At 44.8% G+C, this 96950-nt stretch carries 72 protein-coding genes and 1 pseudogene; 45 read left to right on the top strand and 28 right to left on the bottom strand.

Annotated features, from left to right (window positions below; translation table 11 throughout):
* Window positions 1-154: 154 nt before the first annotated feature.
* Complete coding sequence (locus CXK86_RS29265; RefSeq protein ID WP_036617371.1) at window positions 155-532, bottom strand: PilZ domain-containing protein; 378 nt, start codon at window positions 530-532, stop codon at window positions 155-157.
* A 188-nt stretch (window positions 533-720) separates the two neighbouring features.
* On the opposite strand from CXK86_RS29265, the gene CXK86_RS29260 reads away from it, so the two are divergent.
* The 7 genes from CXK86_RS29260 (at window position 721) to CXK86_RS29230 (ending at window position 5203) form a co-directional block, all read left to right on the top strand.
* Complete coding sequence (locus CXK86_RS29260) at window positions 721-1188, top strand: DUF6386 family protein (protein WP_036617374.1); 468 nt, start codon at window positions 721-723, stop codon at window positions 1186-1188.
* Between the two features lie 28 nt (window positions 1189-1216).
* Window positions 1217-1897: a hypothetical protein gene (locus CXK86_RS29255; protein ID WP_101315018.1), complete on the top strand. Its 681-nt coding sequence runs from the start codon at window positions 1217-1219 to the stop codon at window positions 1895-1897.
* 28 nt (window positions 1898-1925) lie between these two features.
* Window positions 1926-2573 (top strand): SMI1/KNR4 family protein, encoded by a 648-nt coding sequence (locus CXK86_RS29250; protein ID WP_101315017.1) that lies wholly within the window; start codon window positions 1926-1928, stop codon window positions 2571-2573.
* A 14-nt stretch (window positions 2574-2587) separates the two neighbouring features.
* On the top strand, window positions 2588-2914 hold the full coding sequence (locus CXK86_RS29245; RefSeq protein WP_101315016.1) for a hypothetical protein: 327 nt from the start codon (window positions 2588-2590) through the stop codon (window positions 2912-2914).
* Between the two features lie 33 nt (window positions 2915-2947).
* Complete coding sequence (locus CXK86_RS29240; protein ID WP_101315015.1) at window positions 2948-3349, top strand: hypothetical protein; 402 nt, start codon at window positions 2948-2950, stop codon at window positions 3347-3349.
* 173 nt (window positions 3350-3522) lie between these two features.
* Window positions 3523-4071: a sigma-70 family RNA polymerase sigma factor gene (locus tag CXK86_RS29235; RefSeq protein ID WP_306821961.1), complete on the top strand. Its 549-nt coding sequence runs from the start codon at window positions 3523-3525 to the stop codon at window positions 4069-4071.
* Window positions 4061-5203: a DUF4179 domain-containing protein gene (locus tag CXK86_RS29230; protein ID WP_101315014.1), complete on the top strand. Its 1143-nt coding sequence runs from the start codon at window positions 4061-4063 to the stop codon at window positions 5201-5203. The genes CXK86_RS29235 and CXK86_RS29230 overlap by 11 nt, the downstream gene beginning before the upstream one ends.
* A 123-nt stretch (window positions 5204-5326) precedes the next feature.
* Here CXK86_RS29230 and CXK86_RS29225 read toward each other — a convergent pair whose 3' ends face one another.
* Window positions 5327-7312, bottom strand: a complete 1986-nt coding sequence (locus CXK86_RS29225; protein WP_101315013.1) for a beta-galactosidase — start codon at window positions 7310-7312, stop codon at window positions 5327-5329.
* Between the two features lie 114 nt (window positions 7313-7426).
* Between CXK86_RS29225 and CXK86_RS29220 the strand changes: the two genes are divergently transcribed.
* The 4 genes from CXK86_RS29220 to CXK86_RS29205 all read left to right on the top strand — a co-directional run bounded on the left by CXK86_RS29220 (window position 7427) and on the right by CXK86_RS29205 (window position 12791).
* Window positions 7427-8269 carry an AraC family transcriptional regulator gene (locus CXK86_RS29220; RefSeq protein WP_101315012.1) on the top strand — a complete coding sequence of 281 codons (843 nt, stop codon included), beginning with the start codon at window positions 7427-7429 and terminating at the stop codon, window positions 8267-8269.
* Window positions 8270-8559: 290 nt separating this feature from the next.
* Complete coding sequence (locus tag CXK86_RS29215; protein ID WP_076252791.1) at window positions 8560-9603, top strand: pectate lyase family protein; 1044 nt, start codon at window positions 8560-8562, stop codon at window positions 9601-9603.
* 303 nt (window positions 9604-9906) lie between these two features.
* Entirely contained in the window at window positions 9907-11385 is a 1479-nt protein-coding gene (locus CXK86_RS29210; protein ID WP_101315011.1) for a methyl-accepting chemotaxis protein, read from the top strand.
* 182 nt (window positions 11386-11567) lie between these two features.
* Window positions 11568-12791 carry a GNAT family N-acetyltransferase gene (locus tag CXK86_RS29205; protein ID WP_101315010.1) on the top strand — a complete coding sequence of 408 codons (1224 nt, stop codon included), beginning with the start codon at window positions 11568-11570 and terminating at the stop codon, window positions 12789-12791.
* Window positions 12792-12910: 119 nt separating this feature from the next.
* Here the strand turns inward: CXK86_RS29205 and CXK86_RS29200 are convergent, their stop codons facing one another.
* Together CXK86_RS29200 and CXK86_RS29195 are read right to left on the bottom strand one after the other, a co-directional pair.
* Window positions 12911-13276: a VOC family protein gene (locus CXK86_RS29200; RefSeq protein ID WP_101315009.1), complete on the bottom strand. Its 366-nt coding sequence runs from the start codon at window positions 13274-13276 to the stop codon at window positions 12911-12913.
* A 164-nt stretch (window positions 13277-13440) separates the two neighbouring features.
* Window positions 13441-15093 carry an alkaline phosphatase gene (locus tag CXK86_RS29195; protein ID WP_257468249.1) on the bottom strand — a complete coding sequence of 551 codons (1653 nt, stop codon included), beginning with the start codon at window positions 15091-15093 and terminating at the stop codon, window positions 13441-13443.
* Between the two features lie 228 nt (window positions 15094-15321).
* Between CXK86_RS29195 and CXK86_RS29190 the strand changes: the two genes are divergently transcribed.
* A complete protein-coding gene (locus CXK86_RS29190) occupies window positions 15322-17235 on the top strand; it encodes an AraC family transcriptional regulator (protein ID WP_101315008.1) in 1914 nt (637 codons plus the stop codon).
* Window positions 17236-17341: 106 nt separating this feature from the next.
* Here the strand turns inward: CXK86_RS29190 and CXK86_RS33145 are convergent, their stop codons facing one another.
* Window positions 17342-17677, bottom strand: a complete 336-nt coding sequence (locus CXK86_RS33145) for a hypothetical protein (RefSeq protein ID WP_306821960.1) — start codon at window positions 17675-17677, stop codon at window positions 17342-17344.
* On the opposite strand from CXK86_RS33145, the pseudogene CXK86_RS29185 reads away from it, so the two are divergent.
* The 4 genes and pseudogenes from CXK86_RS29185 (at window position 17676) to CXK86_RS29170 (ending at window position 27532) form a co-directional block, all read left to right on the top strand.
* Window positions 17676-18856 (top strand): annotated as a pseudogene (locus CXK86_RS29185) (amidohydrolase). The gene CXK86_RS33145 and the pseudogene CXK86_RS29185 overlap by 2 nt on opposite strands.
* A gap of 193 nt (window positions 18857-19049) precedes the next feature.
* Window positions 19050-21878 carry a P-loop NTPase family protein gene (locus CXK86_RS29180; protein ID WP_101315007.1) on the top strand — a complete coding sequence of 943 codons (2829 nt, stop codon included), beginning with the start codon at window positions 19050-19052 and terminating at the stop codon, window positions 21876-21878.
* Window position 21879: 1 nt separating this feature from the next.
* The gene (locus tag CXK86_RS29175; protein ID WP_144029844.1) at window positions 21880-24636 is read left to right on the top strand and encodes an amidohydrolase family protein; all 2757 of its coding nucleotides are present in this window, start codon (window positions 21880-21882) and stop codon (window positions 24634-24636) included.
* Window positions 24637-25288: 652 nt separating this feature from the next.
* Entirely contained in the window at window positions 25289-27532 is a 2244-nt protein-coding gene (locus CXK86_RS29170) for a carboxylesterase/lipase family protein (protein WP_101315005.1), read from the top strand.
* A gap of 486 nt (window positions 27533-28018) precedes the next feature.
* Here CXK86_RS29170 and CXK86_RS29160 read toward each other — a convergent pair whose 3' ends face one another.
* A complete protein-coding gene (locus tag CXK86_RS29160; protein WP_101315003.1) occupies window positions 28019-29605 on the bottom strand; it encodes a choice-of-anchor I domain-containing protein in 1587 nt (528 codons plus the stop codon).
* A gap of 320 nt (window positions 29606-29925) precedes the next feature.
* Between CXK86_RS29160 and CXK86_RS29155 the strand changes: the two genes are divergently transcribed.
* From CXK86_RS29155 to CXK86_RS29145, 3 genes are all read left to right on the top strand, one after another.
* Window positions 29926-30885 (top strand): helix-turn-helix transcriptional regulator, encoded by a 960-nt coding sequence (locus tag CXK86_RS29155; protein ID WP_101315002.1) that lies wholly within the window; start codon window positions 29926-29928, stop codon window positions 30883-30885.
* Window positions 30886-30996: 111 nt separating this feature from the next.
* Window positions 30997-32199, top strand: a complete 1203-nt coding sequence (locus CXK86_RS29150) for an MFS transporter (RefSeq protein ID WP_101315001.1) — start codon at window positions 30997-30999, stop codon at window positions 32197-32199.
* 191 nt (window positions 32200-32390) lie between these two features.
* Window positions 32391-32834 (top strand): Hsp20/alpha crystallin family protein, encoded by a 444-nt coding sequence (locus tag CXK86_RS29145; protein ID WP_036617413.1) that lies wholly within the window; start codon window positions 32391-32393, stop codon window positions 32832-32834.
* Window positions 32835-32956: 122 nt separating this feature from the next.
* On the opposite strand, the gene CXK86_RS29140 is transcribed toward CXK86_RS29145, so the two are convergent.
* Genes CXK86_RS29140 through CXK86_RS29130 form a run of 3 tightly spaced genes read right to left on the bottom strand, consistent with a single transcriptional unit; the run spans window position 32957 to window position 34900 of the window.
* Entirely contained in the window at window positions 32957-33604 is a 648-nt protein-coding gene (locus tag CXK86_RS29140) for an Imm50 family immunity protein (RefSeq protein ID WP_036617416.1), read from the bottom strand.
* A 53-nt stretch (window positions 33605-33657) separates the two neighbouring features.
* Window positions 33658-34215 (bottom strand): DUF1697 domain-containing protein, encoded by a 558-nt coding sequence (locus tag CXK86_RS29135; protein ID WP_101315000.1) that lies wholly within the window; start codon window positions 34213-34215, stop codon window positions 33658-33660.
* Between the two features lie 34 nt (window positions 34216-34249).
* Entirely contained in the window at window positions 34250-34900 is a 651-nt protein-coding gene (locus tag CXK86_RS29130; RefSeq protein ID WP_101314999.1) for a hypothetical protein, read from the bottom strand.
* Window positions 34901-35233: 333 nt separating this feature from the next.
* Between CXK86_RS29130 and CXK86_RS29125 the strand changes: the two genes are divergently transcribed.
* Window positions 35234-36868 (top strand): DUF1593 domain-containing protein, encoded by a 1635-nt coding sequence (locus tag CXK86_RS29125; protein WP_076252780.1) that lies wholly within the window; start codon window positions 35234-35236, stop codon window positions 36866-36868.
* An 85-nt stretch (window positions 36869-36953) separates the two neighbouring features.
* Here the strand turns inward: CXK86_RS29125 and CXK86_RS29120 are convergent, their stop codons facing one another.
* Together CXK86_RS29120 and CXK86_RS29115 are read right to left on the bottom strand one after the other, a co-directional pair.
* On the bottom strand, window positions 36954-37517 hold the full coding sequence (locus CXK86_RS29120) for a TetR/AcrR family transcriptional regulator (RefSeq protein WP_076252779.1): 564 nt from the start codon (window positions 37515-37517) through the stop codon (window positions 36954-36956).
* Window positions 37510-38724: an MFS transporter gene (locus tag CXK86_RS29115; RefSeq protein ID WP_076252778.1), complete on the bottom strand. Its 1215-nt coding sequence runs from the start codon at window positions 38722-38724 to the stop codon at window positions 37510-37512. Before CXK86_RS29115 ends, CXK86_RS29120 begins: the two co-directional genes overlap by 8 nt.
* Before the next feature lie 219 nt (window positions 38725-38943).
* Between CXK86_RS29115 and CXK86_RS29110 the strand changes: the two genes are divergently transcribed.
* Window positions 38944-39750, top strand: a complete 807-nt coding sequence (locus CXK86_RS29110; RefSeq protein ID WP_036617433.1) for an alpha/beta fold hydrolase — start codon at window positions 38944-38946, stop codon at window positions 39748-39750.
* 25 nt (window positions 39751-39775) lie between these two features.
* Complete coding sequence (locus tag CXK86_RS29105) at window positions 39776-40759, top strand: sensor domain-containing diguanylate cyclase (protein ID WP_076252777.1); 984 nt, start codon at window positions 39776-39778, stop codon at window positions 40757-40759.
* Between the two features lie 113 nt (window positions 40760-40872).
* On the opposite strand, the gene CXK86_RS29100 is transcribed toward CXK86_RS29105, so the two are convergent.
* Window positions 40873-42360: a right-handed parallel beta-helix repeat-containing protein gene (locus tag CXK86_RS29100; protein ID WP_076252776.1), complete on the bottom strand. Its 1488-nt coding sequence runs from the start codon at window positions 42358-42360 to the stop codon at window positions 40873-40875.
* Window positions 42361-42462: 102 nt separating this feature from the next.
* Here CXK86_RS29100 and CXK86_RS29095 point away from each other — a divergent pair, with 102 nt between their 5' ends.
* Window positions 42463-43119 carry a DUF2625 family protein gene (locus CXK86_RS29095; protein WP_076252775.1) on the top strand — a complete coding sequence of 219 codons (657 nt, stop codon included), beginning with the start codon at window positions 42463-42465 and terminating at the stop codon, window positions 43117-43119.
* 154 nt (window positions 43120-43273) lie between these two features.
* On the opposite strand, the gene CXK86_RS29090 is transcribed toward CXK86_RS29095, so the two are convergent.
* Window positions 43274-44614 (bottom strand): MFS transporter, encoded by a 1341-nt coding sequence (locus CXK86_RS29090; RefSeq protein ID WP_076252774.1) that lies wholly within the window; start codon window positions 44612-44614, stop codon window positions 43274-43276.
* Between the two features lie 614 nt (window positions 44615-45228).
* On the opposite strand from CXK86_RS29090, the gene CXK86_RS29080 reads away from it, so the two are divergent.
* Window positions 45229-45429 (top strand): hypothetical protein, encoded by a 201-nt coding sequence (locus tag CXK86_RS29080; RefSeq protein ID WP_101314998.1) that lies wholly within the window; start codon window positions 45229-45231, stop codon window positions 45427-45429.
* A gap of 127 nt (window positions 45430-45556) precedes the next feature.
* On the opposite strand, the gene CXK86_RS29075 is transcribed toward CXK86_RS29080, so the two are convergent.
* Window positions 45557-48208 carry a cation-translocating P-type ATPase gene (locus CXK86_RS29075; protein WP_101314997.1) on the bottom strand — a complete coding sequence of 884 codons (2652 nt, stop codon included), beginning with the start codon at window positions 48206-48208 and terminating at the stop codon, window positions 45557-45559.
* A gap of 309 nt (window positions 48209-48517) precedes the next feature.
* Between CXK86_RS29075 and hcp the strand changes: the two genes are divergently transcribed.
* The 9 genes from hcp (at window position 48518) to CXK86_RS29030 (ending at window position 59688) form a co-directional block, all read left to right on the top strand.
* The gene (gene hcp / locus CXK86_RS29070; RefSeq protein WP_062835656.1) at window positions 48518-49810 is read left to right on the top strand and encodes a hydroxylamine reductase; all 1293 of its coding nucleotides are present in this window, start codon (window positions 48518-48520) and stop codon (window positions 49808-49810) included.
* Between the two features lie 297 nt (window positions 49811-50107).
* A complete protein-coding gene (locus CXK86_RS29065; protein WP_180361899.1) occupies window positions 50108-51517 on the top strand; it encodes a PTS transporter subunit EIIC in 1410 nt (469 codons plus the stop codon).
* A gap of 226 nt (window positions 51518-51743) precedes the next feature.
* The gene (locus CXK86_RS29060; protein ID WP_101314995.1) at window positions 51744-53369 is read left to right on the top strand and encodes a helix-turn-helix domain-containing protein; all 1626 of its coding nucleotides are present in this window, start codon (window positions 51744-51746) and stop codon (window positions 53367-53369) included.
* A gap of 102 nt (window positions 53370-53471) precedes the next feature.
* Complete coding sequence (locus CXK86_RS29055; RefSeq protein WP_101314994.1) at window positions 53472-54488, top strand: ABC transporter substrate-binding protein; 1017 nt, start codon at window positions 53472-53474, stop codon at window positions 54486-54488.
* 6 nt (window positions 54489-54494) lie between these two features.
* Window positions 54495-55520 (top strand): NAD(P)/FAD-dependent oxidoreductase, encoded by a 1026-nt coding sequence (locus CXK86_RS29050; RefSeq protein WP_036617629.1) that lies wholly within the window; start codon window positions 54495-54497, stop codon window positions 55518-55520.
* Window positions 55521-55798: 278 nt separating this feature from the next.
* Window positions 55799-57475 carry a ParB N-terminal domain-containing protein gene (locus tag CXK86_RS29045; RefSeq protein WP_180361898.1) on the top strand — a complete coding sequence of 559 codons (1677 nt, stop codon included), beginning with the start codon at window positions 55799-55801 and terminating at the stop codon, window positions 57473-57475.
* Window positions 57468-58397 carry a ParB/RepB/Spo0J family partition protein gene (locus CXK86_RS29040; RefSeq protein ID WP_101314992.1) on the top strand — a complete coding sequence of 310 codons (930 nt, stop codon included), beginning with the start codon at window positions 57468-57470 and terminating at the stop codon, window positions 58395-58397. The genes CXK86_RS29045 and CXK86_RS29040 overlap by 8 nt, the downstream gene beginning before the upstream one ends.
* 159 nt (window positions 58398-58556) lie before the next feature.
* Entirely contained in the window at window positions 58557-58955 is a 399-nt protein-coding gene (locus tag CXK86_RS29035; protein WP_101314991.1) for a hypothetical protein, read from the top strand.
* On the top strand, window positions 58909-59688 hold the full coding sequence (locus CXK86_RS29030) for a hypothetical protein (protein WP_144029843.1): 780 nt from the start codon (window positions 58909-58911) through the stop codon (window positions 59686-59688). The genes CXK86_RS29035 and CXK86_RS29030 overlap by 47 nt, the downstream gene beginning before the upstream one ends.
* A gap of 595 nt (window positions 59689-60283) precedes the next feature.
* Here the strand turns inward: CXK86_RS29030 and CXK86_RS29025 are convergent.
* On the bottom strand, window positions 60284-61258 hold the full coding sequence (locus tag CXK86_RS29025) for an ABC transporter substrate-binding protein (RefSeq protein WP_180361897.1): 975 nt from the start codon (window positions 61256-61258) through the stop codon (window positions 60284-60286).
* Window positions 61259-61455: 197 nt separating this feature from the next.
* Here CXK86_RS29025 and CXK86_RS29020 point away from each other — a divergent pair, with 197 nt between their 5' ends.
* Complete coding sequence (locus CXK86_RS29020; protein WP_101314988.1) at window positions 61456-63312, top strand: AraC family transcriptional regulator; 1857 nt, start codon at window positions 61456-61458, stop codon at window positions 63310-63312.
* A gap of 217 nt (window positions 63313-63529) precedes the next feature.
* Window positions 63530-64300: an SDR family NAD(P)-dependent oxidoreductase gene (locus CXK86_RS29015; protein WP_047843874.1), complete on the top strand. Its 771-nt coding sequence runs from the start codon at window positions 63530-63532 to the stop codon at window positions 64298-64300.
* 106 nt (window positions 64301-64406) lie between these two features.
* On the opposite strand, the gene CXK86_RS29010 is transcribed toward CXK86_RS29015, so the two are convergent.
* Complete coding sequence (locus CXK86_RS29010; RefSeq protein ID WP_036668629.1) at window positions 64407-65039, bottom strand: TetR/AcrR family transcriptional regulator; 633 nt, start codon at window positions 65037-65039, stop codon at window positions 64407-64409.
* Between the two features lie 164 nt (window positions 65040-65203).
* Between CXK86_RS29010 and CXK86_RS29005 the strand changes: the two genes are divergently transcribed.
* The 3 genes from CXK86_RS29005 to CXK86_RS28995 all read left to right on the top strand — a co-directional run bounded on the left by CXK86_RS29005 (window position 65204) and on the right by CXK86_RS28995 (window position 68967).
* The gene (locus tag CXK86_RS29005) at window positions 65204-65746 is read left to right on the top strand and encodes a CueP family metal-binding protein (RefSeq protein WP_076252760.1); all 543 of its coding nucleotides are present in this window, start codon (window positions 65204-65206) and stop codon (window positions 65744-65746) included.
* Between the two features lie 174 nt (window positions 65747-65920).
* The gene (locus CXK86_RS29000) at window positions 65921-66922 is read left to right on the top strand and encodes an ABC transporter substrate-binding protein (RefSeq protein WP_101314987.1); all 1002 of its coding nucleotides are present in this window, start codon (window positions 65921-65923) and stop codon (window positions 66920-66922) included.
* The gene (locus CXK86_RS28995) at window positions 66919-68967 is read left to right on the top strand and encodes an iron ABC transporter permease (protein WP_036617472.1); all 2049 of its coding nucleotides are present in this window, start codon (window positions 66919-66921) and stop codon (window positions 68965-68967) included. Before CXK86_RS29000 ends, CXK86_RS28995 begins: the two co-directional genes overlap by 4 nt.
* Before the next feature lie 222 nt (window positions 68968-69189).
* Here the strand turns inward: CXK86_RS28995 and CXK86_RS28990 are convergent, their stop codons facing one another.
* Both CXK86_RS28990 and CXK86_RS28985 read right to left on the bottom strand, forming a co-directional pair.
* On the bottom strand, window positions 69190-70362 hold the full coding sequence (locus tag CXK86_RS28990; protein ID WP_101314986.1) for an aminotransferase class I/II-fold pyridoxal phosphate-dependent enzyme: 1173 nt from the start codon (window positions 70360-70362) through the stop codon (window positions 69190-69192).
* A 94-nt stretch (window positions 70363-70456) separates the two neighbouring features.
* Window positions 70457-72532, bottom strand: a complete 2076-nt coding sequence (locus CXK86_RS28985) for a methyl-accepting chemotaxis protein (protein WP_180361896.1) — start codon at window positions 72530-72532, stop codon at window positions 70457-70459.
* 257 nt (window positions 72533-72789) lie between these two features.
* Between CXK86_RS28985 and CXK86_RS28980 the strand changes: the two genes are divergently transcribed.
* Window positions 72790-73818, top strand: a complete 1029-nt coding sequence (locus CXK86_RS28980; RefSeq protein WP_101314985.1) for a leucine-rich repeat domain-containing protein — start codon at window positions 72790-72792, stop codon at window positions 73816-73818.
* Between the two features lie 79 nt (window positions 73819-73897).
* Here CXK86_RS28980 and CXK86_RS28975 read toward each other — a convergent pair whose 3' ends face one another.
* The 5 genes from CXK86_RS28975 to CXK86_RS28955 all read right to left on the bottom strand — a co-directional run bounded on the left by CXK86_RS28975 (window position 73898) and on the right by CXK86_RS28955 (window position 84409).
* On the bottom strand, window positions 73898-74617 hold the full coding sequence (locus CXK86_RS28975) for an SDR family oxidoreductase (protein WP_036617480.1): 720 nt from the start codon (window positions 74615-74617) through the stop codon (window positions 73898-73900).
* Window positions 74618-74791: 174 nt separating this feature from the next.
* Window positions 74792-79762 (bottom strand): discoidin domain-containing protein, encoded by a 4971-nt coding sequence (locus tag CXK86_RS28970; protein WP_101314984.1) that lies wholly within the window; start codon window positions 79760-79762, stop codon window positions 74792-74794.
* Between the two features lie 254 nt (window positions 79763-80016).
* Window positions 80017-80337: a winged helix-turn-helix transcriptional regulator gene (locus CXK86_RS28965; RefSeq protein WP_257468248.1), complete on the bottom strand. Its 321-nt coding sequence runs from the start codon at window positions 80335-80337 to the stop codon at window positions 80017-80019.
* A gap of 34 nt (window positions 80338-80371) precedes the next feature.
* A complete protein-coding gene (locus tag CXK86_RS28960) occupies window positions 80372-82435 on the bottom strand; it encodes a beta-xylosidase family glycoside hydrolase (RefSeq protein WP_101314982.1) in 2064 nt (687 codons plus the stop codon).
* Between the two features lie 33 nt (window positions 82436-82468).
* Entirely contained in the window at window positions 82469-84409 is a 1941-nt protein-coding gene (locus CXK86_RS28955) for a carbohydrate-binding protein (protein ID WP_101314981.1), read from the bottom strand.
* Window positions 84410-85312: 903 nt separating this feature from the next.
* On the opposite strand from CXK86_RS28955, the gene CXK86_RS28950 reads away from it, so the two are divergent.
* Together CXK86_RS28950 and CXK86_RS28945 are read left to right on the top strand one after the other, a co-directional pair.
* Window positions 85313-85672, top strand: coding sequence for a hypothetical protein (locus CXK86_RS28950; protein WP_036617491.1), 360 nt, complete (start codon window positions 85313-85315; stop codon window positions 85670-85672).
* A gap of 34 nt (window positions 85673-85706) precedes the next feature.
* Complete coding sequence (locus CXK86_RS28945; protein WP_101314980.1) at window positions 85707-87257, top strand: exosporium glycoprotein BclB-related protein; 1551 nt, start codon at window positions 85707-85709, stop codon at window positions 87255-87257.
* A gap of 180 nt (window positions 87258-87437) precedes the next feature.
* Here CXK86_RS28945 and CXK86_RS28940 read toward each other — a convergent pair whose 3' ends face one another.
* Together CXK86_RS28940 and CXK86_RS28935 are read right to left on the bottom strand one after the other, a co-directional pair.
* Window positions 87438-89333 (bottom strand): AraC family transcriptional regulator, encoded by a 1896-nt coding sequence (locus CXK86_RS28940; RefSeq protein ID WP_180361895.1) that lies wholly within the window; start codon window positions 89331-89333, stop codon window positions 87438-87440.
* A 176-nt stretch (window positions 89334-89509) separates the two neighbouring features.
* On the bottom strand, window positions 89510-89863 hold the full coding sequence (locus CXK86_RS28935; protein ID WP_101314978.1) for a DoxX family protein: 354 nt from the start codon (window positions 89861-89863) through the stop codon (window positions 89510-89512).
* Between the two features lie 140 nt (window positions 89864-90003).
* On the opposite strand from CXK86_RS28935, the gene CXK86_RS28930 reads away from it, so the two are divergent.
* A complete protein-coding gene (locus tag CXK86_RS28930) occupies window positions 90004-90390 on the top strand; it encodes a winged helix-turn-helix transcriptional regulator (protein WP_100529012.1) in 387 nt (128 codons plus the stop codon).
* A gap of 21 nt (window positions 90391-90411) precedes the next feature.
* The gene (locus CXK86_RS28925) at window positions 90412-91449 is read left to right on the top strand and encodes an NAD(P)/FAD-dependent oxidoreductase (protein ID WP_101314977.1); all 1038 of its coding nucleotides are present in this window, start codon (window positions 90412-90414) and stop codon (window positions 91447-91449) included.
* A gap of 154 nt (window positions 91450-91603) precedes the next feature.
* On the opposite strand, the gene CXK86_RS28920 is transcribed toward CXK86_RS28925, so the two are convergent.
* Complete coding sequence (locus tag CXK86_RS28920) at window positions 91604-92404, bottom strand: ankyrin repeat domain-containing protein (protein WP_101314976.1); 801 nt, start codon at window positions 92402-92404, stop codon at window positions 91604-91606.
* A 33-nt stretch (window positions 92405-92437) separates the two neighbouring features.
* A complete protein-coding gene (locus tag CXK86_RS28915; RefSeq protein WP_101314975.1) occupies window positions 92438-93409 on the bottom strand; it encodes a phosphotransferase in 972 nt (323 codons plus the stop codon).
* Between the two features lie 744 nt (window positions 93410-94153).
* Between CXK86_RS28915 and CXK86_RS28910 the strand changes: the two genes are divergently transcribed.
* Window positions 94154-94741: an imm11 family protein gene (locus CXK86_RS28910; RefSeq protein ID WP_101314974.1), complete on the top strand. Its 588-nt coding sequence runs from the start codon at window positions 94154-94156 to the stop codon at window positions 94739-94741.
* 153 nt (window positions 94742-94894) lie between these two features.
* Here CXK86_RS28910 and CXK86_RS28905 read toward each other — a convergent pair whose 3' ends face one another.
* Entirely contained in the window at window positions 94895-95473 is a 579-nt protein-coding gene (locus CXK86_RS28905) for a TetR/AcrR family transcriptional regulator (protein ID WP_036615266.1), read from the bottom strand.
* A 139-nt stretch (window positions 95474-95612) separates the two neighbouring features.
* Here CXK86_RS28905 and CXK86_RS28900 point away from each other — a divergent pair, with 139 nt between their 5' ends.
* On the top strand, window positions 95613-96515 hold the full coding sequence (locus CXK86_RS28900) for a CPBP family intramembrane glutamic endopeptidase (RefSeq protein ID WP_257468247.1): 903 nt from the start codon (window positions 95613-95615) through the stop codon (window positions 96513-96515).
* Window positions 96516-96950: the final 435 nt, after the last annotated feature.

Below are 96950 nucleotides of genomic sequence, written 5' to 3'. Positions count from 1 at the left end.
GTGTAATCCATATTTAACCAAAACCTCCATACCCGTGGAGGTTATTCGTGTTGGTCGGAAAAAGTATACCACGAAAAGAGAACTCATCCAACCAGAAATGCTTGACAAACATTAGCTGGTTTTTGTTTTTGTTACAGGTTTTAAGGCTATTTAACTATTTCACAATGATTTTGCCTTGTCCTGCAAGCATTCGCATCTCTCTAGAGAGACGGTCCTGGTTCCCATCCTGCATTTCGAGTTGAACCCCATAGTGCCATGAGGTATTTTTTTCTTGACCCCAGCGGAGAGTGCCTTCCATATATAGAGGGTCTTCAAAAAGCAGCATATTCATTCCAATCCGAATATCGTTATTCTCTACAGGAAGGGATAGCGGAAATGACAGCTGACAGCCGGATCGACTGATGTCACAGAGTTCAGCCTGAATGGGCTTGGCTGGTGCGTTAACCCCGTTGATGCTGAGAATATAGATCTCAAAGTGGATCGGTTCCTTCAATGTGTATCGAAAGGGTTCTTTTCTATTGTTAATTGACATGGCTTGGCTTCCTCCATCAGGTTCAAAAAAAGTCAGTTATGCTTATATCGACCATTTGGAGCGAGAAATGAAGAGTTGCGCAAGCAGAGATGGTCCGTGGGTTCCTTTTACACGTGTATCAGGCTTGATATAATGATGGAATATATTTCTGAGGTCAGACTTGGATCAGACAGAAGGGACGGGTGAATATGAGAGGAACATTTCAAATGGTTACAGATACGGCAACATTGTGCCTGTATGATCTGGCAGCGTTAAAACATCGGCTTGAGGATACTTCGGACTGGTGGTCCATTCCAGTGGATGAGCTGGCTGAGGTGAATGCAGGTCATTGTCTGTTCTTGAATCTGGGTGCGGATGGAGTGTATGAGGTGGAATGGAGCCTGGAGGATGTGGAGGAGGATTCAGATCCAGATCACGCAGCGGAACGGGAAAAGGTGTATCATCTGCAAGTTCCGTCTGGGCACGTCTATCTGGGAGCGGCGGATGATGTCACTGGCGGTGAATTGGAGCCGGATGAGACGTGTGAAGGGGTTCTGTTTCAGTTAAAGCCGGGAAATTATGCGTGTATCGTCTCCAGAGAAGCCAGTCGGATCACCATTGTCATGACACCAAGTATTCAGGGAAATAACACGCTGGATGAATTAATCCGGATATAGTGTACATATACGAACAGGAGGGATTCATATGCAGGAATGGAACGAGATAACAATGATGAATGCAGATGCCCTGCGTAAACAAATGAGAATGCTCGCTGCGTTGGATATCATCTTTTCGGAGGAAAAATGGTTACGCGTACATCATTATGAAGCTGAACTTCAGCCAGGTGTGGCATGGGGAAGCATCAATAACGGCGCAGGTGATCATCTGCATGTCTTGTTTACGAACTCAGGCACGTTGATCAAAGGATTTGATCATGAGTCACCTTTAAGCCCGCATGCTCGTGAGGATGGTGAGATCTACCCGGGCATGTACGATGAAGTACCGGAGACGTTGATGGCTGTACTGCGAGATCAGGAGGAAACATTGGATCTGGAGGATGTGACCTTTTGCCTATGGAAGGAAGGGAACGACTTGCCATGGAAGGTTGGTAACTGGATTCAGCTGGCGATGACCGAGGAAGACGAAGCGGACGCCAGAGGTGGTGCAGAATTTTTACTTGGATATATAGAGAAGAACTCGGAAGATTACGTAGATTGGGCCAAAGGGTACTACGACCTGCAGAATCTGCCATTGGAAGCCGTAGCTGAAGTATATGAAGAAAAACCGGTGACTGCCAGTCTGATCAAGCAGTTGTGTCCTGAGCGAGATGTGGCAGCAGCACTGGATGAGTTGCAGCAACGCGGGTACGCCGTCGAACAAACGTAACAGAGTAAAGAAGGGAGGTAGGGAAGCCATGTACAAAGTGCAACTGGAGCGTATGCGTGAAAAGTTGATCACTCTCCGAAGTCTGGACCCGGATCTGGAGCTGTTTGGCGCAGAAAACCATGAATATGAAATGGCACCTGTATGGACGCAGGAGGATATTACGCAATTTGAACAGAAATGGCGAATTGAGTTACCGGAGGAGTATAAGGTATGGCTTCTTCATATGGGAACGGGTGGTGCAGGACCTTATTATGGTCTGGAAAACCCGAATGATGGCGTATACGCTGTGCTTGGTTATGATGATGAGCTGAATGCGATCTCGGACCCTTTCCAATTCACGGAAGCATGGAACTGGAACTATGACTGGTTCGATGATAGCAAGGAAGAAGAGGAATGGGAAGTGCTGGAACATGAATATTTTGATCCAAAATGGTCGGCAGGCATGCTGCGCATCAGTGATTTTGGTTGTGGCATCTCCATGAATCTGGTTGTTAAGGGGGCCTCCTACGGAGAGATCTGGGTTGATGACCGGGCTAACCGCAATGGAATCTATCCTGACCAGTATTGGGGCAATACGAATCGATTACATTTTCTGGACTGGTATGAGTTGTGGTTGGATCGTTCAATCCATCAAATGCATGAACAAAAGCAACAATCTGGAGCGAACGAAGTCTGAAGGAGGTTGTACATATGGGCTGGGAATATGGGATTAGAACAACGGAGCCTGCGATTTTACCTGAAGTTGTGAAGCGTTTGGCAAGTTCATTAAAATTTACCGAAGTGTATAGTTTGGAACACCAAGCCAACGGCTTTGTATTGAAACGTGAAGATCCTTCCTGGCCTAGAGCCCTTGAAGTGTGGATAGAAAAAGCTTCCGGGTTAGAAGAGATTGTGGATGGGGATTCGTATATCTACTGTTTGTTTCATATCTGGGGTGAAGAGGCGCGGAGTTGGATGCATCAGATGGAGCGAGAAACCAGCCAGGTTGATGGTGGTTTAATCTGGTTTGAACTCTGATTGGTAAGAGATTGCCTGAAACAGGAGGAGCATATGGCTAAAAAATCAAAGAGAACAATTCCTGCGCTCATATATCAGTATCAAGGTCCACAGCGGAATGTGGGTTTTGGTTTATCCCCTTTATACATAGAAGAATCGGTTGAAGTAGAGATGGAAGACATGCTGTTCATATATAATGAAGACTTTGACTATATTCGTCCTGCATTGGATCGCGCATTTCCCTTAATTGACCCGCGAACTGGAGAAGAGATGAAGGTACTTGATCCCTGCTGGGAGAATCCGATTACGAAGGAAGTGTGGGTGGGGATTTTATCAGAGCTGGATCAACAGGTGGTTGCAGAGCCTGAATTACGGAATTTTTTGAATCAGTTCATAGCTTGGGTGAGAAACCATCTGCAATTGGCCGACGGGATCGAAGTCACCGGCAATTTGTAAGTTAGTTGATCTTGGATTGTTCATGCTTGTGCGTAATTCAGTATACAGGCGGCCGAAGTGCTATGTAATCAAGCTCCCTCATGATGATGGCGGAGCTTTTTTTGATGAATAAAAACCGTTTGCTTCACTGACCCGTCTTATACCACAGAAAGAGAGAGAAGGAGGGATGCGGGGTGGAAACAAAAGCAGAGATGAACCAGAGGATCTATGTACAGACCGAAGACGAGACGGCATTTGTGCAATCCATTATGGAACATCAAGATACGCTCATTTCTATTGCCTACAGCTACCTGCGTAACCGGCAAGATGCGCTGGAAGCTGTGCAGGAGATGACGTGCCGGGCTTGGATCAAACGTCGTACGCTGAATAATGAGAAGGCGTTCAAGTCGTGGATCATTCGGATTCTGATCTATGTCTGCATCGATGAACAGAGGCGCCGCAAGCGGGCAACACCTCTGGCGAAGGAGGATCTGGAGGACAGCATTCCGGCGTCTTGGATGATTAGCGTTGATGATAATCGAATCGCTATGGAATCTCTTTTGCAAAAGGTGAAACCGAAATATCGCCATGTATTATTGCTGAAATATTATAACGACATGACACTGACGGATATTGCCTCCATCCTCGGCAAACCGGAAGGGACGATCAAGACCTGGCAGCACAAGGGGCTCCAGCAGTTGCGCAAGTTGATGAGGAATAGGAGGGATTGGCATGACCACTAACCCGGAGGAGAAAGCACTTCTTGCAGACGCATATCAGGTGAAAAGAGAGAACCAGCAATGGAATCCGGCGGACACGACTGCGGCAATTCAACGTGGTCTCGCAAAGGCCAGAATAAAACGATCAGGTAGGACCGTTCGTATCAAATGGATCACAGCAGTGCTGATCACGGCCCTGGCTGCTGGTTGGTTTCTCTTAGGTCCGCTTGGGAGTTATGGTCAAGAGCAGGCAACATATACTGAGCCTGTGACCCATTGGGGAGTACTAGAGCCCTTTCGTGACCTGTTAACTTCGGATATGGACCGTGCCACGATTACTTCAACGCTCAATAATGGTTATGTGCAACTCGTGGATCGGACGGTTACTTCAGGAATATATCAGTTTACCGTGAACGCGGTTATGGCGGATGAGAACAGGATAACCGTATTGTATACCGCCAGAACGGATGCATCGCAAGAGATTTATTCGATAGTCAATACCAAGATGACGGATGCAAGAACAGGTTATGTCCTTGATAACGGAAATATAGGAGGAGGGCATTTCTCGAATGATAAACATACCATTTATGGCCGGAAAACAATTGAGCGAAATCGAAATAAACCGCTGCCTGAGCAAGTGAATCTTCAGTTCCAGCTTTCTTCCTTTGTTCCAGATGTGGTGGGAAGTTTAGAAAAAGGGGAAAAGGAACGGAAATATAAATATTCCAAAAAAATGAATCTTTCTTTTGCGCTGGATCCCAAATTCTCTATCCCCAAAACGGAAATCATCAACGTTAATCGGACCTTTACCGTTGGAGGTTATGAGGTCATGTTGTCCGAAGTTGAGGTATCTCCTCTTGTAACTCGGGTCAGGCTTGTTTATGAGCCGGATCAAGAGATCGATTACAAAACGAAGTTGTTGATCAGTGAGGTCGTTCAGCCTATCGAGATTGTAACCACCTCTAAAGGCGGGAAGCAGACCAACTTATCCACGATATTTGGGCGTGGAACGGAAGACGGAATGATGTATACTTTCAGCAGCAATCTGCTGGACAATCCGGAATCGATGGTATTAAAACTTCGTGGGAAAACTGGTAAGGTCTATGATGATTTGCAGGAAGCCAAGAATGATGAACTGGGGATCAAAATCAAATAAGATGAACTAAGAGGCAATACTCTTATTCAGATTAGGTGGATGTTAGTGAAAGCAGAGAAGGGATGTCCCTCAAGGTCGTAAGCCTTGTGAGACATCCCTTTTTAAATATGAAAACGGCTGATCTTATACAGTTAAAATATCTACTCCCAGAGCTGGAAGGGTCAACTTCTGATCCAACCTCTCGCTGGTCAACAAGCTGCGATAAGGAACGTCCAGCGTAATCTCTCGTTGCTCATTCGTCAAATTGATCAGAAATAGGAAGTTTTGCTCCCCCTTCGTTCGAATCGACAGCTCGACACCTTCCGGCAACTGGATTTTGGGCGCCAAATCCTTTTCCTTCAATATGCCTTCAAACAACTGATAGAAATACGATGGCTCCGGCCAAGTGCCAACATAATACACTTCACCTTCACCAAACTTATTGACAGTAACCGCCGGTACACCCTCGTAAAAGTCGTTGTCATACCAGGCGATCGGCTCTGCACCTCGCAGTTCCAGTAGATCACACCATTGCTTCGCAGCGAAAGTCTTGCCCTCCGCGTTCCGTATCCGATGCTCACTGTTGCCGATGGCATCATATTCACATACGACAACACCCGCCGCTTCACCCAGTAGCCCCGGCAGAGGCAGCATCTCACATACATTCCTCATGTTCTTCACGCCAGTCCGATTGGTAAGGACAACCGTACCACCCTTGGCTGCGAATCGCTCCAGCCGCTGTGCTACTTCTTCACTTAACAGGAAGAGGGAAGGGACAATGACCAGCTTGTACCCATCGAGCTCCTCAGTCCAGTTGATAACGTCTGTACCAACGCCCATTTTCAGAAATGCATTATGCATAGAGGACAAGTTGTCTAAGTAGTGCATTCCCCCTTCCGCCTGCGGCTGAAGAGAAAGCGCCGTATGCTGATCATGCGAATGCAGAATCGCAACCTGAGTAACAATGGTTGAGTCGGCCAAGAGTTCTCCTAACTGGTTCACCTCGCGAGTAAGCTCCGCGAACTCCCTGAACCTGCGCCCAGGAACATTGCTGTGGTCGATCAGCCCATGCCAGAACTGTTCCGCTCCGACGGTAGCACTCCGCCAGCGGAAATGGACGACCATATCCGCACCGCGAGCGATTGTCTGCCAGGAGCGAGCTCGGATCAGTCCAGGATACGGCGTGCGCTGAATCGGCATCCAGGCGCCCTGTGCCCCGCTGAGTTGTTCCATTACCCAGAAATTCCGGCGTTTGATGCCGCGAACCAAGTCCAGCGTAAGCGCTCCGTTCCTCGGAAACCGATCGCCATAATCGCGATACAGCTCATTCGGATAATAATCAACAGAGACGAAGTCCAATTCGTTGTGCATATCATAATAGTCCAGGCTATTCGGATATTGCCACATGTTATGCGTCACAAATTGGCCTGGACAGTTACGGCGTAAAATCTCAAGCTGCCATCCCAGCAGATAGCCTACGCTGTCAGAACAAAATCGTTTGTACTCCAGAAGATAGGAAGGATTCATCGGTTTGCTGGGTCCGAGTGGTGTTGTTACCTCAGCCCAGCTGCTGTACTCCCCACTCCAGACGACCGTACCCCACTCCCGGTTCAACTCCTCCAGATTGGAATAACGCTTTTGCAGCCAAGCGACAAATGCACGATTACATGTATCACAATGGCATTCCTGGTAGTGCATCTCGTTATCGATTTGCCAGCCTATGACGGCGGGATGCTTACCATAGCGCTGTGATATCGCTTCCACAAATTTGGAACCCAGCATTCTCAAGGAAGGGCTGTTGTTGCAACGATGTCCACGCACACCTGGCCGAATGATGTGGCGTTGCTCATCCATGGGCAGCACATCCGGATAACGGGTAGTCATCCAGTTTGGCGGGGTATTGGTGGGGGTGCATAACACAATTTCCATACCACGCGAAGCGAATACTTCTATAGCCGCATCCAGCCATTCAAACTGATAATTACCCTCAGTCGGTTCCATTCGGCTCCAGGCGAACTCCGCCATTCGCACAACTGCAACCCCTGTCTCTTGCATAAGTACGGCATCTTTCTCCCATAACTCCGGGGTCCATTGCTCTGGATAATAATCAATTCCGATCTTCATTGTCATCCTGTGATCTCCTTTATTTATCAATATATTGCGATTATATGTTATATTAATTCGAGTGAATATCTTAAATAATTAATATGATATAACAATATTAAGATCAGGAGAGTTAGTCGTATGCCTCATCCCAATCGTAATTTTCCGGTGTTATCTGCCCGAGACAAGCTGCTCCCTTTTTATTTACTTGGCATCGGCCTGCATCATGAACAGGAGCATATCCGCCGAGACCAAGGCATTGAGGATTATCAGTGGATACAATGCCGCAGCGGTGTGGGTAAGCTCAAGCTCAGTGAAACGGAACATATCGTCAAGCCAGGTATGGGCATGCTGTTATTCCCTGGACAGAAGCACGAATACTATGCGCTATCCGACAGTTGGGAAGTCGACTGGATCATTTTCGATGGCAACGGGTCAGCAAACTTATTTGAAACCGTGGGCATTGTCGATACATGCGTATACACGCTTGCACAACCTGAATACCTTCTCTCCCGAATGCGGGAGTTGCTGCAAGCTGCCTTAACACCACAAGAGCAGACATTAAGCAATTACGCCTGCTCCGCCATTCTCTATACCTTATTGACAGAGATTATTCAACGCGTATCTGTTGAGGGCAGCGATACGGTCGGGCAGCAGTATGAGCGATTAAAACCGGTTCTGGACTATATTGAACAGCATTATGCTGAAGAGATCACTTTGCCAACGCTGGCTGGATTGATCTGTGTCACACCAGAATATTTCTGTCATTTGTTTAAGAAGACGACAGGTATTCGTCCCATTAGCTATGTTAATCAGGTAAGAGTCAACAAGAGCAAGGAACTGCTGCTCGACAATGTGCAGCGCGGGATGGAGGATATTGCTCGTCAAGTCGGCTTCGAATCGACCAGCTATTATGGAGCCATCTTCAAGAAGCTGGAACGAATTACACCTGGCTTCTTCCGCCGCAGCTATCAGAAGTCGTAACATATTATTATCCGCAAGCAAATGGTTTTTCGTCAGAGGCTTTAGGAACTGATCCAAGGGTGGATCAGTTCCAAGATGGATCACATAGTACTCGTTAATAGAGCCGCTAATTAGCGGCTCAATTTTGTGTGAACGAATGGCCTGGTTTTATGTTTTTTCACTATATCTGATCTGCTGTTGCATAAAAATGATAATTGTTGTCTTTTTGCAATTTTTGTATTGTCACAGCCAAAGTTACACGATATAATCGAGTTGTCTTTGAGGATAATATTATAAAGGATGGTGAAATTTTGAAGAAATTTTCGATGCTTTTACTCGCTGTAACTCTATTGTTGTTAACTGTCTCCACAGCCCCGTCTACATATGGTGCGGCCAGTTATCCGAACACAGGTACGAACGGGTTGACTGGTTTTGCAGGCAGTGCCAAGAATGAAAATGGTGTATCCAAGTCAGCTACGACAGGTGGCAAGAACGGTCAGGTAGTTTACGTTAGTAATCTCAATGACCTGAGAACACATATGGCGGGCTCTACAGCCAAAATTGTCGTCGTTGAACAGAATATTTCTTCCTCCACGCTGCAAAAGGTTGAATTCGGAGCGAACAAGACACTTGTAGGTTCCTTTGGCAAACATACATTAACGAATATTCATTTCAGATCCACAAGCAGCTCAAGCAATGTGATTTTTCAGAATCTGACTTTTGAACACGCTTCCAATATTAATGCCAATGATGATATCCAGATGTATATCACTTCAGGCTCCAATTACTGGATTGATCATGTGACGTTTGCTGGTCACAGCTACAGCTCTGGCGGTAATGATCTGGACAAACTTCTGTATATTGGCGATCGCGCCGACTATATTACGATTAGCAATTCCAAATTTGCGAACCATAAGTATGGCGTCATCCTCGGTCATCCGAATGATGGTAACAGCAGTTACAATGGAGTACCTCATGTGACGATGTCCAACAATTATTTTGAAAATTTATATGTACGTGGTCCTGGACTTTTAAGATATGGTTACTTCCATCTCAAAAACAACTATGCAAACAACTTTAATCAGGCCATCACAATTGGTGAAAAAGCACGAATTTATTCCGAAAACAACTACTTTGGTGCCGGCGCTGAAAAGGGAGGCATCCTGGATGACAAAGGAAAAGGTGAGTTTACGGATACGGGCAGTACACCAGCGCTTAATAGTCCGACTTCTCCTAAAACGAACTGGAGACCAAGCTCCAATTACAGTTATCAGGTAGAAAGTGCCAGCTACGCGCGTGAGTTCGTCACCAAGTATGCAGGCTCCTCCAATACAACACTTGTATTTGGAAAGTAAGAGCTGTTGCACATCCTTTCACGACCCAAAAGGCCTGTCTTGTGCGCCATAACGCATGAGACAGACCTTTTTTTGTTTGTAAAATGATATGCTTACATATCATTTTACATTTCATATTCATTTTAAATGTTGAATACCGATATACATAAAGTAGCGCTGGTTTCATACTTATGAAGTTAATATGTACTATGCTAAGGCGCTGCGTATTTGCGATTTGCACATAAGCAGGACCAAAGACTACTAGATGTAGTACAGAAAGGCCCTACAACTTACATTTAACCTACATAAAAGGACGGGGTATGCATGGATCGTATGGACGAAATTATTTGGAAAAGGAACAAATTAATCGGTATCATTTTGTGGATTATTATTGCCATTGGTATGGGGCTGGCCTTTACGATGCCGAAGTTACTTGTGTCCAATGGAGTAGCTCTAGTCTTTGTAGTTTGGATTACATACGCTAATGCGAAAAAGAAACATATTCATCTCATTCCATGGCTGATTACTGTATTACTTACAATATGTGGAGTCTATGTCGGTTGGGGAACGGTCAATTTTGCCTTAAGTTTGGTTATAACCGCAGTTCTACTGTTATTTCCTAACAAGAAATTTTTTGTGGTTGGATTTTCGGTATTACTAGTCAACAGTGTTCTTCAATTATTTGTTATGAATACCGTTGATTCTGTTGAGCTAATAGGCAATATCGTTAATGTGGGACTATTCGCTCTCACGGGGGCCATTCTGATGCTGGTCTCACAGCTGAATCAAAGGCTCTTCCATGAAAGTGAAGTACGCCAGAATGAGGTGGAGCATTCTAAGCAAAGAGTAGAAACCATGCTGGAGCGTGTGAAGGAATCGGTCGAAGGTTTATCACGTTATACAGATCAATTGAAGCAAAAAGTGAATGCGACCGGCTCCATCACCAATGAGGTGACGCTTGGGTTCAGTGAGGTTGCAAAAGGTGTTGAGTTCCAGGCGACCAGTGTGGCCGAGATCTCGGAATCCTTATCTGTGTCGGATCAGCATATCAAGGACGTTGCTTCGTATTCGCAGCAGATGAAAGAGTTGTCCGCAAGTATGGCAATGAGCACGCAAACTGGAAGCACACAGATGGACCAGCTAAACATCCAGATGCAAGATCTATATGAAACGATTAATACAACTGCAAATGACATGCGAAAGTTCAACGAGGAAAGTGAATCCATGACGCTTATGCTGAACAGCATAGCGGATATTGCGAGTCAGACCAACCTGCTCGCGCTTAATGCAGCCATTGAAGCCGCTCGTGCGGGTGAGCATGGACGCGGGTTTGCTGTTGTATCAGAGGAAGTTCGCAAGTTGGCAGAGAGCTCGGGTCAGTCCGCAAGTGATATTGGAACCATCCTGTCTCGATTAAAAGGACAGACGCAGGCACTGACGGATCGATTCGAACGCATTCGTCAATCGTTACAACAAGGAAGAGATAGCGTCCATACGGCAGAGGAAGTATTCCGTACGATCAACAGCAACTCTCAGCATGTGTTGAATCAAGCGACAGATATCGAGACTAGTTCGGCGACCATGAAGGAATCTTCCACCAGAGTTGTGAATGAGGTTTCCGAGATTTCGAGTGTAACGGAGCAATCCAGTGCAGCGACAGAAGAGATTCTGGCGAGCATGGAAGAACAACGTAACCTGACACAGAAGATGGTAGAGAGCTTTGGAGAATTGGAGCAACTGATTGTGAACCTGAATGAGTTAGTCTCGGATCATCAGGCTTCTTCCGTTGCGAATAAACTTTAATATTAATAGTTGAAGGCCTGTCGGTGCGTATTTAGCGTACTGGACGGGCTTTTTTTCGTCTAGAGTACAACTTGATGGCGACATTTTTTTTCTATACAGTGTTGTGTAGAGTATGAAGAGAGTAGAACTAACAATGTAAATGGTAGTTAAAAGAAGATGTTACCTCATGGGGGAGTAAAAGGTTGAAGAATAAAGGAATGAAAGACAGCTCGGCCTACGATGACCGTACATATGAAGTTAGGAATGATAATCGAACTGCACGCGTGCAGCTGTATGATCAGCAATCGTTCGAAGGCATGGACTGGCCCGATACGGAGGATGGCAGATATGCCAGAGCTTATCTGGAACCTATGATGCTGGACGGGACCCAAAGCTTTATGTCCAACGTGGAAACGACATTGTTGCTCGCCCGGATTGATGATCTCGTTATTCCGCTGACGGTGAATGATACAGAGTACGACAATGCTTACGTTTGTTCGCCATATACGCATTATGTGAGTTACGCCAAGCAGGAATTGACCATGTTGCAGAAGCCCGTGTTGGAAAAAGGTCTTTCTGTGCTGCTCAGTCTAATAGGTTGGGGAATGAAGCAATCGCAGATCAATAAAGTTGTGCATGTGAACAACTGGTTGTTGTCCACCAATCTGTATCCAGCCATATCCGGTGAACAAGCAGAATGTTTGCTTGCAGCGGTACAAGAGCGATACCTTGAGCATGTCATTGTATTTCGCTCCTTGTGCCCTGGACTTCATCCCGATCTGACGGCGAGGCTAACGGAAGTGGGGTGTCGACTGATTCCGAGCCGACAAATCTACCTGTACCATGCGCATGATCCGAATTTTGGAAACTCCAAGTCGCGCTGGTTGCTGAAGCGGGATTTCGAGTTATTGGCCAAGCATGGATACGAATTCGTATCCGTAGCAGATATGACGGATGCAGATATTCCGCGAATCGTGGAGCTGTACAAGCTGTTATACCTTGAAAAATACTCCTATCACAATCCTCAGTTCACGGAACGGTACATTGCTGCTGCGATGGCATCAGGAACACTCAGGCTGTATGGACTGCGAAAGGAGGGGCGCTTGGATGCGGTCATGGGTTATTTCTACCGAAATGGAATCATGACAACGCCACTGTTCGGTTACGATACAGCGGTGCCCCAGTCCGTCGGACTATACCGTATGTTATCGGCTTGCCTGATCGGACAGGCTCGCGAGAACGGCCATCTGTTACATGAGAGCGCCGGGGCTGCGCAGTTCAAGCGCAATCGCGGTGCTGTGGCGGATTTTGAGTATTCGGCTGTGTATGAGCGGCACCTTCCATGGGGCAGACGCTGGTGCTGGCTGCTGCTTGATCGGTTGCTGAATCGCATAGGTGTGCCGCTGATGCGCCGTATGAAGCTGTAAACAAACATAATAACGTTTTTGCGCTGCCCGATGTAGGTGTGAGCTTGCATCTGATTTGACTGCACACTTGCACACACAAATGGTTATCATGATAAGCACATTTGTGCGCAGTCGCCTAATTAGACATGCTCTACGAGTTGCACCTCGAAGCCATCTGGATCTGTAATGTAAATAAACCGCAGATGCGGATTGGGCTGGATAGGTCCGCGCGCAATGGGGATATTCAGCTCTGCCAGTCGTTCTATGGCTTCATCCAGCGAGTTCACCTCATAGCCGATTGACACGCCGGCCTCTGGTTTAAGCGTGGATTCACTGCCCTCAATCAGTTCCAGCTTGGCTTCATTCTCCATGCCCAGCATGGCAATCTGCCGTCCACGGCTTTCGAATCTGCGCTGAATTGGAAGTCCGAGCATGTCGTGGTAGAACCCGAGTGAAGCTTCCAAATTACTGACCCTCAGCGTGATCCAGTTTAATTTGATCAACATGGGTGAATCTCTCCTTTTTTTTGCATGATATGTATGTTTGTTACGTTCATTATACGATAGGCGCTAGCAGGAACCTACTCCTTAACAATAAACAGTAAAATAGCTGCCGAAATATTCGGCAGCCAGATGGTGTAATCTCCTGTAGTTCCAGTAGTTCTAACGAATTATTGAATCAGATCAACGGCCGTTTGTGGTACAAATGCCTCTACACCGTTATAAACAATGACACCCTCCAAAGTTGTCTTTTTGCCGTTCACCAGTGCGATATTTTTGTAGATTTGCAGTTCCAGTTTGGTGTTACCTTTTGTTACGAGGATCTTCGGATTTTTGGCGTCCGTCAGGTCCAGTTTGTACGTCGCGCCTTTGGCTGTAAATGCCTGTTTGGCAGGTACAAACAATTGTTTGCTCACGCTGTCGAGATCCAGATCCATTACACGAGCCATATATTTGGCGACATCCGTGTTGTCAATCACACCGAATGGACGGTCATTGTTCGGAGCATACGTGTACAGCACGACATCTCCACCTGTATGACCACCGGTTGTCCAGCCAATCCCTGCACGTTTGCTGATCATTGGACCGATTGCATAGTTAAGACTGCCTGGCTCGGCCGCTTTAATGGTGGCAATCTCCTCGGAAGTCAGATCGGTAATGCCATAATATTGTTTCATCACTGCTTTGATGTTTGTACGCTTCGCATTCAACTTCGCTTCAACGCCCTCGCCTGTCAGCTTGGCCTTTTTCAAAGGTCCGATAAATGTGGACAATGGCTCTTTATCATATGTGCCAGTTGTAGATGCATTACCAATCGTGAGTCCACCGTTCTGATGGTCAGTTACAGCCACAACGGCAGTCTCTCCATCCGCTTTGGCAAAATCCATGGCTACCTTTACGGCATCATCAAAAGCCAGCACGTCACTGATAATACCAATCGGATCATTGGCATGAGCTGCCCAGTCCACTTTGCTGCCTTCAACCATCAGGAAGAAGCCGTCTTCGTCTTTGGACAGAACTTCAATGGCTTTGGATGTCATCTCGGCAAGGCTTGGCTGCTTCGCAGGATCACGGTCCATATTATAAGCCATGCCCGCTGGTGCGAACATACCCCATAGCTTGTTCGAATCGGAAGCTTTCATTGCAGCTGGTGTAGTGACGTAATCGTAACCCAGTGCCTTGATGGACGAAATCAGATTCTCGCCGTCTTTACGTCCGGCTGGCTCAAGGTATTTGCTACCTCCACCCAACACAACATCCATGCCATTGTAAACTTGTTGTTTGCTGAGTGCATCATAGTTTTTACGGTCCGGATAGTGTGAGGAGAAGTCCGCTGGTGTGGCGTGCATAATCTCGGATGTGGCTATAATTCCGGTTGCTTTACCAGCCAGTTTGGAAGCCTCCAGCACGGAAGCAACAGGTTTTCTTTCGTCTCCAGGCGCAATCGCCTTTTGCCCAGGCATGGTAGCTTTGTCCGGAAGTACACCAACAAATCCGGTATGAGATTTATAACCTGTTGCAAAAGCAGTTCCGGCAGGGGCCGAGTCCGCAATCGGCGCATCGGCGGAGTGTGTGCGAACCATGCCGCTTGCCATAGAGTCCAGTGTCAGGGACGAGCCCTTATACCAACGAGCCAGAGCGGTAGCATCATTAGCCATACCGTCAGGAATCAGAATAATCACATTTTTAATCGGTGATGCAGATGTCGTTGAGGTGGTGTCTTCCACAGCCCACGCTGCACTGCTTCCTCCGAGTGTAGCCGTAACAATTGTTGTCACCGCGAGCATCATTTTGGCTGCACGGACATTAAACCGGTTTAACATGAATGCATCCTCCTAGAATATATGTATAGTTTGGTATCCCAAACCAAGTGTATACAACAATTGCTAAACTAACGTATGAAATGGGTTAACTATATGTAAAATTTACGATTAGTAAAGGTACTAGAATTCAGGTGAACTGGACAAAATGAGGACCACTCTTGTATGTTAAGGAGAAAATCGGGCTAGGGAATGCCCCTCGTCTAATGATCGGCTTTGAGGTGGTTTGTAATGAAAGAATGGTCAGAAGCCATTCAGTGGTGGAATAAAAATCAGGTGAAGCTCATGGACATTCGTCATCTGGTCTTGAAGCCGGGACAGGCAATTAAGCCGTATGTTTTGCCAGCCCATGCTTTTTTGCTGATGGTCAGAGGAGAAGCCATTGTTCATTTGGGTAAAGAAAAGCTCAGGTCCAACCAGACGCAGGTTCTGCATGTTGGCAAAGGCACAACTATACATATCCATTGTCTGGATCTCCCCTTGGAATATTATCTTATTTTATATAAACCCCAGCCAAGCTCCACTGGTACCGACCCGTCGAGAGTAGAAAACGTACAACAAGAGTATGAATTTTCCCCGCAGCAGTATTATTTTGCAGCAACATATCCGCTGTTGCTAATTCCCATAATGGAGAGAATGCATGAATGCTGGGCAAGCAGCGAAGAATTGGACAGGTTGCAGGTTACAGGACTGTTGTATCAGTTTGTATACGAACAGTTTCGTCAATGGAAGCAGGCGAGTGATCAGGTAGCTGATCCTCCAGAATTAGCCGAGCAGATTGCAGCATACATTCAGGAGCACTACGCACATCCCGTGTCCATGGAGGATATGGCGGCCCAATTTCATTACAGCAGTCATTATCTGGCACGGGTATTCAAGCGAAAATTCGGTTGCAGTCCGATGGAATACGTCATCCAAACCCGGATGAACCAAGCCAAAGTATTGCTAACAGAGACAGAGGCTCAGATTCGTGATGTGGCTGAGAGCGTTGGATATAAAGATTTGTACTACTTTAGCCGAATCTTCAAACGAATGATGGGAGAAACTCCTGCTCAATATAAAATGCACAGTCATCTGCTTAAAGGTTCAAATCGTACCAATAAGAAGTCGGAATCGTTCATTGCTGGAGAGCTCACACAACGCTATATTGATAATAACGATAATCATTATCAATACAACACTTGGAGCGTGAATGACTTGAATGTTCGTTTTAAGCCTACTTTGGCGGTCAGTTTATTATTTAGTTTATCCCTGCTGTTAGCAGCTTGCGGGGGAGGAGCTGATCCACAGTCAACAGCAATTGAAGATGCTTCACTGCCTGCAACCAAAATGTATACCGACGCATCGGGGAGAACGGTTGAGATTCCAGCTCAATCTGCCAAACCGGTTGTGATCACATATGGTGGTTATTTGCTGCCACTCGGAATGAAGCCGGCGGGTGCCAACAAGGAAACACTGGATCTGTACCCGGAAGAGATGGCTAATGTGCCGGATATCGGATCAGGAACGGGGAACGTAGAAGTCGTCTCGGATCTGGAGCCAGATCTGATCATCGTACCTGATTATACAAGCACGGAAGTGATCGGCACCTATGAGAAAATTGCGCCCACGATTACGGTAGCCTGGGGCGGTGACCCGGATGTGATCAACACCCTGAGAACGATGGGTGAGATTATGGATCGGAAAGAGGAAGCAGAGCGATGGATTGCTACCTTTGAAGATAAATTGAAGGGGATTCGGGATGAACTGAACATCAATATTGAACCGGGCACCACGGCCATGTCCTTTGTCATCTACAACAAGGAGGTATTACTTGGGGGAGAAGGTGGCACATTGGGCAAGCTGATATACCAGGATTTCGGATTTGATATGCCTGAACAGTACAAAGCCTATGCAGATGGTGGAACCGTGCTTTCATTGGAGAAGCTGGCGGATAAACCTGCAGACTACTTCTTCACCCAGATGGAAGATGAAGAGATGGAGCAGATGACTGAACTGTTCAAGGAGCCGGTGTACCAGAGTATTCCTGCGATCAAAAATCATCGGATCATTAATGTGTCTCGCAACTATTGGAATTATGGACCTTATCTGGTCGACAAGGGGCTGGATAGCCTGATTGAGCAAGTGAGCAAGCTACAGGAATAAAAAAACGTTTCATTCTACAAATTTGACGCAAATCACGTCATATCAGAGCAGGTTCATAGGTGGATGCGTCTATGGCCTGTTTTGTTATGTCGGCGGTTCTGTATAATTAAAGCTTATAACCGACGGAACATTCGGAGCGATATGGATTTATTTTGAATTGTGGAGTCAGAGAAGAAGGGGCTTGAATGTAACGTATCGGAATCGTAGTGTAGATGCCTTCCATTGAGCGATCTGGTCGATTCTTGCACTGGTATTTATTCCAATGACGATGTTGCTTGGATTCCATCCGGCATACACTCAGGTTATTTTCCGGGTATCTAATAAATGCAACATTGTAGGAGATCAGCAGAAGCAGGCTTAGTAACTTATAACGTTGAATGAGTAGTGTAGAACTGTATGCAAGATGAAATAGATAGAGGTTGGAGAGAGGAGAATGATACATGATGGATACTATCCCAGTTCAGGACCTGCATGCACATCCTGAACTGGGATTCACGGACCAAAGTGGTACAGATGCTGACGCAACTGGGGTATAGCGTCAACTTATGGAAAACATGCGATTGACGACACATCACGGCGGGGGCTGCCCAAGCCGGAAGTGTTGGAAGCTGCATATCGACGCGCCCTCCAGGAAGGTGCAGATCCGATAATCGTGGAGCAGATGCGAGGTGGGTTCACCGCCGTTGTCGCTGAACTTCAAGGGGAGCAGGAGGGACAAACGACTGCGTTCCGCTTCGATATGGATGCACTGCCAATCCGTGAGAGCAAGTTGGAACAACACGCGCCAGAAGCGGGAAAATTTCGTTCCAGTCATGAAGGTATTTTGCACGCTGGTGCATACGATGGACATACAACGATTGGACTGGCGCTTGCAGAACGGTTGAGTAACCGGAAATTTGTCGACAAGATCAGGCTATTGTTCCAGCCTGCCGAAGAAGGTGTGTGTAGAGCATATGCCATGGTCGAAAAAGGAATGCTGGAACAGGTGGATCGCCTGTTCTGCATAAACTTGGGTAGCGGTGTGCCATCCGGTCATATCAGAGGTGCGTCTGCCGAGTTCCTGTCAACAACCAAGCTGGAAGCGCTCTTCACCGGAGGAAGGACGGAACGCGCTACTGGGTGCAGCGACCGCCATGCTAAATATTCATGCACTTCCCTGGTTCAGTTCAGCAGATACCCGGATCAACGTAGGTATTCTAGAAGGTGGGACAGCGGCCAATATTATTGCCGAGCATGCACGTATGGTTATTGAGCCCCGTTCGACCAGTGAAGAAACGAATTGAGAGTTGGGCGTCGCGTGCGGAACATCATTGAGCATGCGCAGCCATGCACGAACTGACCGCTATAGCCGATTCGGTGTGATATGGAACTTGCAGAACTTGCGGTTCAGCAGGCGGAAGGCATCACTGGGTTTACCCAAGCATAAGCCGTATCGGATAGTGCTACTCTCAGCAGCGTATATGATTCGGCGAGGCGAGTACAGGAGCAGGCTGGCAAAGCTACGTATATGATTGTTGGCACCGAGTTGCCTGCTCCGCATCATCACCCTGAATTTGATATTGATGAAGCGGTATTGGCTCCAGCGGTAGAACTGCTGGTAAAGTTGGCACGCACGCAGTAGAACACAAAGACAATATGTAATCCAAAATAGCCTGAGATTATGTGACTCTCTTTAGTTGAAATAACCACCTTGGAACAGTTGTTTAGTTTGAAATAATAAGACAAGTGAAAAATGTATTTTATTTTGTGGTTCATTTGTCTTATTATTGTAATTGCAATATATAGTAAATACTTAAGATTAAGGGAGACATATTATGACTTTGAGCATTGAGGATAATCAAGAATCTCGAATTTTTATTGGAGCTAGAGATCTTGGTGTACAAGTATATAAAATTTTACCTACATTTGATTTGATATTAAATCAAATAGAGCAGATTAGAAGCGAAGCAAAAGATGTAGCAGTTGATAGCGGAAATATGGAGAAAATGTATCTGAATAAAAAAGAAATGAATCATACCATGGGAATTTTTGGAACGAGAGGCACGGGTAAAACTTCTGTTTTGTATACCATCAAAAATCGACTTAGGGACAATGAGGATGAATGTATTATATACAAGGTAAGTAGGAATATAATCTTACCAATCATCGAGCCTGATCATTTTGGAGATAATACAACAATTTTAGGATCAATTGTTGGCCTATTAAAAAAAGAAGTGGAAAAACAATTACATATTATAAAAAACAAGGTGAAATCGGGATTTGAAAATGATAATGAATATTTCAACAAAGGTTGCTATAGAACAAACAATCCTTTGCAGAACAGTTTAAATGAAGTGATAGAATATCATATGTATACTTCAAGTGAATACAGGAAAATTTTAATTCATCATTATGATGATTTAGCAACGCATATAAAAAAATCCTCTCATCTTCTCACACCCGATGTTGAGTTTAAATATAGATTGCATCAATTAATTTCTACATTAATTGAAAATCAACGCCGATTAATCCAAAAAGATAAGAGTAATGATGAGCCGCTCATATTTCTTTTTATTGATGATATTGATCTAAAGATGAAAAGAAGCAGAGAGTTAATTGAAGCGCTCTTACTGTATGCCAATCATCCTAACGTTATTACAATATTATCTGGAGATTACGATATTTTAAAAGAGTCTATTATGTTAGCTCTTATTCAAGATGAGCAATTAAAGGAGAGTAATTTGACTGTTGAATTTGAAGTTAAGCCCGGCCTAACTCTCCATAGTCGAAAACTTGATCTTGCGGATGAGTACTTAAAGAAAATTATTCCACCCATGAGACGTCATCAGTTAATACGTTGGAATGAAAATACAATTCCGGAGTTTGCTTTTGGCACTATGACTCTAAGCTCTCAATTAAATGAATTACTAGGCTCCGGAAATATATTTAACTATACAACTGATAATAATATTGCATCCAAACCTATCAGGAAGAGTTATAGTATTTTTGATCAAACTCCTAGAGGAATAGTAAATGTGTATTACCGAATTTATGAATTAATCAAAAGCCGACATCTTGATACTATATCCACTAAAGAAGAAGGAAACGAGAGGAATAAGCAAGATGAGTTTAATCATGTTAAATCATTAATTGATACTATAATAATATCCTCTAAAACTCTTGTTGCTAAACAAAAAGAAATTTTAGAGGATTTCTTACAGTGGGGAAATGATGCAACTAGCAGTTACCTCAATTATTCCATATTAGAATCAATAACTAAAAAATTTCAAAGCAAACTAAACCAGAGTGGCAGCTTATCCACTAGCCTTGAGAGCAAAGAAGAGTTCTCGTTATACCTTCAATTAATGATTATAGGTGACTTAATTCAAAAATTATTACCAGAGGTAAGAATTGATGAAAACGACTATAATCGTGTCCTAAATGTATGTTTTAACTTGTTTTTAAAAATTGACAAAGATAGTTCGTCCTCAAACAAGCTAAGAGAAGTATGCAGAACTATTATCAATAATAATGATTTTAGAAATAATTTATTGTTTATTGATCTGATCTCAGACAATGAAAAATTTTTATTAGCCATAAACGAATCTAAATATAAGATTTTATATAGTGACGAGAAATTTTTGCTTGAAACATTGAATAAATTAGTTAATAAAAATAACAAGAGCACGTTATTTCAAGAACTTTTTTATAGACAATATAGTTCAAGAAAATCAGAAGAAGCTGAGAAAATTAAAGACTTTTTTGATTTTATTCAGAAAATTAGTTCTAAAACAGCAGAGCACGATTATTATAAGACTATTTATAAGCCGATTCTTCCCAAAAGGGCAAGTTTGAATGCGCGATATGAAATAGCTGAAAACCAATATTTAGTTATAATTGACTTATTTATAAATATGCTAATGGTCTATAATCATTTATCTCAATCAAATAGTAATTCTAGTATTCATATTGATGAGATCGCTTGGCAAAAGGGGAATAGAGATAAAAATTTAAAGAAAGAGTATCAGTTATTTTATTTTTTCATGAATGCTAGAAAGAGGAATTTAGATTTCAAAAGACTTAACCTGAACCAGAAAAATAAAATTCAAAACCTTATGCTCGATTTCGAAGATACTTTAGAGAGGAAGATATTTGAATCCAATGACAGTAAAATCAAGTGGATAGATTCAGATATAATCGAACTTGAACTTGAAAAATTTATGAATGGAGCAGATGGAGAAAACACAACTTATAAAAAAGTCAAGAAAAACGTTCAATGGTTACTTTTCGTTCAAATCGAAAATACTTCATTACCTAATTATATAGATACTTTCAATACCGTGTTGGATTTGAGCAGAAATTATCATGTTTGGTATGGAAGGAAAGAGGCGATGGATTTAATTAAGGTTTTTCGTGAACAATCGTATCTTAATCTAGATCACTTGGAGAAAGAAATTTGGATATTAATAAAATCATTTAAATATTTGCAGGAAATTAATTCAGAAGATTCTATCGATTATGATTTTCAAAAGGTGAAAAATGAGATAAATGACAAGTTAGATATTGCGTTTGAGCGTGCCAAAAATTTGACTGAAGAAGATTTAAATGTTATTGGATTTGATCTCGAAGATGATGAAGAGATGGAAAGTCAAGGTTCATATTGACATGCTGAAAAAAATTAATATGATACTTAATGTTGCCTTTTTTCCTTTTAAAGATTTATCCTTTTATAACAATAATGATCTGGTTGATATTGCTATAGCTGTTCATGATCAAACAAACAATAAAAAAGCTAAGCAAAGAAACTTTAAATCGATCAAGAAATTTAAAGAAAAGTGCCAACAAAATATTATTTCCAATTGTGAAGTAAATAGTTTAGATGAAATTGATTTAATTCTAGAAAAATTTTATCCTTTTTTTTATAAGAGATATTTTAAAAATGAAAATTTAACTTTACATGAAGTGGAACAGAAAATATACGAGTATTTTTTTTATATTGTAGAGCAATTTTCCAGAGCATTATTAACTCATAGAGATGGTCAAGTTGTTTTTAAATATTGGAAACATGAATATGATATTAAAGGCGAATTTGATGATTTCTGGAATAGTTTTACAGAGTCGGACAAGGTTCATATGTTTAGTGCACTTGGAAGACTATTACCATTGGATTTATTTGTTGCGTCATATTATGTAAATAATAATTTGCACAAATCAATACAACTTAGTAACTTATATCAACACGTAAACCTAGCTGATGCTCCTTTACATGATGTTCTACGTAACGGGGTGGCTGAGAATCATGTACATGCGAGTGCAGCATTTAATTTCTCATTACTTTGGCAATCTTGTATGAATTTTAACGGGAATTTTACTAATAATCATATTGGTAAATATTTGAATGAATTTGAACCCTCTAATACTAACACTTCTACATCATGTAAAGAATATATTTTAACAGCTCAAATATTAAGAATTATTATTGCGCAATATTTAAAAACTTCGACTCATGATGAATCAATATTCGAATGGATTAGATCGAATTTTAGAGGGGATTTGGAAGTTTTTTTCTCGATCCTTTCATCCGAGTCCTCTTTCATGCCAGTAGATGTACTTAAAGAATGCATAGAAAAGTTGAAAAGAGAGTTCAATATAGATAGCTATGATGATCATACAGATTATATTTTCTCAATATTTGAAGAAGATAAGCATATAAAGACATTTGGCGAGAATTTATTTTTGTTTCATGCTATGAAATTCAAGGCAACAATAGAGCATTCAAATAAGAGAACTCAGTCAAGTTTCAATGAGTTTTGTTATTTGTTTTTCCGATATCTTCGTATCAAGAATGAATTTTATCAGCAAGTTCATCAAACTAATACGATTAAAGGTTTAGACTACTTTAGAGCTTATTTTGACAGAGCAACATCAGGATTTAATAAAGATAGTAATGATTATTATCTTGTTATGTTAAGAAATCTGTTTCAAAATCAATATCTCCGTAAGGTTGAACTGAGGCTTTCTATCTTAGGTACAGAGGGGGAAAACAAATATAACATAAAAAAACTTATTTGCGCATATAAACAGATTTTAATCGAGGATTATAATATCAATGAGGATACGGAAGTGATTTTCCCGAGAATAGGTATTGTGTATCACCTTATAAAAATAAAAGACGATATCCATAAGGATTGGCGAGAATTTGAAAAAAATACCCAAAAAATAAAATTTATTCATTATGGAAAAACCCAAAAAAGTTATATCGATAAAGTTAAAATGATTCTTAATTTGAGGAATAAAGTACCATACTTATCAAACTTTATAATTGGTTTAGATGCTGCAAGTTTGGAGAATAATACACCAATTCATGTTTTTGCTCCCGTATTTGAACAAGCAAGAAATAGTGATAATGAATCTATGGTGATAGTAGACAGAGATGGTTTTATTGCTAAACAACAAAGTCTGTTTTTTACTTTTCATGCTGGTGAAGATTTCCGCCACCTACACTCTGGTTTAAGAAGGGTAGATGAAGTCATAGATTTTTGTAAATTTCATTCAGGTGATCGTATCGGACATGGTATAGCCCTTGGAGTTTCGGTAGAAAAATGGGTTGAAGAAAACGAAGTTATTGTTATGCCAAGAGGGGAATATCTGGATAACTTATTATGGACGTGGGGAGTTTATACTAAAGTTTCTGATATAAACTATAGAACATATGCTTATTTGCAACACAAAATATATAGTATAGCTAAGAATATTTTTTGTGAAGAATACGACTCTTCTCTTTCAGTTGAGTTGCTATATGAGGTGTACAGATTACGATTTAATCATATAGGAGAAACGCTATCTAAGCCTCAAGATATTTCTATTGACGAGTGGATAAAGAGAAACGAATGGAGCGATTCTGACCCTAAGTGGAGCCTAAATCGGTTGATTAGAGTATACCATGATGAGAAATACCTAGAAAAATTAATGGAACCAATATTTATAAGTACTTCTGAGATCGAGGCAGAAATGACTGTAGATATGCAAAGGTATGTCAGAAAAAAGGTGGCGACAACTGGAGTGGTTATAGAAGTGAATCCTACATCTAATTATGCTATAGGCAAGATGGAGTCGTATAGTGAAAATCAATTTTTTGATGTTAACTTAGTAAATGATAGTAATTTGTCTAACATTATGATAAATATTAACTCAGATGACCCAATAGTGTTTAATACAAATGTGAGTAACGAAATTGCTTACTTGTACTATGGGATGCTGGATAAAGGATTAGGAAAAAACACAGCATTGAATTGGATTGAAGATATACGAAAATCTGGAATGGATACATCTTTTATACGCGATAATATTAGTAATTTTGATTATATTCGCCAATTAAATTGCTTAATTGATTCTTTAAATGACCCTAATTATTGTGAATAACAGTTAAATATATATGGATATTTTGAGATGTATTCCAAATATCCATATATTTTTTGTAACTGGGTAAATCATCGCCGTTTGTGTTTTAGGTATTAGATAATGTCTCTGATTTCTACAGATTATGATGGATATTTAAGTAAGACAGTTTTTAAATGGTCGAGGCATTGTTGAAATATATAAATCTCTCTGATGATTAAAAAAAGATATTGCGAACGCTTACATTATGTGCTAACATCACCATAACAACAGGATTGTAACCGTGTTTAGGGCAATACCTGTGTCAGTTCATTCGTTGGTTGTTTGTTCATCAAACGATTGATTGCGTTTACATTTTCATATGGAATGAACCTCATTCCTCAGGGTTGTTACTGATTGCAGGCAAAACCTGAATTGAGGGCAGTAGACCACGCTAAAGCGATGTCTGTTTGCCTTCGGTTCAGGTTTTTTTATATAAAAAAATGCCTGATGGCATGACCGCAAGCGCCGTAGCAGATATTTCGAGCAGAAAGGAGCGCAGCAGATTTAATTTTTCCTAAATAGAGATATAGACTCATCCAGACATTGGAATACTGATCTTAGATACGCATCTCAAATGGACATTCCAATGAACTTATCCCATCACACACTATTCGACAGCGAGGAGATTTATGACATGAAAACCATTAAACGTTCGATTGCTGTAGCAACAATTCTGGGGTTATGTGTATCCGCTCTACCAGCTTATGCAGCAGGCAATACAGGACCTTCTTCTTCAGCAGCGATGGACAAGCTGATCCAATCCGAGCTTATTCGCGGTAGCGGTCAAGGTGTTAATGCAGCTTATCTGAACAAAAAGGCTACACGCATTCAGGCCGCAGTACTTTACTTGCGTTTGTCAGGATTGGAGAAAGAAGCACTCGCTTATCAGGGATCGGAAACGTACGACGATGCGGCTCAGGCAGGCAAAGTATTGCAACCGGTCGTTGGTTACTTGAAGCAGCATCCATATGTGTCTGAGATCGTAACAGGAACGGAGAAGTTTGAACCTAATGCACCCCTTACAGCGGAAGGTTATGCCGAAATGCTGCTGAAGGTGCTTGGATATGAAGCAGGTACGGATTATGAGCAGGGATCGGCTTCCACCTATGCAGCTGGTAAAGGAATCAAGGCGCTTCAAGGGAAGGGCGCGAGTCAACTTACCAACCGCCTGATGGCAGAGGCAACCGCACAGGCATTGCAGATACAGCTCAAGAATGGCAGTGGAACTTTGGAGCAGAACTGGTTGAAACATAAAGAAGCTGGAGCGTTCCAACCTCAAACGGTGCAACAGACCAAGTATGGCGCGATTGATGGCAAAACCTATGAGCAATATGGCACACTCGGCTGGCTCGGTGTTCCATACGCGGCACCTCCGGTAGGGGAACTGCGCTGGAAAGCCCCGCAAGAACCGGAATCATGGACAGGAACGAGATCGGCTAAGGAATTTGCAGCGAACAGCTTGCAGATCTCTGGTAAAAATACTGTAGGCAGCGAGGATTCGCTGTATCTCAATATCTGGCGTCCCGACACAACCAGTTCGAAACTTCCGGTTATGGTGTTCCTGCACGGCGGCGGGAATATGACCGGATCAGGTAAAGATTTTCAAGGTGAACAGCTTGCACGGAGCACCAACAGCATTATCATTTCAGTGAATTACCGTTTGGGAGCCCTTGGATTTTTCGAGAATGCAGCGCTGAAAACAGGCAATGCCCTGGATGACTCAGGTAACTATGGTCTGCTTGACGCATTCCGTGCATTGGAGTGGGTACAGGATAATATCGAAGGGTTTGGCGGAGATACAGGCAATGTTACATTAGCCGGACAATCTGCTGGTGCACGTGATGTGCTGGCAACTCTGATCTCGCCACTTAGCAAAGGATTGTATCAAAAAGCAGTTGCTTTCAGCGGAGGATTGACGACAGCATCACCGGAAGAAGGCGAGCAAAAATCCGAGGATGTACTTGTGAAGCTACTCGTGCAAGAGGGGAAAGCGGCTAATGCAGAAGAAGCAAAAGCATGGATTGGCAAGCAATCTCAGGCACAGCTGGAGAGCTATCTGCGTGAACTGCCTGCGGACAAGCTGGTCACAGCGTTTGGTGCAACCGCAATCCGTATGGACCCATTCCCGCATCTGTTCCGTGATGGCACAGTGATTCCAAAAGAAGGATTTGACGCCATCAATAATGGCAATTACACGAAAGTCCCTGTATTGCTCGGCAGCCTGGAAACGGAGTTCTCTGGTTTTGCCTTCGGTGATCCAAACTTCTCTCCATCCATCACGGATGAGACTCTGTTTACTGATAAAACCAAGGCGGAACAATATGCTGCTGCGTTGAAATACGGTAGCGAAGCTTATGCAGGCTTTAATGCAGAGCGTGTAGCGGAGCAATTGACCAGTGAAGCAGGTCAGCCACCGGTATATGCGTATCGTTTTGCATGGGGCACACAACCTGGGGTCATCTCTGAGCGTTTGCTCACGTTACTGGGCGCACCACATGGTGCGGATATGGACTTCTATACAGGACACGCAGACGGAATTGCTGCCTATTTCCCTGATGGGTACTTTAGCGATACAAACAAACCAGGACGTGATCAGTTGTCTGCCGCGATGGCAGCATATCTGAAGCAGTTCCTGTACACAGGCAATCCAGGCACGGGTGGATCACCTGATCTAGCGGCATGGACATCTTGGACGAAAGATGCTCAAGCCCCAATCATGCGTCTGGATGCTAGCAATACAACGGCAGAGATTGGCATGTCCACACAATATAATCAAGGCAAAGACGCCGTTATGGCAAAGATGAAAAAAGAATTGCCTGAAGAAACGTATAAACTGTTGACGGAAAAAGTGTTCGCAGGTCGTTTCTTCTGGGAATAAGGATCACCGGATAGGAAGGTATATATAGATAAATTGAAGCCAAGGGAGCATGCTCTCTTGGCTTTTTATACTGTTCGTTATGCTTAATTATGGTATTGTTGTAAATATAAATTAATAGAATGTCGGAAAGGGGAAACGTAAAGTTATGATTAGCTCTATAGGTATTGCTGGGATTATAACGCTATTAATTTTCTTTATTATGATTGGTCTTGTATTATATCTGGTTTTCTATCTTGTGATGAAGAGGTCTGGCGTCAAAGAGGAAGTATCCGCATTAAGGATGGAAGTACAAGTGTTACAAGAGGAAGTAGAGCGGAACAGGAGGGAATTGGAAAATATGAAGCGTCGATAACCTTTGCAGCATTATATGTGGGTACGTGGAATAGTGCGTACAATAGTATGAGAGGTCAGGGGCTCTACGCCCCCACCAACTCAATATAACGTGAAACCGCTCATTTCAGCCTTTACATACTAAGGACATTTGATCTATTTCTTGGCAAAAAAACTAAGTGTTCCTGTGCTTTCATCTGCACTCACAAACAGGCTGCGTCCGTTAACACGATGAATTCCCTCTGGTGATTCTCCAGCTGTAGGAATCAGACCCAGGTAGTCCGGATTGACCGGATCAGCAAGATCAAAGAACAAAATGGCATCTGCCCGTTCGGAAGCGACCGCGGCATATGTTGTGCCGTCTACAGTAGCAACGGTCAGATTCTCCACTTCACTTCCCTTGTTGGGACTGCGATCATCGGGATACAAGCCGACCATAGCTGTTGCCTCGTCAATGAGGTTCTGGCTATCGTACATCCGCTGGCCTTGCAGATCCCAGACAGCGATATTACGTCCGCCTGCTTTTACACCATCCTCAAATTCATTCTTGCCCAAATCCCCTTCGTTAGCTGTCAGCAGGTATTTACCATCTGCCGAGAAAGCAATCCCATCCGGTTCATAACGAGCGGTCAACGTCTCTTTAAACTGAACGATACCGTCATCCTTCAGATCTGCTTGATGTGAAGTAGTACCAAGCGCGAAGATCGAGCTGATTTTTTTTGTCTCCAGATTTACGATGGCAACGACATTGTTTTCCTGTAGCGTGATAGCTGCTGTTTTGTTATCTGGACTAATGGCAACATACTCTGGTTGTGGATCATGCGGATAGATGGCGCCTTCTACATTGTCCAGAGAGACCGGCAAGTTGGTGATCTCACCCTCCAATACGTTCCCGCCAGCAAAAGATACTACCATAATGCTACCCGAACGTTTGGTATTGGCATAGTCAATTTCATCCGCAGCTGTATTCAGCTCTTCATCCTCTATGGCGATCACCGCATGCAGACCGTCAGGTGACAGTGCAATCGAGTCAGGACCAATACCGAGTTCATACGTTTTGACGGTTTTGTAGGTTGTCAGATCCACAATGGCAAGTAACCCTTTGTTTGCTTCGCTGTCTGTATCCCCTGTACGAATAACAGCAAGACCGTATTTGCCATCTTTGGATACCGTTACACTGGTGACTTCAGCTTTGGCGGAGAGGTCATGGAAGCTGACTGTCTTTAATACGTTAATGTTTTTCAAGTCAGCAATATCCAGTATGGCAATGCTACCATTGTCCGCTTCGGTTACGAGCAGGCGCTGTCCATCTGGCGTAGAGGCTGATATTTCTGCTTTGCCACCAGGCATCTGAAACGATGCGGTCTGTTCAAAACCGGATTTATTTTGTTTCAGGATCAGTTGATCCGTAATTAATTTTAGCGTTTGTGGAGATACATACGTTGTACCTTTGGTGATGTAACTTTTACCGTCCAAAGGAGTTTTCACACCGTTGATGGTGGCTGAAGACGTCCCTACAGGAAGTTGTACTTTAGTATCTGCGATCTGGATATCAACACTGCGACTGCTTCCGTTCCATGTGACCGTACCCTGCATATTTTGGATGGCTGTGCGCAGTATGACATGATCGTTGGCGGGTTTAGTTGCGTCAGCGGCATGAATCATTGATGTGTAGCTGGTTGCTCCTGCGGTAAGAATGGCAGTCATCGACAGAACGGCAAGCCATTGATTTCTCTTTTTCAATGTTCCAGATCCCCTTTATCGTTTCGTATGTAATGAGTTGTACAATTGTTATAGTATAGGGAGCTTATGTTAAGGAGAGGTAAGAGAAGTCTGTGATTTGTGTAAAAGGTTAGATAAGAGATATTTTTCCAAATTGGATATGTAAGTTAGTGTATAAAATGATGTTGCCACATGAAGAAAAAAGCAGACGTGAGCCTTCATATATATAGGACTGGTCGAACGGGAGAAAATACGCTAGAATTATAATTGAGAATCATTATCAATTAATTCGGGCTTTCTTTACTGACAAGTCTGATCAAGATATAGGCGAGGTGAATACCATGCGCACGGATGATGCATTAGGCGTAGTATATCAGCATTACCTGACCCAGGAACCTTACAGTCAGCAAGATGAACACACGTATCTGCTCTCTCCCAAGGCGGGTAGCGGTAAGGTCAAAAGAGTGACAACTTACAGTGGCATTGAGATTTTATATTCCCAGGTTGAGTATCATCAGCCTTATCCAACGTATTTTGCATCCGAAACGCCCATTGTGGAATTGCAATTTGCCTTGTCAGGAGAGCGGAATGTGGATATATCCGGTCAGGATTATTCATTATCGATAGGGCAAGGGGCCCTTATTTTTATGCATGATTTCGAAGCGTGGTTCCATCCTCCGGCAAGGGAGCTGTATACGTCTTTTTCGCTGGGGATTCCAGTTGCTCTGTTCAATTATGCTGCGGCGCAACTGGGCGGTTTCAAGTCGATTGCGTTTAATCAGGTGTTGGGACGAAAAGTGTTTAAGCCAATTGTATTTCAATTGGATAATCGGATACGAACGATGATCGACAGTTTGATTGTGGAATTAAACAACAGTTATCGATCATCCTTAATGATGGAAGCGACAGCCTTGGAGATCTTGAATCGATTTATGATCCAACTGTTTGATCTGGCGCCAATCCCCGCGGGACTCTCCAGAGAGGACATCCGGAAGTTACATAAGGCACGGGAGATTATGGAGGCCTGTATGGTAGATCCTCCATCTTTGTTAACATTGTCCAGACAAGTAGGTCTTAACGATTTTAAATTAAAAAAAGGATTCAAGGCACTTTTCGGAAGCACGGTGTTCGAATATTTGCGTCAGGTTCGTCTCGACAACGCCATGAAGTTGTTGCGCAATCAGGATAACAACGTCACCGAGGCCGCGATTGCGGTCGGTTACAGCAATGTCAGTGCCTTTTCGCAGCAATTTTATCGCAAATTCGGCGTGAAGCCTTCCGAGATGAAAAAGATTTATTAATAAATCCGTCTTGCCGTGAATTGTTCCGTATAGAGGCAGTGGGGATTCATTCAGCCTTGTATACTCCAGGTACAGTGGGTACTGTACTGAAATATAGAGGAGTGTACAAACATGAATAGAATCAGAGGAAGTATTTTTTTTAGCGTATTTGCAGCCATGTTGGGTCTGATGCTAATTGCACCCATTATGCCACCACTTATTCGCGAGTTGGGCATGAAAGAAAGCCATTCCGGTCTTATTATCTCGCTTGGGTCCATTATGATGGCTGTCATGGCTCCGGTATGGGGCAGATGGAGTGATATAAGAGGAAGAAAACCCATCATATTGATTGGATTCATAGGTATGTCTGTGAGCTGTGCATTATTTGCACTGGCATTGTACGGGGGATTAAATGCATGGATCGGAGGGGGGCTCCTGTTAACCCTTCTGATTGTGACGCGCAGTCTGATCGGCATGTTCATTCCGGCGGTGCTGTCTTCTGCCCAAGCCTATATGGGTGATGTGACAGAAGGTGAAGAGCGGGGAAGTGGAATGGCGATTATCAGTGCTGCGAATGGACTGGGCCTTGTATTTGGACCTGCGATTGCAGGAGCTTTTACCCTTATCGGTATGCTCTGGCCGCTTTATTTTGGCATTTTTATAGCGATAGCTGCGTTTATTATTGCCTTACTGTTAATCCCGTCAGCCAAACCGGTCATTCAGGCAAAACCGCCTAAAGTCAACCCGTTCCAACGCGGTTTACGAATGTACCTTGCTGCCGGCTTGGTCACGATGATGGGTATCATGACACTACAGGTTGTCGGGGGATTTTATTTTCAGGATCAACTGGCTCTATCCTCAGCGGCGACGGCCCGAATGGTTTCGTTTGGACTCATGTTCTCTGGAGCAGCGATGTTGATCATGCAGGTCATTCAGATGAAATGGTTGAAATGGCAGCCACGCCCAATGATTTTGCTCGGGTCCCTTTTCCTGATCGCAAGTATGATCCTGTTTTTGGTCTTTAATGTGTTATCCATGTATTATTTCTCGTTTTTCCTGTTTGGCATGGGTTCGGGTCTGATGATGCCGGGGTTCATGGCAGGTGCTTCGCTGGCAGTTAGCAAAGAACAGCAGGGAGGTGCAGCGGGATTGGTAGCAGCGATTCAGGGGATATCCGCCGTCATTACGCCTTTACTTACAACGACACTTTATCAGGTGGACAAACATGTTCCATTTATGCTCGTAGCTGTTCTGGTTGTCTTGCTGGCAATCATGATGCTAGGAATGAGGAAGAATCAATCCAATACTGTAGCGGACCCCATTCATTCGTTATAGTCAGACAAAGTCAGAAGATCAAATAAGGTCAAAATAAAAGAAAATAGGATCTATTTTAAAATATTGAACCATGATGAAAGAAAATCGGTTTTTTTGGTCTTTTACAGACTTTGAGCCTTATTTGCACGGGTATTATAATAATCAATGTAAGCAACACCAATAAACCAACCACACAAAAGGAGCTGATTTTCATGTTTGATCTGATTCCGTTTCGTAAACGAAATGAAGACCCGTTCGGACACATGTTGAAATCCTTCAATGACATGGTTGAGAACTCATTCCTCTCCCCTTTTGGAACTGGCTCCCAGCCATTCCGGACCGACATTCGTGAGGAAGAAGACAAATATTCGGTAGAAGCCGAGCTTCCGGGCATCGCCAAAGAGGACATAGACATTCAGGTCCAAGGTAATGAATTGATTATTCGTGCCAAACGCAATGATATAGTGGAGCAGAAGGATGACTCCAATCGAATCATACGGCAGGAGCGCCGTTCCGGCGAGTTTATCCGGCGATTCTATGTTGATCATATTGATGAGGAGCACATTAAGGCCAAATTGGAAGAAGGTGTGCTGAAGCTCGAGATTCCAAAACGTCCTGGTGATGATCAATCTCGCAGACGCATTCAGATTGACTAAACCAGATGCAAAATGTGTAGCTGAAGAAGTTGAGCTATCCCTTTATGGTAATAGGCATGGAAGAACATCTGTAAAGATGTTTTGTCATGTTGTCCCATGAAGGGATTTTTTACATAACCGGGTTAATGGAATTGAATATGAATTGTGCTGCATAGGAATGTAGCGGAGAAGCCGGATACGGCATCCAAGTTAACACGAATCTGATCGGCTGCATTAGTGAAACTTAGCTGTAAACAAACGTTAGATGCCTCCACAGGGGAGAACATCTCTTGCTGAATATGTTCAAAATGGAAGTGCACCTGCTGTTCCCATTCCTGATCAGCATTATGCGTTAGCACAAGAGAGAGGGATTGTATATTTTGGACTGTTTCCAGCTGCACATCCGTAATTTCGTCATAATGGAAGGGAGGGAAATAGCCCAGAGTTTCGATTACATGTTGCGCTCCGAGAATGGAAGCCAAAGGAGAAAATTCACGTTCCAACCTCCGAATATCCATTAACTGTGCCTCGTACTGAGGACTTGTATAGAGCAGGAGAGAGTCTGGTTCGCATTCCACGACTGTTCCGATAAAAGCAGCCCAGTTCGCGGTACCTTCCTCACCAACGGTAACAAGCAGTTGATCTTGAGCAAGCAAGTCGATTGCCCTATTGGTATGGAATTTCACTCGAAAACCTTGTCCCTGTATCTGCCAGGGAGTCTGGGGTGCATACCAGAATGGTTCCCGCTCTACGGATCGGACGCTGACGTTTAATGTCCATGCTCTGTTCATTAGACTACCTCCAATTGCCACAAGCTGCGTGGCATCATCTCCACCTGTCTGTATTATTTCTCTGCTGCTGCTTGCATCAGGGCATAAATCTTACGTGTGGTATTCACATTTCTAACCGTCATATAAGCATAGACTTTGGAACCCACAAGCTTGTTCATGCCACTTTTGGACGCATCTTCTCTGCTGACTGAATATAAAATCGCTCCGGGAACATAGATCAGTGTACCAATTTCCGGTTTGATGGGCAGCTGGTCCAGCACGGAGGGCTCATTGATCTCATCCCAGAGGAACATCACATCACTTTTGGCTGTGTCATCATTAACCCATTCTTCTGGCAGCGCCTGAATAACGGATTGAATTTCATCCATATTCCGCACCATTACCCTGATCTGTAAGCCAAAATCGGCGGCGATGGCCTGCTCTAACACATGGGATATCTCCACATTCGCATTGGCATGTTCCTGATGATCGGCAAAAATAATATTGCCAGAATTGATGTAGGTAACGACATCCAGCATGCCTGCTTGTTCAAACGTTTCTTTCAGCTGTTTCATATTGATTTTATTGTTCCCGCCTACATTTATGCCCCGCAACAAGGCTACATAGATCATATGGACGCCCCTCCAATTCCTTCAATTCACCGTTTTAACAAAATGACAGATACTCGAAAAGATGAGCGGTATATTCTTCTCCCAACAGATCTTGCAATAAAGGTTCCACTTGCTCCAGATACTCGGGCTTGGTTTCATAGGTTTCTTCATCTTTTACTTCTCCGGCATAGGTGCGCGCCGCTTCAATCAGGATGGCTAGTGCACTGAAAAAGTCTGATAGTGAATCAGCAACACGGTTTGGTTCTCCACCTGTAAAAGCGGCATATACGGGAGAGTTTGGTGCTTCCACATCTACAATTAACGGATCATCGTTAAAGTTTGCGATGACAACGTGATTTTTTGGCCAAGTGGAGGACTCCTCATAAGGTTCATTCATGCCAATCCAGCGGAACCCCAGTTGCTGACGAAGCAGATGTTCAGGTGCAACAAAGGAAATCAGTGCGGCATCACCGATTTCGACGGCGGCATTTTTCATTTTGAGTGTACCTTCCGCATCCGCATCCATCATTTCATAATGACTGTACAGATACTGAAGTTCTGGAGAAAGAGGTATTCGTGTATCCACTTCCGGCTGGTGATATTGTTCGCGGGGACGCAGATCATGATTTTTGAAAAGTCCATAAGCTTCATTATATAAATCCTGCTGTTCCACCAAACGGCTCAAGGCCGCATCCAGTTGTTGCATGATGTCTGAGTCCTCCTAATAACATTGATATAATAACAGGCCGATTCGTTTGATTCTTGGCTATAAGCATTATACTATATCAAAGATAAATTCAAAAAAACATTTGAATACGTTTACATTCATTAGTGGACATGATATACTTTCACTCAAATAAGGATTGTTACTGCTTCGGGCAGGCAAAACCTGAACATCACTATGCGTGGACTTTGTTCCATTCATAATGTTGTTCGGGTTTTTTTGCATTCTACGGTCCATATTAAGGATAGAAAAACAGAGGACGTACTTATTTCCAACCCAACTAACATCACGCTGTACAGAAGAAAGGGGAGCATTATGAACAAGAGAAAATGGTTAAACGGTTTTGCCGCAGGTTGTCTCAGTATCATCCTGGGAATTAGTGGATGCGCATCCAAAGCGCCACAAACCGCGAGTGACACACCAAATCAGGCGACAGAGCAGACAGAGAATGAAACCCAGGAACCTGCAAACAACCAAGCTGCCAAAGGCAGAACAGTGATTACAACCGACGGTGAGGTGGATGATATGAACTCCGTCATTCGTTTCCTCTTATATTCGAATGAGATGGACCTTGCCGGAATTGTACTGACCAGCTCGGTGTATCATTATGCTGGAGACGAGGAAGCAGGGATCAAGCCGTTCCGCTGGACAGGCACACAGTGGGTGTACGATATGATCGATGCCTATGGCGAGATCTACCCGAACTTATCCAAACATGCGGATGGGTACCCGGAGCCGGAACAGCTTCGAGCGATGACCAAGATCGGTAATATTTCCGATAAAGGGGAGATGGAGAAGGAAACCGAAGGTTCCGAGTTCCTCGAAACTCTTTTCCTCGATGATGACTCCCGAGACCTGATTGTTCAGACATGGGGGGGCACCAATACCACAGCCAGAGCGCTAAAATCGATTGAAGAACAGTACAAAGATACGGCCGAGTGGGATACGATTCGCAAAAAAGTCAGTGACAAACTGGTCCTGTACATCATCCTCGATCAGGATGACAGCTACAACGAATACATTGCGAAGAATTGGCCGGATATCCGCATTCTCAACGACCAATCGAACTTCTGGCATTTTGCCTATGCATGGAAGATGCATGCCGAAGAAGTGAACAGTAAGCTTCATGGCGACTGGATGGTCAAGAATATTCTGAACGGACATGGCAAGCTGATGGATATGTATGCATCGATGGGTGATGGTAAAATGATCGAAGGCGAACTAGCCGAAGAACAACGGGGAAGTGCTGAGTATCTGAAGAACAATCCACAATATGACAAGTACGATTTTATATCTGAGGGTGACTCTCCTTCCTTCTTTTATCTGATTGATAATGGGCTGCGCAGTATGGAAGACCCTTCCTACGGCGGTTGGGGTGGACGCTTTGGAGTTGTGAACGACAAGCTGTTTAGAAACAATGTGCTTGATTACGATCCGTACACCAAACGCTATGAAGCCGAATACTCTCTGATGAGATGGTTTGACGATGTGCAGGATGATTTTGCAGCACGTGCAGACTGGGCAGTTGCAGACACTTACGAAGGTGCCAACCATAATCCGTCTTTAACGATTAAGGAAGGGGTGGATCTTAGTGTTAGTCCTGGGGAGGAAGTTACTCTTCACGCGGAGGGGAAAGACCCGGATGGAGATCAACTGACCTATACGTGGTGGAGATATTTCGAAGCGGACACTTATGAGGATTCCAAAGTAACACCGAACAAAGTTCAGCCTGAAATGGCGGGTGACCTGCAGCTTGGATTGCATCGTGAACTTGCCAAGGATGAGCAGGTGGATACGATAAAATTACAGGGCAGTGACACCGAAGCGGTGACATTTACCGTTCCTGACGATGCCAAATCGGGGGATACCCTTCATATCGTTGCCGAAGTACAGGATGATGGAGAGCATCAGTTGAAGCATTATCAACGTGTGATCCTAACCGTGAAATAAAGAAATAGAGGGGCAGTCCCAAAAGTCATCAACATGGCTGGCGGGACGCCCCTCTTATTTGTGTAGTTTGATCGTAAATGATCCGTTAACGCTGGATGCCTGACCAGAAGACTTTCCAGGTGATCGCCAAAGCTTGTTCATAGGATTGCCGTGTCTCATACACGAGCTGTATATCCAATCCATCCATCACGGTGACAAAAGCTACGGTGGCTTCTTCCGGACTCAGGCTTATATCGGAATGTCTGGTGAATACGGCTGCCAGCTCTTCTTTCAATGTCCCGAGGTACGTTCGATACTGGGCCAGCACAAAATCATGCACCTCCAGCGGTGTGATAAAGGACAGGATATACATAAAAGCGACGTTTGGATGAGTCAGAAAGCGATTTTTGTGTTCATGCAAAAAGGCATATAGCTGCTGATCCAAAGTTTGGGTAACAGACTCGCTGAAGAATTGGCGTACAAACTGCTGTTCCTCCTGCACAACTTCCTCATATAACTCCAGCAATAACGCTTTTTTGGATGAATAATGATAAGCCAGGGATTGCTTGCGAATGCCTGCCTCTTCGGCAATCTGCGCCATCTTGGTCCCCTCGTAACCCAGACGATTAAAATGTTGAATGGCAATTTCCTTGATTCGTTTTTTACTCAATGTCTACCTCCAGTTGGCGAGCTGTATACCTCTGCTGTTTTTGGGAGTATACCAAATATAACAAGATATATACCACAAAAATGCCTATAGAGATAGCATACACCACCGTATAGGAAAATGCAGAAGCCACCACGCCCAGGATCAACGAACCACCGCCAATTCCGAGGTCAAAGAAGTTAAAGAAGGAAGCCATCGCACTTTCGTGCTCATGTTCTTCTACAAGATTCACACACCAGGTCTGAATGGCCGGGAATATGGCACCAAAACCAAAGCCATATAATGCGCCGGCGATCAGGAATTGCACATCACTCTGGGCGATAATCAGAACCAGTAGCCCCGCGATTGCAAACACGGCAGAAGGTAACAACACGGAACCTGGTCCCCATCGATCAAACATTTTCCCCGAAAATAGTCGAACGGCGAAGCTGGCGATGGCAACGATGAAGAAAAACCAGGCTATATTCTCGAACCCTCTTTCGGCGGCAAATAAAGCCACAAAGGACATGATTGAACCCGCTGCAATGCCAACGAGCATAATGAGAAGGGAAGGGAAAAGTACCTTCTTTTCAATCAGTTTCACCGAAGGGACATGAGTTTGCATAGACTCGCTACTACCTTCTGTTTTCGGCTTTCTGGATACAAACACTGTCATTAGGAGAGCTAACAGCAAAATGCACATACCTCCCATAAACAGGCTCTGGTAGTCGTACCTAAACAACAGGCTTGTTCCAATCAATGGACCGATGGATATAGCGACTGTCTCCCCTACGCCGAAATACCCCATACCTTCTCCCCGGCGATCTCTTGGTATGTTTTCAGTGGCAATCGTTGCAAAATATGTCGTTGCCAAACCAAATCCGAATCCGTGGATCACTCGAAATACAAGAATCATCCAAATACCTGACGATAGGTAGTATGCGCCTGTCATTAATGCACAGATAGTGATGCCGATAATCAATAGATATTTTTTATCTATTTGAGCTGCTAAAACAGAAGTGAAGGGTCGAATCAAGATGGCAGAAAACATAAATACGCCGGTAACAAGCCCAATTTGGGAGGCTTCGCCACCAAGACTTGAGACAAACAAAGGCAAGGTGGGAAGCAACATTTCAAATGCCATAAACAATAATGCGTTGGCTAACATGATAAATAGGAATGATCTTCCCCAGAGTTGCTGAGGTGTAGAGCTATGTGTTGAAGTACTCATGGTTTTCCTCCGTAATATTGATCTCTGTCGCGCGACATGTTGAACTGATTTTACCTGACGATCGTCAGATTGTAAAGCGCGTATTCAGAGCAGGGGTTCATGATTTTTAGGTGGATGAGAGAAGTTATTAATTATTTTTAATTCATATCCCAACATTTTCCGGTATACTAATCAGATAAAATGATTCAAGTGAATACTACCTCGGAGAGGTGATATGTAGTGACTGTTGATATACTTGTAAGAAATAATGTTAAGGTACTTGGCTCGGGTAGCCAAACGATTGTATTTGCTCATGGTTTTGGATGTGATCAGGATATGTGGCGTTACATTATTCCAGGTTTTATGGAGAACTACCGTGTGGTGTTGTTTGATTATGTTGGATCTGGCGAATCTCAAATTAACTATTATGATGCTATCAAATATAGCAACCTTCAAGGATACGCCCAGGATGTGCTGGAAGTTATGGAAGCGCTCGAACTAAAGGACACCATATTTGTCGGGCATTCCGTCAGTAGTATGATTGGTATGCTGGCATCGATTCAGAACCCCAAATATTTCAAAAAAATTATAATGTTAGGGCCCTCCCCACGTTACGTGAATGATCTGCCGAATTATTATGGAGGTTTCGATCGGAATGATATCGATGAATTACTTGAGATGATGCAGATGAATTTTATTGGGTGGGCGAGTTATCTGGCACCCATTGTGATGAACAATCCGGAACGGAAAGAGCTGACGGAAGAGTTGGAGAAAAGCTTCTGCTCCAGAGATCCGCATATTGCGAGACAATTTGCCGAAGTGACGTTTTTATCGGACTGTCGTATTGATCTGGAGCAGGCAACTGTGCCAACATTAATTCTTCAGTGCTCGGATGACAGCATTGCCCCGGTAGAAGTAGGGGATTATTTACACGCTCATCTGAAGAATAGCCGATTGCAACAGATGACGGCCAAGGGACATTATCCGCATCTAAGTCAACCGGAAGAAACCATCCGAATGATTAAGGATTATTTAACGAGCGCATAAAAAGCGGAAGAAAGGCAGTTATTCCATGGATATACAATTAGATCTGGCTCCCTGTGGATACTTCTCTATCTCTGATTCGGGCGTCGTACAGTCGGTTAATCAAACTTTGCTTACGATGCTTGGATATGAACGCGATGAGCTCATAGGGCAACATATTGAATCCACCATGTCGGTGAGCAACAAGGTGTTTTTCCATACGTATTTCTATCCCTACATCCAGTTATATGGACATGTGGACGAGATGTACTTCACGTTCCGTACCCGTGATCAGCAGGCTGTTCCTGTTCTGCTTAACGGTGTTCGCCAGACCCGTAACGGGGAAAGCGTTGTGGATTGTGTCGTTGTAGTCATGCGTAAGCGAATCGAACATGAGAAGGATATTCTGCATACCAAAACGAAGCTACAAGAGTTGTATCAAGCGACGCAAGAAGCGAACAAGGAGCTTGAACGACTGCATGAGGAATATAAAATTAAAGAGCAAGCGTTAATCAAAGTGAATGATCAGTTGGAGACACTGGCTTCCACCGACTTGTTGACAGGATTGAAGAACCGCAGGTTCTTCCAGGAAAAAATGCTTGAAAGCTTGATGATGTTCCAGGAGAAACAACGTTATTTCTCCCTTCTTGTTGTGGACATTGATCATTTCAAAAGCATTAATGATACGTACGGACATCCGATCGGAGATCTGGTGCTCGGCAATCTGGCAGGGCTGCTGCAAACGGTATCGCGAAGTACGGATGTGGTTGCACGTTACGGTGGAGAGGAATTTGTTGTCATTCTTCCAGATTGTGAAGAGGAGCAGGCGATTGGTATTGCAGAACGATATCGTTCACAGGTTGCTTCAGCCGACTGGGGTGAATATAACATTACTGTGAGTATCGGTGCGGCCACTGTAGTAGAGGAAGATACGGAAAAGTCCTTGTTCCAAAGAGCGGACAACGCCCTGTATGCCTCCAAAACCGGAGGACGAAACCGGGTGACACATGCAGCTCAGATGGTAAAAAGTTAAGGATTGGTTTGCATCAAAAGAAAGCAAAAAGGAGCCTGTGTATGATGAGGGAGATGATCCCACATGCACAGGCTCCTTTTATTGTAAGTTGAGATGGCAGACTCAGGGTTAATCTATCGCGGAGCAAGGTAACCATACACCTTAGCCGGAGAGTTCGCCTGAGGACGAAAATCTTCGCTCGGTTCATCCATAAATGCCGGGTTCACATATATGGAGTGTGCATCATTGCCAGATCCCTTGATGTAGGCAGCGATGCCGGAGTAGGCTTTATTTTTCCAAACCCACAGGGCATCTTCCTGCTCACCTGGTGAGTAGTAGACATTATGGTCAAACACATTGCCGGTATTGCTAGTATATTCGTTGTATATTAGTACTTCCGAGCTGCCTGATACGAGAATGTTACGCATGAATGTATTGTTCTTTGTCCGTGACTGCATGAATAACTGTCCATTGCCTGCATTCAGGGTATCATTTCCCACAAGTGTATTGTACATAATCTTGCTATCCTCGGTAGCTCCTCGTTCCTCGTCATAACCTCCCATGGCAATACCCGTCAATCTGTTGGAATAAATCAGGTTATCACGCACGGTAATGTTGCTGGTTGAACGTCCGGCATGCTCTGATGCAATCTCAATTCCGATATCGCTCCGATATACCCGGTTCTGGTCGATGATATGATCTTTCCCGCCATCTACGTAGATGCCGCCGGCCGAGTTGGTATCATTGGGCAGGTCTGTACCGTAGGAGGGATTGTTATTGGACGTAATATCGTATACTTCGTTTCCTCGTACAATGCCGTTCCGAGCCTGATCGTACGTGTCGTCCTCGGACGTACCCTCGTACCCGATCAGATCAATACCAATATTATCGGAATCATGGATGATATTGTCCTGGATGGCAAAGGTATCAACATTACCGTTGACTGCGAGTGACTCGCTTGAACCAAGTGTAAGATCATACAATTCATTATCCTTGATGATGATATCGCGTAAAGCTTGAGGGTGCTCTGTGCCATATATGGCAATACCGTGGGCATCCCTGCCCCGCAAATCGGGACCTTCAGGAGTTGCGTAACTAGCAATCGCGTGTATGGTGTTGCCTAACAGCTGAATATGCTCACCTGCTCCGTGGACATAAATCCCGGTTGGAACTTGGCCCCCAAGTGTGGTTGTGAAATTACGAATTTCGAGATTTTGAATCGTGATATAACTGGCATTTTCAATTTCAATTAACCCTTCAATGCCCCGGACAGATAAACCTTTACCATCAATGATAACCTGCTCCTGAGGATAACTTGAAAATAGGGTTGGATTAGCGGAAGAATTACCGCTCCGGGTGATTTTGACTTTCTGATGATAGACACCTTCACGCAAATAGATCGTGCTTCCTGGCGAAGCGTGGTCGGCTGCGTGCTGCAACGTTTTCCAAGGAGATTGAATGGTTCCTTTATTCGAGTCGTTTCCTTGGGGTGATATGTAATGGATGACCTGGGGATCAGACTTTTGAACAGAAACGGGTTCCTTCATGGCAGATGTCTGATTCTGACAACCGGATACAAGCACCATCAGAATCGGAATCATAAGTATAACTACGCGAATCAAATCGTTTCCCCCTTGAATTTAGCTTTGAAGATAGATTATAGCAGATTTGAACGGGTTAATAACCCATGATATGCTCTTATAAAATCAGCGAGGAGACTGCTCATGAATACATTAACGATAGCTGAATTAGTAGATCGGGAGAATCACGCATGGGAAGAACTCAAGGAACTCCTGAATAGCGGGCAAAATACATATGTGTATGTTCCAGCAAAACAAGAGGCTGGAGAGGATACCCTCTATCGTCTGCAAATAAGCACCAAATCCTATTTGGGGGCTGTTGCTTATGAGACAGAAGGTATTGTACTGGACCATGGTTGGATTACTCTGCTTGGTGCGGGTGGTGACAGTACATCGGGGAGTCTCACCAGTTGGAATGGTGTGAGTGAGCAACCTTGGGTAGATGTGCTGGAAGGTATGATGGTCGTTGCATATGATGCGGCAGGCGGTTTCTTCGGACTGGATACAGGCAAGTATGGCCGCACGGGACACATATATTATTTTGCACCGGATACACTCGAATGGGAATCGACAGAACTGGCATATTCAGGTTTCATCAACTGGCTGGCGAATGGTGATCTGGAGCAGTTCTATCGGACCTTTCGCTGGAAAGGCTGGCAAGAGGATATGTCTCAGCTCGAGACAGGACAAGTATTCGCGTATTACCCACCACTTTGGACGCAGGAAGGTGAGGGCGAGAGCAGTAGTAAAGCCCCAATTAGCATAATGGAGGCCTGGAAGTTCGCACTGGACGGGAAGTAGTTGGCATGCTGCTGTAGGGCGAAATTAGAAAAGTAAACGGTAAGTTCAAGTTCATTGAGTAATCCCCTTTTAAAAAAACGGCATTTCTGTTCCAAACTAAAAAAGGCTCGCGCTTGGCGCAAGCCTTTTTGTTCTGAACTTTAAACATCAAATATCAATTGTCCAATGTAACAGGTTTAATGCTTGAGCGTGAAGCTCTGCTATGCCAGATGGTCAACCCGAGTGAAACAACGCAGACGAGCAACAGACAAGCATACACCACATGATAAGCTTCCTCGACCGAGACTCCCGGAATACTGTGTAGCAGCAGCCCACATACGGCTACAGACACCGAACCACCGAAGAACTGAATCAATTGTAACATGCCCATACCGAAACCGATTTGCGCTTTGGGCAGCACACGTGACGCTTCATTATTCAGTGAAGCCATGGAGGCTGACAGTGCCGGTGAGAAAAAGAGATAACCACTGGTAATGATCAGGGCGGATTGATCCAGTTCGAGCATGAATAAAGCAAGTACCGCTGCGAGCAGGGTGTGTCCGATGATCATAAATCGCATATTGCCATAACGGTCGATCCAGCGTCCAACAAAACGGGTGCAGAATGCTGCAACAATAGCTCCAGGTGCAATCAGCAAACCAATGGCGAGCGAAGAGCGCCCATATAGATCAGCAAGCACAAGCGGCATCAAAAACAGATTGCCCAGATTCACCACCAGCACGCAGAATCCGATAAGGATTAACCGAGTATATCCTGGCGTTCGGAACACTTGTGGATTCACAAACGGAAGACTCGCTTTCCGAATATACAGGAGGTGTACAACAAGTGAAATAACGCCAATGGCAAACCACAACCAGGACTGCTGGGTGATCGCGACCAGAAGTGTAGTGGCATTAATGACGGTTAGTATGGCACCAATAACATCGAACGGCTGATCTGTTTTGACTGTTTCCCGTGGAAGGAAATAGAGCAATACAGGCAGAGCGAGCAAGACAAGCACCGTTATGGCAAAAAGTCCGTTCCAGCCCCAGTATTCGCTAATGAGTCCGCCGACAATGGGGCCAAGTCCAAAAGCCATGGCGCTACCTGATGAGATCAGCGCGATGGCAGCTCCGAGTCGTTCCACTGGGATGTAACGACTTGCAATGACGAGACCCAGCCCGGCCATAACTCCTGCACCCGCAGATTGTAGTATGCGTGTCAGCAACAAGATCGCGAAGTTATGCGCGAACAATCCGAGCAACGAAGATAACCCCAGGATCAGAAGCCCGACCGTTAACAGTTTGCGTACCGGGATACGGTCTGACAATCGACTGTAGATCACCGTCGACAGGGCGTAACCAATCGAATAACTTGAGATGACCCAAGACCCCAGGTCCGAGGTAATCTGCAGATCATGAATAATGACTGGCAAAGAAACATTGAACATGGTGGTATTCATCACAACGATGAACAAGCAGCATGTCCAGATTGGCATGACAATTTTATCTTTCACGGTACCATTCCTGTCTTGGGTATGAATATGAATTCGGATAGAATCTTTAATAGATATTTGATGAAAACCAATATATCATTTTACACCCCATTTCATCATATGGCAATAATGTCATACTGATTCGTTCGGATGTGATGAGCATAGTAAGATTTTAATAATAAACAATAGACGGATTTCCTGAATTTAACTAAAATGATCATTGAACATACATAAGCAGATGGATCAGCGGTTAGGTAACTAGATATGTAACTAATTAGCATGTTGAATTGAAAATGAAGGAGATTATACCCATGACTCATGCATTATTAATGTCCCATAGCGTATTTCCGACGCTTGATATGAATCGAACCGCGCAGTTTTATGAAGAGAAGATGATGCATATTTTATTACCCAAAACCAGGAAGAGCTTCAACAGGAATTGATCAACGCAGATGTGAAAATCGTACGTGTCCTCAATCATACAGACTATAATAACAAGGAGTTTGTGATCGAGGATATCGATGGACGCTGGATCGCTTTTGGCATCAAACAAGGGTAATTAGACGCAGAAAACGGACTTATTAATCGCTAATGATGTTCAAATTGATAGCGGAGTATGTGAGGGAGTAATCTAAATGGTAGAAGGATTTTTATTGTTGTTTGCCCAGATCGGTTTAATTATTGGAGTAGCTTTAATAGCATCCGGATTAACAAATGGTTCAAAAGGGAAAGAAAAGTTTAACTGGTCGGCGACCATCCCCTCGGTATCCTGGGGATTATGTATCCTTATCCTGTCCATCTGTTGGTTGGTATATAGATATCAGCTTAATGCTTAAACATTTTGCGAGGATGTTTTAGAAACATCAGTATGTGTGTGGACTGTTCTCTTTGTGTAAAAAAAACTGTAAATAAACAGGCGCTCCGATAACGGGCGCCTGTTTGTGCATGTTATAACTGCAGATCTTACGCCGCAGTAACTTGTTTGCCGCGATTGCGAATCCACTTGATGACATCCATCAGAATGACGGCGACAAGAGCAAGTCCGCCTGCAATCAGGAACTCATTCCAGCCGAATGTATCCGGGATGGCGAAGACACCGCGAACACCAGGAATCAGTGTGATTGCATAGAGACAGAGACATACCAGAATGGAGCCAAGCACGAATTTATTGGTCGTAAAGCCCACCTGGAAGATGGTTTGTGTATTGGAACGTGCTGCAAATGTTTGCAGACTGCGTGCGAGAATCAAGGTTGTGAAGGCCATAGCCACACTGATTTCCTCCGAAATACCAAGTCCAATATATTGGGATACGATAACAGCTGCACCAATCAGCACACCACGTGTAATCACGGCCTGCAGGGTTCCACCTGCGAAGATGCCTTCGTTAATGTCACGGGGTTTACGCCGCATGACATCTGGCTCGGGTTTCTCTGTACCCAAAGCAATGGCAGGCAGGGAGTCGTTCACCAGATTGATGAACAGTAGCTGAAGGGCCGTAAATGGATTAACCCAGCCGACAATCAAGGCAAACAAAATGGCGATAATCGCGCCGAGGTTACCGGCAAACAGGTATGCGATGGCTTTTTTGATGTTATCAAATACCATCCGTCCAACACTGACCGCATTCACGATGGAGACAAAGTTATCATCCGTCAGAATCATGGCAGCCGCATCCTTGGCGACATCTGTTCCGCTACCCATCGCTACGCCGATGTCGGCCTGTTTCAGCGCAGGTGCGTCATTAACTCCATCTCCGGTCATGGCTGCCACTTTGCCTTTACGCTGCCAAGCACGAACAATCCGGATTTTGTTTTCAGGAGATACCCTTGCGTAAACCGAGATGTGTTCGAGTTGTTTATCCAGCTCCTCATCAGACATTTTGTCCAGTTCGGCTCCGGTAATGGCGAGGTCATCCGGTTCGGCAAGGCCGATATCCACACCGATCGCCTGAGCCGTTGTTTTGTGATCTCCAGTGATCATGATGGTGCGAATGCCCGCTTTTTTGGACTCTTCAATAGAACCGTATACCGCTTCACGCGGTGGGTCAATCATCGCTGTCAAACCAACCAGTGTCAGATCATGCTCGTCATCAATGGTGACCTGGTTTTTATCATCGAATTTTTTGTACGCGTAGGCCAGCACACGGAAGGCACGTTTAGAGAAGGCCTCATTTTTTTCTTCAAACTGTGTGCGAATCTCAGGTGTGAGGGGCTGAACCTCACCGTTGATAAACACATGACTACAGCGACTGAACAGCACATCCGGTCCACCTTTGGTCAGCAAAGCCGTCTGTCCCTCGAAGGTATGCACCGTACTCATGAGCTTTCGATCCGAGTCAAAAGGAAGCTCAGCTTCACGCGGGAACTGGTCACGGATTTCATTGTAATCCTTGTTCACCCGGTTGCTGAAGGCAATGAGGGCCACTTCGGTTGGATCACCCAGTTCCTTGCCTTCCTGGTTAATATTCGAATCATTGCAGAGCACTGCAATATGTAACAGACGTCGTTCCTCTTCCGACCACTGGTCGGGATCATCCGGGAATTCGTCCTTGGTGCCATGGGGAATGTAATAATCCACGACAGTCATCTTATTCTGAGTTAGCGTTCCTGTTTTATCCGTACAGATGATACTGGCAGAGCCGAGCGCCTCAACGGCAGGCAGTCTGCGAATGATCGCATGTTGTTTGGCCATCTTATTTGTTCCGAGTGACAATACGATAGTCACAATGGAGGATAACGCCTCAGGAATGGCAGCAACTGCAACAGCTACAGCAAACATCAGTGCATTCACGATGGATGGTCCGATATTCTCCGTACCTTCGGTCAACCATACACGACCCGCTTCAATGCCAAAGATGAGAATCGACAAGCCTAGGATGAAAAAGCCCAGTTTTTTGCTGAATGATTCCAACTTGCGCTGTAATGGCGTGTTCTTGGCTTCGGCATTTTCAATCAATTCGGCAATTTTGCCGATTTCGGTTTTGAGAGCTGTACCTGTAATGACAAGCATACCCCGTCCATATACGACGAGTGAGCCACTGAAGGCCATATTGCGACGATCTCCGATTGGAGCCTCATCCGGGATGGTATCGGCGTGTTTCTCCGCAGCTTCGGACTCTCCGGTCAACATGCCTTCGTTGATTTTCAGACTTCCTGATTCCAGGATACGCCCGTCTGCCGGGACATAATCACCTGCATCCAGCATAACAATATCACCGGGAACGAGTTCCCTCGCTGGAATGGTTTTTTTCTGCCCGTCACGAATGACCTTGGCTTCAGGTGCAGACATTTGTTTCAGCGCGTCAAGCGAACTCTCGGCTTTTTTGGTCTGCACTACACTGATCACCGCGTTGAGCAAAATAACCAGGAATATGATCAATGATTCAATCAGGTGTCCAAGTACAACCTGTACCGCGGCTGCAATCAGCAGCACGATGACCATCGGATCTTTGAAATTTTCGAGGAACAATTTCCAGACTGGTGTTGCATCTTTACCTTTTAACTCGTTATATCCTTCCGTTTCAATTCTCTTGGCAGCTTCGGAGGTCGTGAGTCCCTTGGAGGAACTTTGTACATCCTGAAGGGTTTCCTCCGCACTGTGTCTGTAATGTTGCAATTGACCAGCTCCTTGAATATTAGATTTCTCTGTGTATTACCCTTACGGGCAAAATCTAGAATCGTTTCATTTTCGTATTTTTTTAAGATTATGGATTTATACGTTTTTAGCTGTACACAGTATTTTTCATAATGATTCGAGATATGCCTTTTTTTGAATGTTATTATTTCCAGTTTGGATGATAATCTGGAGAACCAAATATAGATGTTGAATCAGAAACTGTGTGCACCATCACACTAGCTCATATCAGGGTCTGTTACGCTATTACATAACGAACTGCGTTAAATCTAAGTTTGGAGGGGAAACCATATGTTTTGTTATCAGTGCGAACAGACGCCGAGTGGCGGGTGTACCGTGGTAGGGGTATGCGGCAAAAACGAAACAATCGCAAGTTTGCAGGATACGATGATTTTTGCATTAAAAGGCATCGCTGCTTATGCGACACATGCACGCCAGTTGGGATATTCTGATCCTGAGGTGGATCGGATTACACATGAGGCATTATATATGACATTAACGAACTCGAATTTTAATGTACAGGAACATCTGGAGATGGCGATGAAGGTAGGTAATGCAGCAATCCGCATTATGGATGTGCTGGATCGTGCGCACACGGACCGCTTTGGTGTACCGCAACCGATTACGGTTAGCCAGAACCAGATTGAAGGACAGTGCATCGTGGTGACGGGACATAATCTGTATGCATTGGAGGAGTTGCTTCGTCAAACTGAAGGCAAAGGAATTAACATCTATACCCACTCGGAAATGTTGCCTGCGCACGGTTATCCGGCATTGAAGAAATACGCCCATCTCAAGGGTAATATCGGCAAAGCCTGGTACGATCAGAGAAGACTTTTTGAACAATTCCCGGGTGCTATTCTCGCAACGACGAACTGTGTTATGCCGATCAAAGGCACATATGCAGACCGCTTTTTCTCCTACGAAGTGGCGGGTCTGGAGGGCGTTGCCAAAATTACAGAGGATGACTTCTCACCTCTGATTGAACGTGCATTGTCTCTGCCTGCGGCTAATGTACAGTCAGAGCAAGTCTTAACGACAGGATATCATCATGAGACTGTGATTGGGCTTGCGCCCGAAATTATTCAAGCGGTGAAAGACGGTCATATTCGTCGGTTCTTCGTTATTGCCGGTTGTGATGCGCCAGGCAAAGGTGGCAACTACTATCGTGAACTCGCGACATCCTTACCGAATGATACTGTAATTCTGACGACATCCTGTGGTAAGTTCCGCTTCAACGATGTGGATTATGGTACGGTTGGAGACACGGGTATACCGCGTTATATCGATCTGGGTCAATGCAACAATTCCGGTTCTACGGTGAAAATTGCAATGGCTTTGGCGGATGCTTTTGGCTGTACTGTAAACGAGTTACCTGTCAGTATTGTGCTGTCCTGGTTTGAGCAAAAAGCAGTTGCGATCCTGCTTGGCCTGTTCAGCCTTGGCATTCAGGACATTCGTATTGGACCAAAACCGCCTGAGTTTATATCGGAAGGTGTCTTGGATGTACTCGTAGATATGTTTGGTCTAAAGTTAATTACAACGGCAGAAGAAGATATGAACGCGATGTTGGCACTGTCATAGGATGAGGATGTATATTTACGTGCAACATCATCTGATGACTGCGAATGTCGGTTGTGAGTATGAAGAGTATGACTCATACGTACAGATGGATAAGAGCCTACATAAAAGTAGGCTTTTTTGCTTTTTCGACTTTCATAGGTCCATATACCTTGTATAAATGAACATGAAATGTCAGGGAAATTAGTTTTTTTATCCTATTGAAGTTTTTTCATGGAAATGTGTATATAGATAGAGGCATATTAGATCATAACACATCACAAAACACGGGTTTACCGTAATATGAGGAGATCGTACATAATGCATGACACACAGATTGAAGATTGGTTGAAACTCGCAGGTGGCAAGGAGAACATTAAGCTCGTAGAACATGATAAGGACACAACGACACTGGTACTGAAGGACAGTACACAGTTGAACATGTCGGCTCTTATCTCCGCAGATGTTGTAGCAAATATTCGGGTAACAGGTGAGCATTGTCATCTGGTAATAAGAGATGAATCTTCACTCATCTACAATACGTTACTGGGTATGGACGCTTGGGAATCTACAGGGACAGCGTTGCAGGAAGAAGGACACACGAAGAAGAACAGATTCTCGATCTTACATTTTGTATCCGATGTGTTCAGGCCCTTGATGCCTGCTATTCTCGGAGCCGCTGTTATTAAGATTTTACTTGCTATAATTACGTTAATGGATACGTACGGTTCAGCGGATTCTTCTGCACTGATGGACAGCCAGACCTTTACGATATTCAGTATCATTGGAAATAGTGTTATTTATCTACTGCCTGTATTGGTAGCAATCAGCACAGCTTATCGGTTGAAGAGCAATATCTATGTTGCAGCATCTATTGGTGGATTGATGTACCATCCGGAGATGACCATGATGATGTCAGGTGAACAAGACGTCCATTTCCTGGGCTTGCCACTCGTGTCCCAGCCTGCTTTTTATACTACTGCGATCTGGGTCATTCTAACGATCTGTGCAGCGGCCTACCTGGAAAAAGCCGTTGAACGATGGAGTCCAAAATTCTCCAAAGGGATGGTTGCCCCATTCCTGACGTTACTGATTCTTGTTCCGTTAGTATTGATGATACTTGGTCCAGCTGGCACTTGGATTGATGAATATCTGCCGGAAGCATTGGATTCACTAGTAGCTAATGCTCCAGTGGTGTCGGTGATGTTACTGGGAGCGGTCTTCTCGCTGATGTTAATTTTAGGGTTACACTACTGGCTGATTGCCATCATCATTAATGAAATGGTTATGAATGGTGGTTCTATGGTGATTGCTGCCATGTTAGTGGCGATTGTTGGACAAGCGGGGGCCGCGCTTGCAAACGGAATCCGCTCGAAAGAGCCAACATCCAGAAGACTGGCTTTCTGGGCTACTGGAACAGCCTTCCTTGGAGTGGTAGAGCCTGCATTGTATGCGGTCAACATGAGAAAAAGATCCTCTTTCTATGCGGCATTGCTGGGTGGAGCAGCGGGTGGGCTGTATTTTGGATTGTTATCTGTCAAGGCATTTGCTATGGTGGGAAATCCGAGCTTGGTCAGCCTCCCGCTCTTCATCGAAGAGGGTAGCCTAAATCTGTTACACACTTGCATTGGTGTGGTTATTGCTTTCGGTGTCTCAGGTGGACTAACGTATTGGATGGCAGGAAAAGGACAGATACGGGGACAGGGGTCACCGAAAGCTAGCATTGAGTAATACGTAAAACGTAGCATTGAAAGTAGCATTAAAGTTGTAAGAAAGAGCCTGTACCGGATGGTATGGGCTTTTTTGTTGTGTTGTTCTGATTAATGTAAGTATGAGATGTATAATCGCTATCCTCCATTTTATTCAAGCCATAGCTTGTTGGTTATGGAGTTGTCATGTATTTTGATATAGTGAAACCTATAAATCTGGATTACTAATCCCTTTGAAAGGATAACCTATGTCTGACAACATGGAATGGATTGCTCAATGGAAGTCAACGAATGCACTAAGCAACGCATGGATAACGAAAGGCGAGCTGCATCACTTTCCTAGTCACACCTTGATATTTATCATTGATGGAAAAGCGATCTGGAATATAAATGGACACCGAGTTCACGTCTCCTATGGAGAATTAATTGCGCTTGAAGAGAACTCCGTAATGGAGGTCATTGAAGGTGGCAACCTGGATCTGGCAGGCTGGCATGTTCAGTTCGATACATATTCTGTGCTGCATGATAGACGGGAAGCTGAGAAGTTCGAATGGCGGTTACCGTCAGGAGAGGCGTATCAGAAAGTGCAACTGTCCGGTGGAAGTCTGGCAAGTATCATTCAGCATTGGAGTGAAGTGCATACACAGGATCAGAGTGCAGAAAGGGTTGGCCATCAGCAATTGTTATATGAGTTGTTAAGTAATCTATATCGGAAACAGCCGGATAACGAGTTGAAGCCAGAACACGGTATACTTCGCTCCATTGACTACATGCAGCAGCATTATGATCAGGTCATTACACGTACACAGTTAGCTCAGATTGCCGGAATCAGTCCATGGCATTACTCCCGCAAATTTAGTGAGCGATATGGTAAGCCACCTCTGGATTATCTGGCCCACTACCGGATCTATCGCGCGCAGGAAGAACTGATATTAACCGCTGCAACCTCACAGGATATTGCCAAAAAGTCTGGATTTGAAGATGCTCATTATTTTAGCCGACGCTTCAAACAGTTGACTGGCGTATCACCTAAGATATATAGGCAGACGATGACGCAGCGCAAGATGGTGTCACTTTCTCCAATCTGTGCAGAAATTATGATTCATCTGGGTGTCATCCCCCATGCCGTAGTGGTCACCCCAATCCTGCTGTCCCCACATCACCATGAACAATTTACAGCGTATGGAGTAGAGATGCTGGAGGTAACACAGTATGAGGTGGAGATAGAACTTGTTCGACAGCTTCAACCGGAGATGTTGATAGGAAACGTATTGACGGAAGAGGTCAAAAGGGAACTGCGCACAATTGCACCGATTCTAACCGGACTTCATCAAGATGTAGAACCAATGCTCGATCAATTGGCAGCCTGGTTTTATAAAGAAGATGAGGCTTATAGACTGCATCAGCAGATGAAACACGAAGTCAGCGTAGCTAAGCGACAGTTGCAACCCTTCATCCAATCCGCGTCCACTGTCATGCTGCTGAGGGTAGAAGCGTTTGGTTATCGATATCTGGGTGGGCATTCACACGGGGTATCACATTTGTTATATGAACAGCTTGGATTAACACTGCCGCAAGCACTGGATTCAGGTACAGCATGGTTTAACCCTTGTTCGCTTGAACTGCTCACACAAGCCAATCCCGATTATCTGTTTGTGGAGAAGCGGATCATGCAGCACTTCAGTGCTGAAGAGAATATGAGGAAACTATGGGAGAGTCCGCAATGGAACGAGCTGAAGGCTGTGAAAAATAATCGGGTATTTTACGTAGATACTCACCTGTGGGTAGACGGTCACGGAATAACGGGACACACTCTGATTCTTAATCAGATCATTCGCCATTTTGCGGAATCTTTTCATGAGAGAGCACAATAATCCAACTGAATACGCACGATATGCTATGGAAGCAACACTTCTTATTTGATACTATTTGATAATAATTATCATTATCAATATACATAAGGGGCGAAGTATATCATGTCACGAAGATTTAAAGGGTTGGGCATCATGCTGTTGGTGATCAGTATGATGTTGGCGGCATGTTCCGGTGGAACCAAGGAAGAGAATGCTACAGCTGGAACAGCAGGGGCTTCAACTGAAGGAGCAGCGAGTACTGCAGAAGAAACAGCGACTGAAAGTGGGACTAAGGTGGTGAAGGATCAGTTTGGAGAAGTAACGATTCCAACTCATCCTCAAAATCTGGTTGTGTTTGATTCGATTTATGCCGAGTATCTGATTGAGATGGGTGTTACACCCCAAATCGTTTTGTTAACTCCAGAAGTTGAAGCGGAATACCGCCCTGATTATTTGAAAGAACACGGGGTCCAAATCATTGAAGTCGAGCAATATCAATATAATTATGAGCAGTTGCTTGCGTTGTCACCAGATATGATCCTTGCAGCTGGCGAAGGAATGGAACAGGGCGTATATGATGAATTGTCCAAAATCGCTCCTACAGTGGCACTTGATGCCAACAGTGAAATGAAACGTGCTATGCCAAAGCTGGCTGCCATATTTGACAAGAACGAAGAATCTGCCAAAGTACTGGCTGAATTCGATGAGAAAGCCTCACAAGCGAAAGAGAAAATCGCGGCAGCCTTGGGAGAAAAGACCGTATTGGTTCTCCGGGTGGAGCACAATCGTTACCGTTTCATGGGTCCCAAAGGAGGAAGCAGCAGTGTTTTCTTCTATGATATCCTGGGTCTGAATAGTCCTGAAGCGATCAAAGACTCTACAGATTGGTTTAGCCAGTTCTCCCTGGAATTTTTGCCTGAGATGAATCCGGATTATATTTTCCTGGAAGACAGAACTCTCGTAGGTTATGACACGAAGAAATCTATGGAAGATCTCAAAGCAAGCCAGGTGTGGTCGAATCTGGAGGCTGTGAAGAATGATCATGTCTTCCCGTTGAAGACAAGCCAATTCGTATCGGGTGTGGGTCCAATTGGCTCTGTAAAATTGATGGACTATGTTGTTGAAAAGTTGGTGCCATAGATGACGATGGAGACACAATTGGATATCTACGATATTACCATCGTTGGTGGGGGACCTGCTGGAATGTACGCCTCCTTTTATAGTGGCATGAGAGCCATGCGTACCAAAATCATTGAAGCCAAACAAGAACTGGGCGGATTCATGCGTACGTACCCGGAGAAGCTGATCTGGGATGTGGGCGGGGTTGATCCGATTCGCTGTGAGAAGCTGATTGAATCGCTGGAGAGACAAGCGAGAACGTTCGATCCAACGATTGTATTTGGGCAGGAAATTGCTGAGCTTGAACGACGTGAAGATGGTGTATTTGTACTCATGTCCAAAACAGGGGAGCGCCATTACACACGTACCATCCTGTTATGTGCGGGTAGAGGCATGACTCAGGTGCAAAAGCTGGATGTCGAGGGTGCCAATCGGTATGAGCTGACAAATCTGCACTATACCGTAACTGATCTATCTCGATTTGCAGGGAAGCGTGTTCTGATCTCGGGTGGTGGTGATTCCGCAGTCGACTGGGCGAATGAAATGGGCAAGATCGCAAGTGAAGTTACGGTGACACACAGACGTCATGAATTTACCGGACACGAGTCGCCAGTTGCTCAGATGAAAGCTCAGGCCAACGTCATGACGCCGTTTAGCATCTCACGCTTATACGGTACAGGTGACAAAATCGATCGTGTCGAGCTAGCCCATGTAGAAACTGGTGAGATCACACATGTTGAAGTGGATGAAGTTGTCGTAAGCCATGGGTATGATCGTGATTTTGGTAACCTTGTGCAATGGGGACTGGCGCGGGAAGATTACGGCGTGTCCGTTGATCAGCGCATGCGTACCAACATTCCAGGCATATTCGGAGCAGGGGACTTCATCACTTATGGCAGCAAAGTCAGGCTGATCGCAGGTGCTTTTAACGATGCGGTGCTCGCAGTCAACAGTGCCAAGACGTATCTGGAACCTGCTGCTTCCGACATGGCGGGTGTATCTTCTCACAACGCCCGGTTTTATGAAAAAAACAAAGCGCTCTCCAATACGTAAAACTGCATATGCATAAAAGATAACATGTCCTAGCAAGAAGCCCGATTTGTGTCGAGATCTCTCTCAAACACGCATCGGGCTTTTTTGTGAGAAAATCGTGTGTTTTTCGTAATAAAAGAGAGATATTAAGGTTTATATCAACCAGATTTAAATAAGATATTTTGTCATAAAAACCGCGTTGCTGTTGAAAAGTTAGAACCTTTGACGAATGAAAGATTTCCCTCAACTATTAAATTATAATTATAGAAATGATGATATCTGGAGAGGGGGACTTGCATTTGATTCAGCCTCAATCCACAGAGATAACAATAGAAGAAGTCATAGATCAGCATGCTAAAAACGTAAAAAGAACAGCAAGAAGATTTTTCTACTCTAGAATGTTATACGACAATTGGCTATTGGACGATCTCACACAACAAGGCTATTTAGGACTTATAGAGGCGTATTCGAAATTCAATTTTAAAAAAGGAAAAGAGTTTTTCTGGCGTTATGCTTATAAATTTGTAAAGGGAAGAATGATAGAGTTTACAATACAACACTACAATATTGTACGACCTAGCCAAAAAATAAATAGCATAATCCTTAAAATAATGAGTCGAAATCTACTAGGAATGTCACCAGATGTTATTTCCCAAGAACTCGGATGCTCCTACAATATGGCCGTTCAAGCTTTGCATTTTTATGTAATTAGGCGTCAATTATACTTATATGACTCAATTAATTCAAAGCAAGAAAACCAAGATGAAAGACAGCTTATAGATGTGATTGCGGTCGAAGAAAATCAGGATCAAATATTTAAAATCGAAAGTGTAGGAAGCTTTTCTACAATAGAACAGAAAGTTGCTGACAAGCTAATAGAAGGCTACAGCAGAGAGAATATAATAGAATATTTTACGATCTCCGCAGCTCAATTAAGAATGAATATTGATGAAATATTAAGAAAATGCGATTTCGATTACCAAAAAATTATTAATAGAAATGAGGCGTTACTATTGCAAATTTCAGCACTCAATCTAAATGGTCAACCACAGCAGAAAAGTGATGATAATTTTAAATGGGTGCCAATTGAATATATTTTTGCTAATCCCAGTAACCCCAGAAGAGATCTAGCCGTCGACACAAATCAATTACAACAAATAATAGAAACAAAAGGTTGGGAAGAGCCAGTAACGTGTTATAAGAAAGGAGAGTACTACATTTTATTGTCTGGACACCGTAGATGGTATGCAGCAAAACAATTAGGGCATGACAAGATGCCTGTATTTGTAGTGGACGCACCTACTACATCTGCTGAGGAGAAAGATCGTTTAGGCTCATTACAAAGTGTGCAAGTGGAATGGACACCATATGAAATAGCTAAAAACATATACGACCGTTGGATATTTAGCGGGTGTATCGCATATGAAGAATTTTCAAAAAAAATAGGAGTACCTAAAAAGAAAATTGCTGCAAAAATTCGCGTTTACAAATATTATCTACGTGTTGAAATTGAAGACAAACTGAAAAATGGCATGTATTCGATCTCTATGCTTGACTACATCATTACCTGGATTAAGCGATTGTGTGAATTTCATCCTAACTTGGTGAAATCGCTAGATGAGGATTTTATAAGAATACAAATGTTAAAAAAATACGAAAACAAATGTTTTAATAGTAACATTCTTAATGATAGAAATTTCGTATGCAATGCTAGTGAAAAAGAGATTATATCGTTTCTGTCGGACACTACCAAAACGTTGAAACAATCAGAGATTGAGATGACAATCAATCGTTCGGGAAAAGATGATAATTACAACGGAATATATAAAACAATGGACGACTCAATAGCAACTGTTCAAAAAATTGAATGTAAAGATCGTAAAGAAGCACAAATATTAATAGACGAGTTAATTGATTTAATGGAAATGTTAAAGAATAAGAGCCTTGAATTACAAGGGGGAGTTAGACTTGAGTAACTATTCCAAGTTGATAATGGCAGATATAAAGGATGTCGAACCAAACCCGTTGAATCCACGAATGGATAACACAATTAAAACTGATGAATTACAACGAGTAATTAAAGAAAAAGGATGGGAGGTTCCTATAACCTGCTATGAAAGAGATAATAAGTATGTAATTCTATCAGGTCATCGAAGATGGCATGCAGCAAAAAAGTTAATGCAAAGAAAAATTCCAGTGTATTTAGTTGAGCGGCCACAAAGTATCGAAGAAGAACAGGAAAGATTAGGATCAGTCCAAGGTGGTAAATCAGATTGGAGTGTATATGAATGGTCTAAGCACACTCATGATATGTGGATTTATTGGGAAAAGTGTTCGTTTAGTGAGCTCGCACGCAAAATGAACAAAAGTGTTGCTTTTGTATCAGCAAGAGTAAAGGTATTTAGCTATTATCCACATTCTGAAATCGAACAAAGTTTAACCAATAATAAAATATCAATCTCCGCACTAGCATGTTTAATACAATGGTTGAACAATTTAAATAGATTAAAGCCTGAAATAGTAGAAGATCACAAATTGGATACAGTGCGGACAACAATGTTGTCCAAAATTGAGAGGGGATTAGTTGGAATATTGGATCTTAAAACGGACTCATTTATCCACAAAGCCAACTCTGAACAATTAAAAAGTTTTTTAGTAGATCCTGATAAGAAGTTATCTGACGCACTTCTCGAGATAGACGGGGATAGTATGAGATATAGAGGGAAAAGTAAAATTAATACCTATATCCAAGATATAAATAACGCAAAAGATATTTTTAAAAGAATAAATTTTTCTGGCAACGAGCATGAACGTATAAGATTGCAGGAAAGAATAGAACAATATTCAAACACAATCTTACGTCTGAAAACTGATTTGAAATTATATATTGATAATTAAAAAACCTTCAAAAAACTAACTGTGATCCCTTCTGGGAATCACAGTTTTTTTATATCTGAGAATTTAGACGGATGAAATATAATATGTTCTAAGAAATGGTATAATATTGTCGAATAACATCAAAATCTGTTAGCTGATAAAAAATGTTGGAGGTAGCAGATGAAAAAAATAAACAAATTTATATCTTCTCCTCTTGAATTTGAGGTCTTGGAGCATGACAAGGTGATTGCCAAAGTGAAGTTGGATTATAGCAATCAAACGGTTGATGTATGGCAAGATAAAAGTGTATCGCCTGTTTTTCTCCCTTTTCCAAGCAAGTCTAAGGTAACCGTTGGGGATGTACTGGATTACTTTGAATCCAGATGTTTTCCTCGCACCAGACACCATGCCGATAAAATTTTGCAATCATTGGGTCTGAATGATTACGTAGCTTCGGAGATCGTAAAACAAACACATGGTGTGTTATATGATGATTATGTCTGGATTAGATTTTCTAATGAGGAGTTGTCTTGTGCTGATGTCCATCCCCGTTTTGCAGGTGAGCAAGGATTCTCGTAAGACTTTTGTCAGTAGTAGCAAGGGTGACCAATTAAAATGGAAAATTGAGAATAAGTGGGGAAAAGCTAATAAATTTGGTTATGAAGGACTGGCGGAGTGGGTAGCGTTCGAGCTAATTAGACGATCCAATATTCCATCAGGACTTATAGTTCCTTATACGCAGTGTGTTCTGATTGAGGAAAACGTTGAATATCCGGGTTGTTATTCTGAAGATTTTCTGCAGCCGGGAGAGAGTATCATTACTTTGCATCGCATTTTGGAGAGTTATGGTGTCAAATTTGAAGATTTACAGCAAGGACAGAGCACACGAGATTCCGTGCTTTTAGTTGTTGATTTTCTCAAGGATGTATTGAAATTAGATACGCTAGAGTACTTCTCAATCATGTTACCACTGGACGCGATTCTGCTAAATGAAGACCGACATTTGAATAATATCGCTTTTATACATGGTCCTGATGGATATAGACTCTGTCCACTTTTTGATCACGGTCTAAGCCTTTTGTCAGATACAACAGACTATCCGCTAAGCATGCCAACAAGTATTGCATTGCGCAAGATTAAGGCGAAGCCATTTAGCAGTGATTTTTCAAAACAAGCACGTGCGCTGGAAACAAATCTTCGATTTGATCGATCTTCAGTTATTCAATTCATTGAACAGCATGATCAAGTTCTTGGGAGAGTTGCTCAAATTCTAAGATCCCAGATTCGAAAGTATGAACACTTAATTGTGTAACTAGATAAAATATATCGACGTATCCTGATTGAAAATAGCGACATATTCAAACCAAATAAAACAGCGCCACCTGAATCGTTCTGGTGGGCGCTGTTTGTGTAATCTTTTTTGAGCTGGATAAAGAGTCTTGAACCCCAGACTGCCGATCTTGGCGAATGGATAGATGATTTTCTGAGGAACTCAGGACATCTTATTTGGCCTTCAGCTCCTCTTTTTAAATTGTAAGGAACATCAGACACGTTATCTACCAAAATTCCCTTATAAAAACACTGAAAACGGCTTGTTAATCGGATATAGAGTGTCTCAAGTTCCTTAGATTTCTGTAGGCGCTTCAAACCGTTGAATAAGACGCCTCAGATTCGTTAGCGCTCGTTCCATGTTTTGATCTAACCGGCGGCGAGCCTAGAGGACGACCATGAATTCCGCCCAAAGCGAAGCTTTTCATTGTAAGGGAGAAAATCTGCTTTTACGACGTCTCAATCCTTGCTCGCACTTGAAGGGCACGTTCTCACACATTCAGGATTCAGTGTGTTTGCCTTCTACGGACACGTTCAGGTTTGCTGGCTTTCATTATTTCATTAGATTTAAACTTGTTCTAATTCAGTTCAGTCTGTCCACTTGCGAGTCGATCTGCGATCTCTTCGGCTTGTAGAATGGAGGTATAGGGATCAGCAGTGAAATATTTATGAATATCCAGTTTGTAGATATGATCGTTCTGCACGGCAGGCAGATTGTCCCAGACGTTAGGCAACAGAGAGTGATCTTTCGTGCCTTCTGTAACCATCATCAGCAGGTAATCACCTACATACTCTCCAAAGACCTCCGCGCTAGCTTCCAGATTTTCTTTGCCTTGGTCCAGAAGATCTGATTTTACCTTGGGTGCCGGAGTTAGTCCAAGCAATTCATAGGCTGCTCTTCCACCACGATTGGCGCTGTTGCCGATAATGGCTGGGTTCTTCAAAAAGTTAAAATCGGCAACGGTGAATGTGGCACCGTCCGGAATCACACCTTTAATTTTGGCCTGAGCTGCTGCGATCCGTTGTTTAAATGATTCGTTCCATGTTATAGCTTCTTCTTCGCGGTTCAGAATCTTGCCCATGGCTATCACTTCTGCTTCCATGGAATCATACTGATCGGGTACGAATACGACAGTCGGAGCGATTTTGGAATAGGTCTGAAATTTCTCCTGGTCCCATGTGATAATCAGGTCCGGTTCCAGCTCAACCATTTTCTCAAGTGAAACCTCACTGTGGTTACCCAAATCCGCGCTATCCACAAGTTTGTCACGCAGGAACATTCCATAATCCAGCAGGCTGCTCGGCACACCAACAGGTGTTACGCCAACAGCCAGAACATGTCCTATATTCCAGTCAACGACAACCCGCTCCGGGTTGAGGGGGACTGTAACGTCTCCCATCATCGTAGAGAGTGTTCTTGTCTGTGGTGCGGCGTTTTCAGTTTCTGTCGCGACGGGTTCCACCGTCTCTTGCTGGGTACAACCACTAATGAATATGGCCATGATCAGCAAAACAGGCAGGGCGATACGATACCAAGCTTTCTTAAACAACATGACGAACCCTCTTTCTAATTGATAATGATTTTCATTTAATATAACTCTAGAGGGAATCTTACGATTGCACAATAACCGATTCGGAAGCGAAAGCATAACCATTTCAGAACAGATGTACAGGTTGAATTGAGAATGATTATCATATATGATGAGGCGAAGCTTTGGAAGTAGTAACGAGGAAACACAAAGAAAGGTCCATGACGATGAACATAGAAGAATACGGGGCATTATGGGAGCATATAACGATCCGATTACTGGATATTCGAATCATTACCGTTAACATTAGTGAAGATCCTAATACGTGGACGCTTCCCTCGAATGCTTTTTTATTAATAACGAATGGCAAGGGGCAGATCTGGCTTGGGCAGGCAATGCATCACATCAAAGGGACATATATTCTGCACGCCTCCAAAGGAACGCGCCTGGATTGTCTGGCTAAAAAGCCGATGGAAATACATGTGTTGTCGTATTCGTCACCAGAGTCAGAGAAGCCAAATACTGAAAGATCCCAAACATATACTGGGTCGGAGTCTTTGCAAGTAAGTTTTGGTTTTGAACCAGCGTGTCCATTGCCATTAATTGAAATCATGCAGTTGATATACAGACAATGGAATGAACTACAGTCAGCAGGCCGGATTCAAACCAAGGCGCTGTTCTACCAATGGCTCGCCGAGATGCTGAAACAAATGCAGGGGCAGAGGTTTAACGTTGCTAAGCTGGATCGGGTAGATCAGGCGGTGCATTATATGAAACGTCACTACGGGGAACCACTCAAGATAGAACAGGTAGCTGAAATGCTGAATTGTAGTCCAAGGTATCTGAACCAATTGTTTCAGCTTCAATTAAATACGAGTCCCAGCCGTGTGCTGTCACAGATTCGGATGGAACAGGCATTAAAACTACTGGTGAGCACGAATGGGACCTTACAGGAAATCGCGGAGAGAGTAGGCTATGAGAACGGCTACACGCTAAGTCGTTATTTCAAGAAACATTATGGTGTATCTCCTGAGTTTTACAGAAAGCGTCGAGAGTGCAGTATTCCAGATGTAGCCCTGCAAACATCCCAACCACATGCCGCTCTGGAAATTCATTATTCGGGATGGAGCGAACGAACGGTACCTATAGTTGAAGCTGACAAAAACCAGCCAAAACAGAAGATTATAGATCTACAAGGAGTCCAAGTGAGGAAACCCCCAGCGCCCGCGGTACCAAGAGCCAGAACTCGAAAACTTGCCACAAGCATGGGCGAGATTACGATACCGACCAAGCCTAGCCGTGTTGTCGTGGACTGGAATTTGGGAGAAGTGCTGGCATTGGGAGTGACGCCTCTCGGAGCGCCGCATTCACTCATTGAAAGTAACCAAATGCTGGAGCCTTATATCAATGATCAAGTACAGGATATCGGCAATCATAATTTTATCTCACTCGAAAAAGTGCTTGAACTGGAGCCCGATTTGATTATCACCTGGAATCCTGCTGCTTACGCTTCCTATGCCAGAATTGCACCAACGGTGGTCTATGGAGGGAGTGGTTACGGCTCTGTAGCAGAGGGGATTCGAGAGATGGGACGTATTCTGAATCGCCAGACAGAAGCCGAAACATGGATTAAGGAATACGGGCGGAGAGTACATTCTTTGCAGCAAACGATCCCGGGCAAGGTCTCGGCAGAGAAGACATTTACCGTCATTGATCCGAACTGGGGAGAACATATTACCCTTGTGGGAAATACGGGTACTCGTGGAGGTAAGGCAGCCTACGGGTTACTGAACTTGAAGCCAGCAGGCAAGGTTCGCCAGGAACTATTGGAGCCGGGCCTGGAATACCTGGATATTGCGCGGAGTGCGGTAGGTGGGTACCTGGAGGACTACCTGTTGGTGTTGGATAATGGTCCAAGACACGGACTTGATCAAGCTTCAGGCAAACCATGGAAGAAGTCCATCGAGACAGATCACTGCCGGATTATTAGCCTTGACTGGAATAGATATTTCCTCTCCGACCCGTTGTCTGCGGTGCTGCAAGCCGAGGAAATGGCAGACCGGATTATGGCACGTTGAGATGGAATACAATATGAGAGTGAAAACAACAGATTGGTTTAGATTTGTGGATTAACTTTGACATAACAGACAAAAGGAGGCACACATTATCGGTTATCCCACAAAAGCCTGTCTATTTGCTGATTGAAAGAGCTTTCATTTCATCCGTATACTAAAGGTGTTAACAGGTTGGGTGTCGTAATGAGGCACTCATCGTAATAGGAAAGGATGATATGAAATGGGCAGATTAACTGGAAAAGTTGCAATTATAACCGGTGCCGCAAGTGGAATGGGATTGGCAGGTATTCAATTATTTGCAAAAGAAGGAGCCAAGGTAGTGGCTACCGATGTGGCAGTCGAAGCTTTGGAGGAACAGGTTAAACAGATCGTAGCTGGTGGCGGTGAAGCCATTGCGTTGAAGCTGGATGTGTCCAGCCCAGAGTCCTGGAACGCTGTTGTGGAAGAAACCGTATCGAAATACGGCAAAATAGATATTCTGGTCAATAATGCTGGAATTCATATGGCCAAAGGCATTTTGGAAGCTGAGCTAGAGGACTGGGACAAGGTTATGTCCATTAATGGTACAGGTGTATGGCTCGGCATGAAGGCAGTCATTCCTTATATGCAGAAGAATGGACAAGGTTCGATCGTTAATACCTCTTCCATTGCAGCAATCATTGGTGGAATAGCGGATGCCCAGGGCGCGGCTTATAGTGCTTCCAAGGGATCTGTACGTTCATTGACCAAACACGGGGCACAGTGGTTTGCCAAAGACAATATTCGTGTGAACTCCGTACATCCGGGTGCTGTGTTTACGGGTATGGTGGAGAAAGCAGGCATCAAATCCCAGGTGGAGATGGGGGAGAATTACAAAAATCTTGCTCCACTGCCTCCACATGCTGGTGAGTCTATGGATATTGCTTACGCCTACCTGTTCTTGGCATCTGATGAATCCAAATTCATTACAGGTGTTGAGTTGCCTGTAGATGGTGGCTGGATCAGCAACTAATTTAAATAAATGTTTCGACATACTAAAGAGGTACTGTTTCTCAAGCTTCAGGGGAGACAGTACCTCTTTTTAAGAGCAGATCCCACTACAGAGTTATGGCTTAACTTTATCTTGATGGACTCGTTGCAGAATGGAGATTAGACCGATAAATCTCTTGGGATCGGTTCATGCGTGTGAATTCCAACAGTTGTTCAGCCATATAGGAGGCGCTGTATTTGAAATTGCTTTGCACCCAACCCGTAACTAAACCAAGAACGGCATTAGCCTGATAACAGGCGAGAAGTTCCTTATCCAACCGTGGATCAGGCGACAGATCGGTTACATCCTCCAGATACAAGTTCTTAAGTGTTATATAGAGTGTATCCCTGAAATCCAGTAGCACGTTAGAATTAACCAGCAATGTATAGAAGGAGGCATGAGCCAGCACATGGTCAAAAATTTGAATTGCTGAGGCGTTAAGGTCCTTAATATCGAAATCTCGGAAATGCTGATAGGGTGCTCGATAGGCTAATTTTAGATCGTCAATCACGTCATTTAACAATTCATCAAACAGGTCTTCTTTGTATACATAATGCTTGTAAAATGTGCTGCGGTTCAAATCGGCGGATTTGACAATATCGGTGATGGTTATACTGGCCAAGGGCTTACGGGACATCCATTCCAGAAGGGCTGTTTTCAGAGCCAGTTTGGATTTGTGTACTCTTCGATCGGTGTCAGATACAGATGGAGACTTAAACATATACACAACCTCCCTTACTTATCAATGATACAGTGCACAGGCAGCAAATTACTCTTGCTACAATACAAAAATGTGAATATATGGTGACTTTGGTGTCGTAAACTGTCCGTATCACTGTGTTCTCCCTTATAATAAACCAAAACGGACGAGGAGATGGACTCCAAATGAAGAAACAAATGTGGATCATTGCAAGTGTTGCAGTTGTGATTGTAATCGGAACCTATCTGTTTGCAAGCAATACGGGCAAGGATGAGGCGGGTACAGCCAATGCGCCCAACATCCGAAAATTGGTGGAAGATATCAGCACAGGAAAAGAAACACCGGAATCTGCTTCCATCAATGCTAAACAGTTAATCGTCACCGATCAAGATGAAAAAACCATTACATATGATTTGCCTGAGAACGAATTTTTCCTTTCCATTGCACCCTATGTGGACCAGACCCATCCCTGTGCAATTCATAGCTTGACCGGTTGTCAGGGGGAAATGAGCAATAAGGAATTTAGCGTTACCATTCACGATTCTCAAGGCAACACTTTTATGAAAGATGCAGTGATTAAGTCTGGTGCGAACGGATTTATGGATTTTTGGGTGCCTAGAGACAGAACCTATCTGATTCGTATTGTTGGAGATGGAAAGGTTGCAGAAACGCAATTGTCTACATACGAAAATGATAATACATGCATCACTACGATGCAGTTGAGTTAACAGCAATCAATAGAAGGGAAGGATGGCTTTTGAGCTATCTTTCCTTTTTTATTTGATAAAAGAATGGGAATAAGGTACTTTCCATTGACAAAAATCCATTCCTACGGCATAATCCAATAGTGATAATGATAATTGTTATCATATAAATACATATTAACAGGGGAGAAAAGAGATATGAAAAAAGGGTTGAATGGACTGTTGATTATGCTGGCCTTTGTGCTGGTTTTGGCGGGTTGTGGTAAAAGCACGACTACAACAGATACAAGTCAAGGTAGTGACTCGGGTAGTGCTCCGGCTGAAGAGACAGCAGGTCCTGTTACCGTGAAGCATAAACGTGGAGAGCTTAAGCTGGACAAGCCAGCAGAACGTGTTGTTACGCTTGAATGGACATATACGGAAGATGTTGTTGCCCTGGGTGTTCAACCAGTAGGTAACGCAGATAACGCTAACTATAAAGTGTGGGTAACATCCGAAGCAGCACTGGATGACAGTGTAACGGATATCGGAACACGCAGTGAACCAAATCTGGAAGCTATTGCTGCATTGAAGCCAGATCTCATCATTGCTAATGCAGATAATAACACAGCGGTCTACGATCAGCTTAACGCGATTGCTCCAACGATTGAATATGATCCGTATGATGGTGACGGCTATGATTATGACAAGATGACAGAGATCTTTAATAACATTGCAACAGCTCTCGGTAAAGAAGACAAAGCAAAAGAAGTTCTGAGTGATCTCGATCAGCACTATGTAGAAGCCAAAGAAAAACTGGCTGCTGCGGGGAAAGAAAACTTCAATTTTGCCCTGACACAAGCGTTCACATATCAAAATGCAGTCAGCCTGCGTATGTTTACCGATAACTCGGTTGTGATTGGTACTTTGGACAAAATCGGACTGGTTAACGAATGGAAGCCGGATAAAGTTGAGAACTATGGCTTCTCTACAGTAGGTATTGAATCCTTAACCGATGTAAAGGACAGTAACTTCATTTATATTACACAACCAGACGATGACGTCTTTGGCACAGCCATGAAAGATAACTCGGTATGGAACGGACTGAACTTTGTGAAGGAAAAACGCACATATCAACTCGATAGTACAACATGGACATTTGGTGGACCGATCTCCTCCAGAGTATTGGTTGATGGGGTAGTCGAGGCGATTACCAAATGAGTTCGGTTCAAGGATCTAAGCCAGCTATGAATTGGCGCACAATTAGCATATATGGGGGCGGTCTAACCGCTCTCATCGTGCTTTTTTTTGTAAGTCTGTGTTATGGAGAAGCTTCCATTCCTTTGCATGTCGTTTGGGACGCTCTTACAGGCAGACAGGATTCATTAGAGCACAATATGGTCTGGGACTTGCGCATGCCGCGTACAGTGATTGGTATTCTTGCGGGTGGCGCACTGGCTGTTGCGGGCGCTTTGTTGCAAACGATTACCCGTAATCCATTGGCTGCTTCAGATACGCTGGGCATTAATGCAGGAGCGTACTTTGTGGTGGTGCTGGGAGCTATCGCTTTTCCAGGTCTATTAAGTCAGTCGCCTTTTCTTTTCGCAGCACTAGGTGGTTTGCTGGCAGCATTTGCGGCTTATTTCATGGGCGGCGGACGAACATCAAGCCCGGTTCGACTTGCGTTGTCCGGTATGATTGTATCAATGGTGCTTGGTTCATTTACAAGTGCATTACATATTTTTTTCTCCATGGAGACACAAGGGTTGTTCCTTTGGGGCTCCGGAACACTTGTCCAGAATGACTGGAGTGGTGTGTTTTATGCTTTGCCTTGGGTGGTTGGTATTACCCTTCTCGCGTTAATCCTGTCCAGACAGTGGGATATGCTGGAGTTGGATGAATCAACGGCTTCTTCCTTGGGACAAAAGGTTACATTGGCTCGTGCAGTAGGGTTAATTCTTGCTGTATTGCTGGCCGCTGTGATTGTCAGTGTAATTGGGCCGATTGGCTTCGTGGGACTGGTCGCACCACATCTGGTTCGATTGAGTGGTGTACGTTCTAACCGATTACTTTTACCCGGTGTGTTCATATGGGGCGCAGCGCTCCTGGTTGGAGCAGATGTCCTCGCCAAGATGGTGCATAACTCCAGCATGGAACTGCCAACGGGTGCTGTTATGGCGATCATTGGTGCACCGTGGCTCATCTGGCTTGTTCTTACACGGATGAAGGCTGCGAACGGATCAGGCATGTCTACTTCAATGAGCACAGGAGGAGCTGCGCGTCGTTTTGCATTTGGCCCGATGGCTGTATTATTCTCAGTCATAACGGTCGTGCTTATCTTGCTCAGTACGATGTTTGGCGGTATGCGAATTCCTCTGGCCGATTGGTTACCAAGTCTGTTCCAATCGGATGGACTGTTCTCCGCGCTGATTCAGCTTCGGATTCCGCGTACACTTGTTGCCGCAGGTGCAGGAGCTGCACTGGCAATCAGTGGTGTACTCATTCAGATGGCGGTACGTAACCCGCTGGCAGATGCTTCAATTGTTGGTGTGTCCTCAGGTGCAGGGCTTGGAGCGATGATGGTCATCATCTTATGGCCGGGTCTTCCGATATACTTGCTGCCAATTGCGGCAATCATCGGTGCAGCCATTGCTGCAGTGGTGGTGTTCTCCCTCGCCTGGAAGAAAGGACTGAACCCTTCGGCGGTTGTGTTGCTGGGGATCGCGATGTCTGCCATTGCTGGAGCAGGTATTCAGATTCTGATTGTCCGTGGTGCGGTATACGGTAGCAGCGGATATATCTGGCTGACAGGAAGCACCTATGCTCGTACCTGGGAACAGGTGAGGGTTATCGGATTATTTTTAGTTATTTTGGTACCGGTGGCTTGGTGGCTGGCACGCAGATTCGAACTGCTGGTATTTGACGACAACAGTGCATCCGGGCTTGGTCTCGGAGTACGTCGTACACGATTATTGGCCATGACAGTTGGTGTATTACTTGCAGCAGGTGCGGTTGCTTGTGTAGGAACCGTTGGTTTTATCGGCCTGATTGCACCACATATGGTTCGGTTACTGACGGGGAATAAGTTAAGACGTTCGATGTTCCTATCCGCATTAGCGGGTGCAGTCATGCTGGTGCTCGCCGATACAATCGGCAGAACCGTCATGGCACCGACAGAGATTCCATCAGGCATACTCATTGCGATCATCGGAACACCGTACTTCCTGTATCTGATGTATCGTTCCAACTGGCGCAAGTCTGTATAAAAAGTTCAAGCAAAAAGCCTGCTCTCCGAGCAGGCTTTTTGCTTGAACTTGGCACCATTCAGCCGCAATCTTAAATCACCCAATGAATGTCTACTCCCGCACCAAATGACAAAATCCCCTCACATCTACAAGAAGTAGAGACCACGTTATCAAACGTGAAACTCTTACTCTCTGTGGACCTTGAGGGGATATTTGCTTGAGCACATTCGAATCGTACTCCCGTTAGTTGGATTTCAGAATCCCGCTGTCATCAACTGATTGTACCGCTTGTTGCAATATTTCATTATCCTGAACGAGGGCGAAGCGCACATACCCTTCACCTGAAGGACCAAAGGCACTTCCTGGCGTTGCGATGACTCCTGCATGTGTAACCAGATCCATGGCAAATTGCTCCGAGCTGTCGTAGTGCGCCGGAATCCGGCTCCAGACGAACATTGTTGCTTCAGGTTTGGCAATCGGCCAACCCAGACTGCTGAAGCCCTCACAGAGGATGTCTCTGCGCTGTTCATAGATTGCTCTGACCCGTTCAACCTCGGATTGATCACCGGTAATGGCGGCAATTGCTGCTTTTTGGACCGGTAGGAACATCCCGTAATCCATATTGGATTTCAGCTTTTTCAGCATGGAGACCATGGTTGCATTGCCCACACAGAAGCCGATTCGAGCTCCTGCCAGTCCGTACGTTTTTGACAGGGAATTGAATTCCACACCGACGTCCATGGCGCCAGGGAATGCGAGGAAGCTTCCACATGACTTTCCGTCAAACACGAGCTCGCTGTACGCATTATCGTGAAGCACGATAATATCATACTTTTTGGCAAAGGCAATCAGGTCAAGATAGAACTGATCCGGTGCCATCGCAGTTGTCGGATTGTTAGGATAGGAGACCAGCATGAATTTTGCTCGATGAGCGATATCTTCCGGTATATCCTGAAGTTGAATAACATACCCGTTTTCTTCTTTTTGCGGCATATAATACAGTTCTGCACCTGCCAGTAACGGCCCATCCGCGAAGACGGGATAGCAGGGGTCAGGGACGAGCACCAGATCACCTTCATCGACAATGGAGAGGGATATATGTGCCAGCCCTTCCTGTGAACCGAGCAAGGAACAGATCTGTGTTGCCGGGTCTAACTCGACCTGATAGCGCTGCTTGTACCAATCGCTTGTAGCTTGCAGCAACTCACTCTGATCATTCACAGCATATATATAATTAGCCGGATCAGCTGCGGCCTCGCATAGTGCAGTTATAATATGCTGCGCAGGTGGGATATTCGGCGTACCCACACTGAGATCAATAACGGGCTGCCCGTTCTCCAGTCTGCGGCGTTTGATCTCCAGCAACCGGGTGAAAATTCCTTCGTTGAAATGATCCATTCGTTTGGCAAAGTTCATGATGATGATTCAGCCTCCAATCCTCTTCGTACGCATATTCATTAATAATAAATGGACAGCGACTAAAAGAGAAGAGCAGGGGAAAGCTTGCGGATCATGACTTTACTTTAAACTGGCTTAGTTCGTCTTGCAGTTTGCCAGATAGCTGGTTCAACTGTTTCGACAGATCCGCTACCTGTTCGATACTATCCAGCTGATCCTGCGTGCTGGCGCTTACTTCTTCCGTCGATGCCGAGTTCTCCTCTGTGGTGGAGGAGATAATCTCCAGTGCCTGGAATATCTCATCTTTGTGTTTGTGTACATTGGCGGTATTAGTAGTAATCTGCATCATACGTTGCTGTAGATCTTTCAGGTCTTTGTTAATACTGAAGAATACATGTTTGGTATCTTCTACGGATTTGGCATTCTCCTCCGCAATCTTCATACCGCGCATGGTATGCTCAACCGACAGGGTTGTTTTCTCTTCAATAACATTCACCTTTTTGTTGATTTCCTCTGTTGCCTGAGCCGTCTGTTCTGCAAGTTTGCGGACCTCTTCGGCAACGACGGCAAATCCTCTTCCATGTTCGCCAGCACGTGCAGCCTCAATGGAGGCATTCAGGGCGAGCAGGTTCGTTTGAGAGGCAATCTGTTTGACTGTATCCACAAAACTGGATATTTCATTCCGACTCAGGTCAATCTCCTGGATAATAGAGGACATTGCTTGGGTGGACAGGTGGTTTTCCTCGGACCATTTCGATAATTGTTCCACGACCGCAAGTCCTTGGCTGCTTTGATCAGCAGATGTCTGCACGACCGTTCCCATAGCCTGCGCATCGGTAGCAATTTCATCAATTTGGCTGGATAACGAGCCAGTTTTGCGTAAGATATTTTCCGTTTCGATGGACTGATAATTCGTTGCATTGGCAATCTCGTTGATGGCTGTTGATGTGTCATTCATGGTCACAGCCGTTCGTGAGGAGATGGCCTGTAGATCATTCGACGACTGGTTCAGGATTTGCGCCGAGCTGCCGACCATTTGCAGCATGCCCTGAATTTTCTGCACCATGGAATTCAAGCCTGTGGCGATCTGTCCAATTTCATTATTAGATTTGATATCCAGTTTGACAGTCAGGTCACCTTGTTCAATCTGTTTAATCTTGGCCAGCAGCTGTGGTATGGAGCGTAACAGACGGCGAAGGGTAATGTAACAGATAATCACAAGCAGAAGGGTGGCTGCAGCAAAACCGCCAAGTGTAATCCACGTGAATGTTTTTAATTCTGCAAGAACTTCTTCTTCGGATATAGTCAGACCAACGGACCATCCCGTATCTTTGCTGGTAGCGTAGCCGATATATCGACGTTCCCCATTGTCGTTCATAAGTTGTACGCCGTTTTCACCCGCAAGCATTTTCTTGCCGATGTCTCCCATATCCCCCGTACTGTTCAGGATGTTCTCCTTCAATACCTTCTCTTGATCCGGATGGTACAGAATTTCCCCGCTCTTGGATAGCAACATGGAATAACCTGTGCTTCCAAGGGAATAACTCTCCATAATCGCCGGGATATCCTTGAATGCAATATCCGCTGCCGCAAAGCCGATCGTGGTGTTGTTTTCGTCTTTGATTGGATAAAAGATACCCATGAGTACATCGCCTGCTGCAATATCAATGTACGGATCGGAGAAATAAAGTCCGTCTGCATCGGTAACCGGCTTGTAGTATGGACGTGATTGGATATCAAAGTCCGGTGCAGATACGACACCATCATTTTGAATCCAAAAGCCTTTTCCATCCAGGCCCGCGACCCAGGCATCGGCAAACGAAGGCTCTGCCTTAACGATAGCGGCGAGTGTCGCCTGTGTTTCCGCAGCGTAGGTTGAACTTTTCGCATCCGCAGCAGATGCTGTTGTTTCTATGTATTGCTGAAATAATGTGTTGGTGGACATTTGCTTGACCAGTGCGCCCTTTTCCTTGAATAGTGCATCAAATTCACTAACAATGGCTTGTGTCTTGGTCTGGAGCATGGATTCCTGCTGTTTCACCAGAATGTTTCGTGTGCTTGCAAACATAAATGTTCCCAGCACGGCAAAGACAACTACGATAATGATCAGCAGCACAATGGACAACGTATTTGCCATACTGGATGTCCGTGCTCCCGTTTTCCCCCACTTGTTCAACATGTTCGACATATTCCATCTCCCCAGATGATTAATAAAAAGCTCAAAACGCCTAAGTTATATGTCGGCTTAATCTATAGTTTTATGTAGATTTCTGTCGAATAATCCTGAAAGCGACGGAAAGGAAAGGCATGAGTATGAGCAGGGTGAAAGGGGAGGGATGAAAAAAGAGGAAAGGAATGAAAAAACGGGATCGGTGGTGGTTCATCCAGGCGATCTTGTTTATAATGGAATGAATTGGAACTATGGATGGAAAAGGGGGATTATCTGTGAGTGAGTTATGGCATGCTTCAATACAGGGGGTTCCATGGAATGCCGAAAAGATGCACCAGGCGGTGCATCTGTTGCGTCGCAGAGCAACGGTTCATTTTCGCGTTGACGCGGATACATACGAGGACCTTGCCGAGCTCGATGCCAAAGTATTTTCTGCCCGGCCGGATCTGATTCTACACATATCACATATGGACCCTAAAGGGGTATATTCATCCGGATTTTTGGGGCGACTGGCACAGTTGAAACATGTGTCTGCCTTGCAGCTTGATCTTTCGCAGGCACAGGATTTGACGATTCTGGGTGCGATGGAGCAACTGCAGTTCTTAAGATTGAATTCACCTGCAAAGGCGACTGGGCTCGATTTTATTAAACACTACAAACGATTGACCTTTCTTGAACTGCGTGGCAAATTCAACGGATTTGCTTCCATTGCGGCATGCCTCCAACTTCATACGCTCATTCTGAACTGCACGGTCGAAAGTGTTGATGTGTTAGCGGAACTGCCTATGCTTCAGTATCTGTCCCTGGATCACTGTGAGTTAAAAGGGGGACTAGATGTATTGACACAGTCGACCATCTCGATGTTGAAGCTCAGTTCTGTTCGCAAACTGACGAGTATTCAGGGACTCGAACAGATGCGTGGGCTGGAATATCTGCATCTGTCCTTGCCCAAGCTGGAGCAGTTATGCGACTTTTCCCATCTGACCTCTCTCAGACAGCTCGAACTGGACTATATGAAATCGTTGCGGGATACCACACATCTATGGACAGCCCGTGCTTTGGAGTCCATTGAACTGAAAGAGATGAATACGGCGCTCAAGGCGGATTCTTTTGCTGGACTAACCGGTTTGGAGCATTTGCGCCAAATCGATTTTCGTTTTATTGATGTTAACAAAGGACGAATTGCAGCTATGCGTGATCACCTGGACAAGGCCGGAAAATCCCATTTGTTATATGAAAATATCCCTGAGCATGAACGTCTGAATTCTATAGGTATTGCGCACTTATCGCATGTATTAATGTAAACGGGCTTCTGTCCAGCATGTGTATACAGAGCGCACTCCGGTGAACGGACCGATTGAGGCGTGTAGATGTCATTGCTATCTAGGTGTTCGTATCCGTTAATGCAGGCATGTTGATCTCTTTTACGCAGGCCGCTTTGGACAAGCTGATGATACATCGAACGATGGAGACCATATCCTGCAGGGGAATGCGGGTCCCATCATACTCGGCCAGTGCACGTTCCATCCCGTCTTCATACGGAATTTCTGCCGCCAGTTCTCCCGGGTTGATGCATGTCACCGCGATGCGGTCATTCCTCGTATGTTCTCTTAGAGCTTCCGTAATACCCCGTATGGCAAATTTGGAGGCAACAAAAGAAACCTGGCTGCTGCCTGCATTGCTCAAACCGGCTGTTGAACCAATCAGGATGATCTTGCCTGCTTCAGACTGGCGGAGCTGAGGCAGTAAAGCCTGTATACATACAATTGTAGAAGTCACATTCACATGGATCAGCTGACTGATATCTGCGGGTTCATCCTTATCAAACGTGTAGTGCTCTTCAAATCCTTCCTTTTCCCAAATCCCCACGTTATAAATAAGCACATCCAACGTCTCGCCTTGAAGCTGGCTGGCAACTTGCTCTGCGGCCTGAAGCTCGGAAAGATCAGCCTGAATCCATATTCGCTCGACGCCATCCTCCACGGACAGACTTTCCGGCTTGCTGCGGGAGACCACCCAGACCTTATCACCGGATTGTGGCACACCTCTGACAAATGCATCGCCCAATCCCTTGCTTGCACCAAAGACAATTATATTTTTCAATTAAAGCCCTCCTTATCGATTAGAAATTAATAATATTTACATTAATCTATATCTTACTATAAAGGTGATATATGGAACATGAAGTTTACATGAGGTATGCTTCATCCTTATCAAGAAAAACCACCTCTGCCCCGCAAGGACGGGAGAGAGATGGTTGGAGAGATCATGATGACATTAATGGTAAAGTTTTAACTCGGCGATGGACCACCACCACTCGGGAGTGTCCGCGGTCAAGGCAATTTTGATGTATCGCGCCGTTTGTCTGGAGAACGTATGTGAGATGACAGGTCCTGTTCCCAGTGCTTCCGTAACCCCTTCCCAACGTTCGCCATCATCAGAAGTGAAAAACTGGAAGTTGCGAGCATAATCGTTGCTGCTGCTGCCTGAGTCCATTGTCAAGCGGCTGAAGCTCTGCTTGCTTCCCAGATCAATCTGGACCCATTGATTGGCATGTTGACCAGATGAAGAGGTCCAGCGTGAATTCAGATCGTCGTCGAGCATCGCCGCAACATCTTCAGAGGTGGAGGCAGTCGCTGTCCATGATGTTCGATCCAGTTCAGCAGGTAGCAGATGATCCTGTTCCCCGGATATCCAAGGTGTCTGATCAGCGGTATAGACCTCTAATTCAGCCACGGACCACCAATGAGAATCGGTACCCGTCTGTACGACCTTAATATAACGTGCCTCATGCGGTGTAAAAGCGATAGAAAGTAGCGCATCTGATCCTTCACCTGAAGCCAAGGATTTTCCCCAATGCTCTCCATCCAGAGAAGTATATATTTCATAACCGCGAGCAAAGTCTTCCCGGCTGTGCGCGCTGTCCAGTACAATCCGATTCACTGGCTGCGAGGCTCCCATATCAAGCTGAATCCATTCGCCGCCTGTTTGAGTCTGACCGGAGGTCCAGCGTGTTTGGTCCGAGCCGTCGAGTATAGCCGCTGCATCGTCTCCGGAGGAAGCTGTCACGGACCAGCCATCTGGCAGCAGCCTCTTTTGTTTGCCCGTTCCATTATGATGAACAAACAACTCGGAGATCGTCCACCATTGATCGGAATCCCCGATCTGCACCATTTTCACATAACGTGCTTGCTGTTCAGGGAAAGTGATGGACATGCGTCCAGACGTGCCTTCGCCGCCCGCAATGGATGTGCCCCAGTGTTCACCGTCATCCGAGACATAAATCCGATACTGTCTCGGATAGTCTTCTTTCGCATGGCCCGGGTCCAATTCTATGGCATCGAAAAAGCTCTTCTGGCCGAGGTCAATGGTAATCCATTGTCCTTTGGTTTGCTTCCTACCGTTTGTCCATAGTGTATCTGAACTTCCGTCCAGCATATTGGCTGTAACATCTGCTCCTTGAGTAGAGGAGGCGGTTACGATCCATGAAGAGCGATCTGGAGGCGGTACGGGCTGTGGGAGCTCTGGTGTTGCTTCAAGCTTGCCAAATCGGGCAAGCTTTAGTTCAGAGATCGACCACCAGCTGTCTGCAGAGGAAGTCAATACAATTTTGACATAACGGGCGGTTTGCATGCCCAAATCAACGGACAGACTTGGAGATGTTCCTGCTCCCTCTGCGATAGGCTCGCTCCAGTTCTCGTTATCTTTGGATACGTAGATTTCGTACCCGTGAGCATAATCACCGCCGTTGTTGCCGGAGTTCATGAATACCGTATCCATAGTCTGTTCGCTACCCAGATCGATATGCAGCCAATCGCCGGGCTTCTGAATCTGTCCGGATGACCAGCGTGTAGTCAGATCACCGTCCACCATGCGCTTTACCGGCTCCGAACTGGAGGATGCCGTAATGGTCCATTGGCTCCGATCGAGATAGACTACACCCTGAGAGGCATCCGGCTGTTTAACGATGGAATGTTCCAGCGGGTTAACCTTTACTTGCGCTTTGGCATACACGGTAGCCGAACCCAAAGCGCCATGGGCATTGTAGAAATGAACTGTTTTGACAGTGTCGGACGGATTCCAGATTTGCGCTGTATAGACGCCGTCCTTTTCATACACGGTTGCTGCCGGATCATCTGCCCATATATCCATCGTGCGTGTTCCCGTAGAAGCCATGCTGTGCATGAACCAGTACGCGTTAAAGACTTCATTTTGCTGCATCTCACTCGTATTCCATTTGGCTAGAGCACCTTGCGGGTCTCCAATGGACTGGAATGGCCAGATAATATGCTGCCATGTGCGTTCCTGCTGACCACCCAGGTCCTTAATGAGACCATTGTAGAGAGCCTTAGTATTCTGCGGATCACGTCCATAATAGGTCATCCATTCTGCTGGCGGCAGCCAGTGAATACCGTAAATATGCTCCGCCTCATTAGAGAAGTACGTTCCATACAGGTAGGCGCTGCCGTACACATGACCTACCGTAGCGTGTTGGTAATCCTCCAGCCAGTTATCCCCGTCATAGTTAAACCAGTATTGCTCGGCAGCTTTCTCTTCGGTCTTGAAGCCCCAGATCCCGGTGTCGCGATAGGCTTTGTTGCCTGTCACCTCACCCCACATATATTGGCCGACCCAACTAAAGAGCGCTTCTCCTGCGGCCTCCTGGTTATTCCCGCTGCGATTATCGGCGTAACCACCTGCCCAGGAGTGACCAGCGTACGGATCAAAATTGCGAAGCCATGGAAACTGATCATCTGTCCGTGAAGGATTGGCATAGTCCCGAATCAGAAGGTCAACCATGTCGCCGTAATCTTGCAAGAATGTTTTGTCATATGTGGCCAGTACAGCCGATGCAAAAACGTAATAACCGTAGGTGAAATGATGATCTGTCAATCCGGTATTAACACCGTATCCGCTACCGTAAGGGAAGATGGTTCCCCATTCATCCGAATAATAAAAATAATACGAGTGCAAAGGTTCGTCCGGCGAATAGGTATACCAATCTGTCAAAATGGTTCGAAGCAGGGACAGATAGTTGTCTCGTCGTACCGTATCTCCTATCTGGTCGCTGATGAGTACACCCAGTGCAAGTGGATGAAGCTTTTTCCCTTGCCAGTAAGGATCCTCGCTCATCAGATTGCCTGCCGTATCCGCGTCAAGCTGATCCAGATAGCTGATTAATTGTGCACGCGAGTAGGTTGGATCATCTGGCTCCACAAATTGCGGAATAATTCCATAGAATCGATCTTGTGTCGTAAACGTATTGCCTTCACTTACTTTCATCATGCCGCGAATGGAAGGGTAAGCAAGCTCCGTAACCGGAGTAGTCGCTAGTTTCCATTGGTGCGGCAACAAGGCCATCACTGTCTCGGATGAAAAGCCTGCCCGCTTCGTCCGGGTTACCGAGTTGAAGGTAGTCGTTACCAGTGAAGTGCTCTCATTATAATTGTAGTCCACTGTTGTATCGGTTACAAAGGCGTAGGCATGCTGGTAATAATAAGACAGTTCTGCCGCGGACGGTAGGGTAGCCAGTGACAGATAGTTTTCGCTCTGGCCCAGCTTGATTTTGAGCGTATTGCCAAGTTTCATAAATACGGTTCCTTCAGGTGCAAAGATCCCGTAGTTTCTTGTAAAGGTCTGAGGCGTGGGCGCTCTGTCCTGATTGGTTACTTCAACACCGATATGATCGGCCGTCAGCGATTCTCCATCATTCAGAACAATTTCACGGTTCTGATCATCGAAGAGACGTGTGATGTTGGGAGAACGAACAATAATGGTATCCGGGTTATCGAAGGTGTTGTACAGGAAAGGGGAACCTTTCACAAACGTGGTATTCATTTTGGCTGTGTCATCATCGCTCATGATGATCGTGGCGGAATAATCCCCATATCCCGCCACCTTGGTATTTACCTCCGCCGGGTTCATATTGCTGGTGCTCATGATCAGATCCGGTTCACCGTCAGCGTCCATAGAACCGCCATCAGCCGAAACGTAACCAGCTCCGGGATTCAGAAGTTGAAGTCCTTGTTTGGTATATCTGCTTTTAAGCGGGAGTGTGACCAGACTGTTGCCATCCCCCAGATCGGATACAAGAATAGACTGCCACCAGTCATTGGAAGGGAGGGGCGCTGTGATGTCAGCTGTGCGATTTTTCGGGTTTTTCGGCTGCAGCATGGTGATGTCATTTACAGCGTAACTACCGGAACCCACCTTTACCGAGGACGGTTCAGGGATATTCGGAATTGTATGCACAGGTTTGGCATCGCCTTCGATATACTCGTAGACGTCGAATGCGTACAGGGAGTATCCGTTGGTTGTTCCTCTGCCAAGCCCGGCTAATTTCACATACCGTGCTTCGGCGTATACCGGAATCTCATCCCGTCCACCGTCGCTGTGCAGTTCCCGGTATAATGTAGTCCACTGGTCTGCATCATTTGATACTTGAATATCGTATGCACGTCCAAAAGCGTTTTCCCATTGTAGGGATACGTTCCCGATTTCCCGGACTAGTCCAAGGTCTACAACAATCCATTCCTGATCCTTGTAGATGGAAGACCAGCGTGTATCCGGACGGCCATCCGTTACATTCCGTGCTTCGTAATTCCCTTTTTCCATTTTGGCTTTATCCTCGGCTGAACGGCTGGGCTCATCAATTTCTTCCGAAGACGCTGTAACCGGTTGTCCTAGTGCAAGGTTCATTGCTAATGGTTTGGGAGGTGGATTTGCTCCGCCCGTCCCATATACATTGAATTCGTATACAGAGACGCCATAGGCTGGCTGTGCTCTTTGATGACTGAACAAGCGCACATATCGTGCCTCCGCTGTGACCTCAATTTCTGTCAGGCCGCCTTGCCCCTTTGTTGTCGAGTAAACAGACTGCCAGTTGACCTCGTCGTTGGATACTTCCAGATCAAAGGCGGAAGCATACGCATTTTCCCACTGGATGGAGATGCCCGAGATGGAGGCCGCTGTGCCTAAGTCAACATAGATCCACTGCGGATCTTGCTGCCATATGCTTTCCCAGCGGCTGTTTTTGTTGCCGTCAACCACATGATCTGCCGTATTGCCGCCCAGAGATGAGGAACTGTACACAGGCCGGTTCAGGGATAACAGATGATGTTCCTCATCTGCGGCGTTCACTTTTGAGACCGGCCACAGCGGGATGCTGCTAATCAACAACAGAACAGATAACAGCAAGTTCATGTAGATGTTGCGTGTTTTTCCTCTTTGACTCGTTCGTACCTTCATATGACTACTCCTTTGTTAGCCCTTGCCATCTCACCAGACAGGGCTTCTCTTCTTCTCTTACTCGCTACCGTATGTATCATTTTGTTTCCCGTGTTGCCTCTGTGAGATATGAATCCAATGCTCAACACGGGATATTCAGGTGCCCCATTTTGTATATCGATCATTTTGTCTGGAATATAAAGGTTTTTTAATCGTTTTCGTGGAAAAAGAGACATATGTCCTACATAATGTATGGGGAATGTGCAACTGTGAAATCAAGATTCGGAATCGTTGTTCTCCAACAATACGATATCTTCGCCCCGTTGTTGCCTGAGAGCAATATTGTCCCTCCCCCAAGCACACATGACATCCACGATGGTGTTGGCGGTAACGCCATATTCTGTAAGTCCATATTCTACTTTGGGAGGCATCTGTTGGTAGACATGTCTGGTGACAAGGCCGTCCCGCTCCAGCTCGCGCAATTGTTGAATTAACACTTGTTCCGGGATTTTTGAAGTTAAAAGGTGAATCTCTTCATAAAAAATGTACTGAAAAAGACCTGGCTCCACACATAGTGAAGTCCAGGTCCTGATCAATAAGTGAAAAATTAATAACCGAATAAAACTACATTTATTCTACGCGGAAATAATCGAAATCTGCATATCCTCCGGTAGACTTCGTTGCATAATTGAATAGTGCAAACCGGTATCCCATAAAGTGTGGCAGGGTGTAAGACATTTGAAGTGTATTGCCAATGGTTGTCCAGTTGCTGCCATTCAGGCTATAAGCAAAGTAGGCTTTGTCGGTTTGGTTCGTAAAATCACAGATGACGCGTAGATAGATTCTGTTCTGGTTTAATGGCACAGTTGCTACTTCAGTCATGGTGCCGGAACTGGCATTAGCCATAACGATGGATTTGGTGCTGCCCGTCATTTTTACGCCGACAAAACCATATTTGGCCTGAAAAGCAGCGAGTCCAGCATAATCACCATCCTTCATGCCGGCTGTATCCAAAGCGGTCATCCCTGTGCTTTTTGGACCAAAGGTTCGTTGTGTCAGCGTGTTGCGGGCTTCTAACAGGTTCTTGCTGATTTTGCCTGCGGTTAACCGCATGAAACCGGGCCGCTGGAGCAGGGACCAGTTGGCAGCATCAGGGTTATGATTCCACTGCCAGAAAGTAGCGAGACTGGATGTACCGGAAGATGAATTGCTCGTCAGGGAGACGTCATCTACATAAAACGCCATCAAATCATTGGTCGGGTCCGGATTCGAGTTATACGGTGTTTCCACAAAAATAAAGCTTTGGGACAGGTCTGCATTTGACGGAACGGTATACGTACCTTGAATGGTACCCCACTGTCCGCGAGTTAACGTCGCACTGCCCATAATGGTAATTCCGGTGTAACTTGCACCGTTCTGGATGCTAAGATTGAACGTTTTGGTTGCAGGACCAGTAGTGTATTTGATCTTTGCCGAAAAAGAGTATGTTCCTCCCGGTACCAGCTTGCCTGTAACCATCTGTTTGGCTCCGCCTGCTGTCTGCTGTCTGCCGCTGACGAGCAGACTTTTTGTACCGCTGAATGCTTCGGCATTCGTTAAGTTGATGGTTGCCGTATTGTTGCTGGTCCACGGCTGAATGCTGCTTTCCTCAAAGCCGCCGTTCACTAACAGTTGCGTTACTGAGGGTGTGCCTGATGTGGTTGCGTTGAACTCATCGGACCCGTAGATTTTGGCAGCAGGCTGACCTTCAACGGGCATATTCATGTTAAGGGGAACCTTGCCGTTCACCCCAAACACAGGCCAGTTATCAGACCACGTCACAGGAACGAGATAGGGGATGCGTCCAATGGCCCCGCTATCACGAAACAGCAAGCCGTACCAAGCGCCGGATGCGGTATCCACGATGCCTCCTTGGGCGATTCCCGAGTCTCTGAGTACAACTTTACCTGTGTATGGACCTGTCAATGTGTTTGCACGATAGGCAAGCTGAATGCGACCATCACCCGAAGGCCAGGCAATCAGGAATACATAGTACATACCATTGATCTTCTGAATGTGTGCTCCTTCTGCCTTTACAATCATGTTGGAGCCGGCCACACTGCTTGCGTTTGGAATCAGGACCTGATTGAGCCCGCCGGATTTGACGGCTTTGGCATCAGGTGTCAGCTCAACGATACTGATGTTATCACTGCCATGAACAAGAAAGGTTCGATTCCCGTCAAACAAAAGGGAGGGGTCATGGTAATAACTGTTCAATGTGTAAGGTGTCCATGGCCCTGTTTCAATATTGCTGGTTTGGTAAATATACGTCTTGCCCGTAGAAAGCGAGCCAAAGGCCACATAATATATACCGTTGTTGTACCGCAAGCTGCTCGCCCAGGAACCACGCCCATACTCGTTTTGTCCATTGTTCAGATTCTGTATATCCCCGTTTCCAAGCGTATCGTATACATAGTTTACGATGCTCCAGTTGACCAGATCATAAGACTTCATGACCGGGACTCCCGGATTCATATGCATCGTTGTGCTTGTCATATAAAATGCATTGCCTACCCGAATGACGTCACTGTCAGGAACATCCGCGTAAATAACCGGATTGCTGAACGTTGCGGCTGAAGCTGCCGGACTTGTCAAAGGGAATGATGTTATAAGCAAAGGAAGAGCGAGTAGAAGAGCACTGATTTTTTTCCACATATTCTATCCTCCCAATTGATCATGTCCTATGAATTAAAGCGAGTACTCCAGATAATCAATGTAAGCATCCCAAGTGCCATTATCCGTTGTTACGACCAGCTTGATTTCCTGATTGCCTGTACCGTGAGTGATGCCGGTGAGGGTTTGAACGGTCGGCTCCGTTCCCGTGAAGTAGAAAGAACCAGCGGTTACACCCCCGATGACCAGATCAACACGAGCTGTATTATTGTTGTTGGAAGCGCCGCGGACGGAGAATTGATGGGTTGGGAATGCAAAATATTGATTGTATGCTGCATAATCATTGTTCCCATAAAGAGCGACTCCATTAAAAGGGGAACTGATTACGCCAGCGTATTGGCCGCCAAGCGTCATATTCTCGGCTTCGTAACGCGTAACGTTTGGATTGGGATTAGGATTTGGGTTTGGGTTAGGGTTGCCGCCCGAACCAGATGTGAACTGCCAGTAGTCCAGTTTGAACAGATTTCCATTGCCCGAGCCTGTAAACACCAGATACAAACGATGTACCCCTGTAGCATTGCTAACATTGGTCTCCATCTCGCGCCAAGTTTGCGAACCGCCAGTTGAACTTACGTTAAGTGTTCCAACTAGTGGGCCTGTCGGACTGTCCAGTCGAACCTCGATGTTGCCATTTCCGGTAGAAGCGACATTGGCCTTGAACTTGGAGGCTCCAGCTGAGCCAAAATCAACATTGCCGACCGCGATCCAATCCCCGTTATGAATATTAGTGACATTCTGATTGGCTACAGGTCCACCGCTCGCTTGACTCGGTTCAGTGTTAATTCCTGCTTGCCAGCCAATGGTTTCGGCTTCCACGCGGACATACGGGTTGAGGTTAGTGGTCTGAGGTACACCTGTCATATTCCCCTGAACTTCCTGGATTGTTCCATCCGCATTATGTGTCAGTTTGTTGATATGTGTGGAACGGTACCCTTTACCATCACCGAGGAATGCCTTGCTTACCGTTTGCGCATGGTACGCCACATACCATTCGTTGTTGAATTGGAACACGGCATGGTGGTTATTGCCGCCTACACCGAAGAACGTGCCGGGATTTTTCAGAAAGTGTCCTTTATACGTGAAAGGCCCCATCGGGCTGTCGCTGACCATGTATCCGATCTCACCTTTTGGATATGCAGTGGGGTGTGTTCCCGCGAAGTTGATGCAGTAGGAGTAATAATATTTGCCGTTATACTTGTGGATGCCAGAATCTTCGAACATATAAGGAGAATCAATAGTCACAGCACTGCCCACCACACTGGTCATGTCGGCACCGAGACGAATGACCCGAGCTGTTTTGGGATTGGCAATGGAAGCAGCATTGGTATCGTTCGGGATGCCGCCTCCAGCATACAAGTAAGCAGAGCCATCATCATCGACAAGTACAGCCGGATCAAAGAGCCAGGTTACGCCGGACATACCCGGTGTACCGTGAGTCAGGAGGGCACGACCAATTGGATCGGACCACGGTCCAATGGGGGAATCAGCCGTGAGTACGCCAATACCTCCACCCGAGTTGGCAAAGTACAGGAAAAACTTTTCTTTGCCAGCAATGGTTTTCTTCGCCATGGCAGGAGCCCAGGACTGAGTAGCCCATTTGGCAATTCCTTGTCCATTATTGGCATTATTCGCACCCGCTACCGGGATGGAACCATGGTCTGTCCAGTTCACCATGTCAGCTGAGGAGATGACGTTAATTTTCCCAATCGTGCTGTACTGGTTCTCTCGGACAGAGCCGTCACTGTTGTACAGATATGCATCACCTGTCATGTAGACATAGACCCGATTGTTATGGACGAACACATAAGGATCGGCTCCCAGTTTATGATCGATGAGGGGATTAGAGTTTCCAGGAAGTTTGGCAACGGCTGCATTGGCTGCATGGCTTGATTCCACGGGCAGGGTGACAAAGATTAACAGACACGACAACAACAAAACTAGCGGTTTACGAATCATACGTTTCGCCTCCATGAGATTGGATTAGTTGGTGAGCTGAAATTCAGAATAACTGAGATGATGAAATGCCGAAAAAACGAAAAGATTTTCCTCATGTCACCCCCTTCTTGAAATAATGGTTAGGTTGGCTATTAGGTTAAGTCTTCATGTTGTCATATATGGTTTAAGCCAGACAACCTGTGCACCGGGTATGTGGTCACGGCAGCAAGAGGAGTGGCTATAACCCGAAGTAAGCCTGTATCTGGGGGTGCGATTAGAAAAGCTATAATCTGTCAGGTTTCTTTTTGTAATCGCTTTCAATAAAATGGGTTAGGACACTGAAATTTGGCGAAGAAAGAGATTTGGTCACGTTTAAATGTAATTATCTTTCATATTTTCATTTAAATGTTTATTAACTTGACGATATCATATCACAATTTTAAGATAATACAATCTTTTTCTATTTTTTAGTAGAGGATGAAGAGAATGATTATTCTATGTGTTTAACATTGGGCTTGATGGTAAAATACGATCTCGTATTCTATAAAACTACACTTTCAAGCATAGCTTTACACGGCCAACAATTAGATACGAGAAAAAGACGTCTTAAGCTGTGACCGTTTCCCTGGAATCTAACGGGGGAACGGTTATTTTCGTTTTTTTCTGGAATCGATCCTGGTTATATAACAAAATCTACTCTTACTTGCTGACCAACTTTGACATTGCATAATTTCTTCTCTTTGTTGTACATATTCCAGTTTTTGTATAGCTAAAGCCCTGAGCGTAGAAGGTTGTTAAGTGATAATGGTGGGGTGCCCCCTGTGTTTTGTCCACACCGTTGATTGAGTGTTTGAATATTACTATCTAGTGAGCTTATGCCAAATACTGCTAGAGTCAGAGGTTCATAAAGGTGGGATGGGAAAAATGGCTATTTTGTCAACTGGGCCGATTGAAAACAATCCGGTTTCCGGGGTTAGACCGACCCAACAGGTAACGATTAGATTGGTAAGTCGGGCTGAGGTGGACTCTGTAACAGTATCCATTCAGGGGTATGTGCTAAGCACAACAAGAACGCTGTATGTGAGTGAAGTAATCAGTATTGCTCCTAATGAAGCAGTGACCAGAACTTATTTTGCAGATTTAGCTGCTTTTGAGTTTGTTTTTGGAACAGACGTGGAAGGTGTGGAGGAAGTAGGGATTTCAGTGTGGGGCAAACAAGCCTCTGGGCAATTGGTAGATGCACACCGGGTGGTGGAGCACGAAAAAACAGTTAATGACATCTAGGAGATCAGAAATCCCCAAAAGAGGAGATGTAGCGATGAGCTTTTTATCAACAGGGCCAATAGAAAATAATGCTGTTAGCGGTGTAAGGCCGACTCAGACAGTTACAGTCAAAATTGATAACCGTAGTGATGTGAGTACCTCAACCATACAAATACAAGGGTATTACATGAGTGGTGGAATGAGGGTTCTGTATGTCAGTGAGTCTTTTGACATCGCACCTAATCAAATAGTAACCAACAACTATTTTGCCAATTTAGATGCCTTCGAGTTTACTTTTACAACAACAGCGACGGTTAATGATCCTGTTCAAGTGTCCGTATGGGGTAAGAGCAGCACAGGCGCATTGGTAACAGCCCATCGTTTGGTTTCTTCCGAATTGCTGGGTGAAACCCCAAGCATCAACGGAGCTACAGGCGCAACCGGGGCTACGGGGGCGACAGGCACACCAGGGACAGCTGGAGTGACAGGTGCAACAGGAGCACAAGGCACAGCAGGTACAACGGGAGTAACCGGAGCAACAGGCACAGCAGGTACAACGGGAGTAACCGGAGCGACAGGCGCATCAGGTACAACCGGAGTAACAGGAGCGACAGGCACAGCAGGTACAACCGGAGTAACAGGAGCGACAGGCACAGCAGGTACAACCGGAGTAACAGGAGCGACAGGCACAGCAGGTACAACGGGTGTAACCGGAGCGACAGGCGCATCAGGTACAACCGGAGTAACAGGAGCGACAGGCACAGCAGGTACAACTGGAGTAACGGGAGCGACAGGCACGCCAGGTACAACGGGTGTAACAGGTGCGACAGGCGCAGCAGGTACAACCGGAGTAACGGGAGCGACAGGCACAGCAGGTACAACAGGAGCAACAGGAGAAACAGGCGCACCAGGTACAACGGGAGCAACCGGAGCAACAGGCACAGCAGGTACAACCGGAGTAACGGGAGCAACAGGCACAGCAGGTACAACGGGAGTAACCGGAGCAACAGGCACAGCGGGGACAACGGGTGTAACCGGAGCGACAGGCACGGCAGGTACAACCGGGGCTACGGGTGCGAGTGGTTCTGGAACAATTATTCCTTATGCATCAGGGCTTCCCGTTGTGTTGACTACAGTTTTGGGTGGACTTTTGAATACTTCCAGTTTAGTTGGTTTTGGTAACAGTTCTACCGGAGTAAGTGTTAACGGAGGAATTATTGATCTCACAGGCGCTGCAGGCACATTGCTTAACTTTGCTTTCTCAGCATCGCGTGCAGGAACGATTACTTCACTGGCCGCTTATTTCAGCACAACAGCCGGACTTAGTTTGGTTGGATCTACAGTAACCTTAACTGCACAATTATTCCGATCCACTACACCTAATAACTCCTTTACAGCTGTACCGGGTGCATTGGTAACATTAGCTCCTCCACTGACCGGCATTTTGGCACTGGGCACAATATCCAGCGGGGTGACTACAGGACTGAGTATTCCGGTATCTGCCGGTGACCGCCTGCTTATGGTATTCTCAGCATCAGTAACAGCCGGAATTGATGTGGCTACAACGGTAGCGGGATATGCAAGTGGCGGCCTTACCATCACTTAACGGAAAATGGGCTATATAACAAGTTTAAAGACAGGGACTCTTGCCAACAGGGTGAGAGGTCCCTGTTTATGTGTGTGCTTTTGTTTTCAAACTCTCTTCAAATGAAAGATAAGGACTATACAAAAACATAAAAAGACGAGGATTGCTCCTCGCCTCGTACATACCGTGGCCTAATCAATTTCACTCTGTTTTGGTTAGGCTGTCTACGACAAATTTAAGTTGGGCTTCCAACGAAATTGGGTCACTAAACACGAAGCCACGGCTTTCCTCGCGATAAACGTGATTATTCTGGACAGCAGGGAGGTTATCCCAGATAGGACCTTCAAAAACGGAATCTCCACTCTCATCACCTGTCCATCCACTTACAAAGATATAATCTCCTGCATATTGTGGTAACAATTCAAGTGATAACTTGGCCCAACCTTTGCCGCTATCGATGGCTTCCTTCTGAATGATCGGCGGTGCCTTCAGGTCAAACTCGCCATAAATAATATCTCCACCTCTACCAAAGCTCCCGTAAGCATAAAATTCTTTGGCACTTCCCGTATCAAAAATCGAAACCGTGCGATCACCTACCGCTTGCTCCACGAGTGGTTTATATTCAGCAATTTTAGCGTCCCACTCTGTGATCCAGGCCTTCGCTTGCTCTTCTCTACCAGTCATCTTGCCAAAATCCATCAATTGCTCCCGTAGAGGTATTCCATATTCAACAGCGACGGTCGGCGCAATTTTGGACAGCTTTTCGATCGTTTCAGGGTCATTCCAAACGACAATTAAATCCGGCTGCAACTCCATGATTTTCTCGTAGGGTACATCGTTACCGATGTTGACAACGTCATCGAGTTTTCCTTCTGTATAACTGTTAAAGGACTCATCACCAGTTCCAACAGGCTTAAGGCCAAGAGCTAGCAAATGACCGGTAAAGGCTCCTGCAACCATTACGACCCTTTGAGGTTTTTTGGGGATTTGTACTTCACCGTTAACCGCAGAATAGGTTACCATCTCCGAGCCGGTTGTGGTGTTACTGATATTACTCTCTGCACCTACAGTTGGACTTTGCGTACTGCCAGTGCTTCCATTCGTGTTTGCTGGCCTGGAACATGCGCTAACCAATAGAGTTAGGCACAACAGGAGGGTAATTCCTACAGGTAGTTTGCTTCTATACATCCGTAAATCTCCTTTTTCGCTATGTTGATAATGATTATCATCTCTGATATCAATATAACGACGGAGTTTACGCGGAGCAATGGATGATCGAAGCCTAAGGATAGGACGATAAGAACCTTTTGTCACTTGTCCGGACTCATCCTTGAATTGCTTTGGTGTGACTCCCGTATGTTTTTTGAACATTCTTATAAAATAGGATACATCAGCATATCCGACGCTTGCAGCGACTTCTTGCAGAGATAACTCGGTCTTTTGCAGCAGCGTTACTGCTTTGTTCATCCTAATACCGATTAAGTAATCGATTAGACTTGCGCCAGTTTCACGTCGGAAGTACTTGGACAGATAAGGGACGCTGTAATGGAATGTATGAGCGAGGGTTTCCCGCGTCAGCGGCTTAGCGTAGTGCTCCTGCATATAGCGAATAAGCTGAGAAGCAAGGTTAGGCCTAACAATGCTTACCTGCTGTTGATCCATTTGTCTGAGCAATTCATATACAAATTGATAGAATAGTGTTTTGGTATGGAGTCGCTCCAAGCGTCCCGGTTTATTCCACTCGCCCAGCATTCGCTCAGTGATTTCGTAGAGGATGGCAGGATGATATGGAATAAAACCGTACTGGAGGTGGAATGGCAATGGTTGATCCGGTTGTTGAAGTGTATGCTGCTTGCCAGATAGCGCTAAGGAGGCTTTGTAGAAAATTAGGTAATAATGAAAGGATTCGTCCGTTGGGATGATGTCCAGACGGGTGTTTTTGCCCCCATGAAGCATATAAAATGGTTTGGTAGCATGCTCATTTCCGTCTAAGATCACGGTTGCATTGCCATTCGTTACGTACAGAAAGGCGCTGGCAGGGAACAGGTAAGGACGTACGCACTCGTCGGCTTGTATGACAATATGTCGTACATCCATGATTTTGAGCGATGCACAATTCCAGATGAGTATGTGTTCTTGTACATTCAAGGTTGCTTTCAATAGAGAGTTGTCTTCCTTCCATGAGCTGTTGAAGCCAGCCTTTTATGTGGTGAGGTTATTATATAATAATATTAGTGGCTTTTTGTCACTTTCCAAAACGTTCCCCGTTTCCTTTATAGTCTTCCAAAGGCTATGATCAATGCCAGAACTATAAAGAAGATATTAACGCCGAGCTCCCGGTACTCTTTACGCCAAACATGAAACAGCATCCCGAACAGGGTGACCGTAGCCAAAGCGATTGCGGCGATGGGTGTAAGCACCGGAGTGATGTTCAGTGCCCAAGGCAAAAGAAGGCCAAGCGCTCCGAGTAGCTCCGCGATTCCAATCAAAATAACTAGACTTTTTGGCACATCATTGACCCAGGCCCAGGTCTTTTTTGACGACTCGATACGAATGGTTTTCATCCATCCTGAATATATGAAACCTAGCGCCAATATAAGTTGTACGATCCATAACGTTACATTCATCTTTTCTTATCCCCTCACTTGCTCGATTTTAATATCTGCCTCTATACTAAAGTGAGAAGGCCCAATCTGGAAGTAGGCACTTAAACCTAACCAGGTAACCAAAAGTATACCCGGGTATGGTGAGAAAGTGAGGAATAAGAATGACGGTATATTGCAAATTCGGAACGGCCTTGGATATCCTTACGGGTAAATGGAAATCTTTGATTCTTCTACGACTGCTGAGCAACGGTACAATGCGGTTCAGCGAATTACAAAAAGCCATTCCAGATATTTCAAAAAAAATGCTGACCCAGCAGTTAAAAGAACTGGAGTATCACGATATTGTACATCGCGAAGTATATGCTCAAATTCCCCCTAAGGTCGAATACTCGATTACGGAGTACGGACAGCTCATGAAACCTGTGCTCCAGACAATGAGCGACTGGGGAGCCGGCCATATGCAGCATATGGAGAAGCTGTACAGCGAAGAAGACGAAAAAGGAGCACACCCATCCGAACCACGGAGAATCGATTCCTTGGGGGGATAGGGTGACAAGGGAGAGTTAGTTTTGAATAAACAAAAAATTGTGATCATTGGTGCAGGGATTGTTGGGGCGTGTATGGCCTATCATCTAGCCAAACGAAATCAAGATGTAACTGTTATTGAACGCCACTCAGCCGCGGCGCGTGAAGTCACGGAAAAATCATTTGCCTGGATACATACGACGCATAGAGTGGCTCCTGAATACTGGCATTTGTACGATGCAGCTGTGGAAGAGTATCACACACTTCAGCAAGAGTTGTCCGAACTGAAAATTCATTGGCATGGCGCGCTAACTTGGGACACTCCGCCTCTAAGGGAGCAACACTTTCAAAAATTAAACCGGGAGCAGCTTGAGGCATTGGAGCCCAATCTGAAGGAATATCCGGATGAAGCCATGTTTGTCAGCGAAGAAGGTGCGGTGGACCCTATAGCGGTAACGGAGCTGTTGTTGAGCAAAGCGCAAGAGTACGGAGCAAAGATTCAGTTCGACACCAACGTTACACAGCTGAAGCAAGAGGGTTCCCGTCTGGTTGGTGTTCATACATCCAAGGGTTTTGTGGAGTCGGATGTTGTGGTATTGGCCGCAGGAACAGGTACACCCGAACTTTGTAACCCGTTAGGTTGTCACGTGCCAATAACTTCGTCACCTTCGATTCTGATTCGGATGAAAACTGCTAATAAACGGATACACACAATAATCTCCAATGCGCAATTTGAGGCGCGTCAACTGACAGATTATACGCTGCTGGCTGCGGAAGATTATATCGACGAGTCGGAGGAAAACGGACCACAGGCGGTCGGTAAGCGAGCTTACGACACATTGCGTCGCAGTCTCAAGCACGGTAATCAATTGGAACTGGAGAGCATAAAGGTTGGATGGAGACCCATGCCTGAAGACGGTTATCCGATTGTGGGCTTCCATGATCACATGAATGGACTTTATCTGACGGTAATGCATTCTGCAATTACGCTGGCGCCGCTGATTGCGCATCTGGCTGCAAGTGAAATTATTGATGGCAAATCAAGAAATGAATTAGACCCTTGTCGCCTCTCACGGTTTTAGAATCACCACACAACGAAAAGTACATCGCTCAAGTGACGATGTACTTTTCGTTGTGTATATTTGTTGGAGTCTTCTATACTTCCCCAGTGGCCACCGGATTCTCCTCATAACTGTATTCGCAGCCACTGGCGAATGGCAATTCCATGCTAGCTTTTCATCTACCTGTGTGAATCTCGCTAGCGGATTTGGCACCTTGACTTTCAAGCCACGGGATCAGTTCGGATGAAAAATTGCGTTTTGCTGTGTCCAGCGGAGTCATTCCATCCCAGCTGGCTGTCCAGTTCAGTTCGGCGCCTTGGTCAAGCAGGTACTCGGCTGTTTCTCTTTGACCTCCATGGCAAGCACACCAGAAGGCAACGGTTACTGCATCGGGAGGAGAAGGGGAGGTGCTTGTTCCCCAAGGATAACGTTCCGGGAGTTGGGCTCCTTTAAAATGTTCTTGTATGGCGTGAATATCTCCAAGGGCAGCCGCATGCCAAAGGGCAAAGATCGCGCCGCGCTCAACCAAGCGTCGTGCTGCATTCCATTGTGCAAAAGCAATAGCATCGTCCAGCGGCGTGCCACCGGCGATCACCGCGCCAGGCGTTTCAATGTCTGCGCCAGCATCAAGAAGGGCATCAAGCACTTGAACATCATTGGAGCTTGCAGCCCAATGCAAAGGTGTCTCGATGTTTGGACCGACAAAAGGAGCGTTCACTTCCGCACCAAACTTGGTCAATACTCGCACGGCATCCGCTCCATTAGGGAAGTGCCCCGGCCAATCCGTCACCACGTGCAGCAACGTTCGAGAGATATTAGAGTCGGCATCTACGTTGTCAGGCTTTCTTTCCAATATTCTTATCTTTGCCAATCCCGGATTCTCTGCCAGCAGTTGCTCTAACGTTGGAATATCTCCAGTGTGAATGGCTTGAATAACGCTCACTGCAAGTTTTTCATCTTCGTGAATAAACTCCATGCTCCAAATCTCCTTCCAGGCTTATATCCATATTCATGAAAGCATCTGAACTGCACATCTGGCATGATACTCCGCGAGCCCCCTAGCGAATTGCTGATCGGGGAATTGTCTATGAAGCAGTTTCAATCCTCCTGATATCAAGGACAAGTGATGGCAAAATCGATAAAATGTCATCCGCTCTTGGTCGAGATCGTTATTTTTTACGTAATGATAAAAATCTCCAAATCGAAACTCCAGAAAGCTATGCTCATGTTCGAGATCGAAGAATCCTGCGCCCTCAATATCAATAAGGCATGGTTGCATAACATGATCTATCCATATATGATCCGGACCTAACTCTCCATGAATGAAACTATAGAGATCTCTAGGTTGAATTGCTGCTTCCAATTCGTAAAGTTTCTCAAGCAACCTTTTGTCATTATTCCTTATATCTGTCATGTGTTTGGATGCATAGGATAAGGCTGTTTCGGCATCCAACCGTTGAACTTGGTAGCAAGGCCCAGCCTTTTTACTGTTATCGTTGGCGTTTCCATAAACGTTTCTTTGGATGTTATGCATATTAGACAACATATCCCTGATCCGTTGAAACAACTCATCTCGATCTTTGTGATTTTTATGCTGGAAATACGCTTCGGCTTTCTGTCCATCCACATACTCAACAAGAGCAAAATCATAAGAGTGCCGGTCTCTATCGTTATTTAGATCATACAAGATTGGTGTTCGAATTCCATGTTGAGCGAGAAAGCGAGTATTCAAAGAGAAAAGTTCGCTGCCATAGGAACTGTGGAAAGTGGGTTCATTCAAGATCTCTTCCTGAAAATAGTTGCTGGAAATATCCCAAACGTACAGCATACAAGTGAAACCATTCGTGCAGTCAATTTTGTAAATGACTTTTTGTGCGCCTCCATGTATTCTTGCGCTCTGCGTTATGAGGTAACTGGCACCAAATACATGTTGCACATAATCCTGTAATTCTTCACGAGTAAGATGGTTGTTGGACATCATCGACTTAAGCTCCGTTTCAACTGTATTTTGCCGGCCAGCAACCTAAATATATAGAATATTTTCCCGAAAATATAGACTGTTTCTTTTTGATCTGTTAAAGTGTTGATTAAGGTCTGTATATTCATATGTATATTAAAGAAAGGGGTCGGGTACTCACGTTAGTGGGTGATCCGGCCCCTATTTTGCATGCAAGTTGACTCTCTATTGACTAATATATGACCAATGATTTTAAGGAGCTGGAAAGCCATCTTACATTTCAATGAACATCTTTTATTATGGAACAAGGCATCTATTAAAATAATGGATATTCGCCATATAACTATGCAAATGAAGGAGGGACTTCACTCCTATCGATTCCCCCTCGTTTCAAGCGTTAACGAATCTAGCACATCTTAAATGGTGGATTATGAAAGACTACAAGGTTTAACGAACCTCAGTAACGCTATTCCGTCATAAAACGGTGTCAACACCTTGAAAATGGACCGAACTGACGAAATAACGTCTCTGGGATTCGTTAGAATTTAAACTTGTGTTAATGAGAGCAAATAGCGTGTGCTAGATTCATTAAAACAATATAACCCTAACGAAGGTCCGCATCGTTCGATGTGGGCCTCTATGTAGTCTATAAAAATGAAAAAGTACACCAACAAAAGATAAATCTAACTTGTCATGGTGTTTTATTTATCGCTATTTGACCCGTATAATTGATTAAAATGCACTTCATTCGGAAGGGGACATCATTCTTTGAACTATTATTTTCTGGAATCTCAATATCCACGTAGAGGGTTTATTAGTGGCGGAACAACTTTCACTCCCCAATTAGATATGAATTATTTGGCGATAGAGAATCCGTTGCCTGAGGGGACAACGGCAGAGGTTGAGCTACTGTCTACGGTACGCAACCTGAACGTAGATTATTTTGAGACGATCACAGGAACGAGACACGTATCAGATCGTTTTAAAACGCTGTTGGAGGAAACGAAAACAAATACACAGTTTATTCCGACAACGGTGTGTTACCACGACGGTCGTGCGGTTGAAAAAACCTATTGGACTGCACATCAGCTCGATCGTTTGGATGTTTTTGATTATGAACGTTCGGAATATGGGCGCAAAGCGGTCATTGCTGCATCTGTACAACAACCTCCACGTAAGATCGTCAAAGTTGTATCTCGAATCTGCCTTCATGAAGAGCGAATTGGCAAGCATGAATTTTTTATGCTGGATTATATAAATATCTTCAAACCCATTGTTTCAAAAGATTTTTACGAAGTATGCCGAAAACATAAGCTGAATCTAAACGTTACAGAAGTCGGAGATGTAAGCACCTAAAATGTATGGATATAATGGAAGCACAAAGAAGCCCACGCAAAACGTGGGCTCTTTAGTCTTTATTTTTCCCCGGTAGCCACCGGACTTTCTTGTGTATTTTGCTTGGCGCGGGTCAGCTGACTTAGCTCTCTGATCTATGCATCAAGTTTTCCTTTAACGTATAATCCAATTGATATAGTCTTGTATCATTTCTTTGCTTCGTGTTCTATTTATCTTATCCGGCTCTAGATACAAATTGAGAGCCATCCCATTCATAAAGGCATACAGTTTTTCTTGTTCCTTCTCTTCATCGGTTGTACGCAGAAGACCTTCATTTTTCAAGTACATGATGCAGTTCTTGATTGCGTTTTGCAGGTCCTCATAATTGGCGTCGAACCCTTTTTGCGTTTTTCCATAGCTTACAAATGCAAACCAAACCTCCATTTCCAATAATGTTTGTTCATCCGTCGGGACTAGTTCGAGCAAGTATTCAACAATTCTTTCTTGAGGCGCCAGTTCTCTTGCATTCAGATTTTTTATTCGAGTAAGTACCTTTTCCTTAACTAACTCAATTGCAAACGCTAATAGACTCTCTTGTTTTGAAAAGTAATGTCTTAAAGCGCCTTGTGATAATCCGGCCTCCTTCGCAATCGTTCTTGACGTTGCATGATGAATGCCTTTCTCACTAATGATTTTCCAAGTAGCTTCAGCGATAATATTCTTCATCTTCTCATGGTCCACGATTTTTGGCATACACACAGAATATCATATTATTTAACTCAACTGAAATAAATAGACGATGAAGAAGGGATGTGCTAGAATTTATTTAACTCAACTGAATTAAAAAAGAATGGGGCAAACGTAACATGCCACTCAAAGGAGTGCAATTGGAATGAATCAGCAATTCAAAGTAATGCTTCCAGCATGGGGAAAGGCAATCGGCTTATTATGTATGATCATTATATTTGCTGCTGTATTGTGGTTAGTGTGGACCGGAAATTTGAATATAAGGTACACGGCTGATCATGAGGAAGTGATTCCAATATGGCATAGTATGTTACCGGCATTCCTTGGTATTTTTCTAATCCATATGATTCCTTATCAAAGTCATGATTCCTCAATTTTCCAACAAATGGAGAAACATCACTTGGTCGTTCAATCGATTGTATTATTGCTGTCAGGCGTTTTATTTACGGTTTCTCTGATAACGATAGACCAGCAAGGATTACATTTCCAGCTATATTATTTGGCGTTCAAGTTAACGACATTAATGTTCACTCCGTTGATTTTATTTCTGATTTATCGCAAAATGGCTGGCGGGCATCAAGACATTATCTCGGTAAAACCTCGCACTCGCAGACACGTCATCGTACCACTAATCGTTATTTTGGTCTGGGGTTATCTAAAGTTCTATTCTCCAATTGCACAACCAGAAGGAGAAATCGTAGCAACCGATATGACAGAATTACTTCTCTTGGTGTTGATTGGTTTTATGATCAATAGCGTATTGGAGGAAGTTTTTTATCGGGTATGGCTACAAACCCGATTGGAGGCGTTGCTTGGAAGATGGCCCGCCATACTACTAGTTTCAATACTATGGTCCATTTGGCATGTTGCCATTCAAGGAAATGGTCAGTGGGATATTGATGTGGCAACAGTGATTGCAAATCATGGGGTTACGGGTCTGTTCCTTGGTTATTTATGGGCCCGCTATCGTAAAATATGGGTGATTATCTTGATTCATGGACTCATGAATGCTTCTCCTCATTTTCTTTTGCAGATCTTGTTTCATTGAGCGGGAAAAGATCTTGTTAGATCAGTCTTCGCGTGCAACGATGCCTCTATCTCTCCCGTATTCTCGGGTGACGCTCAGGCACTGAAAATACACCGCCCCAGGCATCAGCCTGCATGGCGGTGTATTTGTTTTTGAGATCCTGCAGACTTGTGCTCCGTACCTACTCTTCCCCGATAGCCACCGGATTCTCCTCATAACTAATCCACTAACTCAAACTTCCGGAATACAACTTCACATTTGAGTATCCCGCTTTTTCCAGTGCAATCACGTGCAGACAGGTGATTAAGCCTGAACCGGAGTGCAGTAGTTGGACCTATGTCAAAAAAGTAGACACTACGCTGCGGATTTGTCCGTAAATTTCATCGCAAAACGAGCAGGGGAAAGATACCCTAGCGCGCCATGCATTCGCTTGCGGTTGTAATAGAACTCAATGTA

Origin of the sequence: Paenibacillus sp. BGI2013 (assembly GCF_002843485.1) — a bacterium.
Classification (GTDB): domain Bacteria; phylum Bacillota; class Bacilli; order Paenibacillales; family Paenibacillaceae; genus Paenibacillus; species Paenibacillus amylolyticus.
The sequence above is the reverse complement of the archived record's forward strand: the minus strand, read 5'-3'. Positions and strand labels throughout refer to the sequence as shown.

Coding starts and splice junctions, on each gene's coding strand:
- CXK86_RS28995 (WP_036617472.1), top strand. CDS start 66,919: ATGAGTTCGGTTCAAGGATCTAAGCCAGCTATGAATTGGCGCACAATT.
- CXK86_RS29230 (WP_101315014.1), top strand. CDS start 4,061: ATGACCACTAACCCGGAGGAGAAAGCACTTCTTGCAGACGCATATCAG.
- CXK86_RS29190 (WP_101315008.1), top strand. CDS start 15,322: ATGAAAGAATGGTCAGAAGCCATTCAGTGGTGGAATAAAAATCAGGTG.
- CXK86_RS29180 (WP_101315007.1), top strand. CDS start 19,050: ATGACTTTGAGCATTGAGGATAATCAAGAATCTCGAATTTTTATTGGA.
- CXK86_RS29170 (WP_101315005.1), top strand. CDS start 25,289: ATGAAAACCATTAAACGTTCGATTGCTGTAGCAACAATTCTGGGGTTA.
- CXK86_RS28920 (WP_101314976.1), bottom strand. CDS start 92,404: ATGGAGTTTATTCACGAAGATGAAAAACTTGCAGTGAGCGTTATTCAA.
- CXK86_RS29005 (WP_076252760.1), top strand. CDS start 65,204: ATGAAGAAACAAATGTGGATCATTGCAAGTGTTGCAGTTGTGATTGTA.
- CXK86_RS28960 (WP_101314982.1), bottom strand. CDS start 82,435: ATGTGGAAAAAAATCAGTGCTCTTCTACTCGCTCTTCCTTTGCTTATA.
- CXK86_RS28935 (WP_101314978.1), bottom strand. CDS start 89,863: ATGAATGTAACGTTATGGATCGTACAACTTATATTGGCGCTAGGTTTC.
- CXK86_RS29155 (WP_101315002.1), top strand. CDS start 29,926: ATGCGCACGGATGATGCATTAGGCGTAGTATATCAGCATTACCTGACC.
- CXK86_RS29135 (WP_101315000.1), bottom strand. CDS start 34,215: ATGATCTATGTAGCCTTGTTGCGGGGCATAAATGTAGGCGGGAACAAT.
- CXK86_RS28990 (WP_101314986.1), bottom strand. CDS start 70,362: ATGAACTTTGCCAAACGAATGGATCATTTCAACGAAGGAATTTTCACC.
- CXK86_RS28940 (WP_180361895.1), bottom strand. CDS start 89,333: ATGGATGTACGACATATTGTCATACAAGCCGACGAGTGCGTACGTCCT.
- CXK86_RS29010 (WP_036668629.1), bottom strand. CDS start 65,039: ATGTTTAAGTCTCCATCTGTATCTGACACCGATCGAAGAGTACACAAA.
- CXK86_RS29210 (WP_101315011.1), top strand. CDS start 9,907: ATGGATCGTATGGACGAAATTATTTGGAAAAGGAACAAATTAATCGGT.
- CXK86_RS29145 (WP_036617413.1), top strand. CDS start 32,391: ATGTTTGATCTGATTCCGTTTCGTAAACGAAATGAAGACCCGTTCGGA.
- CXK86_RS29175 (WP_144029844.1), top strand. CDS start 21,880: ATGCTGAAAAAAATTAATATGATACTTAATGTTGCCTTTTTTCCTTTT.
- CXK86_RS29260 (WP_036617374.1), top strand. CDS start 721: ATGAGAGGAACATTTCAAATGGTTACAGATACGGCAACATTGTGCCTG.
- CXK86_RS29105 (WP_076252777.1), top strand. CDS start 39,776: ATGGATATACAATTAGATCTGGCTCCCTGTGGATACTTCTCTATCTCT.
- CXK86_RS29245 (WP_101315016.1), top strand. CDS start 2,588: ATGGGCTGGGAATATGGGATTAGAACAACGGAGCCTGCGATTTTACCT.
- CXK86_RS28950 (WP_036617491.1), top strand. CDS start 85,313: ATGGCTATTTTGTCAACTGGGCCGATTGAAAACAATCCGGTTTCCGGG.
- CXK86_RS29050 (WP_036617629.1), top strand. CDS start 54,495: ATGGAGACACAATTGGATATCTACGATATTACCATCGTTGGTGGGGGA.
- CXK86_RS29225 (WP_101315013.1), bottom strand. CDS start 7,312: ATGACAATGAAGATCGGAATTGATTATTATCCAGAGCAATGGACCCCG.
- CXK86_RS29250 (WP_101315017.1), top strand. CDS start 1,926: ATGTACAAAGTGCAACTGGAGCGTATGCGTGAAAAGTTGATCACTCTC.
- CXK86_RS29115 (WP_076252778.1), bottom strand. CDS start 38,724: ATGAGTACTTCAACACATAGCTCTACACCTCAGCAACTCTGGGGAAGA.
- CXK86_RS29055 (WP_101314994.1), top strand. CDS start 53,472: ATGTCACGAAGATTTAAAGGGTTGGGCATCATGCTGTTGGTGATCAGT.
- CXK86_RS29130 (WP_101314999.1), bottom strand. CDS start 34,900: ATGCAACAACTGGATGCGGCCTTGAGCCGTTTGGTGGAACAGCAGGAT.
- CXK86_RS29065 (WP_180361899.1), top strand. CDS start 50,108: ATGCATGACACACAGATTGAAGATTGGTTGAAACTCGCAGGTGGCAAG.
- CXK86_RS29200 (WP_101315009.1), bottom strand. CDS start 13,276: ATGTTGATCAAATTAAACTGGATCACGCTGAGGGTCAGTAATTTGGAA.
- hcp (WP_062835656.1), top strand. CDS start 48,518: ATGTTTTGTTATCAGTGCGAACAGACGCCGAGTGGCGGGTGTACCGTG.
- CXK86_RS28930 (WP_100529012.1), top strand. CDS start 90,004: ATGACGGTATATTGCAAATTCGGAACGGCCTTGGATATCCTTACGGGT.
- CXK86_RS29150 (WP_101315001.1), top strand. CDS start 30,997: ATGAATAGAATCAGAGGAAGTATTTTTTTTAGCGTATTTGCAGCCATG.
- CXK86_RS28905 (WP_036615266.1), bottom strand. CDS start 95,473: ATGCCAAAAATCGTGGACCATGAGAAGATGAAGAATATTATCGCTGAA.
- CXK86_RS33145 (WP_306821960.1), bottom strand. CDS start 17,677: ATGTATCATTCTCCTCTCTCCAACCTCTATCTATTTCATCTTGCATAC.
- CXK86_RS29020 (WP_101314988.1), top strand. CDS start 61,456: ATGACGATGAACATAGAAGAATACGGGGCATTATGGGAGCATATAACG.
- CXK86_RS29140 (WP_036617416.1), bottom strand. CDS start 33,604: ATGAACAGAGCATGGACATTAAACGTCAGCGTCCGATCCGTAGAGCGG.
- CXK86_RS29080 (WP_101314998.1), top strand. CDS start 45,229: ATGGTAGAAGGATTTTTATTGTTGTTTGCCCAGATCGGTTTAATTATT.
- CXK86_RS29000 (WP_101314987.1), top strand. CDS start 65,921: ATGAAAAAAGGGTTGAATGGACTGTTGATTATGCTGGCCTTTGTGCTG.
- CXK86_RS29255 (WP_101315018.1), top strand. CDS start 1,217: ATGCAGGAATGGAACGAGATAACAATGATGAATGCAGATGCCCTGCGT.
- CXK86_RS28985 (WP_180361896.1), bottom strand. CDS start 72,532: ATGTCGAACATGTTGAACAAGTGGGGGAAAACGGGAGCACGGACATCC.
- CXK86_RS29195 (WP_257468249.1), bottom strand. CDS start 15,093: ATGTTAAACCGGTTTAATGTCCGTGCAGCCAAAATGATGCTCGCGGTG.
- CXK86_RS29015 (WP_047843874.1), top strand. CDS start 63,530: ATGGGCAGATTAACTGGAAAAGTTGCAATTATAACCGGTGCCGCAAGT.
- CXK86_RS28955 (WP_101314981.1), bottom strand. CDS start 84,409: ATGATTCGTAAACCGCTAGTTTTGTTGTTGTCGTGTCTGTTAATCTTT.
- CXK86_RS29025 (WP_180361897.1), bottom strand. CDS start 61,258: ATGTTGTTTAAGAAAGCTTGGTATCGTATCGCCCTGCCTGTTTTGCTG.
- CXK86_RS29095 (WP_076252775.1), top strand. CDS start 42,463: ATGAATACATTAACGATAGCTGAATTAGTAGATCGGGAGAATCACGCA.
- CXK86_RS28970 (WP_101314984.1), bottom strand. CDS start 79,762: ATGAAGGTACGAACGAGTCAAAGAGGAAAAACACGCAACATCTACATG.
- CXK86_RS29060 (WP_101314995.1), top strand. CDS start 51,744: ATGTCTGACAACATGGAATGGATTGCTCAATGGAAGTCAACGAATGCA.
- CXK86_RS29220 (WP_101315012.1), top strand. CDS start 7,427: ATGCCTCATCCCAATCGTAATTTTCCGGTGTTATCTGCCCGAGACAAG.
- CXK86_RS29265 (WP_036617371.1), bottom strand. CDS start 532: ATGTCAATTAACAATAGAAAAGAACCCTTTCGATACACATTGAAGGAA.
- CXK86_RS29035 (WP_101314991.1), top strand. CDS start 58,557: ATGAAAAAAATAAACAAATTTATATCTTCTCCTCTTGAATTTGAGGTC.
- CXK86_RS28915 (WP_101314975.1), bottom strand. CDS start 93,409: ATGATGTCCAACAACCATCTTACTCGTGAAGAATTACAGGATTATGTG.
- CXK86_RS29240 (WP_101315015.1), top strand. CDS start 2,948: ATGGCTAAAAAATCAAAGAGAACAATTCCTGCGCTCATATATCAGTAT.
- CXK86_RS29125 (WP_076252780.1), top strand. CDS start 35,234: ATGAACAAGAGAAAATGGTTAAACGGTTTTGCCGCAGGTTGTCTCAGT.
- CXK86_RS28900 (WP_257468247.1), top strand. CDS start 95,613: ATGAATCAGCAATTCAAAGTAATGCTTCCAGCATGGGGAAAGGCAATC.
- CXK86_RS28945 (WP_101314980.1), top strand. CDS start 85,707: ATGAGCTTTTTATCAACAGGGCCAATAGAAAATAATGCTGTTAGCGGT.